This window comes from Streptomyces sp. NPDC091412 (assembly GCF_044756885.1).
Lineage (GTDB): Bacteria > Actinomycetota > Actinomycetes > Streptomycetales > Streptomycetaceae > Streptomyces.
On sequence record NZ_JBIVTV010000001.1, the window covers coordinates 551,769 to 667,111 of the forward strand.

Sequence of the window (115,343 nt, forward strand, 5' to 3'; positions counted from 1 at the left end):
ATGGGCCGGACCGCTGGTGATGCTCGGTTTCGCGGGCACCTGGGCGCTCCCGATGCTGACCTCGGTGGTCGCCGGCGACGTGTTCGCCGCCGAGGACCGGCTCGGCACCTGGCGCCACCTGCTCGTGGCGGTCCGTTCGCCCCGGCGGATCTTCGCGGCGAAGGCGCTGGCGGGCCTCACCGTCATCCTGCTGCTCGTGGCCGGACTGGCCTGTTCCAGCACCGTCGGCGGCGTCCTCGCGGTCGGCAACCAGCCGCTGGTCGGCCTCGACGGCCATCTGCTGACGCCGGCGGACGCCGCCGGCAAGGTCCTCCTCGCCTGGCTCTGCGTACTCGCCCCCACCCTGGCCCTCGCCGCGATCGGACTTCTCGGGTCCGTCGCGCTGGGCCGGTCCCCGATGGGGCTGCTGCTGCCCGCGCTCGCCGCGCTCGCGATGCAACTCGCCCAGATGCTGCCACTGCCCGTCGCCGTGCGCCTCGCCCTGCCCGGCTACGCCTTCATCGCCTGGAACGGCCTGTTCACCAGCCCGGCGCAGCTCGGCCCGCTCCTGATCGGCATCGTGGTCGCCCTGGTGTGGACGGTGGCCGCCACGGCCCTGGCGTATCTGCTCTTCCTGCGGCGCGACTTCACCAACCCCGCCTACGACGGCTCCGGGCGCCGCGCGATCACCACCGGGCTCCTGCCGCTGGCCGGGCTGACCGCCCTCACGGTCGCGGTCGTCGCCGTGGCGACGCCGTCGACGGGCTCCGGAGTCGAGCAGGACAAGGTGCAGCGGTCGGTCGCCACGGCGTTCGCGCACCTCTACCGCATACAGACCGAGCAGCTCAACCGCCCGGAGGTCACCGAGGCGCGGCTGCGGGTCACGGCGGCGTGCGACAAGGGCGGCGGCCGGCTCGCCGCGCAGGGGCCGGGCAACGACTGGCGCTGCGTCGTCACCTGGCATCTCCCCGGCGTCGAGGCCCCGGGGACGGCCGTCTACCAGCTCGACGTCACCGCGGACGGCCGGTTCGTGGCCGACGGCGACGGACCGAAGGAAGTGAACGGCTACTTCCTGGTGCGGACCCCGACCGGGGACACACCGAACCCGCTCTGGCAGTTCGACGGCAATGTCGAGCTGCTCAAGACCACTCCGAAGGGATGATCCATGCAGGTAACCCGGCGCCGCCGGCATGTCGAGACGAAGCAGGTCGGCCTGCTCGGCAGACATTTCAACCGCCGGACCTCTCTGGTGACGGCGTGCATCGCCACGGCCGCGCTGGTCGTCTCCGGTACCGCTTTCGCCGAGACGCACCAGTTCGGCACCCAGCAGGTCGGCCAGATGACCGACCAGGGCCTGGTCGTCTCCAGTGACCAGTACATCGCCCCGTACGGCGACCGCCTCGTCATCGACAACGGCAAGATCATGTCGTCCTCGGTCAGCCCGGACGGCAGCCACGTCGCGGCCTCGGTCACCGACGGTGGAATGGCGCTCGCCATCGTGGACCTGAAGGACTGGAAGGTGCAGCAGCTCGTCGGCAACAACGCGTCGGCGAATCTGCGCATCAGCGGCAACGACGTGGGCCAGGAAGGCCCCACGTACTCGCCCGACGGTTCGCAGCTGTGGCTGGGCCAGGCCGACGGCTACACCCGGTTCACCGTGAACCCGGACGGCAGCGTCGCCAACCCGACGTCCGTCAAGATCCCGGCGGACGGGTCCAAGCGCGCGCTGGTGGGTGCGGCGGTGTTCTCGGCCGACGGCTCCACCGTGTATTCCGCGGTCAACGGCCAGAACCGGGTGGTCGCCATCAACGCGGCGACCGGGGCCATCGAGCAGAGCTGGGCCGTGGGCAACGCCCCGCGTGGCATGGTCCAGGTCGGTACCAAGCTCTACGTCAGCAACGAGGGCGGGCGTCCGGCGAAGCCCGGCGACACCACGATCAACTCGTACGGCACCCAGGTGCCGGCCGACCCGAAGACCGGTGCCACGACCACGGGCACGGTCAGCGTCATCGACCTGGCAAACCCGTCTGCCGCCGTCGGGAGCATCGACGTCGGTCTGCACCCGACCGCCGTGTACGCCAAGAAGGGGGCGGTGTTCGTCACCAACACCGCCACCAACGACGTGTCGGTCATCGACACGCGCCGCAACAAGGTCGTGCAGACCATCGCCACCCAGCCGTGGCCGGAGGCGTCGGTGGGCTACCACCCCAACGCGGTGACGCTCACCGACGACGGTCATCTGCTGGTGACGCTCGGCGGCGCCAACGCGGTCGCCGTCTACCGGTACACGTCCCCGCAGGAACCGGTCAGCTATGTCGGACTGCTCCCGACGGACTACGTCCCCGCGGAGATCGCCACCGTCGACAACGAGGTAGTGGTCTCCAACACCCGTGGTATCGACGCCCGCCGCCCCACCAACAGCGCCGGGCACGGCACCCACGACACGACGTCGAGCGTGCAGCGGTTCACGCTGCCGGACGACCACGTCATCAAGTCCGAGACGGCCAAGATCTTCAAGCGGAACGGCTGGACCAACGGCTCGGTCAAGCCGGCCCAGGGCAAGGGCCTGGGCCGGACCCCGGTGCCGGTCCCGACGAAGCTCGGCGACCCCTCGACGATCAAGCACGTCTTCATGATCGTCAAGGAGAACCGGACCTACGACCAGGTCTTCGGCGACATCCCGCAGGGCAACGGCGACCCGTCGCTGACGCAGTTCGGCGAGAACGTGACGCCGAACCAGCACGCGCTGGCCAAGCAGTTCGGGCTGTACGACAACACGTACGACATCGGCACCAACTCGGCCGAGGGTCACAACTGGCTGATGCAGGCCGACAACCCGGAGTACACCGAGTCCTCGGCCGGTGAGTACGTGCGCAGCTACGACACCGAGGACGACGCTCTCGGCCACCAGCGGACCGGCTTCCTCTGGAGCGGTGCGCAGGCGGCGGGCAAGACCGTACGAAACTTCGGCGAGTTCCACCAGTTCCTGACCAAGCCGGCGGACGCGACCTGGCAGAACCTGTACTGCGACAGCAAGAACATGGAGGCGACCGGTCAGGACACCGCCTACACCCTGAAGTCGTCCTCCCCGATCCCGTCGCTCAACGACGTGTCGGTGCCCGGCTTCCCGAAGTACGACCTCAGTGTCCCGGACGTCTACCGGGCCCAGATCTGGAAGCGTGACTTCGAGAAGAACGGGCCGGCGAACCTGAACATGTTCTGGCTCTCCAGCGACCACACCGGCGGTCCGGCGAGCGCAGCCGCTCAGGTCGCGGACAACGACCTCGCGGTCGGCAAGATCGTCGACACGATCTCGCACAGCAAGTACTGGAAGGACTCGGCGATCTTCGTTGTCGAGGACGACTCCCAGGCCGGCCTCGACCACGTCGACGGCCACCGGGCCCCGATCCAGATCATCAGCCCCTGGGCCCAGCACGGCACCGTCGACAGCCGCTACTACTCGCAGATCATGATGATCCGCACCATCGAGCAGATCCTCGGGATCCACCCGATGAACCAGAAGGACAGCGCGGCCAGCCCGATGCGTGGGGCGTTCACCGAGCGGCCGGACTTCACGCCGTTCACCACTCTGCCCAACCGGACCCCGCTCACCGATGGTGTGAAGACCGCGCCTTCCTGCGGTCTGGACACCCCGGCGCCGCAGAACCCCAAGGCAGCGGCCGTGGCGCCGGCGACGGTGCCGGCGGACCAGCAGGCGGTCGCGGCGAAGTGGGACAACTGGAAGTCGAAGCAGCGGCTGACCGGTCCGAACGCCAAGCCCGACTTCGCGAACCCCGCCCAGATGAACCACTTCACCTGGTACGAGACGCACGGGTGGAGCAAGCCGTACCCCGGCGAGAAGAAGATCTTCGCGCCGGAGGACGTGCCGGGCGCGTACATCCCGTCGCCGGAGTCGGACGGCTGACGGCTGACGGCTACTTGATCGTGTGAAGGGCCCCTGGCCGGCATCACAGCCGGCCAGGGGCCCTTGCGGCTCACGTGTCAGGCCTCCCTTTTCACACCTTCGGCATGCAGCCGCCGAACAGGGCTTCGGCGTCCGTGAGGGCGGCGGTCAGGGTCCCGGGTCCCGGTTCGAGTCCCGCCACGATGTCGTCGACCGCACGCAGGCCCGCGCGGCCGGTCAACCCCTTGTCGTTGGTGGTCCACTCCCCCCGCGCGGCCAGTACCGCGTGGGCGGTCTGGGTCGCGGCGAGGGCGATCGCACCGGCGACCTGGGTGAGGTCGCCTTTCGGGGCGTGTCCGGACTTCGCGTAGGCCAGGGTGGCAGTGGCCCGTCCGTACCAGTGTCCGGGCGCCGAACGTCGAAGGGCGGGCGGGTAGGCGGCGGGGCGGGGCAGCTCGCCGCGCAGCACCCGGTTGACGGCGAGCTCAGCGACGACCAGATAGCTGGGGATTCCCGCGAGATGGAACAGCAGCGGCTCCACGCGGAACCGCCCTTCCTCCGCTTCCGCGCACTCGTGCTCCACCACGTCCAGGTCGCGGTAGTGCACGTCGACACGCCGACCGCCGATGGTCAGCCAGGCGCCCCCGTTGAACACACCCCCGCCCCATCCGCCGATCTCGGACACCTCGCCCTCCCAGCCGACGGCCCGCAGATCGGCGGGGTCGAAGCCGCCGCGGTAGTAGACGGCCAGGTCCCAGTCGCTGTCGGGCCGGTGGGTGCCCTGAGCACGAGAGCCACCGAGAGCCACCGCGCGGACTCCGGGAAGGGCGGCGAGGCGGTCGGCGGTGGTGTCGAGGAACTCGGCGGTGGTGTCGAGGAACGAGGAGTCACGCGTCACCGTCTCTGACTACTCCGACCAGCACCGCGGCGCCAGCGAATTTCCGCTTGCGGCCTGCGGCGAGGGCCTGAAACCGGGGCGGTTCCTCACGGTGGCCGCGGTCCTGACCGCCAATTCGTGTGGCCGCGGTCCCGACCACTAATTCGGCTGCGCCGCAGAGGGCGGCCGCGCATGATCGGGAAGTTGCCCGTGTCCGTCCCCGTCCAGGAGCTCGCCGTGATCCGTCGTGTCACCGTCCCCAGCCTCTTCGCGCCCCCCACCTACTCCCACGCCTGCGTCGTCGAGACCGGGACGAGGCTGGCGTTCCTGGCCGGATCCGTGCCCCTGGATGCCCGGGGGGAACTGATCGGTGCGGGGGATCCCGTGCGCCAGGCCGAGCAGGTGATCGCCAATCTCACCGAGCAACTGCGCGAAGTCGGCAGCGACTTGGCGCATGTCCTGGTGACCGACGTGTACGTCGTCAGCAGCGAGCCCGCCGTGCTCTCCGCCGTCTGGGAGGTCGTCGAGGCGTCCGGACTCAGCACGGGACCGCACGCGTCGACGCTGATCGGGGTCGCCTGCCTCGGGTACACGGGGCAGCTCGTGGAGATCACGGCGACGGCGGTGGTGCCGGAGGCGGAAGAAGGCGCACGGGACGCGAGTACGGCGAACGGTGTCGTGCTGCGGCGGGCCGGTGGGGCGGATGCGCGGGACGCCGCCGACGTGTGGCTGCGGTCCTTCGCCGCCGCGCTGCCGGGCGTTGTGAGGCCGCACTCCGACGACGCGGTGCGCGCCTGGTTCCGGGACGTGGTGGTGCCGCGGCAGGAGACCTGGGTCGCCGAGGCCGGCGGTGACAGCGGCGTCGTGGGGGTCATGGTGCTCGACGACGACATGCTGGAGCAGTTGTACCTCGACCCGGACTGGCGTGGACGCGGCCTCGGCGACCGTTTCGTCGCCCTCGCCAAGGAGCGCAGGCCGCGGGGCCTTTCCCTGTGGACCTTCCAGGTCAACCGGCCCGCCCACCGCTTCTACGAGCGCCACGGCTTCGTGGCCGCCGAGTACACCGACGGCGGCGGGAACGAGGAGCGGGAGCCGGACGTACGGTACGTGTGGCGGCCGTGAGACCGGGCCGGGCCGTCTAGCCCCGGGCGTACTTGTCCGTCGCGGCCACCAGGGCCTCCACCACGCCCGGTGCTCCCGAGTCGTGACCGGCCTCGTCCACGACGGTCAACTCGCTGTCCGGCCAGGCCCCGTGGAGGCGCCAGGGGGTGCCGAGGAGGTTGCCGAAGTCGAGGCTGCCCTGGACGAGGGTGCCGGGGACGCCCTTGAGCCGGTGGGCGTCGCCCAGCACCACGCCCTCGTCGTTGCCCTCGCCGAGGAAGTGGTCGTTGCCGAAGTAGTGCGTGACCGTACGGGCGAAGCCCATGCGGAACGCGGGGTCCTCGTAGCGCTCGACGGAGCGGGGCGGAGCGGGGACGGTCGCCGTCTCCCAGTCGGTCCAGGCGCGCGCGGCCCGCTCGCGCACCGCCGGGTCGGGCGACTCGATCAGCCGGTTGAAGGCGGCCGCGAGGTTTCCGGCGCGGTCCGGCTCGGGCAGCTCGGCGAGGAACCGCTCGAAGGCCTCGGGGAAGACCCTCCCCAGGCCGTGGGTCAGCAGGGTCACCTCGGGGTTGGAGCCGGTCGCGATCCCCGTCAGCACCAGCTCGGAGACCACGCCGGGACGCGTCTGCGCGTAACGCAGCGCCAGCACCGATCCCCACGAAGCGCCCCACACCAGCCACCGCCCGACGCCCAGGTGCCGCCGCAGCAGCTCCAGGTCGGCCATCAGGTGCTCGGTCGTGTTGACGCTCATGTCGGTGCCGTACACGCTCGCGTGCGGCGTGGAACGGCCGCAGCCACGCTGGTCGAGCAGCACGATCCGGTACGCGGCCGGGTCGCAGTAGCGCCGGTGGCCCGGCGTATACCCGGAACCCGGCCCGCCGTGCAGCATCACCGCCGGCTTGCCACGGGGGTTGCCGCAGACCTCCCAGTACACGCGGTTGCCGTCGCCGACGTCGAGCATGCCCTGGTCGTACGGTTCGATCTCCGGATACAGGCCCATCGGGGCACCGTAACGGGCGTACGGCGGCCGCGTCGTCTCATTTCCCCAGGTGACAGGGGACTACCCCACCGGAAGCCCTGCCACTTGGGCCGCCGTCCGCAGGACGTCCCGGAGCATGCTGGGGGTGAGTCTGCCAGTGAACGTGTTGCGCTGGCTGACGTGGAAGCAGCCGAAGAGGTCGAGGCCGTCGAGGGACACCCGGGTGCCGTGGGCGAAGGGCGGGCGGGGGCGGGGTACGGGCCAGCCGGCTTCGGTGAAGGCCGGGAGGGCCGCCTGCCAGCCGAAGGCGCCCAGGAGGACCGCGGCGCGGAGGGTGGGGCGCAGCAGCGTCAGTTCCTGGACCAGCCAGGGGCGGCAGGTGTCGCGTTCGCCGGGGGTGGGTTTGTTGGCGGGGGGCGCGCAGTGCACGGGGGAGGTGACGCGTACCCCGTACAGCTCCAGTCCGTCGTCGGCGGACGTGGAGGTGGGCTGGGAGGCCAGGCCCAGCTCGTACAACGCCTCGTACAGCACGTCGCCGGAGCGGTCGCCGGTGAACATGCGGCCGGTGCGGTTGCCGCCGTGCGCCGCCGGGGCCAGTCCGACGATCAGCAGGCGGGCGTCCGCCGGTCCGTAGCCCGGTACCGGACGGCCCCAGTACGTCCAGTCGGCGAACGCGGCCCGCTTGGTGCGGGCCACTTCCTCGCGCCAGGCGACCAGCCGCGGGCAGGCCCGGCAGCCGGCGATCCGCTCGTCGAGGGCGGCGAGGCTGCTGCTGTCCATGGCTCCACGGTAATCACCTCCGGTCGGGAGCGGTCGGGCCGCTAAGGTCGGATGCATGGCTTCGCAGGACGACCGAGACGTGGATCCGAAGACCGCCGCCGCCGTCGCCGCCGCCGAGGCGGCCGGGCCGGCGAGCGGGGAGAACGTGCGGATCGACAGCTGGATCTGGGCCGTCCGGCTGGTCAAGACCCGCTCCGTCGGCGCCACCGCGTGCCGGGGCGGACATGTCCGGGTGAACGGGGAGCGGGTGAAGCCCGCCCACGCGGTGCGCGTCGGTGACGAGGTGCGGCTGCGGCACGAGGGCCGCGAGCGGATCGTCGTCGTCAAGCGGCTGATCCGCAAGCGCGTGGGCGCTCCCATCGCCGTCCAGTGCTACGTCGACAACTCCCCGCCGCCCCCGCCTCGCGAGGCCGTCGCCCCGATCGGCATCCGCGACCGCGGCACCGGCCGCCCGACCAAGCGCGACCGCCGCGAGCTGGAACGCCTGCGGGACCTGGGCGGTCCGGGTGGTTCCTGAGGCGGCCCGAGCACCGGGAGCCGTCCCATGGGACGGTGACGCCGGTCCAGGCGCGTCGCAGTCCGGTCGCGCCGCGATCCGGACGGTCGGGCCCGTCACGCCTGCCGCCGCACCAGCCGCAGCAGCCGCGCGTTGTGGTCCCGACGGGCCCAGGCGATGACCGCCAGCGGAACGATCAGGACGATCGGGGTCGCCGCGTTCTGCCCGTCGAAGGCGGTCAGCTGCACGATGAACGCCCCCACCATCAGCGCGCTCAGCGCCACCGCCGACACCGACTGGAGCACCGGGATCAGCAGCGCCACTCCCCCGGCCAGCTCCAGCACCCCGATGCCGTACATGCCCGCGCTGCCCCAGCCCATCTCGTCGAAGATCTCGACCGCCGACGGATGCGCGATGAGCTTGGGCAACGCGCTGGCGAACACGAAGAACAGTCCGAGCAGCACCTGCACGCCCCGCAGCGCGACACGGGCGGCGCGCCGGCCGGAGGCGGGCGTCCGGGTGGCGACGGACGCCGGGACGGACGTGGTGGGTGCGATGGGCGTGGTGCGCTCGGACATGTGGGTCTCCCTGTGTGCGGCGATGAGCAACGGCTGTCGTGCTTTCGCAGGGGTAGACCGGTCCGCGCCCCGGAACTCATCGCTGTCCGGGCTCCGTCAAGGACGCTCCTTCGGCACCTCCGGAACCGCCCGCACCCACGTCCCGTCCTCGGTCAGACACCTGTCCACCCTCAGGCCCGCCTCCGCCAGCGCCTCCTCGAACTCCTCCTCGGACAGCGGCCGGGACCTGAAGGTCTGGGTCCAGGTCGCGTCCGGGAACACGTACTCCGCGCGGACCGCGTTCACCCCGTCCCCGACCGGCTCGGCCGACAGGATCCGCACCGTGAAACCCGCCGGGTCCATCCGCTCGCGCGGCACATTGATGTGGTAATCGCCGCCCTCCCTCTGGATCAGTACGCAGCCGCCCTCCGCGACATGCCGTGCGCAGGTGCGGAGCAGCCCGCGCCGTACCTCGGGGTCGCCCGTGTGCACCAGGAACGACGCGAGCACCACGGCGTCGAAGGTCTCCCCCACGTCCAGACGCTCGATGGGGCTGCATATGGTCCGCGCCCCGCGCACCCGCTCCAGCATGTCCGGTGACTCGTCCACCGCCGTGACGGTGAAGCCGCGCTCCAGCAGCGGACGGGTCACGCGGCCCACACCGCAGCCCAGCTCCAGGATGTGCGCGCCCGCGGGCACGGCCGCGGCGATGACGTCCGGCTCGCTCCCCACGGGCAGCCGCGCGTACAACTCCACCGCGCAGCCGTCCGGCGTGATCGCTCCCGGTCCCGTCCCCTGATGGCCCTCGCGCATTCTCAGCTCCATGCCCGGACAACGGCCCGCCTCCGCACGGCCGTTCCCCTCCCAGCCTGATTCACCCGTCCGAGTGAGGCCGGCACGGCTTTGGAGTGCGGCCCGGGCCAGAGTTACGTTGCAAGGAGGAGTGGAGATCGGCGATGCGTACAGGCAGTGAACCCGCCACCGCGCGCAGTGCCCTGCGGGCGCGGTTCTGGCTGAGTGTGTGGGGGCTGGTCTGGGCGGGCTTCGGCACGGTGATCTTCGTGCTGGTCGGACGGCCCGGCTGGGCGGCGGCCTGCGGGGTGCTGTGGCTGGTGATGGCCGTCGACCTCACGGTGGTCGTCCGGCACCTGCGGCAGGGTCCGCACTACCAGCCGGGGCGGGACGTACCGCCGTACTGGCCGCCGGACGACCGACAGCGGTAGCCGCCGGCCGCCGGCCGCGCGAAGGACGGCCGGCCGCAGGCGGCCGTCAGGTGTCGAACCGCGCCCGTTGCAGGTACTCCGGGTTCGGGTCCAGCGCGGCGGCCAGCCGGAAGTGGCGCCTGGCCTCGTCGGGGCGGCCCTGCCGCTCGTAGGTGCGGGCGAGTGCGAAGTGCGCGTACGCGTTGTCCGGTTCGCGCTCCAGCACGATGGTGAACTCCAGCTCCGCGGGCCGGAGCTGGGCGGCTGCGAAGAAGGCGCGGGCGCGCAGCAGCCGGGCGGAGGTGTTCTCTGGATGGGCGGCTATGACCCGGTCGAGCAGCTTGACCGCGCCCCGCGGGTCCCGCGCGGCGAGCAGCTTCTCGGCGGCGCGGTAGTCGATGACGTGGGTCTCCGGAGTACGTTCGGGCACGACTGCTTCCTTCCCTGGCCGAGGTGGTTCAACGCCCCGGCCGGGCAGCCCTATTCCTGGGATCCCTGTTCCCGGTACGCCCGACGGGGCGTGTGCGCCCTGCGGACCAGCTCCGCCCAGACCTCCCGCACCCGCCGCTCGAGCCGCTCCAACGGTACGTCGTTGTCGATGACGATGTCCGCGATCTCCAGGCGCTTCTCCCGGGTCGCCTGCGCGCCCATGCGCGCGCGTGCGTCCTCCTCGGTCATCCCGCGCAGCCGCAGGAGCCGGTCGAGCTGGGTCGCCGGGCTCGCGTCCACGACGATCACGAGGTCGTAGAGCGGGGCCAGGCCGTTCTCCGTGAGGAGCGGGACGTCGTGGACCACGACGGCGTCCTCGGCGGCGGCCTCCTCCAGTTCGCGGGAGCGGGCGCGCACCAGGGGGTGCACGATCGAGTTCAGGACGGCCAGCTTCCCGGAGTCGGCGAAGACGACGGAACCCAGCCTGGGCCGGTCCAGGCTCCCGTCCTCGGTCAGCACGTCCGGGCCGAAGGCGTCGACGACCGCCGCGAGGCCGGGCGTGCCCGGAGCGACGACCTCGCGTGCGATGCGGTCGGCGTCGATCAGCACCGCCCCGCACTCCACGAGCAGCCGCGACACCTCGCTCTTACCGGCACCGATGCCCCCGGTGAGGCCCACTCTCAGCATGAGCGGCAGCTTAGGCCCTGTCCCCGGCGGCCCGCCCGCCGGGCGGGCACCACCTCTTGCCCTCCCCCGCCGGCTCACGCACCCCGCGTCAGTTCTCGCCCTCCCGCTCCGCCAGGAAGCGTTCGAACTCGCGGCCGATCTCGTCCGCCGACGGGATCTCGACGGGCTCGGCGAGCATGTTGCCCCGGGTCTCCGCGCCCGCGGCGGCGTCGTACTGGTGCTCGAGGCCCTGGACGAGGGAGGTGAGCTCCTCGTCGCCCTCGCGGATCTGCCGGTCGATCTCGGTCTGGGTGCGGTGGGCCTCGTTGCGCAGGGCGTGGGCGACGTTCGGCAGGACCAGCCCGGTGGCCGAGGTGATGGCCTCCAGGGCCGTCAGCGCCGCGTCCGGGTACGGGGAACGCGCGATGTAGTGCGGCACGTGCGCGGCCACGCCCAGCACGTCGTGCCCGGCCTGCATCAGGCGGTACTCCAGCAGCGCCTCCGCGCTGCCCGGCACCTGTGCCTCCTCGAACGGGCTGCGGTGGCCCGGTACCAGGTCACTGCGGTTGCCGTGCGGCGTCAGGCCCACCGGGCGGGTGTGCGGGACGCCCATGGGGATGCCGTGGAAGTTCACCGACAGGCGTACGCCGAGACGCTCGATGATCTGCCGTACGGCCGCCGCGAAACGCTCCCACTCCACGTCGGGCTCGGGCCCGGACAGCAGCAGGAACGGCGCGCCGGTGGCGTCCTGGACGAGACGCACCTCGATGCCCGGCACCTCGTACTCGGTCCAGCGGTCCCGCTGAAACGTCAGCAGCGGGCGGCGGGCCCGGTAGTCCACGAGCCGGTCGTGGTCGAAGCGCGCCACGACCTGGTGGGGCTGCGAGTCCAGCAGCCGATCGACGATCTGGTCGCCGGTCTCCCCCGCGTCGATGTATCCGTCGAAGTGGTAGAGCAGGACAAGGCCGGCCGACTCCTGGGCGAGCGCCATGTCGACGACGGCCAGACCCTTCGGCTCCCATGCGTACAAACCCTGCGGATCAAGCACTGTGTGACCGCCCCTCCTCGTATTCGTAGGTTCACAACGAGCTGTGGGACGTTCGCATTCCCCGTCGGCCGCAAGTGGCCGCGAGGTACCCCGAACAGCCCGAAGGGCCGCACCCGGAACGGGTGCGGCCCTTCAAGTCATCGGCTGAGCCTCAGCGGCTGGGCCCCTGTGCGGGAGCTCAGCTCTGGCCGCCGGCCAGCTTCTCGCGGAGCGCGGCCAGCGCCTCGTCCGACGCCAGGGCGCCGGAGTTGTCGCCACCCTCGGAGGAGTACGAACCGCCGGACGCGGCCGGAGCGGCGGCCTCGCCACCCTCGGCGGCGGCAGCGGCGTCCGCCTCGCGGGACTTGATGACCTGCTGCTGGTGCTGCTCGAAGCGGGACTGCGCCTCGGCGTACTGGTGCTCCCACGCCTCGCGCTGGGTCTCGTAGCCCTCGAGCCAGTCGTTGGTCTCGGGGTCGAAGCCCTCGGGGTAGATGTAGTTGCCCTGGTCGTCGTAGGACGCGGCCATGCCGTACAGGGTCGGGTCGAACTCGACCGCGGACGGGTCGGCACCGAAGGCCTCGTTGGCCTGCTTCAGCGAGAGGCTGATGCGGCGACGCTCGAGGTCGATGTCGATGACCTTGACGAAGATCTCGTCGTTGACCTGGACGACCTGCTCCGGGATCTCCACGTGGCGCTCGGCCAGCTCGGAGATGTGGACCAGACCCTCGATGCCCTCGTCCACGCGGACGAACGCACCGAACGGAACCAGCTTCGTGACCTTGCCGGGCACGACCTGGCCGATCTGGTGGGTGCGGGCGAACTGCTGCCACGGGTCTTCCTGGGTCGCCTTCAGCGACAGGGAGACACGCTCGCGGTCCATGTCGACGTCGAGAACCTCGACGGTGACCTCCTGGCCGACCTCGACAACCTCGGACGGGTGGTCGATGTGCTTCCAGGACAGCTCGGAGACGTGGACCAGACCGTCGACGCCACCCAGGTCCACGAAGGCACCGAAGTTGACGATCGAGGAGACCACACCGGAGCGGACCTGACCCTTCTGGAGGGTCGTGAGGAACGTCTGGCGGACCTCGGACTGGGTCTGCTCCAGCCAGGCACGGCGGGACAGGACCACGTTGTTGCGGTTCTTGTCCAGCTCGATGATCTTGGCCTCGAGCTCCTTGCCGACGTACGGCTGGAGGTCGCGGACACGGCGCATCTCGACGAGGGAGGCCGGGAGGAAGCCACGGAGGCCGATGTCGAGGATGAGACCACCCTTGACGACCTCGATGACGGTACCGGTGACGATGCCGTCCTCTTCCTTGATCTTCTCGATGGTGCCCCAGGCACGCTCGTACTGGGCGCGCTTCTTCGAGAGGATCAGGCGGCCTTCCTTGTCCTCCTTCTGGAGGACCAGGGCCTCGATCTCGTCGCCGACGGCCACGACCTCGTTCGGGTCGACGTCGTGCTTGATCGAGAGCTCGCGGCTCGGGATGACACCTTCGGTCTTGTAACCGATGTCGAGCAGGACCTCGTCCCGGTCGACCTTCACGATGACGCCGTCGACGATGTCGCCGTCGTTGAAGTACTTGATCGTCTCGTCGATCGCGGCGAGGAAGGCTTCCTCGTTACCGATGTCGTTGACCGCTACCTGCGGGGTGGTGGCGGTGGTCTCGGTGCTGCTCGTCATGTGGGAAAGGGCTCCGGTACGGACATTGAAGTCGTAGGTACTGCATTACGCCGGGAGCCCGTTTCGCTCTGCAGAAGCCGGACAGCCAAGGAAGCGCCACACAAAATCGGTGGCGCCTCGACAACCGAGGGGACATACAGGGCGAGCGCAGCCTGCTCCGTCTGAGGCGCGCAGGCCCGCAGCGCAACTTGTAGCATACGGGGGCAGCCGGGCAGGGTCAATGCGCGAAGCCGCACAGCCGGGGCAGATCGCCCCATATCCGGCAGAAAACCCGTCTCCCGAGGCCACGCAGACCCGAGTCGGTCCCTTTGTTGACAGTGCCGGGACCGACCGGACGGGAGAGCCCGCAGATTAGTACGAGGGAGCCGATCATCCAAGAGTCAGCACCGTCCGAACAGTTCGAACCGGCCGAACCGGAGGCCACCCGGCGCGAGGCCGGTGCCGCGGAGAGCTCCCGGGCCAACCGGGGCTGGTGGGACCGCAACGCGGACGAGTACCAGATCGAGCACGGCACGTTCCTCGGCGACGACCGTTTCGTGTGGGGACCGGAGGGCCTGGACGAGGTGGAGGCGGGGCTGCTCGGCGACCCCGAGGACCTCAAGGACAAGGACGTCCTGGAGATCGGGGCCGGCGCGGCGCAGTGCTCGCGCTGGCTGGCCGGGCAGGGGGCGCGCCCGGTCGCCCTGGACCTGTCGCACCGCCAGCTCCAGCACGCGCTGCGCATCGGCGGAGCGTTGCCGCTGGTGTGCGCCGACGCGGGCGCGCTGCCGTTCGCGGACGGCTCCTTCGACCTGGCGTGCTCGGCGTACGGGGCGCTGCCGTTCGTCGCCGACCCGCGCGCGGTGCTGCGGGAGGTGCGCCGGGTGCTGCGGCCGGGCGGGCGGCTCGTGTTCTCGGTGACGCATCCGATCCGCTGGGCGTTCCCGGACGAGCCCGGCCCGGAGGGGCTGTCGGTGTCCGGCTCCTACTTCGACCGCACGCCGTACGTCGAGCAGGACGAGGACGGCCGCGCGGTGTACGTCGAGCACCACCGGACCGTCGGGGACCGGGTGCGCGACGTGGTGGCGTCGGGCTTCCGGCTGGTGGACCTGGTCGAGCCGGAGTGGCCGGCCTGGAACACCTCCGAGTGGGGCGGCTGGTCGCCGCTGCGCGGGAATCTGATCCCGGGAACGGCGATCTTCGTCTGCGTACGGGACTGAACGCGGGAGTGAGTGCGGGACCGGGGGACCGGGTGCGGGAGTACGGGACTGAGCGCGTGATCCGCCACGACGAGCTGGGCGCGTTGCCGGTGCGCGGCGCGCTGCCGGCCCTTCACGAGGCCCTGGACGGCCACGGGACCGCGGTCCTGGTGGCACCGCCCGGCACGGGCAAGACCACGCTGGTGCCTCTGGCGCTGGCCGGGCTGCTGGGTGAGGGGCCCGCACGGCGGGTGGTCGTGGCCGAGCCGCGGCGGATCGCGGCGCGTGCGGCGGCCCGGCGGATGGCGTGGCTGCTGGGCGAGAAGGTCGGCGAGAGCGTCGGCTACACCGTGCGCGGGGAGCGTGTCGTCGGGCGCCACGCGCGCGTGGAGGTCGTCACGACCGGTGTGCTGCTCCAGCGGCTCCAGCGGGACCAGGAGCTGGCGGGCGTCGACGTGGTGGTGCTCGACGAGTGCCACCAGCGGCATCTGGACGCGGACACGGTGGCGGCGTTCCTGTGGGACGTGCGCGAGGCACTGCGGCCGGAGCTGCGTCTTGTGGCCGCCTCGGCCACCACGGACGCGCGCGTGTGGGCGCGGCTGCTGGGCGGGGCGCCGGTGGTCGAGGCGCACGGCGTGTCGCATCCGGTGGAGGTGCTGTGGGCGCCGCCGGCCCGGCCGGTACGGCCGCCGCACGGGATGCGGGTGGACCCCGCGCTGCTGACGCATGTGGCGTCGGTGGTGCGGCGGGCGCTGGCCGAGCGCGCGGGGGACGTGCTGTGCTTCCTGCCGGGCGTGGGCGAGATCGGGCGTGTCGGGGGTCTGCTGGGGGATCTCGGGGACGTGGACGTGCTCCAGGTGCACGGGCGGGCGCCGGCGGACGTTCAGGACGCGGTGCTGGTGCCGGGGCGGCGGCGCCGCGTGGTGCTCGCGACCTCGGTCGCCGAGTCGTCGCTGACGGTGCCCGGAGTGCGGGTGGTCGTCGACTCGGGGCTCGCGCGGGAGCCCCGCGTGGACCACGCGCGCGGGCTGAGCGCGCTGACGACGGTACGGGCCTCACGGGCCTCCGGGCGGCAGCGGGCGGGACGTGCCGGACGCGAGGCGCCGGGCGCGGTGTACCGGTGCTGGGCGGAGGCCGAGGAGGCACGTCTGCCCGCCTTTCCCGCGCCGGAGATCAAGGTGGCGGATCTGACGGCGTTCGCCCTTCAGGCGGCCTGCTGGGGCGATCCGGACGCTTCCGGCCTCGCGTTGCCGGACCCGCCGCCGGGCGGGGCGATGGCGGCGGCCCGGGAGGTGCTGACGGCCGTGGGCGCGGTGGACCCCGCCGGACGGGCCACGGAACGGGGACGGTCGCTGGCGCGGCTGGGGGTGCATCCACGGCTGCGGGCCCTGCTGGACGCGTCCGCCGTCGGCGGGGCCGAGCGGGCCGCGGAGGTCGTGGCACTGCTGAGCGAGGAGCTGCCGCGGGAGTACGGGGACGATCTCGCCGCGGCGCTGCGCGCCGCCCGGCGCGGAGGTGACGCGTACGCGACGCGGTGGCGAGCGGAGGTCCGGCGACTGCGGGCCGCCGTGTCGGAGGTCTCCGACAGGTCCACCGGGACGGCGCGCTCACGGACGGACCGCCAGGCCGAGGCGGTGGGCCCGGAGGGGAAGAACGCGGAAGCGCTGCCCGACGCCGGACGCGGGGGCCGAGCGGAGGCCGCCGGGGCTACGGGCCTCGCCGGGCCCCCACCCGCACACTCACGGACCGACCGCGAAGCGAGGGCCGTGGGCCCGGAAGAGAAGAACGCCGACGCACTGCCCGGTGCCAGGCGCGGGACCCGAGCGGAGGCCGCCGCGGATACAGGCCTCGCCGGGCCCCCACCCGCACACTCACGGACCGACCGCGAAGCGGGGGCGATGGGCCCGGAAGGGAAGAACGCGGAAGCGCTGCCCGGTGCCAGGCGCGGGGGCCGAGCGGAGGCCGCCGGGGCTAAGGGCCTCGCCGGGCCCCCACCCGCACGCTCACGGACCGACCGCGAAGCGAGGGCCGTGGGCCCGGAAGAGAAGAACGCCGACGCGCCAGCCGGTGGCGGGGGCGTGGGGCTCGTTGGGCTTGTTGCCGCTCTTGCCTTTCCGGAGCGGGTGGCCCGGCTCGACGGCGGCTCGTATCTCATGATCTCCGGGACCCGGGCGGAACTCACGGACGGGTCCCCGCTGTGGGGCGCGCCCTGGATCGCCGTCGCCGTGGCCGATCGGCCGGTGGGCAGGCGGCACGCGCGCGTGCAGCTCGCCGCGGTCGTCGACGAGGACGTCGCCCGGCTCGCGGCCGGGGCGCTCCACGCGGAACAGGACGAGGTGCGCTGGGGCGACGGGGACGTCGTCGCGCGGCGGGTCGAGCGGCTGGGGGCCGTGGAGCTGGCGGTGCGGCCCCTGGCGGGCGCCGGGCCCGGTCTCGTACGGGCGGCGCTGCTCGACGGGTTGCGGCAGGAAGGGTTCGGGCCGCTGCGCTGGTCGGCGGAGGCGGAGGTGCTGCGGCAACGGCTCGCCTTCCTGCGCCGGCACCTCGGTGACCCCTGGCCCGACGTGTCCGACGACGCGCTGCACGCGCGCGTGGACGAGTGGCTGGAACCGGAGCTCGGGCGGGCCCGGCGGCGCGCGGACCTGGCGCGGATCGACGCCGGGCAGGCGCTGACCCGGCTGCTGCCCTGGGCCTCCGGTGACGCCGTCCGGCTGGACGAGCTGGCCCCGGAACGGCTCACGGTGCCCAGCGGGTCCCGGATCCGGATCGACTACGCGGATCCCGAACGGCCCGTGCTCGCCGTGAAGCTCCAGGAGATGTTCGGCCTGGACGACTCGCCCACGGTCGCCGGGGTCCCGGTCCTGGTGCACCTCCTCTCCCCGGCCGGGCGTCCCGCCGCCGTCACCGCCGACCTCGCCTCCTTCTGGCGGACCGGCTACCGGGACGTACGGGCGGAGCTGCGCGGGCGGTATCCGAAGCACCCCTGGCCCGAGGACCCGGCGTCCGCGGAGCCGACCCGGCACACCAACACCCGGCTCAGGCGCTGACCGGTACGGGACTCCGTTCGGCTTCCCTCCCCCGGGCGGGGGTCGAGCGGGCCGGCCGCCGGACATCACGAGGGCGCCCCGCCGCTGCGGCGGGGCGCCCTCATGGTGTCCGTGCCGGTGCTACGAGGATGCCGACGGGCTGGGGGACGGCTCGGCCGAGGTGTCGGCCGCCGCCACCTTCAGCTCCACGGTCAGCGTCGCGCCACCGGCCGTGGTGATGCGCAGCAGGAACGTGCCGGTGGTGTCGTCCGCGTACAGCTTCGGCAGCCTCAGCAGGCCGTTGGCGTCCGTCTGGAGGTCCTTCAGGGTGCGTACGGGCTTGCCGTCGGCGTCCTTGAAGTAGGGGCCCATGTCGTTCTGGGCGGGGTCGTCGGCCGACTTGACGAGGGTTGCGGTGGCCGCGACCCGGTCCGCGACGGCGCCCTTGTAGGTGGCCTTGACCTCGACCTGGTCGGCGAACTCGCCGCCCGGGGTGCAGACCAGCGCGGTGTCGGTGGTGCGGGTGAGGGCGTCGGCGGCGCGCTCGGTGACCGTGGCCGTGTAGTCGACGCCGGGGAGCGTACGGCCGACGACCGCCGCCTGGACGGTGAAGTCGCCCGTCTTCTCGCCGGCCCGCAGCGCGGGTGCGACGGCCACGCCGGAGGCGTCGGTGGCCACGGTGGCGACCTTCTCGCCGCCGGTGAAGGCGGCGTCGGTGCCGCCGGTGATCGTGAACCGGATCCGCACCTTGCCGACGGCCTTGTCGTCCCTGGTCACGGCACGGGTGCTGATCTTCTCCGCGAACGCGTCGCCGGCCATGGCGGTGAGCTTGCCCGTGCCCGCGTCCTGGAGGTGGTGCACGGTGTCGGTCGCGGTGGGCGGCGCGGTGGGCGTGCCCGGGGTGGACGGCGGAGTCGGCTCGGACGGCGGGGACGGCTGCGCCGGCTGGGACGGTTTCGGGCTCGCGGAGCCGCCGCCCTGCTTGCCGGGCGTGGCGGGCTTGCCGGAACCGCCGGGCTTGTCGCTCGCCCGCGGGGCGGGCGGCTGCGGGGTCGGAGCGGGGTCCGCGCCGGGCGTGTGGTCGCTGCGGTGGGACGGCAGGGGGCCGGTCCCGTCCGGGACGGAGTGGCTGCCCTTGCGGTAGAACTCCAGCCACGTCAGGACGGTGTTCAGATAGTCCGTCGAGTTGTTGTAGCTGAGGATCGCGCTGCGGAGGTCGGCGTCGGTGGACAGGTCCCAGCCGTAGCGGCACAGGTAGTGACCGGCCGCGAGGGCGGCGTCGTAGATGTTGTTGGGGTCCTTCTTGCCGTCGCCGTTGCCGTCGCGGCCCGCCCAGGCCCAGGTGGAGGGGATGAACTGCATGGGCCCGACCGCGCGGTCGTACCTGCTGTCCCCGTCGTACTGGCCGTGGTCGGTGTCGCTGATGTGGGCGAAGCCGTTGCCGTCGAGGACCGGGCCGAGGATCGGGGACACCGTGGTGCCGTCGGCGCCGACGTTGCCGCCGCGGGCGTGTCCGGACTCGACCTTGCCTATGGCGGCGAGCAGTTGCCAGGGCAGGTTGCAGCCCGGCTTGGACGCGCGCAGTTCGGCCTCGGCCTTCTTGTAGGCGTCGAGCACGGTGGCGGGTATGCCGGACTCGGCCGGGCCCTTGGAGATCGGGGTGCCGACGACGGGCGCCGGGCTGGGGCTGTTGAGGGGCGGCAGGTCCGTGTAGTACGGCGAGTCGCCGGTCGCGCTGTCGTCGGTGTTCCCGTCGGGCAGGGGCGTCGCCCCGGCGGCGGACTGTCTGCCGTGGTCGTCGACGGTGACGCCGGGAGCCTGCGAGGCGGCCAGAGCCGCGACCGCCGCTGCGGCCACGGCCGTGGTTGCCGCTCCCTTGCGCAGCCTGCTGCCGAAATGCGCCGCCATAGAGTGAGCCCCTCCTGTGGACGCCCGGGCGTCCGTCTCTGTCTGTCCGTTCGCCCTGTTGTGACGATCGACCCGTGTGACTGGTTGCCCTCGCGGAGCCTCACGGTTGACGAATCCAGGTGACCCTACGACAACTTCCCTCGCATAGGGACCCGTTCACGTCCGATTTTCACCGGTTGGCCACGACTGGTTAACGGGTGCGCCCCTCGCGCGACGCGCATACTGGACGGCGATGGTCACACGGGCCCGCCGGCCCGGTCGACGCGTGCCAGGAGGAGCCCCCGTTGCCGTTCACTCTGAGCCATGCGGCGGCCGTACTTCCCGCGGTGCGCGGCGACGGAACGGGGCGCGGTCGGCTGGTCCCGTCGGTGCTCGTGGCGGGCTCCTTCGCGCCCGATCTGCCCTATTACACGGCGGGAGTTGTGCCCGGGGCGATGGAGTTCGGCACGGTCACGCACTCCTTCGCCGGGGTCTTCACCCTCGATGTCCTCGTCGCCTGGTTGCTGGTCATGGTGTGGCTGCTGCTGCGCGAGCCGCTCGTCGCGCTGCTGCCGCGCGCCCGGCAGGGGCGGTCGGCGGCGCTGACGCGGTGCGGTACGCCCTGGACGCGACCGCGCCCGGCGTCGGTGCCGTGGTGGTACGCCTCTGCCGCGCTGGGCGCGCTGACGCACGTGGTGTGGGACGCGTTCACCCACCACGACCGGTGGGGGATACGGCTGTTCCCCGTGCTGGGCCGACAGTTGGCCGGGGCACCCGTCTACTGGTACGTGCAGTACGGCAGCTCGGCGGTGGCGGCGGTCGTGATCGCCGGGTTCCTGGTGCACGCGCTGCGGCGGGCTCCGGCGGGTGAGCCGGTGGGGGTCCCCGAGTTGTCGGTACGGGACCGGCGGCGGGCCTTCGCCGTGATCGCGGTCTGCGCGGTCGCCGGTGCCGTGCAACGGACCTGGCACTGGTGGACGGGCCGGGGGTCGACGGCCGCTCTCTGGGAACTGATTCCGACCCTCTGCTTCGGCGCGGGCGCGGGCCTGGCCGTGGGTCTGCCCCTGTACGCCCTGGACGTCAGGCTCCGGCGTGGTGTCCGGGCTCCGGGCGGCGGGGACGGTGTGCCGGGGACGGACGGATCGGTCGGTTCCGGCCATGAGGCGAGCTGTGCCGGTGCGGCTGGTGCTGGTGCCTCTGGCGGTCGCGGCGGTGGGAGCGGCTCGGCGTCCGCAGGTTGACGGGTCCCGTCACTTGGAGGCCGATCCGGCCGGTCTCAGTGGTTCCGGCGGTCCTGACGGGAGCGGTGTGCGGGCGGGCCGCCCGGCCGGTCTCCGGTGCTGGTCGCGGTGGCGACGAAGACGGTGACGCTGCGCACGGGGCGATGTCGGTGCAGCGGGGAGAGGAGCAGCGCGAGGTAGCCGCGCGCGGTGTCCGCCCACAAGCACCAGGGGTGTGTCTCCCCGAGGACGGGATCGCCGCGGCCGCACCGGTCGCGGAGCCGTCTCGCGGCACGGCGCAGGGTCGCCGTCAGATCCGCGGGAACGCGGGCCGTACTGGCGTCGGCCGCGACGGGCCGGACCGACGGAGGTGGTCCTGCCGGAACCTCGTCCATGTCCGCCCGAATCACCGCCGGTCGGCGGTTGAGCATGCGTATACCCATGCCCGCATCCTGTCGGCCGCGGCGCACGGCTGCGCCTCTGCGGGGTCCACGTGAGTGACGAGCCCTGCCGCGCGTGCGCCACGGGAGGGAAGACCCCGCCGTGACCACGCCAAAGCTCGCGGAGCCGCCCCCAGAGACCGGCACGCAATACGCATGGAACGCATGGAACGCACGGAGCCCACGGGGCTCCAACCCCAGCCCCAGCCCCAGCCCCAGCCCCAGCCCCAGCCCCAGCCCCAGCCCCAGCCCCAGCCCCAGCCCCAGGCAGGATGTCCACGGCGAGGGCCACCCCGCGCCGTGGACACGCCCGCGCCGTGACCCGCCCGTGGCGGCAGGGCTTCCGAGCCGGGCGGTTGCCCGCGCGGGCGGCGCCGCGGAACCGCGGCGAAGGGACGGCCGGCCGAGCCACCGTCGCGGAGGCCCCACCGCACCAAACGCCCCCGCCATACCGCCGCAGACCGACGGGCCTCCCCCGCCACACGGCACGCCCCGCAGGCCGCGCCGGGCCGGCGGGCCTTCCGGGCCGAACGGTGCGCAGTGCGCACCCGCGGGCCGCGCTGCGGAACCGCCATGGAAGGCATGGCAGGCCGAGCCACCGTCGCAGGGCGTCGCGTCGCCCGGGCATCCCCGCCACGCCATCGCGGACCGGCACGACTCCCCAGCCGGACGGTGCACCCCCAGGCCGCGCTGCGGGGCACCCACGAAGGCACGGCCGCCACGAGCCGCCGTCGCGGGGGATGCCGGGGCACCCAGCCACGCCCCCCGCCGCAGGCTAGTGTGCCGCCGACTCCCAGTCCGGGCCCACGCCGACCGAGACGTCGAGGGGGGCGCTGAGCTGTACCGCACCGGCCATCTCGTGGCGGACGATCCGCTCCACGGTCTCGCGTTCGCCGGGGGCGATCTCCAGGACGATTTCGTCGTGGACCTGGAGGAGCATGCGGGAGGCGAGGCCGGCCTCGCGCAGGGCGCGGTCCACGTGCAGCATGGCGATCTTGACGATGTCGGCCGCCGTGCCCTGGATCGGCGCGTTGAGGGCCATGCGCTCGGCCATCTCGCGGCGCTGGCGGTTGTCGCTGTTGAGGTCGGGCAGATAGCGGCGGCGGCCGAAGAGGGTCTCGGTGTAGCCGGTCGCCCGCGCCTCGTCGACCACGCGGCGCAGATAGTCCCGTACGCCGCCGAAACGCTCGAAGTAGGCGTCCATCAGGCCGCGCGCCTCGGCCGCCTCGATGTTCAGCTGCTGGGAGAGGCCGAAGGCCGACAGCCCGTAGGCCAGGCCGTAGGACATCGCCTTGATCTTGCGCCGCATCTCCGCGTCCACCGCCGAGCGGTCGACGCCGAAGACCTGCGAGGCCGCCGTGGTGTGCAGGTCCTCGCCGGACGTGAACGCCTCGATCAGGCCCGCGTCCTCGGACAGGTGGGCCATCACGCGCAGTTCGATCTGGCTGTAGTCGGCCGTCATCAGCGACTCGAAGCCCTCGCCGACCACGAAGCCGCGCCGGATGGCCCGGCCCTCGTCGGTGCGGACGGGGATGTTCTGAAGGTTCGGGTCCGTCGACGACAGACGGCCGGTCGCGGCGACCGTCTGGTTGAACGTGGTGTGGATCCGGCCGTCGGCCGCGATCGTCTTGATCAGGCCCTCGACGGTGACGCGCAGCTTCGCCTGCTCGCGGTGGCGGAGCATGATGACCGGCAGTTCGTTGTCCGTCTGGGTGGCCAGCCATGTCAGGGCGTCGGCGTCGGTGGTGTAGCCCGTCTTCGTCTTCTTCGTCTTCGGCAGGGCCAGTTCGCCGAAGAGGACTTCCTGCAGCTGCTTGGGCGAGCCGAGGTTGAACTCGTGCCCGGCCGCCGCGTGCGCCTCCTTCACGGCCTGCTGCACCGCGCCCGCGAACGTCTGCTCCATCGCCTCGAGGTGGGAGCGGTCCGCCGCGATGCCGTGCCGCTCCATGCGGGCCAGCAGCACGGACGTCGGCAGTTCCACGTCGCGCAGCAGGTCGGCCGCGCCGACCTCCGGAAGGCGCGCCTCGAAGGCCTCGCCGAGGTCGAGGACGGCCCGGGCCTGGATCATCAGGGCCTCGGCCTCGGCTCCCTCGTCCGCGCCGAAGGCGAGCTGACCGTCGGCCGCGGCGGCGGGGGCCAGCTCCCGGTGCAGGTACTCCAGGGACAGCGCGTCCAGGTCGAAGGAGCGGCGGCCCGGCTTGACCAGGTAGGCGGCGAGCGCGGTGTCCATGGCGGCGCCCTCGATGGTCCAGCCGTGCTCGGCGAAGACCCGCATGGCGCCCTTGGCGTTGTGGAAGACCTTGGGCCGGTCCGCGTCGGCCAGCCAGGCCGCGAACGCGCTCTCGTCCGCCTCGTCCAGCTGCGACGGGTCGAACCACGCGGCCGCTCCTCCGGGCGCGGCGAGCGCGATCTCGGCGACCGAGCCCGCGCCCAGCGCCCAGGTGTCGACGGTGGCCACGCCGAGCACCTGCGTGCCGTGCTCGGCGAGCCAGCCGGCCAGCTCGCCGGTGCCGAGCACGGTGCCGTCCAGCTGCACCCCGTCCGTCGTGATCGGGGTGGTCTCGGCCTCCTCGGCGCCCGGGTCCACGGCGTAGAGCCGCTCGCGCAGGGAGGGGTTGCGGATCTCCAGGGTGTCCAGGACCATCGCGACGGCCTTGCGGTCGTACGGCGTGCGGGCGAGGTCGGTGACCGCCTTGGGCAGCTCCACGCTCCGCTCCAGCTCGGTGAGCCGGCGGTTGAGCTTGACGGACTCCAGGTGGTCGCGCAGGTTCTGGCCGGCCTTGCCCTTGACCTCCTCGACCCGCTCCACGAGCTGGGCGAACGAACCGAACTGGTTGATCCACTTCGCGGCCGTCTTCTCACCGACACCGGGGATGCCCGGCAGGTTGTCCGACGGGTCGCCGCGCAGCGCCGCGAAGTCCGGGTACTGGGCCGGCGTCAGTCCGTACTTCTCGATCACCTTCTCCGGGGTGAACCGGGTCAGCTCGGAGACGCCCTTGGTGGGGTAGAGCACCGTCGTGTGCTCGGAGACCAGCTGGAAGGAGTCGCGGTCGCCGGTGACGATCAGCACCTCGAAGCCCTCGGCCTCGGCCTGGGTGGCGAGGGTGGCGATCACGTCGTCCGCCTCGTACCCCTCGACGGCGAAGCGGGAGGCGTTCATCGCGTCGAGCAGTTCGCCGATCAGCTCGACCTGGCCCTTGAACTCGTCCGGGGTCTTGGAGCGGTTCGCCTTGTACTCGGTGAACTCCGCGGAGCGCCAGGTCTTGCGGGAGACGTCGAAGGCGACCGCGAAGTGCGTCGGCTCCTCGTCACGCAGGGTGTTGGCCAGCATCGACGCGAAGCCGTAGATGGCGTTCGTCGGCTGGCCCGTCGCGGTCGTGAAGTTCTCCGCGGGCAGCGCGAAGAACGCGCGGTAGGCCAGCGAGTGCCCGTCCATGAGCATCAGCCGCGGCCGGGCGCCGCCGGGGGTGGTGTCGGTCTTCTTCGATGCTGTCTCTGCCACGTCCCCGATCCTGCCACGTGCCACTGACAGCCGGGCCCGCCGCCCGCCTCCGCGACCCCCGGGACGGGCCCCCGGGTCCGGCCTGCCCGGCCGTCGCGCGGGGCCTTCCCGGCCGGCGTCCCCGGCCGTAAGCCCTGTCAGGGGGCCGTGCGAGGATCGGAGACGTTCTTCACACACCGCAGTCGAAGGAGAGCGTGCGATGGCAACGAAGCCGCCCATGGGTGATCCGGTTCAGGACGCGCCGCAGGTAGCCGAGCCGCAGCACGCGGCGGCCGGGCTGCCGGCCATCGGCCACACGCTGCGGATCGCCCAGCAGCAGATGGGGGTGAGGCGCACCGCGCTGACCCTGCTGCGGGTCAACCAGAAGGACGGCTTCGACTGCCCGGGCTGTGCCTGGCCGGAGCCGGAGCACCGGCACACGGCGGAGTTCTGCGAGAACGGCGCGAAGGCGGTCGCCGAGGAGGCCACCCTGCGCCGGGTCACCCCGGAGTTCTTCACCGCACACTCCGTTTCCGACCTGGCGGACCGGAGCGGGTACTGGCTGGGCCAGCAGGGGCGGCTCACCCACCCCATGTACCTGCCCGAGAGCGCCGATCACTACGAACCGGTCACCTGGGAGCGCGCCTTCGACATCGTCGCCGAGGAGATCGCCACCCTCGGCTCCCCCGACGAGGCCCTCTTCTACACCTCCGGCCGCACCAGCAACGAGGCCGCGTTCCTCTACCAGCTCTTCGCGCGCGAGCTGGGCACCAACAACCTGCCCGACTGCTCCAACATGTGCCACGAGTCCTCCGGATCGGCCCTGTCGGAGACGATCGGGGTCGGCAAGGGCAGTGTGCTCCTGGAAGACCTCTACAAGGCCGACCTGATCATCGTCGCCGGGCAGAACCCGGGGACGAACCACCCCCGTATGCTCTCCGCCCTGGAGAAGGCCAAGGCGGGCGGCGCGAAGATCATCAGCGTCAATCCGCTGCCCGAGGCGGGTCTGGAGCGGTTCAAGAACCCGCAGACCCCGCAGGGCATGCTCAAGGGCGCCGCGCTCACCGACCTGTTCCTCCAGATCCGCATCGGCGGCGACCAGGCCCTCTTCCGTCTCCTCAACAAGCTGATCCTCGACACCGAGGGCGCGGTGGACGAGCAGTTCGTCCGCGAGCACACCCACGGCTACGAGGAGTTCGCGCAGGCCGCCCGCACCGCCGACTGGGACGAGACGCTCACCGCGACGGGGCTCACGCGCGCGGAGATCGACCGCGCGCTGGAGATGGTCCTCGCCTCCGAGCGCACCATCGTGTGCTGGGCGATGGGTCTGACCCAGCACAAGCACTCGGTGCCGACCATCCGCGAGGTGGTCAACTTCCTGCTGCTGCGCGGCAACATCGGCCGTCCGGGCGCGGGCGTGTGCCCGGTGCGCGGCCACTCCAACGTGCAGGGCGACCGCACGATGGGCATCTTCGAGCGCCCGGACCCCGACTTCCTGGACGCCCTGGAGAAGGAGTTCGGCTTCGCGCCGCCGCGCGAGCACGGCTACGACGTCGTACGGGCCATCCGCGCCCTGCGCGACGGTGAGGCGAAGGTGTTCTTCGCCATGGGCGGCAACTTCGTCTCCGCGTCCCCCGACACCGACGTCACCGAGGCCGCCATGCGGCGGGCCCGGCTGACGGTGCACGTGTCGACCAAGCTCAACCGCTCGCACGTGGTCACGGGCGCGCGTGCGCTGATCCTGCCCACCCTCGGCCGTACCGAGCGGGACGTGCAGGACGGCGGCGAGCAGTTCGTCACCGTCGAGGACTCCATGGGCATGGTGCACGCCTCCCGGGGCCGGCTGCGGCCCGCGGGCGCGGAGCTGAAGTCGGAGCCGGCCATCGTGTGCGGGCTGGCCCGCCGGGTGCTGGGCGAGAAGACCGTGGTCCCGTGGGAGGAGTTCGAGAAGGACTACGCCGCGATCCGCGACCGGATCGCCCGGGTCGTCCCCGGCTTCGAGGACTTCAACGCGCGCGTGGCCCGCCCCGGCGGCTTCGCGCTGCCGCACGCCCCGCGCGACGAGCGCCGCTTCCCGACGGCCACCGGCAAGGCCAACTTCACCGCCGCGCCGGTGGAGTACCCCGAACTGCCCGAGGGCCGGCTGCTGTTGCAGACACTGCGCTCGCACGACCAGTACAACACCACGGTGTACGGGCTCGACGACCGCTACCGGGGGATCAAGAACGGCCGGCGGGTGGTGCTGGTCAACCCGGAGGACGCGCGGGCGCTGGGGGTGGCCGACGGGTCGTACGTGGATCTGGTCGGTGAGTGGAAGGACGGCGTGGAGCGGCGGGCGCCGGGCTTCCGGGTCGTGCACTATCCGACGGCCCGGGGCTGTGCCGCGTCGTACTACCCGGAGACCAACGTGCTGGTGCCGCTGGACGCCACCGCCGATACCAGCAACACCCCGGCCAGCAAGTCCGTCGTGGTGCGTCTGGAACAATCGGCGGCCGACTGAGCGTTCGCTCAGTGAATGCGGTGGCCGGGTCGACGCCGAACCGGACGACGCCGAGCCGATCAAGGACGAAACGGAGCCGGACCCCATGGGCGAGCAGCAGAACGTGAAGTTCCCGCAGGAAGTTCTCGACGAGTACGCCGCGCTCGGCGTCGACCTGCCCGCCCTCTTCTCCGCCGGACACCTCGGCACCCGCATGGGCGTCCAGATCCTGGAGGCGTCCGCCGAGCGCGTCGTCGGCACCATGCCGGTGGAGGGCAACACCCAGCCCTACGGGCTGCTGCACGGCGGCGCCTCAGCCGTCCTCGCCGAGACCCTCGGCTCGGTCGGTGCCATGCTGCACGGCGGCAGCTCCAAGATCGCCGTCGGCGTCGACCTGAACTGCACCCATCACCGCGGGGCGCGCTCCGGTCTGGTCACCGGCGTGGCCACACCCGTCCACCGGGGACGCTCGACGGCGACGTACGAGGTCGTCATCAGCGACGAGGAGGGCCGGCGGGTGTGCAGCGCCCGCCTGACCTGCCTGCTGCGCGACGCGAAGCCCGGCGACGGCCCCGCCGGCGCGGCCGGCTGAGCCGCTGCGCAACGAAGGCGCCTGCGCCACCATTGCCCCCGGACACCGGGCCGCCTAGCTTCTTGCCATGACAACGGGAGGAGCCCCCCGGCCGGGGGCGCGGTCGAGCCGGTCCTGCCGCCAACTGCCGCCCCTGCCGCACGCGTCGGCGGCCATCCCGGGCGGGCGGACACCCGGCGGACCCACACCCGTCGGACCTGCCCACGCCCAGCCGACACCCGCCGGGCCTGCCCACGCCGAACCCACACCCACCGGGCCCGCCCGGGCCGAACCCACACCCACCGGGCCCGCCCACACCGAACCCACACCCACCAGGCCTGCCCAGGCCGAACCCGCACCCACCAGGCCCGCCCACACCGAACCCACACCCACCAGGCCCGCCCACACCGAACCCACACCGACCAGGCCTCCCCCCGCCAAGCCCACACCCACCGGGCACGGCACCGAACCCCCGGCACCACCCCGGATCCCGCCCGGACACGGCGCCGCGCTCCCGGCACCACCCCGGCTCGCCCCGCACCGGCCGGGCCCCGAGGGGAGGCGCCAAGCCGCCTGCCAAGTCGGCGAACTGACGTGCCGTCGATCAGCAGGAGACCGCCCCGGCCGGCATCGAGTCGGCGCGCCCGGCGGGAGGCCGTTGCCGTGAGCGGCGTCGGGCCCCTCGAACCGGGCGAGGGCACGCGCGCGTGGGGTACGCCCGACCCGGACGACCCACCCCGCACCGGCGGCCTCGCGCACACCCCTCTCGCGCGGCTGTACCGGCGGCACCGCCGCGCCGTCCTCACGGCCCTGACGTTCGCTCTCCTCCTCGCGTGCGGCGGCTACCTGTTCGCCACCCGCCAGGACGCGCCGCAGCCCCGGCCGCAGCCTTCGGCGCCGCCCTACCCCTCTCTGGTGACCGACGTGTCCTACCTGGACGCGGTCGCCGCACCCGGCGACGCCGGAACCAGGACATTCAGCTTCGCGGTGCTGGTCAGCGTGCAGTCCGGTCCACCCGTGACCGTCACCGGCATCACCCAGCCGTACGCGGGACTTTCCCTCACCTCCGAGCCCCGCACCCCATTCCGCACGAGGGCGGGATCCGCCCACAAAGTTGTGATCACCATGCATGTGAAGGAATGCGGAAAAGTGCCGGGGAACGCCGGACTCCCTTTCCTGGACGTAACACTGCGTAATAAGCGCGCAATCCAGGTGCACAGTTTCATCCTCGGGCCACGCTATGCACAGAGCCTCTCCCAGGCCCTGCAAGTCGCCTGCGGCAACGGTTCGTTGTAATCACCAAAACTGGTGAGACGCCTGAACGCAGCGCCGCGCGTCCTGCGGGTTCTCAGAATCCGGACCGGGCGAATCTGCCTGAATTCCACACTTCCACCCGCCGCGTACCGCTCTGCATTACGTCGTGTCATAACAAGAGAGTCACAGCCTTGGCCAAGCTCTCCTCGACGTTCCCTGAGCACGCCTAGAGTCACCGCCAGTCACGGCGCGTCGGATTACCTCTTCGACTCCGCGCTCGACTCGACCTCTTCCAGGGGGGAGGGGCCGTGCCAGGGAAAGGACTGATCGTGCGTCAACGTTCACTCATCGCCATTACCGCAGCGCTGGCAGCGGGAGCACTCACCCTCACCGCCTGCGGCTCGCGGGGTGGCGGAGACAAGGGTTCGGACTCCGGCAACGGTGGCACCACCGTGGTCATCGGCGTCGACGCCCCGCTGACCGGCGACCTGTCCGCCATGGGTCTCGGCATCAAGAACTCCGCCGACCTCGCCGCCAAGACGGCCAACAAGCAGAAGTTCGTCGAGGGCGTCACCTTCAAGATCCAGGCCCTGGACGACCAGGCCCAGCCCTCCTCGGGCCAGCAGAACGCCGTCAAGCTCGTCGCCAACAAGGACGTCCTCGGCGCCGTCGGCCCCCTCAACTCCTCCGTCTCGGAGTCCATGCAGAAGGTCTTCGACGACGCCAAGCTGGTCCAGGTCTCCCCCGCCAACACCGGCCCCTCGCTCAGCCAGGGCCCCGACTGGCGGACCAAGAAGGTGCGCCAGTACAAGTCGTACTTCCGCACCGCGACCACGGATGCCATCCAGGGCCCGTTCGCCGCCCAGTACGTCTACAACATGGCGAAGAAGACGAAGGTCTTCGTCATCGACGACAAGAAGACCTACGGGGCCGGCCTGGCCGGCACCTTCACCGCCGAGTTCAAGAAGCTCGGCGGCAAGGTCGTCGGCACCGAGCACATCAACCCCGACACCAAGGACTTCTCCGCGGTCGCCACCAAGGTCAAGAAGTCCGGCGCGGACATCGTCTACTACGGCGGCGAGTACCCGCAGGCCGGCCCGCTCAGCAAGCAGATCAAGGCCGCCGGCGCCAAGATCCCGCTCATCGGCGGCGACGGCATCAACGACGCCAAGTTCATCGAGCTGGCCGGCCCCGACAGCGGCGGCGACCTCGCCACCTCCGTCGGCACCCCGGTCGAGGAACTCGACTCCGCCAAGCAGTTCACGGCCGACTACAAGGCCGCCGGCTACAAGGAGGAGTACTCCGCCTACGGCGGCTACTCCTACGACTCCGCCTGGGCCATCATCGAGGCCGTCAAGAAGGTCGTCGACGACAACGGCGGCAAGCTGCCCTCCGACGCCCGCGCCAAGGTCACCGAGGCCATGCAGAACGTCTCCTTCGACGGAGTGACCGGCAAGGTCTCCTTCGACGAGTTCGGCGACGCCACCAACAAGCAGCTCACCGTCTACGCCGTCAAGAACGGCGCCTGGGAGTCGGTCCACTCCGGGACCTTCACGGGCTGAGTCACCACCAGCACCGCTCAACCGTCGCGCGGGGCGCTGTTCCACTGGCGCCCCGCGCGCACGCGCATCCGGCCCCAATCCGTCAAACATCCGAACGTCTCGGAGGACATGCGGTGAACGAACTGCCGCAGCAGCTGGTCAACGGCCTGCTACTGGGATCCATGTACGGGCTCGTCGCCATCGGCTACACGATGGTCTATGGCATCGTCCAGCTCATCAACTTCGCCCATGGCGAGATCTTCATGACCGGCGCCTTCGGGGCACTCTCGGTCTACCTGTGGCTGCCGGGCGGCACCACCATGTGGATCACGCTGCCGCTCATGCTCGTCGGCGCCATCATCGTCGCCGTGCTCGTCGCCATCGGGGCGGAACGGTTCGCCTACCGCCCCCTGCGCGGCGGCCCACGCCTGGCGCCCCTGATCACCGCGATCGGCCTCTCCCTCGCGCTCCAGCAGGCGGTGTGGGCCTGGTACCCGGACGCCAAGTCCGCGCGCACCTTCCCGCAGATCGCCGGAGGCCCCTTCGAGATCGGCAGCGTCACCATCCAGACCGGTGACATCTTCCTCCTCTGCGCCGCGCCCCTCAGCATGGCCATCCTCGCCTACTTCGTCATGAAGACCCGTACCGGACGAGGCATGCAGGCCACCGCGCAGGACCCGGACACCGCCAAGCTGATGGGCGTCAACACCGACCGCATCATCGTGGTCGCCTTCGCCCTCGGTGCCACGTTCGCCGCCGTCGGATCCGTCGCCTACGGCCTGAAGTACGGCGAGATCCAGTTCCGGATGGGCTTCATCCTCGGTCTGAAGGCCTTCACCGCGGCCGTCCTCGGCGGCATCGGCAACATCTACGGCGCCATGATCGGCGGCATCGTCCTCGGCGTCGCCGAGACCCTCGCCACCGCCTACATCTCCGACATCCCCGGCATGCACCAGTTCGGCAGCCAGTCCTGGGCCGACGTCTGGGCGTTCGTACTCCTCATCCTCGTGCTGCTGTTCAGGCCCCAGGGCCTGCTCGGCGAGCGCGTGGCGGACAGGGCGTGACACCGATGACCACACAGACCACCGCACCCGACGCCGCCGGCGCACCCACCGCCGGCAGCGCCGCCCCCACCGGCCTCATCCGCCTGCCCGAGCACATCGGCCTCGCCCTGGCCACCGGCGGCTCCGTCCTGACCGTCGTCTCCGCCTTCCTCGCCTGGACCTGGACCTCCGAATTCCCCGGCGACCTCACCGTCTACGGCTACCCGGGCGGCCTCCAAGTCCTCGTCCTCATCGGCGGAGTGCTCACCGCCCTCCTCGGCCTCGCCGCCTACGGAGTCAAGGGCCTCGGCTGGCTCGTGCCCGCCGGCGGCAACGGCGCGCTCACCCTGGCCGCACTCGGCACCTTCGGCACCGCCTGGTACACCATCCTCGCGATCAGCGGCAAGCTCGGCGGACTGGTCAACCTCGAACCGGGCGCCTGGATCCTCGCCGTGGCCACCGTCCTCACCGTGATCGGTGTGCTCTCCCTGCCGTTCGAGCGGCCGACGACCGAGCCCGCCGACCCCGAGGACGGCGCCTGGGACCGGATACGCCACAACACGCGCAACAAGCTCGCCGTGGCCCGGGCCGCCATCCCCTCCGGCACCCCCGCCCCGGCCCGCGCCCTGCCGGTCTACGCCGAGATCCTCATCATCATCGTGGCCATGGCCATCGGCCTCACCGTCTTCACGTACGGCATCAGCACCTCGTACGACGAGCTCTTCATCGGCTTCCTCATCACCGTCGGCTTCGGCTTCGCCGCGATCTTCAAGGCCGGGCTCGTGGCCCGTGTCTCGGCAATCACCAGCAAGCACCGGAACATCACCATGCTCGGCGCCTTCGTGGCCGCCGCCGCCTTCCCCTTCACCCAGTCCGACGACCAGTACGCGGCGATCGGCGTCTACATCCTGATCTTCGCCACCGTCGCACTCGGCCTGAACATCGTCGTCGGCCTCGCCGGTCTGCTCGACCTCGGTTACGTCGCCTTCCTCGGTGTCGGCGCCTACACCGCGGCTCTGGTCTCCGGCTCGCCGTCCTCGCCCCTGAACCTCCATCTGCCGTTCTGGGCCTCGGCGTTGCTCGGTGGTGTGGTCGCCATGATCTTCGGCGTCCTCATCGGCGCCCCCACCCTGCGGCTGCGCGGCGACTACCTCGCCATCGTCACCCTCGGCTTCGGCGAGATCTTCCGGATCGGCGTCCTCAACATGGACGGCACCTCCGGGCCCGACGTCACCAACGGCTCCAACGGCATCTCGTCGGTCCCGAACCTGAACATCCTCGGCTTCGACTTCGGCCAGGAGCACACCTTCCTCGGGTTCACCATCGCCCGGTTCGCCAACTACTTCCTGCTGATGCTCCTCATCACGCTGATCGTCGTGGTGGTCTTCCGGCGCAGCAGCGACTCCCGCATCGGCCGCGCCTGGATCGCCATCCGCGAGGACGAGACCGCCGCGCGCGCCATGGGCATCAACGGCTTCCGCGTCAAGCTCGTCGCCTTCGCCCTCGGCGCCACCCTGGCCGGCCTCGCCGGCGCCGTCCAGGCCCATGTCACCTACACCGTGACCCCCGAGCAGTACCAGTTCGCCCACGTCGTGCCGCCCAACTCCGCCTTCCTGCTCGCCGCGGTCGTCCTCGGCGGCATGGGCACCATCAGCGGCCCCCTGGTCGGCGCGGCGCTGCTCTACCTCATCCCGGCCAAGCTCCAGTTCCTCGGCGACTACCAGCTGCTGGCCTTCGGTCTCGCACTCGTACTGCTGATGCGCTTCCGCCCGGAAGGCCTCATCCCCAACCGGCGCCGCCAGCTCGAGTTCCACGAGCAGACGGAGGCACCCGCGGTCCTCAGCAAGGCAGGGGTCTGACCCATGACTACCGACACCACCACCAGGGACACCGCGCCCGCCGCGGCCGCGCCGGGCGAGACGGTCCTCGACGCACGCGGCGTCACCATGCGCTTCGGCGGTCTGACCGCCGTACGCGGAGTCGACCTCACCGTCCGCAGCGGCGAGATCGTGGGACTCATCGGCCCCAACGGCGCCGGCAAGACCACCTTCTTCAACTGCCTCACCGGGCTCTACATCCCCACCGAGGGCGAGGTCCGTTACAAGGGCGACGTCCTGCCGCCCAAGTCCTTCAAGGTCACCGCCGCCGGCATCGCCCGCACCTTCCAGAACATCCGTCTGTTCGCCAACATGACGGTCCTGGAGAACGTGCTCGTCGGCCGGCACACCCGCACCAAGGAAGGACTCTGGTCCGCCCTGCTGCGCGGCCCCGGATTCCACCGGGCCGAAGCCGCCTCCCGGGCACGGGCCATGGAGCTCCTGGAGTTCGTGGGCCTCGCCCACAAGGCCGAGCACCTCTCGCGCAACCTGCCCTACGGCGAGCAGCGCAAGCTGGAGATCGCCCGCGCCCTGGCCAGTGAACCGGGCCTGCTGCTCCTGGACGAGCCCACCGCCGGCATGAACCCGCAGGAGACCCGGGCCACCGAGGAACTGGTCTTCGCCATCCGGGACATGGGCATCGCGGTGCTCGTCATCGAGCACGACATGCGGTTCATCATGAACCTCTGCGACCGCGTCGCCGTGCTCGTCCAGGGCGAGAAGCTCATCGAGGGCGACAGCGCCACCGTCCAGCGCGACGAGCGCGTCGTCGCCGCCTACCTCGGCGAGCCCTTCGAGGGAGCGCCCGGAGCCGAGGAGGCCGCCGAGGTCGAGAACGCCGAGATGCAAGCCGCAGCGGCCGAGGCACCGGCAGAGGCGCAGGCAGAGGACGACACCCCGCAGGACGCCGCGCCCGGCAAGGAGAACGACCGATGACCGCACTGCTCGAAGTCGAGGACCTCCGCGTCGCCTACGGCAAGATCGAAGCCGTCAAGGGCATCTCCTTCACGGTCGAGGCCGGTCAGGTCGTCACCCTCATCGGCACCAACGGCGCCGGCAAGACCACCACGCTGCGCACCCTGTCCGGGCTGCTCAAGCCGGTCGGCGGGCACATCAGGTTCAACGGCAAGTCGCTGAAGAAGGTCCCCGCCCACCAGATCGTCTCGCTGGGACTCGCCCACTCCCCCGAGGGGCGGCACATCTTCCCGCGCATGACGATCGAGGACAATCTCCGGCTCGGCGCCTTCCTGCGCAAGGACAGGGAAGGGATCGAAAAGGACATTCAGCACGCCTACGATCTCTTCCCCATCCTGGGCGAACGCAGAAAGCAGGCGGCGGGCACCCTCTCCGGCGGCGAGCAGCAAATGCTCGCCATGGGCCGGGCACTGATGTCCCAGCCGAAACTGCTCATGCTCGACGAGCCCTCCATGGGTCTTTCGCCGATCATGATGCAGAAGATCATGGCGACCATCGCCGAGCTGAAATCCCAGGGCACGACGATTCTGCTCGTCGAGCAGAACGCCCAGGCGGCGCTGTCCCTCGCCGACCAGGGGCACGTCATGGAAGTCGGCAACATCGTGCTGTCCGGCACCGGTCAGGACCTGCTGCACGACGAGTCGGTCCGCAAGGCGTATCTGGGCGAGGACTGACCCGCCCGGTGACCACCGGAACGAGAATGGGCCCGCGTCCCCTGAGGGGACGCGGGCCCATTCCCTGTCGCTGCCGGTCCGCCCGGCTCAGTCCTTGTCGGGCCTGGCGCCCTTCGCGGCCTTCTTCTCCTCGCTGTCCTGGATGACCGCCTCCGCGACCTGCTGCATCGACATGCGGCGGTCCATCGAGGTCTTCTGGATCCAGCGGAACGCGGCCGGCTCGGTCAGCCCGTACTCCGTCTGAAGGATCGACTTGGCACGGTCGACCAGCTTGCGGGTCTCCAGCCGCTGGGCGAGGTCCGCGACCTCCCTCTCCAGTTCCTTCAGTTCGGTGAACCGCGAGACGGCCATCTCGATGGCGGGCACGACGTCGCTCTTGCTGAACGGCTTCACCAGGTACGCCATCGCCCCGGCGTCCCGGGCGCGCTCCACCAGGTCGCGCTGCGAGAAGGCGGTGAGCATGAGCACGGGCGCGATCCGCTCCTCCGCGATCCGCTCCGCCGCCGAGATGCCGTCGAGCTTGGGCATCTTCACATCGAGGATCACCAGGTCCGGGCGGTGCTCACGGGCCAGCTCCACGGCCCGCTCGCCGTCCCCGGCCTCACCGACGACCCGGTAGCCCTCTTCCTCCAGCATCTCTTTGAGGTCGAGCCGGATCAGCGCCTCGTCCTCGGCGATGACGACGCGGGTCGTCAGCGGAGGCACGTGCGACTTGTCGTCGTCGGACACGTCTACGGGCTCGGGCGACTCGGCGGTCACGGGGGCGCTCCTTGTTCCGGGGCGGGCGGGTACTGCTCCAAGAGCGTACCCAGCTGCGGTAAGGTGGGGGGACGGCGGGTGACCGTCGATCTTTGTTTCAAAGGGGGCCCCGGTAGCCCAGCGGTAGAGGCAATGGTCTCAAACACCATCCAGCGTCGGTTCGAATCCGACCCGGGGTACGTTTCCTCCGAATCCAAGGTCGCAAGTTCTACTTGGGAGTGTCGTCCTCCCCGATGTGGTGAACCCTGACCAGGTTCGTCGAGCCCGGCACCCCCGGGGGCGAGCCCGCTGTGATCACCACCACGTCGCCCTTCTCGCAACGGCCGTACCGCAGCAGCAGTTCGTCGACCTGGTCGACCATGGCGTCGGTCGAGTCGACGCGCGGCCCCAGGAATGTCTCCACGCCCCAGGTGGCGCTGAGTTGGGAACGGGTGGCCTGCTCCGTGGTGAAGGCCAGCAGCGGGATGGGTGAGCGGTAGCGGGAGAGCCGGCGGGCGGTGTCGCCCGACTGCGTGAAGGCGACCAGGAACCTGGCGCCGAGGAAGTCGCCGATCTCCGCCGCCGCGCGGGCGACGGCGCCGCCCTGGGTACGGGGCTTGTCGCGGTCGGTCAGCGGCGGCAGGCCCTGGGTGAGGAGGTCCTCCTCGGCCGCCGCGACGATGCGGGCCATCGTCCGCACCGTCGCCACCGGGTGCTTGCCCACACTGGTCTCGCCCGACAGCATCACCGCGTCCGTGCCGTCGAGCACCGCGTTGGCCACGTCCGAGGCCTCCGCGCGGGTCGGGCGGGAGTTGCCGATCATCGAGTCGAGCATCTGGGTGGCGACGATCACCGGCTTGGCGTTCCGCCGGGCCAGCTTGATCGCGCGCTTCTGGACGATGGGGACCTGCTCCAGCGGCATTTCCACACCCAGGTCGCCGCGGGCGACCATGATGCCGTCGAAGGCGGCCACGATGTCGTCGACGGCCTCCACCGCCTGCGGCTTCTCGATCTTGGCGATGACGGGGAGGCGGCGGCCCTCGTCGTCCATGACGCGGTGGACGTCGAGGATGTCCCGGCCACCGCGGACGAAGGACAGCGCGACGATGTCGAAGCCGGTGCGCAGCGCCCAGCGCAGGTCGTCCTCGTCCTTCTTGGACAGGGCGGGGACCGAGACGGCGACGCCCGGCAGATTGAGCCCCTTGTGGTCGGAGATCACGCCGCCCTCGATCACCCGGGTGCGCACGCGGGGGCCGTCGACGGCGGTGACCTCGAGGCCCACCTTGCCGTCGTCGACGAGGATGCGCTCACCGGGGGTGACGTCCTCGGCGAGGCCGGCGTGGGTGGTGCCGCAGATGTGCCGGTCGCCCTCGACGCCCTCCTCGACGGTGATGGTGAAGGTGTCGCCGCGTTCGAGGAGTACGGGTCCTTCGCGGAAGCGGCCGAGCCGGATCTTCGGGCCCTGAAGGTCGGCGAGTATTCCGACGCTGCGTCCGGTCTCGTCGGCGGCCCGGCGCACGTGCCGGTAACGCTCCTCGTGCTCGGCGTGGCCGCCGTGGCTGAGGTTCAGTCGGGCGACGTCCATTCCGGCGTCGACCAGTGCCCTGATCTGGTCGTACGTGTCGGTGGCGGGCCCCAGAGTACAGACGATCTTTGCTCGGCGCATGATGTGAGCCTAGGCCTTACCAGTGGGTAGACGATTGGTACGACGTGACTACTCAACAACCTTTGAATGAAGGAGTATTGACAACTGTTGAACTGTGGGGGGCGGCACTCCGACGAGCGTTCGCCCCGTTCGCGGACCGGAAGACGCAACTGACGTAATCACAGTCTGGGCGGTGCCATGGTGAATCGCGCGTCGAGTTGCGCGTGGATGTGCTGCCGCTCGGGTTCGAGGTCCAGGGGCGCGGCCTCGTCCTGCGGCGCCGGACCTCCGTAGGCCGCCGTCGCCCGCATCCGTCCGGGGGCCTGCGGCCGGAACGGGGCGCTCTCCGCTCCGATGTCGGCGATCTCGACGAGGGCGGTGAGCGTGGTGCCGAGCGCCTCGGCGTACTCCCTGGCCCGCTGGACGGCCTCCCGCACGGCCTGCCGGCGTGCCTCCCGGTGGGCCGATGAGCCGGGGCGCAGCGACCACCAGGGACCATCCACCCGGGTGAGTTCCAAGTCGGCCAGTCGGGTGGCGAGTTCGCCGAGGACGGTGAAGTCGGAGAGTTCGGCGGTGAGGCGGACGGCGCCGTGGTAGGTGCGGACGCGCTCGCCGCGGCCGTGCCGGGCCGGTTCGGGGGCGAGGGAGAAGGCGCCGGTCTCCAGGTGTTCGACCGCCTGGCCGTAGGACTTGACGAGGTCGAGGACGCGGGCGTTGCGCCGGGTGAGGTCGTCCAGGGCGGAACGGCGGTCCTTGCCGCGGGCGGTGACGGTGATGCCGATACGGGCGATCTCGGGGTCGACTTCGAGGTGTGCCTCACCGCGGACGGCGATCCGGGGTGCGTCGGGGGTGCCGTAGGGGACGGCGGGGACGGGTTCCGGTGCGGGGGCTGAGGTCATACGTCCCACTCTGTCACCGGTGCCCTGTTTTTCGCGCCTGTCGGTCACCAGATCGCAACCTTCCGGGGGTGTTGCGGTTCGCCCGGGCCCGCCAGAATCTACGCGCGTCATCGACCTGTTCACGAGGAGAACCAGCCATGCCGTTGAACCGCCGGAAGTTCCTGACGAAGTCCGCCGCCACGGGGGCGGGGGTGGCGCTGACCGGCGCCGTGGCGGCTCCGGCGGCCCAGGCCGCGCCCGCCGCCGCTGCCGCGGCGGGCAAGTCGCCCGAGAAGCCGGGCAAGCGTTACTCCCTCACCGTCATGGGCACGACCGACCTGCACGGTCACGTGTTCAACTGGGACTACTTCAAGGACGGCGAGTACAGCGACGCGGCGGGCAACGCCCAGGGCCTGGCCCGGGTCTCCACGCTGGTGGACCAGGTCCGCAAGGAGAAGGGCCGCGAGAACACGCTGCTCCTGGACGCCGGTGACACGATTCAGGGCACCCCGCTGACGTACTACTACGCCAAGGTCGACCCGATCACCGCCAAGCGCGGTCCGGTGCACCCGATGGCCAAAGCCATGAACGCCATCGGATACGACGCGGTGGCGCTCGGCAACCACGAGTTCAACTACGGCATCGAGACCCTGCGCAAGTTCGAGGAGCAGTGCGACTTCCCGCTGCTCGGCGCGAACGCGGTGGACCACAAGACCCAGAAGCCGGCCTTCCCGCCGTACTTCATGAAGAAGTTCCACGCGCCGGGTGCCGCCCCGGTGACGGTGGCCGTGCTGGGTCTGACCAACCCGGGCATCGCGATCTGGGACAAGGCCTACGTCCAGGGCAAGTTGGACTTCCCGGGTCTGGAGGAGCAGGCCGCGAAGTGGGTGCCCAAGCTGCGTTCGATGGGCGCGGACGTGGTCATCGTCTCGGCGCACTCGGGCACGTCCGGCACCTCGTCGTACGGCGACCAGCTGCCGTACGTGGAGGACGCCGCCGCGAACATCGCCCGGCAGGTGCCCGGCATCGACGCGATCCTGGTGGGCCACGCGCACAAGGAGATCGCGGAGCTGAAGGTCGTCAACGACAAGACCGGCAAGACGGTCGTCCTGTCGGAGCCGCTGTGCTACGCCGAGCGGCTCTCCCTCTTCGACATCGAGCTGGTGTTCGTCAAGGGCAAGTGGGAGGTGGAGTCGGTCTCCGCCTCACTGCGCAACGCCAACACCGTCGCCGACGACCCGAAGATCACCAAGCTGCTGTCGGACCAGCACGCGAAGGTCGTGAAGTACGTCAACCAGGTGGTCGGCCAGGCGACGGTGACCCTCACCACCGTCGACGCCCGCTACAAGGACGCGCCGATCATCGACCTGATCAACAAGGTGCAGGAGGACGTGGTGAAGGCCGCGCTGGCGGGCACGCAGTACGCCGCGCTGCCGGTCGTCTCGCAGGCCTCCCCCTTCTCGCGCACCTCCGAGATCCCGGCCGGCAACGTCACGATCCGGGACCTGTCGAGCCTGTACGTGTACGACAACACGCTGGTCGCCAAGCTGATGACGGGTGCCCAGCTGCGGGCGTACCTGGAGTACTCGGCGGAATACTTCGTGCAGACGGCCGCCGGCGCGCCGGTCGACGTGGACAAGCTGACGAACGCGGGCGGCCGCCCGGACTACAACTACGACTACGTGTCGGGGCTCCAGTACGACATCGACATCGCCCAGCCGGTCGGCTCGCGGATCAAGAACCTGACGTTCAACGGTGCGGCGCTGGACGGCGCCCAGGAGTTCGTGATGGCGGTGAACAACTACCGGGCCAACGGCGGTGGCGCGTTCCCGCACGTGGCCTCGGCGAAGGAGCTGTGGGCGGAGTCGACCGAGATCCGCACCCGGATCGCGGAGTGGGTCACGGCGAAGGGCGTGCTGGACCCGAAGGACTTCGCGTCGCTGGACTGGAAGCTGACGCGTAACGGCACGCCGGTGTTCTGATCGGTTCGACCGGTTTCCTTCTCCACGGGACGGCCTCAGATTCCGTCCGCCAGGGGCGTCAGCGCCCTGACCTGGCGGGACGGCGGGATCTGGGGCCGCCGCCGTTCCAGGCCGAAGGTGGTGAAGGCGGTGCGGGCGGGCAGCGGGTAGGCCTGTGTTCCGGTCACCGCGTTGAGGATGGTGGCGCTGCGCCAGGCGGCGAGGCCCAGGTCGGGGGCGCCGACGCCGTGGGTGTGGCGTTCGGCGTTCTGCACGTAGACATGGCAGCCGGTGGCGGTGATGGCCGGGTCGAGGGCGAGGCGGAACTGCTCGTCGACACGGAGGCGTTCCTTGCCGTCGCGGCGCAGATAGGCGTCGAGACCGGTGAGCAGGGGCGTGACGGGGCGTTCGCGGTAGCCGGTGGCGAGGACGACGGCGTCGGTGGTGAGGCGGGTGCGGGTGCCCTGCTGCACGTGTTCGAGGTGGAGTTCGATCCGGGAGCCGGCGACCCGGCCGGCGGTGCGGACCCGGACGCCGGGGGTCAGGACGGCGTCGGGCCAGCCCCCGTCCAGCGTGCGGCGGTAGAGCTCGTCGTGGACGGCGGCGAGGGTGTCGGCGTCGATGCCCTTGTGGAGCTGCCACTGGCCGGCGACGAGCCGGTCGCGCACGGGTTCGGCCAGGGCGTGGAAGTAGCGCATGTAGTCGGGGGTGAAGTGCTCCAGGCCGAGCTTGGAGTATTCCATCGGGGCGAAGGCCTCGGTGCGGCCGATCCAGTGCAGCCGCTCGCCGCCCACCCGGCGGTGGCGCAGCAGGTCGAGGAACACCTCGGCGCCGGACTGTCCGGAGCCGACGACGGTGATGTGGCCGGCCGCGAGGAGGGTGTCGCGGTGGCCGAGGTAGTCGGCGGCGTGCACGACGGGAACGCCGGGGGCGTCGGCGAGGGGCCTGAGCGGGGCGGGCACATGGCGTTCGGTGCCGATGCCGAGGACGACGTTGCGGGTGTGGGCGCGGCCGACGGCCTCCGCTTCGCCGTCGGCGTCGAGCTGGGTGAAGTCGACCTCGAAGAGGGCGAGTTCGGGGTTCCAGCGGACGGCGTCGACCTGGTGGCCGCAGCGCACCGCGGGCAGGTTCTCGGAGACCCAGCGGCAGTAGGCGTCGTATTCGGCGCGCTGGATGTGGAAGCGCTCGGAGAAGTAGAACGGGAAGAGCCGGTCGCGGGTCTTGAGGTAGTTGAGGAAGGACCACGTGCTGGCCGGGTCGGCGAGGGTGACCAGGTCGGCCAGGAAGGGCACCTGAACGCGGGCGCCCTCGATGAGCAGGCCGGGGTGCCAGTGGAAGCGGGGGCGCCGTTCGTAGAAGACGGTGTCGAGACCGGTGAGCGGGTGGGCGAGCGCGGCCAGGGACAGGTTGAACGGCCCGATGCCGATGCCGACCAGGTCTCGGGCCTGGGGGGCGTGGTGCGCGGGATGGTTCATCGGGGGGTGCTTCCTTCCACCAGTTTCAGCAGGGCGGCCAGGTCTTCGGTCCGGGTGTCCGGGTTGAGCAGGGTGGCCTTGAGCCAGAGCCGGTCGTCGAGGCGGGCCCGGCCGAGGACGGCGCGGCCTTCGGTGAGGAGCCGGCGGCGTACGGTGGCGACGGCGTCGTCGGTGACGCCGGCGGGCCGGAACAGGACGGTGCTGATGGTGGGCCGGTCGTGGAGCTCGAAGCCGGGGTGGTCGTGGATGAGGTCGGCGAACTCGCGGGCGCGGGCGCAGACCTGGTCGACGAGGGCGCCGAGGCCGCGGCGGCCGAGGGCCTTGAGGGTGACGGCGATCTTGAGGACGTCGGGGCGGCGAGTGGTGCGCAGGGAGCGGCCGAGCAGGTCGGGCAGGCCGGCCTCGGTGTCGTCCCCGGCGTTGAGGTAGTCGGCGCGCTGGTGCAGGACGGCGAGGTCGCGGGGGTGGCGGACGGCGAGGAGTCCGGCGGCGACCGGCTGCCAGCCGAGTTTGTGCAGGTCGAGGGTGACGGTGTGGGCGGCTTCGAGCCCGGTCAGCTTGTCCCGGTGGCGTTCGCTGAACAGCAGTCCCCCGCCGTGGGCGGCGTCGATGTGCAGCCGGGCGCCGTGGGCGGCGCACAGCCCGGCGATCTCCGGGAGGGGGTCGATGAGGCCGGCGTCGGTGGTGCCGGCGGTCGCGGCCACGAGGAGGGAGCCGCGCGCTCCGCCGAGGCCGGTGAGGACGCTGTGCAGCGCGGCGGGGTCGAGGGTGCCGGAGGGAGCGGGCACGATCACGGGTTCGGGCAGGCCGAGCAGCCAGGCGGCGCGGGGCAGGGAGTGGTGCGCGTTGGCGCCGCAGACCAGGCGGATACCGCCGCCGTGGGACTCGCGGGCGAGCAGCAGGGCGAGTTGGTTGGACTCGGTGCCGCCGGTGGTGACGACGGAGTCGGCGAGGCCGGTCTCGTGCGCGAGCGTCCGCGTGACGAGGGCTTCGAGTTCGGAGGCGGCGGGTGCCTGGTCCCAGGAGTCCAGGGAGGGGTTGAGGGCGCTGACGGCGAGGTCGGCGGCGGTGGCCACGGCGAGCGGCGGGCAGTGCAGATGGGCCGCGCACAGCGGGTCGGCGGGGTCGGCGGCGCCTTCGGCGAGGGCGTGCACGAGGCCGCGCAGGGCGTCCGGGTCGCCGTGCTCGGGCAGGACCTCGCCCACGGCGTCGCGCACCCGGGCGGCCACCGCCTCGGGGCCGCCCGCGGGCAGGGGGCCGCCGCGGGCACGGCGGCCGCTGTCGAGGGCGTCGAGCACGGTGTCGAGCAGGGGCCGCAGGGCGTGCGGGCCGTCGGGACCGGAGGCGAGGCGGGCGGGGTGGTCCGGGGGCGGCGGGGTGCTCATGGGACTGTCCTCCGTGACGCGGGGGCAGGGACTTCCAGCTTGTACGCAGTAAAGCCGGACGCGCCCGAGAGATCGACGATCGGAACCCGAAAGTGGGTACTGCCGTACGGGGAAAACGTGTTGGGGTCCCGTGAGTCCGCCGCCGCCCGGCGATCCCGTGAGCCCGCCGCCGCCCCGGGAAGCCGTCAGCCGAGGAAGCCGGCCCGGTGGTCCTCGGCCCAGCGGGCGAAGGGGCGGGCCGGGGTGCCGGTGATCTCCTCGACGGTGTGCGTGATCTCCGGGCGGACGCCGACGGTGGACTCGAAGGTCTTCAGCAGGCTCTGGAGCAGGTGCGGCGGCACGTGCGGGTAGAGCTCGGGCCCGGCCTGTTCCGGCGGGATCTCGACGAAGGCCAGGTCACGGCCGAGGGCGCGGCCGATCGCGGCGACCTGCTCGGCGTTGGTGAGGGCCTCCGGGCCGGTGAGGCGATGGACGGCGCCCTCGTGGCCGGGGTCGAGGAGGGCGCGCTCGGCCACGGCGGCGATGTCGTCCTCGTGGATGGGCGCGGTCAGCGCGTCGGCGAAGACACCGCGGACGGTGTTCCCCGCACGGATCTGGGGCGCCCACTGCAGAGCGTTGGCGGCGAAGGCGTTCGGCCGGAGGAGGGTCCACGCGAGGCCGCTGTCGCGGATCCGCCGCTCGGCTCCGGCGTGCATGACGTGGATGGGATGGGTCTCGTCGGCGCCGTCGCGGACGATCCCGGAGGAGAGCAGTACGACGTGCCGGACGCCGGCCTCGCGGGCCGCCTTCAGCAGGGCGCCGCTCCCGCCGGCGGCCTGGACGTACAGGAAGAGTCCGGTCACGCCCGTGAACAGGGCGGCCGGGTCGTCGGGCCGGAACCGCACGACCTCTGCCCCCGCGGGCAGCACGGCCCGTTCCGGGTCACGGGTCAGTGCCCGCACGGGCCGGCCGGCGGCGACGAGACGCTCGACGAGGGCACGGCCGACGTTGCCGGTCGCTCCGGTCACTGCGATCACGGGTCTGCCTCCGGGGGCTCGGGCCGGTCGTCCTGACTCCAGCAGCCTGACTCCAGCAGCCTAGGAGCGGACGACCGGCCCCGCGCGGCATCAGCGACGGCCGGCCCGCCCGGACGGCACCGTCGCCTCCACGGCGCGCCCCGGCATCACCGGCGGCGTCGCCCGCGTCCAGCGGTCGCCGCCACGGCCACCACGGCCACCGTCCGGGACGTCGGCCAGGCGGTGGCGGCCGTGCCGCCCACGCCGCCGCGGGCCGACCGCACCGCCCTGGCCGGGCCGGCGAGCGACCGGTTCGGAACGACCGGCCCGGACGACAGGGCCTACGCCTCCCGGACGCGCAGTGCGCGGGACAGGTCGTCGAGCTGGTCGACGAGCTTGCGGCGGAGCGCCGGGGTCGGGGCGCCGTCGTGCAGGCAGGCCTCGCCCAGTCGCAGGTGGTCGGCGTCGACGGCGTGCACCGGGAACGCCCAGCGTCCGGCGGCCTCGGCGATGGCGGGGCCGCGGCGGTCGGCGAGGGCGACCGCGTCCTGGTAGAAGCGGGGGACGTAGTCCCGTACGAGATCGGCCTGTTCGGGCTGCCAGAAGCCCTGCGCGGTGGCGATGAACAGGTAGTTCGACAGGTCGGTGCGCTCGTCGGTGGCGAACATCGACTCCCAGGCCGCGCGCTTGGCCTCGGCGTCGGGCAGCGCGGCCCGGCAGCGGGCGGCGCCCTCCTGGCCGGTGGCGGACGGGTCGCGGTCGAGTTCCCGGGCGATGGCGGCCTCGTCGACGGCGCCGAGGACGGCGAGGCGGCCCAGGACGCGCCAGCGCAGCTCCGGGTCGAGTTCGGGGCCGCCGGGGACGGTGCCGTCGGCGAGCCAGGCGGCGATGGTGTCTGGGTGCGCGGCGACGTCGATGAAGTGCCGCACGGCGATCAGGCGCAGACCGGGGTTGTCGCCGTCCTCGGTGCGGCGGATGAGATCGCGGCACAGGGAGCCGAGGGCGGCCAGGGCGGCGGGCCGCTGCCCCGGGTGGACGTACCGGTCGGCGATCTGCCCGGTGGCGAAGGCCAGGACGCCCTGGACGAGGGCCAGGTCGGTCTCCTCGGGCAGGTGGGCGGAGGCTGTCGACAGGTAGTCGGCGGGGGCGAGTTCACCGTCGCGGACCATGTCGCGCAGCGTGTTCCACACCACGGCGCGGGTGAGCGCGTCGGGGACGCCGGACAGGTCGCGCAGGGCGGTCTCCAGGGAGGTCTCGTCCAGGCGGATCTTGGCGTAGGTCAGGTCCTGGTCGTTGGGCACGATCAGGGCGGGTCGGGTGCCGGAGCGGGGTTGGCCGGCGCCGTCCTGCGGGACGTCGGTCTCGTAGCGCTCCCGGACGACCAGGCTGTGGCCGTCGCCCAGGTCGCGGTCGTAGACGCCGACGGTGACGCGGTGCGGGCGGCTGCCGTCGCGGTCGAGGGCGAGGGTCCACTGGCCGGGCGCGGCGTCGACGGACGCGGTGAGCGTGTCCACGCCGGTGGTGCGCAGCCAGGCCTCGGCCCAGGCGTGCACGTCGCGGTCGGTGGCGGAGGCGAGGGAGTCGATGAAGTCGGCGAGGGTGGCGTTGGCGAACCGGTGCCGCTTGAAGTGGGTGTTGATGCCGGCCAGGAAGTCCTTCTCGCCGAGCCAGGCGACCAGTTGCCGCAGGGCGGAGGCGCCCTTGGCGTAGGAGATGCCGTCGAAGTTGAGCAGGGCGGAGGCGGTGTCGTCGACGGCGTCGGGGGCGACGGGGTGGGTGGAGGGGCGCTGGTCGGCGTCGTAGCCCCAGGACTTGCGGGCGACGCCGAAGTCGGTCCAGGTGCCGGTGAAGCGGGTGGCCTCGGCGGTGGTCTGGTAGCCCATGTACTCGGCGAAGGACTCGTTCAGCCAGATGTCGTCCCACCACTTGAGGGTGACCAGGTCGCCGAACCACATGTGGGCCATCTCGTGGGCGATGACCATGGCGCGGGTCTGCCGCTCGGTGTCGGTGACGGCGGAGCGGTAGACGAACTCGTCCCGGAAGGTGACCAGGCCCGGGTTCTCCATGGCGCCCGCGTTGAACTCGGGGACGAAGGCCTGGTCGTAGGAGTCGAAGGGGTAGGGCTCGTCGAACTTCTCGTGGTAGCGGTCGAAGCAGGCACGGGTGACGTCGAGGATCTCGTCGGCGTCCGCGTCGAGGTGGGGCGCCAGCGAGCGGCGGCAGTGGATGCCGAAGGGCAGGCCGCGGTGCTCGGTGCGTACGGAGTGCCAGGGGCCGGCGGCGACGGCGACCAGGTAGGTGGAGATCAGCGGGGTGGCCGCGGCCTTCCAGACGCCGTCGCCGGTGTGCTCGGTGACGCCGTTGGCGAGGACGGTCCAGTCCTCGGGGGCGGTGACGGCGAGTTCGAAGACGGCCTTGAGGTCGGGCTGGTCGAAGGCGGCGAAGACGCGCTGGACGTCTTCCATGAACAGCTGGGTGTAGACGTAGGTCTCACCGTCGGTGGGGTCGGTGAAGCGGTGCATGCCCTCGCCGGTGCGGGAGTAGCGCATGGCGGCGTCGACGCGCAGCTCGTGTTCACCGGGGGCGAGGTTCTTCAGCGGCAGGCGGTTGCCGGTGAGGTCGTGCGGGTCGAGGGGCTGTCCGTCGAGGGTGGCGGAGCGCAGGTGGGCGGGCTTGAGCTCGACGAACGTGTCCGTGCTGTCCCGGCCTTCCCGTACGGTGAACCGGATCACGGTCCGGGAGTCGAAGGTGTCGTCCCCACCGGTCAGGTCGAGGTCGACGGTGTACCGGTGGACGTCGAGGAGCTTGGCACGGGTATGCGCTTCGTCGCGCGTGAGTACGGACATGGACGCCATGCTGCCTGATGGTCCGGAGCGGGCACGAGGGGGTGTCGCCGACGGACGCAGGGCGTTCGCGGTCCGCGGGGGCGCGTTCGGCGGCGCGCGGGCGGGGGGGTCAGGTCGCCGGGGTCTCGCCGTTGCCGGCGTCCTCCGCGATGCGCTCGTGGTGGCGGATCACCTCGGCGATGATGAAGTTCAGGAACTTCTCGGCGAACGCCGGGTCCAGTTTGGCGTCCTCGGCGAGGGCGCGCAGCCGGGCGATCTGCCGGGCCTCGCGGGCCGGGTCGGCGGGCGGCAGCTGGTGGGCGGCCTTGAGGTGGCCGACCTGCTGGGTCGCCTTGAACCGCTCGGCGAGCATGTGGACGACGGCCGCGTCGATGTTGTCGATGCTGTCGCGCAGCCGCGCGAGCTCCTCGTGAACGGCGGGGGCGACGTCACCGGTACCGGTGCTGCTGGTGGTCATGGGCTCCAACCCTACGGGCTGGGCGGCGCTCCGATCACGAGCGTCCGACCCGTGGTCAACGGCGGGCACCGGGCACCGTGTGGCGTGGGCGCCGGGCGGAATCGGGGCTCCCGCGCATAAAGTGGGAGAGAGTTCAGGGCGTCTTTGGGGGTTCGGACGTGGCGAACGGCGGACCGGTGGTGCACGGCTACCCGCATCTGGAGACGGTGCGGGCCGCGATCACCTCCCTGTACAAGCGGCTCTCGTACGGCACCGTGCAGACGTTCGCGACCAGCGTGGCCCCGGCCGACGTGGCCTTCTGCGACACCGACGACCTGCATCTGGGGGCCCAGCGCGTGGCCCGCGAAATGGTCCGCCACTACCGGCTGCCGGACGCCCGCATGATCGTCAGCTTCCGCGAGATGACGCACGCGGCGAACGTCGAGCTGGCGGCGGGCCCCGAGTACTTCGTCGAACTGAACGACCGCTTCCGCACCCACCGCCGGGACATCGGCGCGGCCCTCGCCCACGAGGTGACCCACGTCTACCTGCACCGGCTGGACCTGTCCTTCCCCAGCACCCGCGACAACGAGATCCTCACGGACACGGTGGCGACGTACCTGGGCGCGGGCTGGCTGCTGCTGGACGCCTTCCGGGAGGACGGCGTGTCGTCGCAGAAGTTCGGCTACCTCACTCCGGAGGAGTTCGGCTACGTGCTGGCCAAGCGGGCGCTGGTGTTCGGTGAGGATCCCTCGACGTGGTTCACCAGCCCCCAGGGGTACGAGGCGTACGTCAAGGGCATGGCCCGGGCCCGCGGTGACGAGCAGCAGCCGCCCCTGACGGCGGCGGGCTGGGCGGGCCGCCGCCGGTACGCCCGCGACCGCCGGCACGCCCAGGACCACGGCCGTGCGCCGCTCGCCCAGCCGGAGGCGCCGTACTCCTTCAGCCGCGGCGGCCCGGAGCCCCTGCGGGTGTCCTTCTCCTGCCCCACCTGCCACCAGCGCATCAGGGTCCCGGTCGGAGGCCGTATGCGCGCCCGGTGCGCCCTGTGCCGCACCGTCCTGGAGTGCGACACCTGAACTGATCGCGGTTCCGGAATCACGGGCCCCGCCTTTACCATCTGTCACAGCACTTCGCTATTTTGTTCGCCGCCGTCCCCACCGGCTCAGCCATGTCCCCGCGTTTCCCGAGGAGCCGGCCGTGGATGCCGAGTCCGCTGTCACCACCTGCTATCGCCACAGCAGAGTGGAGTCCCACGTCCGCTGCGTCCGCTGCGACCGGTACATCTGCCCGGACTGCATGCGGGAGGCCTCCGTCGGCCACCAGTGCGTGGAGTGCGTGAGGGAGGGCGCCCGGTCGGTACGGCAGGCACGGACGGCGTTCGGCGGCCGGATCAGCGCGGTGCCGGTCGTGACGTACGTTCTGATCGGGCTCAACGTCCTCGCCTATCTGGGCGAGTTGGTGCGCCCGGCGGTCGTGGACGGTCTGGGGATGCTCGGGCGCGGACTGGCGGGAACCGACGGCGAGCACTACCTGTGGGAGTACCCGTACGGCTCCGACGTGCACGCGGAGGGGCTGGTCGGCGGCGAGTGGTACCGGCTGCTGACCGGCGCGTTCCTGCATGTGCCCGCCACCGAGGGGACGTTCGGCATCCTGCACATCGTGATGAACATGATGGCGCTGTGGAGCACCGGCCGCTTGGTCGAGGCGCAGCTGGGCCGCGCCCGCTACCTCGCCCTGTACCTGCTGTCGGCGCTCGGCGGCTCGGTCCTGGTCCTGCTGATCGATCCGGACGCCCTGACGGTCGGCGCGTCCGGCGCGATCTTCGGGCTCGGCGCCGCGTACTACGTCATGGCCCGGCGCCTGGGCTACGACATGAGCGGCGTCAACCGGTACATGGCGGGCCTGCTGCTGTGGCTGGTGATCTCCGCCGGGCTCACTTCCTGGCAGGCACACCTCGGTGGCCTGCTGGCGGGCGGCGTGGTGACCCTGGCGTACGCGTACGCGCCGCGCGGCGGCCGTCGCACTCTGGTCCAGGCGGGCGTGTGCGTGGCCCTGCTGGTTCTGCTCATGGCGCTCAGCTGGGCGAAGGTCTCGGAACTGTCGGGAGGGGCGGCCTGATCAGGGCCGTACGGTAACTGTCATGAAACGTCCTGGAATATTGTTTTTGGTGGCCACTCCGGTCCTCGCGTTGGCGGTGTTGCTCGCCTTCGATCCACAGGACCGGGGCCCGTCCGCGCCGAAGCGGCACACGGCCGCGCACGAGTCCCGTGAGGACACCAAGGCGCGGGCCGAACGGTCGGAGAAGGCCCAGGACGACGAGGTGGCCGACGAGGCGCCCCGGGGCCTGGCCGCGCCCGCGAAGAAGGAGCTGGCCCAGCGGCTCGTGGCGAGCGCCGAGAACTCCACGCTCGACTGGCGCAGCACCTACGGCTCCATCGAGGACGCCGACGACGGCGACGGCTACACCGCGGGGATCATCGGCTACTGCACCGGTACGCACGACCTGCTCACCCTGGTCGAGCGCTACACCAAGGCCCACCCGGACAACGGTCTCGCCCGGTTCCTGCCGGCGCTGCGCGAGGTCGACGGCACGGACTCCCACGAGGGCCTGGACCCGGACTTCACCGCGGCGTGGAAGGCGGAGTCGGAACGTCCGGCCTTCCGCAAGGCCCAGGAGGACGAGCGGGACCGCGCCTACTTCAATCCGGCCGTCCGACTCGCCAAGCTCGACGGCCTCGGCACGCTGGGCCAGTTCATCTACTACGACGCGATGGTCTTCCACGGCCCCGGCGTCGACAAGGACGGCTTCTACGCCCTGCGCGAGCGCGCCCTGAAGGAGGCCGACACCCCGGCCGCGGGCGGCCGGGAGAAGAGCTACCTCGACGTCTTCCTGGACATCCGCCGCGAGGCCATGAAGGCCCGCAGGACGAACCGCGACACCAGCCGTATCGACACAGCCCAGCGGCAGTTCCTGTACGACGGGAACATGGACCTGAAGACCCCGCTGGTGTGGAAGGTGTACGGGGAGACGTACAAGGCGCCGTAGTCCCCCGGACATGCGGCGGCGCCTGCCCTGTGGTCCGGTCGGGGACTGGGCAGGCGCCGCCTGTGTTCCACACGCCTTTGTGCGGGACGTATATGAGTGACCGTCAGGTCACCGTTGTGCCGTCAGACCGTCAGCGCGCGGTCCGTCGGGCGGATCGGGGCCGGCAGGTCGCCGGCGCCCATGAGGTGGCGGTCGACGCCGCGGGCGGCCGAGCGGCCTTCGGCGATCGCCCACACGATGAGGGACTGGCCGCGGCCGGCGTCACCGGCGACGAAGACACCGGGCACATTGGTCCGGAAGTCCACGTCACGGGCGATGTTACCCCGCTCGTCCAGCTCCAGGCCGAACTGGTCGACCAAGCCGTTCTCCCGGTCGGTGCCGGTGAAGCCCATGGCGAGGGTGACCAGCTGGGCCGGGATCCTGCGCTCGCTGCCCGGCTTCCGGGTCGGCCTGCCGTCCACGAACTCGACCTCGGCCAGGTGCAGCCACTGCACGTTGCCGTCCTCGTCGCCCTCGAAGTGGGTCGTGGAGGCCGAGTAGATCCGCTCGCCGCCCTCCTCGTGGGCCGAGGTGACCTTGTAGAGGATCGGGAAGGTCGGCCAGGGCTGGTCGACCGGGTGCCGCTCGTCGTTCGGGCGGGGCATGATCTCCAACTGGGTGACGGAGGCCGCGCCCTGGCGGTGGGCGGTGCCCACGCAGTCCGCGCCCGTGTCACCGCCGCCGATGACGACGACGTGCTTGCCCTCCGCCGAGATCGGCGCCACCACGTAGTCGCCCTCCTGGACCTTGTTGGCCAGGGGCAGGTACTCCATCGCCTGGTGGACGCCCCCCAGTTCGCGGCCGGGGACGGGAAGGTCGCGGGCGGTGGTGGAGCCGGCGGCGATGACGACCGCGTCGTAGCGCTTCTTCAGGTCGGTGGCCTTCAGGTCGCGGCCGATCTCGACACCGGTACGGAAGCGGGTGCCCTCCGCGCGCATCTGCTCGATACGGCGGTTGATGTGCCGCTTCTCCATCTTGAACTCGGGGATGCCGTAGCGCAGGAGGCCTCCGACGCGGTCCGCGCGCTCGTAGACGGCGACCGTGTGGCCCGCCCTGGTCAACTGCTGGGCGGCGGCCAGGCCCGCCGGGCCGGAGCCGATGACCGCGACGGTCTTGCCGGACAGGCGCTCGGGGATCCGCGGGGCGACGTCGCCGCTCTCCCACGCCTTGTCGATGATCGAGACCTCGACGTTCTTGATGGTGACCGGCGGCTGGTTGATGCCGAGCACACAGGCCGACTCGCAGGGCGCCGGGCACAACCGGCCCGTGAACTCGGGGAAGTTGTTCGTCGCGTGCAGCCGCTCGGAGGCGGCGGCCCAGTCCCCGCGGTAGGCGTAGTCGTTCCACTCCGGGATCAGGTTCCCGAGCGGGCAGCCGTTGTGGCAGAACGGGATGCCGCAGTCCATGCACCGGCCGGCCTGCTTGCTGATGATCGGCAGCAGCGAGCCGGGAACGTAGACCTCGTTCCAGTCCCGCTTGCGCTCCTCGACCGGGCGGGACTCGGCGACCTCGCGGCCGTGGTTCAGAAAGCCCTTCGGGTCAGCCATGGATCGCCGCCTCCATCATCTTCTCGGTGATCTCGGTCTCGGACAGACCGGCCCGCTCGGCGGCGTCCTTGGCGGCGAGCACTGCCTTGTACGTGCTGGGGATGATCTTGCTGAAGCGCTCCACCGCGGTGTCCCACTCGGCGAGCAGCTTCTCGGCGACGGTCGAGCCCGTCTCCTCCTGGTGCCGGCGCACCACGTCGTGCAGCCACCGCCGGTCGGAGTCGTCCAGCGGCCCGACCGCGTCGGCGTTGCCGGGGTTGACGTTGTCCCGGTCGAGGTCGATGACGTAGGCGATGCCGCCGGACATGCCGGCCGCGAAGTTGCGGCCGGTCTCGCCGAGGACCACCGCGCGCCCGCCGGTCATGTACTCGCAGCCGTGGTCGCCCACGCCCTCGGAGACCACCAGCGCGCCGGAGTTGCGCACGCAGAACCGCTCACCGGTCTTGCCGCGCAGGAACATCTCGCCGCCGGTCGCGCCGTAGGCGAGGGTGTTGCCCGCGATGACGCTGTACTCGGCGAGGTGGTCGGCGGCGCGGTCCGGGCGGACCACGATCCGGCCGCCCGAAAGACCCTTGCCGACGTAGTCGTTGGCGTCGCCCTCCAGGCGCAGTGTGACGCCGCGCGGGACGAAGGCGCCGAAGGACTGGCCGGCCGAGCCGGTGAAGGTGATGTCGATGGTGTCGTCGGGCAGTCCCGCACCGCCGAACTTCTTCGTCACCTCGTGGCCGAGCATGGTGCCGACGGTGCGGTTGATGTTGCGGATGGCGACCTGGGCGCGCACCGGCTGCGCGTCGGCGGCGCCCGGCGCGGCCAGGGAGTCGGCGGCGAGCCTGATCAGCTCGTTGTCGAGCGCCTTCTCCAGGCCGTGGTCCTGGGCGGTCACCTGGTGGCGCACCGCGCCCTCGGGCAGATCGGGCACGTGGAACAGCGGCTCCAGGTCCAGGCCCTGCGCCTTCCAGTGGTCGACCGCCCGGGTCACGTCGAGGACCTCGGCGTGGCCGACGGCCTCCTCGACGGAGCGGAAGCCCAGTTCGGCGAGCAGCTGGCGGACCTCCTCGGCGATGAACCGGAAGAAGTTCACCACGTACTCGGCCTGGCCGGAGAACCGCTCGCGCAGCACCGGGTTCTGGGTGGCGATGCCGACCGGGCAGGTGTCCAGGTGGCACACGCGCATCATGACGCAGCCGGAGACGACCAGCGGAGCGGTCGCGAAGCCGAACTCCTCGGCGCCCAGCAGCGCCGCGATCACCACGTCGCGGCCGGTCTTGAGCTGACCGTCGGTCTGCACGACGATGCGGTCCCGCAGTCCGTTGAGCAGAAGCGTCTGCTGGGTCTCGGCCAGGCCCAGCTCCCAGGGGCCGCCCGCGTGCTTCAGCGAGGTCAGCGGGGAGGCACCGGTACCACCGTCGTGGCCGGAGATCAGGACCACGTCCGCGTGTGCCTTGGAGACGCCCGCGGCGACCGTGCCGACACCGACCTCGGAGACCAGCTTGACGTGGATCCGCGCCCGCGGGTTCGCGTTCTTCAGGTCGTGTATCAGCTGGGCCAGGTCCTCGATGGAATAGATGTCGTGGTGCGGCGGCGGGGAGATCAGGCCGACGCCGGGGGTCGAGTGCCGGGTCCTGGCCACCCACGGGTAGACCTTGTGGCCGGGCAGCTGGCCGCCCTCGCCGGGCTTGGCGCCCTGGGCCATCTTGATCTGGATGTCGTCGGAGTTGACGAGGTACTCGCTGGTCACCCCGAAGCGGCCGGAGGCCACCTGCTTGATGGCGGACCGGCGGGCCGGGTCGTACAGGCGGTCCGCGTCCTCGCCGCCCTCACCGGTGTTGGACTTGCCGCCCAGCTGGTTCATGGCGATGGCGAGGGTCTCGTGCGCCTCCTTGGAGATGGAGCCGTACGACATGGCACCGGTGGAGAAGCGCTTGACGATCTCGCTGACCGGCTCGACCTCCTCGACGGGGACCGGCGCGCGGCCGGAAGCGAAGCCGAACATTCCGCGCAGCGTCATCAGGCGCTCGGACTGCTCGTTCACCCGGTCCGTGTACTTCTTGAAGATGTCGTAGCGGCCGGAGCGCGTGGAGTGCTGGAGGCGGAAGACCGTCTCCGGGTCGAACAGGTGCGGCTCGCCCTCGCGGCGCCACTGGTACTCGCCGCCGATCTCCAGCGCGCGGTGCGCCGGGGCGATCCCGGAGGCCGGGTAGGCCTTGGCGTGGCGGGCGGCGACCTCCTTGGCCACGACGTCGATGCCGACGCCGCCGATCTTGGTGGCGGTGCCGTTGAAGTACTTGTCGACGAAGACCTCGTCCAGGCCGACGGCCTCGAAGACCTGGGCGCCCCGGTAGGAGGCGACGGTGGAGATGCCCATCTTGGACATGACCTTCAGCACGCCCTTGCCGAGGGCGCGGATCAGGTTGCGCAGGGCGTTCTCGGGCTCGCCGCCCGGCAGGAAGGTGCCCGCGCGGACCAGGTCCTCGACGGACTCCATCGCCAGGTACGGGTTGACCGCGGCGGCGCCGTAGCCGATCAGCAGGGCGACGTGGTGGACCTCGCGGACGTCGCCGGCCTCCACCAGCAGCCCCACGTGGGTGCGCTGCTTGGTGCGGATCAGATGGTGGTGGACGGCCGCGGTGAGCAGCAGCGACGGGATCGGGGCGTGCTCGGCGTCCGAGTGGCGGTCGGACAGGACGATCAGGCGGGCGCCGTTGCCGATGGCGGCGTCGGCCTCGGCGCAGATCTCCTCGATGCGCGCGGCCAGCGACTCGCCGCCGCCGGAGACCCGGTACAGGCCGGAGAGGGTCGCGGCCTTGAAGCCGGGCATGTCGCCGTCGGCGTTGATGTGGATGAGCTTGGCCAGCTCGTCGTTGTCGATCACCGGGAAGGGCAGGACGACGCTGCGGCAGGAGGCCGCGGTCGGCTCGAGCAGGTTGCCCTGCGGGCCGAGCGAGCTGCGCAGCGAGGTGACCAGTTCCTCGCGGATCGCGTCCAGCGGCGGGTTGGTGACCTGCGCGAACAGCTGGGTGAAGTAGTCGAAGAGCAGCCGCGGGCGCTCCGAGAGGGCCGCGATCGGCGAGTCGGTGCCCATGGAGCCGATCGGCTCGGCGCCGGTCTTGGCCATCGGCGCGAGCAGGACGCGCAGCTCCTCCTCGGTGTAGCCGAAGGTCTGCTGGCGGCGGGTGACCGAGGCGTGGGTGTGCACGATGTGCTCGCGCTCGGGCAGGTCGCCCAGATCGATCTCGCCGGCCTGGACCCACTCGGCGTAGGGCTGCTCGGCGGCGAGGGTCGCCTTGATCTCGTCGTCCTCGATGATGCGGTGCTCGGCGGTGTCGACGAGGAACATGCGGCCGGGCTGGAGCCGGCCCTTGCGGACGACCCTGGCCGGGTCGATGTCGAGCACGCCGACCTCGGAGCCGAGGACGACGAGGCCGTCGTCGGTGACCCAGTAGCGGCCGGGGCGCAGGCCGTTGCGGTCGAGCACGGCGCCGACCCGGGTGCCGTCGGTGAAGGTGACGCAGGCCGGGCCGTCCCAGGGCTCCATCATCGTGGAGTGGTACTCGTAGAAGGCGCGCCGGGCCGGGTCCATGGCGTCGTGGTTCTCCCACGCCTCCGGGATCATCATCAGCACGGAGTGCGGCAGCGAGCGGCCGCCGAGGTGGAGCAGCTCCAGGACCTCGTCGAAGGAGGCGGAGTCGGAGGCGCCCGGCGTGCACACCGGGAAGATCCGCTCCAGCGTCTCCTGGGAACCGAACAGGCCGGAGGCCAGCCGGGACTCCCGGGCGCGCATCCAGTTGCGGTTGCCCTGGACGGTGTTGATCTCGCCGTTGTGCGCGACGAAGCGGTACGGGTGCGCGAGCGGCCAGCTCGGGAAGGTGTTCGTGGAGAAGCGGGAGTGGACGAGCGCGATGGCCGAGGCGAAGCGGCGGTCTGACAGGTCCGGGAAGAAGGGCTCCAGCTGACCGGTGGTGAGCATGCCCTTGTAGACGAGGGTGCGGGCCGACAGCGACGGGAAGTAGACGCCGGCCTCGCGCTCGGCGCGCTTGCGCAGCACGAACGCCTTGCGGTCCAGGGCGATGCCCTCGCTCACGCGGTCGGTGACGAACAGCTGGCGGAAGACGGGCATGGTGGAGCGGGCGGTGGCGCCGAGCAGCTCGGGGGCGACCGGGACCTCACGCCAGCCGAGGACGGTCAGGCCCTCGTCGCCCGCGATCGCCTCGATGCGCGAGACGGTGTCCTCGGTGCCGTCCTCGGGCAGGAAGGCGATGCCGACGGCGTAGGCACCGGCCGCGGGCAGTTCGAATCCGGCCACCTCGCGCAGGAACGCGTCGGGCACCTGGGAGAGCAGACCGGCGCCGTCACCGGAGTCGGGCTCGGAGCCGGTCGCGCCGCGGTGTTCCAGGTTGCGCAGAACCGTGAGCGCCTGTTCGACCAGCGCATGGCTCGCCTCGCCGGTGAGGGTGGCCACGAAGCCGACGCCGCAGGCGTCGTGCTCGTTGCGGGGGTCGTACATACCCTGCGCGGCAGGGCGGGCATCCATGAACGACCAGTTCTGGTCGTTCGCGGGATGCTGGGACGGCTGGCGCGGCATACGCATCGGCTCTCCCGTCGTCGTCATGTGGCTGTGGGTCCCTCCCAGGCCGTTCCGGGCTCTGGGGGAGCGAGTGCCGAGGGACGACGTTGGCCCTCTGCCTGAAATGCGAAATTTCGTGCAGATTACATGATGGGGGGTTTCTCGGGAATCGGAAACTCCGTTCCAGCATGCGGGCACCGGGGGTCGCCAGGGGGTACCGCGACCTGCGGTGAAAGCTGTGGGGCGGGCGGCGGACGAGATCGGTCGGATCCATGTCCGTCGGCCCGGGGGGACAGGGAGGACGAAGTCGCCCGGCCCTGCGCATGCGCGACAGGCCTCATTGCCTGCGGGTGCTTACGGCTCATGCCCCGTGGTCACACGGCCGAAACCAACGGGTAAACAAGCGACGGCGTACTTATACGACTATCCGCATAAGTTCCAGCGCCCTATCCTACGGCGGTTCCGAACAGGGTGCCCAGGGCGTAGGTCACACCGGCGGCGGCACCACCCAGGGCGAACTGGCGCAAACCGCTGTACCACCAGGTCCGCGCCGTCACCTTGGCCACCACCGCGCCACAGGCGAAGAGCCCCAGGAGGGCGAGCAGCACGGCCGGCCACAACGCGTTGGCGCCCAGCAGGTACGGCAGCAACGGCAGAAGCGCGCCGAGCGCGAACGATCCGAACGACGACACCGCGGCGACCAGCGGGGAGGGCAGGTCGCCCGGGTCGACGCCCAGCTCCTCGCGGGCGTGTATCTCCAGGGCCTGCTCCGGGTCCTTCGACAGCTGCCGGGCCACCTCCTCGGCGAGCCCGGGTTCCACGCCGCGCGAGACGTAGAGCGCGGCCAGCTCCCGCTCCTCGTCCTCCGGGTGCTTGCGCAGCTCACGGCGCTCGACGTCCAGTTCGGCCTCGACCAGCTCGCGCTGCGAGGCGACGGAGGTGTACTCTCCGGCCGCCATGGAGAAGGCACCCGCGGCCAGGCCGGCGAGGCCGGTGAGGACAATGGCCTGCTGACCCACCGCACCGCCGGCCACACCGGTCATCAGGGCGAGGTTGGAGACCAGGCCGTCCATCGCGCCGAAGACCGCGGGACGCAGCCAGCCACCGTTCACGTCGCGGTGCGTGTGGTTGTCACGGTGCGCCTCGTGGAGCGTCGCTTCGGTGTCGATGATGGCCATGACGAGGTCCCCCTGAGAGCCGGGCAAGAACTTAGGTAAGGCTGACTTTTGGACGAGTTCTATTTTTTGACAACACAGAATCTATGCTGGAAATTTCGCCGCCGCCAGCAAGGGAAGGCTGGGCTAACCTGCGGTTTTACAACGTGACGCTCATCCGTGCCGTAGGACGCACAGATGTCGTACGGGTGATGGTGAGGTTCCCGAGGCTGCACCGGGCCCCACGCCGGGGACAGTTCCGCTGAGGGCTCCCCGCCCTGCGGGCGCCCCGAGAGGAGAGCCCGCCATGGGATCGACCATCCGCGCCCCGCAGCCCCCGGCGCCGGCTCCGGCCGCCTCGCGTGAACGGGCACGCGGCACGCTGCTCGGCCTCGCCGTCGGAGACGCGCTCGGGGCGCCCGCGGAGAATCTGAAGCCGTCCGAGATCCGCGCCCGCTGGGGCCGGATCACCGGCTACGTCACCGACCGGCCGGCCGGCACGGACGACACCGAGTACGCCATCTTCTCCGGGCTGCTGCTGGCCCGGCACGGCCATGCGCTCACGCCCGCCCTGGTGGAGGCCGCCTGGCACGAGTTCATCGCCGACCGCGCCGAGGGTCCCTTCCACGGGGCCGGGTTCAGCGAGCGGGGCACCCTGGAGAACCTGCGCCGGGGGCTGGCCGCCCCCATCTCCGCCCAGCACCGGCACGCCTGGAGCGACGGGCTCGCCATGCGGGCGGCGCCGTTCGGGGTGTTCGCCGCCGGGCGGCCCGCCGAGGCGGCCCGGCTGGTGGCGATCGACGGCTCGGTCAGCCACGAGGGCGAGGGCATCCACGGCGGCCGGGCGGTGGCCGCCGGGGTCGCGGCGGCGATGGCGGGCGCGCCGCCGGTCGCGGTCGTGGCCGCCGCCCTCGCCGTCGTGCCCGACGACTCCTGGACGGCCCGCTCGCTGCGCCGGGCCACGGCCGCGGCCCACCGCGGCGAACGCGCGGTCCGCTCCGCGGTGGTCATCGGCGGCTATCCCTGGACCGACCTGGCCCCCGAAGCGGTCGCCCTCGCCTTCGGCGCGTACGCCGCCGCCGACGGCGACTTCCGCGAGGCGGTCCTCACCGCCGTCAACATGGGCCGCGACGCCGACACCACGGCGGCGGTCTCGGGCGCGCTGGCCGGCGCGACGCAGGGCCTCTCGGCCATTCCGGACGAGTGGGCGAGGGCCATCGGCCCCGCCCGGGGCAGCTGCCTGCCGTCGATGGCGGGCCGGCACGTACTGGACGTGGCGGACCTGCTGGTGAGCGCCTCCACCGGCCTCCCCCGGCACGAAGCCCCCGTACGACATGAGGCACTCCCCGTTCCGGACCGGTCGGCGTACGCGCTCAGCGCCGGAGAAGAGGAGCCACAGCCGTGAACCACCGAACGGGGCCCGCCGCGGACACCCCGGAGCACCCGGCCACGTGCGGTCACCCCGCCGCAGCGACGACGGATCACCCGGCCCGGAACGGTCATCCGCCGACGACACGACGCCCGCACGCTTGGCACGGCCATGCACCCACCAGCGACGAAGGCGAGACGCAACCATGAGCCGCCGGACCGACGAGCCGACGGCCGATCCCCCGGCACGGAACAGCCACCCGCCGGTGACGGCAAGCCCGCACGCCCGGCACAACCACGCTCCACGAAGACAAGGCACAGCCATGAGCCGCCCGACCAGGAAGCCGGTGCGCAGCGGCCGCCCGCCGGTGACGGCAAGCCCGCACGCCCGGCACAGTCACGCGCCCGCCGAACGTGAGGCGCAGCCGTGACGCGGCGGGTCGAGGGGCTGTTGCTGGGGCTGGCCGCCGGGGACGCCGCAGGGTGGCCCGCCGCGCGGCATCGGGCCGCTCGGATGCCGGAGTGGACCCGGCGGCTCACCCGGGAGCTGGACACGTTCGCCGAGCTGAACGCGACGACGACGCTGCCCGTGCCCATCGCGCTCAACCAGCCTCCGGAGCCGCTGCGCCTCGGCCCCTCCGACGACGCCGAGTGGGCGGTGTTCGCCGCGGAGGCCCTGCTGCGGGCGGGGGACGACGGGGCGCTCGGCGACCTCGGCCGGGAGCGGCGTATCCGGGCCGCGATCGACCTGACCTGGAACGCCGTCGCCGGCGAGGTCGCGGCGGCGGCCGAACGCGCCCCCGAGGTCGAGTCGGCGGTGCTTCCGCTGCGCGCCCGTATCTCCGTCCGGGCGGGGCTCGGCAACCTGGCGACCGGACTGCGCCCGCCCGCCAGCGGACACGACAACCCGCACTACTTCGACGACGCCGCCTGCGTACGGGCCTGTGTGCTGGCCACGGCCCACCCGGGCGACCCCCGGTGCGCCGCCGAACTGGCCGAGTTCGACGCCCGGTACACCCAGGACGGCGACGGCGTCCACGGAGCCCGCGCGATGGCGGCGGCACTCGCCGAGGCGCTGGCGGGCGCGGACGTCGGGGCGTGCGTCACCGCGGCGCTGGCCGAACTGCCCGAGCGGACGGAGATCGGCCGCAACGCCCGGCACGCGCTGCGCCTGGCCCGGGACACCGAGGGCGCGTTCGCGCTCGTCCCGCTCCTTGAGCACCGGATCGTCGACCACGTCTACAGCTACGGCGTCGCCGCCGCCGAGACGGTTCCGGTCGCCCTCGCCCTGGCCACGGCGGCGGACGGCCGGATCGCCGAGGCGCTTCCGGCGGCGGCCTGCCTGTCCCGGGTCGCCGACTCCGCCCCGGCGCTGGCGGGCGCGCTGACCGGCGCGCTGGGCGGCGGCGCGGCGATCCCGGCGTCCTGGCGGGAGGCCTGCCGCACCCTGTCCGGCTGCGTGCTGCCCCGCCTCACCGGCACCGACCTCGTGGAACTCGCCGAACTCCTGGAAGCCGCACAACCGGCCCCTCCAGGAGGATGATTCCGGGCATGACGCCCAAAGGAGAACAGAGCCGAGGCGTGGTCCGGGACGCGGACCTGGAGGAGCGGATCGCCGGCGCGCTCGTGGGAGCGGCCGTGGGCGACGCGCTCGGCGGCCCCGTCGAGGGCTACTCCCCCGACCAGATCCTCGAGCGCCACGGCGGCCGCGTGCACGGCGTCGTCGGCCCCTGGCACGGCGAGCGGTGGCGCACCGCCCGCCCCATCGCCCCGTACCACAAGGGCGACGGCCACGTCACCGACGACACCTTGATGACGCACGCCCTGGTGCGGGTGTACGCACGCGTCCGCGACCACCTCGACGCCTACGCGATCGCCGACCACCTGGTGCCCGACCTGATGACGAACCCGCGCTGGATCCCGGAACTCCAGGCGGAGGCGCTGCCGCTGCACCGGGTCTTCCTGGCGGAGAAGTGGCTCGTGGCACGGCTGCACTACGGCCACGTCGACCCGCGCGAGGCCGGCACCGGAAACATCGTCAACTGCGGTGCCGCGATGTACATGGCGCCGGTGGGCCTGGTCAACGCGGCCAATCCGGCGGCCGCTTACGCCGAGGCCCTGGACATCGCGGGCGCCCACCAGTCGTCCTACGGCAGGGAGGCGGCGGCCGTCCTGGCGGCCGGGGTGGCGGCGGCGTGCGCGCCGGGGGCGAGCCCGGACTCGGTGGTGACGGCGTGCCTGTCGCTGGCGAAGGACGGTACCCGCGCCGCGATCGAGCGGGTCTGCGAAGTGGCCCGCGGCGGCACGGACTTCGAGTCGGCGCTGGGCCCGCTGCGGGAGGCGGTGGCGCCGTACGACACGGTCGGGCCGGACTACCGGAACCCGTCCCTGGGCGCCCGCCGCCCCTCCCGACTGCACGCGATCGAGGAACTGCCCATCGCGCTCGGCATGTTGACCGTGGCGCGCGGCGACTTCCGGCAGGCCGTTCTCGGCGCGGTGAACTACGGCCGCGACTGCGACTCCATCGCGACGATGGCCGGGGCGCTGGCGGGGGCGCTGGGCTCGCCCGTCCCGGAGGACTGGGCGAAGAAGGTGGCCGAGGCCAGCCGCCTGGACCTGTGGGAACCGGCCCGCACGCTGGCCGGGGTGACCCGGGAGGTCTTCGAGAAGGACGTACGGCGGCGGCGCGCCCACGAGCGGGCGTTCGCCGGAATGGGAGGCCCGGAATGCTCCGAGTGACCTGGGTCCAGCCGGAGGACCTGCTCGGCCACGAGTTGCGCCAGGCGGTGCAGGACGGCCGCGAACCGTCGGCGATCGCCGCCCGCTGGCGCGCGGCGGGCGGACCCGAGGCGCCGGCCCGCGCGGGCGCGTCCCCGGGTCGCGCCTCCCGCTACCTGCGCCTCCTGGCGGAGGACCTCCTGGACGAACTGGCCGAACTGCCCAGCCGGCTGGCGGACGCGGAACCGACGGACCTGGCCGCGATCAAGGCCCTGTGCCCGGCCTGGCCCGGGCAGCCGGGCGCCCCCGCGCCCTCGGGGACCGCCGAGCGCCTGGAGGCCGCCTGGCTCGGCCGGGCCGCCGGCTGCCTGCTCGGCAAACCCGTGGAGAAGCTGCCCCTCACCGGCATCCGCCAACTCGCCCGGGCCACCGGCAACTGGCCACTGAGCACCTGGTTCACGGGCAAGGGCGTACCAGGGGACCTGGCCGCCGCGTACCCCTGGAACCGCCGCTCGGCGGCCGGCTCCCTGGCCGAGAACATCGACGGCATGCCCGAGGACGACGACCTCAACTACCCCCTGCTCAACCTCCTCCTGCTGCAACGCCACGGGAAGCGGTTCACGACCACCGACACCGCCCGCCTCTGGCTGGACGAACTCCCCGCGGGCCGCACCTTCACCGCCGAACGCGTCGCCTACCGCAATCTGCTGCTCGGCATCGAACCCCCGCTGACCGCCCGGCACCGCAACCCCTTCCGCGAGTGGACCGGCGCTCTGATCCGCGCCGACATGCACGGCTGGACCAACACCGGCGACCCGGCGGCCGCGGCCGCGCAGGTCCACCGCGACGCCACCCTCACCCACACCGCGAACGGCGTCTACGCCGCGATGTTCGCCGCCGCCGTCATCGCCACCGCGGCGGCCGGAACCCACGACGTCCACACCTGCCTGGCCACCGGCCTGACCGTCGTGCCGCCCGCCTCCCGGCTCGCCCGCGCCGTGCGCCACGGCGTCCAACTCGCGGAAACCCATGAGGACTTCGACACGGTCGTGGACGAACTCCACGCCACCCACGCCGACTGCCACTGGGTGCACGCCGTCCCCAACACCGCGCTGATCGCCGCCGCCCTGACCCACGCCGACGGCGACTTCACCGGCTCCGTCTGCCGCGCCGTCTCCGGCGGCTGGGACACCGACTCGAACGGTGCCACGGCCGGCGGTGTCGCGGCCCTCCTCGCCGGTTCCCCGAACGCGCTGCCCGACCGCTGGACGGCGCCGCTCAAGAACCGGCTGGCCACATCGGTGGGCGACTTCGACGGCACCGGCTTCGACACCCTGGCCCACCTCACGCACCTGGAGGCGTCCCGCCCCATGAGCGACATCGACCGGCCCGCCTCATGACCGCGTCCCACGACGCCGCGCCCGACGCCTCCGGGCCGCTCGCCGGTCTGCGCGTGCTCGACCTCGCCACCCTCTTCGCCGGACCCATCGCCGCCACCATGCTCGGTGACTTCGGCGCCGAGGTGATCAAGGTGGAACACCCGGTCAAACCGGACCCGTCCCGGGGCCACGGGCCGTCGAAGGACGGGGTCGGCCTGTGGTGGAAACTGCTCGGCCGGAACAAGCACACCATCACGCTGGACCTGTCGAAACCCGGTGGCCGCCGCACCCTGCTGCGGCTGGCCGCCACCGCCGACGTGATCGTGGAGAACTTCCGGCCCGGCACCCTGGAGAAGTGGGAGCTCGGCTGGCCGGAGCTGTCGGCGGCCAATCCGCGCCTGGTGCTGGCCCGGGTCACCGGGTTCGGACAGTTCGGCCCGCACGCCGCCCGGCCCGGGTTCGGCACCCTGGCGGAGGCACTGAGCGGGTTCGCCGCGATCACCGGCGAGCCGGACGCGCCGCCGACGCTCCCGCCGTTCGGGCTCGCCGACTCGATCGCGGGCCTGGCCACGGCGTACGCGGTGATGACCGCGCTCGCGGCGCGGGAGCGCACCGGGGCCGGCCAAATCGTGGACATGGCGATCATCGAGCCGATCCTGACCGTCCTCGGCCCGCAGCCCCTGTGGTACGACCAGCTCGGCTACGTCCAGCCCCGCACCGGCAACCGCACCCGGAACAACGCCCCGCGCAACACCTACCGCACCCGTGACGGCACCTGGGTGGCGGTCTCCACCTCGGCGCAGTCGGTCGCGGAACGCGTGATGCGGCTGGTGGGCCGCCCCGAGCTGATCGACGAGCCCTGGTTCGCGACCGGCGCGGAGCGGGCCGCGCACGCCGACGTGCTCGACGAGGCGGTGGGCGGCTGGATCGCCCGGCACACCCGCACCGAGGTCCTGGCCGCCTTCGAGAAGGCCCAGGCGGCGATCGCCCCGATCCAGGACGTACGGGACGTGATGGCCGACCCGCAGTACCGGGCCCTCGGCACCCTCACCACGCTGCACGATCCGGAACTCGGCCGGATGCGTATGCAGAACGTCCTCTTCCGGCTCTCCGCCACCCCGGGCGCGATCCGCTGGGCGGGCCGCCCGCACGGCGCCGACACGGACGCGGTCCTGACCGAACTCGGCCTCACCCCGGAGGAACTGGCCGCGCTGCGTGCGGAGGGCGCCCTGTGACGGCGACCGCCTTCTGCCCGCTCACCTGGCTGTACGCCCCCGGTGACCGACCGCACGTCGTGGCCAAGGCCCTGGCCTCGGGCGCGGACGTGGTGGTCGTCGACCTGGAGGACGCGGTCGCCCCGGACCGCAAGGAGTACGCCCGCGCGGCCACCGCCGAGTTGCTGACCGAGCCGCCGCCGGTCCCGGTGCACGTACGGATCAACGCGGTCGACGGGCCGCTGGCCGCCGCGGACCTGACGGCCGTGGCCCCCCGGCCGGGTCTGGCCGGGCTGCGGCTGCCGAAGGTGACGTGCGCCGGGCAGGTCGCCCGGGTCGCGGCGCGGACGGAGGCCGTACAGGGCCCGCCGCCGGCGGACGGCTCGGGGCCCCCGCTGTACGCCCTCCTGGAGACCGCGCTGGCCATCGAGCGCGCCTACGCCATCGCCTCCGCGCATCCCTCGCTGCGCGGCGTCTCGATCGGCGAGGCCGACCTCCGCGCCGACCTGGGCGTACGGCAGGACTCCGGTCTGGACTGGTGCCGCGCCCGGGTCGTCGTGGCCGCCCGCGCGGCCGGCCTCGCCCCGCCGCCGCAGTCCGTCCACCCCGACATCCGGGACCTGGAGGGTCTGGCGGCCTCCTGCGCGCACGGCCGCGCCCTGGGCTTCCTCGGCCGCGCCGCCATCCATCCGCGCCAGCTCCCGATCATCGAGCGCGCCTATCTGCCGACCGACCGGGAGCTCGAGGAGGCCGAGACGGTCATCAAGGCGGCCACCGCGGACCAGGGCGCGCAGGCCCTCCCCGACGGCCGCTTCATCGACGCGGCGGTGGTGGCGGCGGCCCGGCGCACCCTCGCGCTGGCCCGGCGGTGCTGACACGACGAGGGCGCCCCCGTGATCCGGGGGCGCCCTTGTCCACATGCGGCTTTCGAGGGGCGTCAGGGTCGGTCGTCGGTCCGGAAGCGGGAAACCCCTCGTCCGTCGTGACCGGCTGTCCCCCGATCGGGTGCGGCGCGGCGCCGGAGCACCTCGAACACGGTGCCGGGCAGCAGCAGGCCGACCGGGAACCACAGGGCCAGAACACCATTCGGCCCGGCGGTCACGCCCCGTGAGTTCGGCAGACCGGCTCCGCTACGAGCGGGGCTTCTGCTGCTTCTCCCCTGACATCACTGGAGCCTCATCAGCCACTGCGTCCTGACCGGACGTGGACGTTTCCTTGCCCGCGGTCTCCGGAGCGTCCTTGTCCAGTACGACGGGACCCTCCGCGCCTGCGCCCTCTTCCGCGTCCTGCGTGCCGCCGTCCGTGGCGTCCGAGGCGTCCGGCTCGACGGTCTCTTCCCGGCCGGGCCGGAGCCGGGCCGAGAGGACCATGTAGACCACGGCCGCGATGAAGACGATCAACGCGGTCCAGTTGTTCAGCCGCAGGCCCAGGATGTGGTGGGCCTCGTCGACCCGCATGTACTCGATCCAGAACCGGCCCGCGCAGTACGCGGCGACGTACAGGGCGAACGCCCTTCCGTGACCCATCTTGAACCGGCGGTCCGCCCAGAACACCAGCAGCGCGACGCCGACGCACCACAGCGACTCGTACAGGAACGTCGGGTGGTAGTACCCCGGCACCCGGCCGTCCGCCGAGGACGTGATGTGCAGGGCCCACGGAAGGTCCGTCTCCCGCCCGTACAGCTCCTGGTTGAACCAGTTGCCCCAGCGCCCGAACGCCTGCGCGATCGCCAGGCCGGGAGCCACGGCGTCGGCATACGGCGGCAGCGCGATACCCCGGCGCCGGCAGCCGATCCAGGCACCGAGCGCGCCCAGCGCGACGGCTCCCCAGATACCGAGTCCGCCTTCCCAGATCTTGAAGGCGTTGACCCAGTTCCGGCCTTCACCGAAATAGAGTTCGTAGTCGGTGATCACGTGGTAAAGGCGACCGCCCAGCAGGCCGAACGGGACGGCCCAGACGGCGATGTCCCAGGCGGTGCCCTTCTTACCGCCACGCGCGACCCACCGGCGGTCGACGATCCAGAGGGCGACGAAGAGACCGACGAGGATGCTGAAGGCATAGCCGCGCAGCGGAATGGGACCGAGGTACAGCACACCGCGCGACGGGCTGGGGATGTAGGCAAGTTCCATGGCAGGGTCGACGCTACCGCAGCCGGAGCGGGGCCAAGGCAAGCAGCCGGGCTACGGGTCCATAACGGGCGGCTCGTGCCTCACTCATTTGCGGTCGGCCGCCTCCACCATCTGCTTCAGCTTCGCCGGGGTCATCGTCTGGTCCTGGAGGATGTTCTTCCCGTTCAGCAGGACGGTCGGGGTGCCCGAGAAGCCGCCGGCCTGGAAGGCCTGGTTGGACTTGTCGACCCAGCTGTCGTGCGTGCCGTTCCGGACGCACTTGTCGAAGGCCGGGGTGTTCAGGCCGCTCACCTTGCCCGCGAGCTGGATGAGCTTGCCGTTGTCGGCGAAGGCGTCGTCGGACTCCTTGGGCTGGTTCCGGTAGAGCACGTCGTGGTAGGCGGGGAACTTGCCGGCGTCCTGCGCGCAGGCCGCCGCGTTGGCCGAGCGCAGGGAGCCGGTGCCCCCGAGGTTGCCGTCGATCAGTCTGACCAGGTGGTATTCGACTTTGAGCTTGCCGGCGTCGGCCAGCTCGTGGACCGTCGGCCGGTACATCGCCTCGAAGGCCTGGCAGGCCGGGCAGCGGAAGTCCTCCCACACGGTGAGCGTCGACTTGGCTCCGTCCCGGCCGACGGGGATCGCCAGGCTGTCCTTGCCCCGCGCGCCGGAGGGCGCCACGACCGGGCCCGCGCTGCTGCTCTTGTGCTTGCCGGAGTTGGCGGCCACCACTCCGATCACCGCCGCCAGGCCCAGAACGCACACGACGGTCGCGGCCACGATCAGCGTGCGCCGTCGCCTCTCCGCGGTCTTCTGCTTCTCGCGCTCGGCCGCCAGCCGCTGCCGGGCGATGCGCTTTCCCTGATGGTTCTTCTCGCTCACACCCCCCTGAACGAACCGGGGAGGCGCATTGCGCCTCCCCGGTGCCAGGACCACCCGTTCGGGCGATCGCAGGATGTGCCGCAGCCCGCCGTCAGGCCTGCCCGCGCACCCCGCTCGCCAGCTCGCCCGCGAGGGCGCGGACGGCCTCGAGGCCGGCCGCCGGGTCCGGGGCCTGCAGCATCCGCTTGACGAAGGCCGAACCGACGATCACGCCGTCGGCGAAGCCGGCGACCTCGGCCGCCTGGGCACGGTTGGAGACGCCGAGGCCGACGCAGACGGGCAGGCCGCTACCGGTGGCCCGGGTGCGTTCCACCAGGTCCTGGGCCTGCGTGCCCACCGACTCACGGGTGCCGGTGACACCCATCAGGGAGGCGGCGTAGACGAATCCGGAGCCGGCCGCGGTGATCTCGGCGAGCCGCTCGTCCCTGCTGCTGGGCGCGACGACGAACACCGTCGCCAGGCCGTGCTTCTCGGCGTGCTCCCGCCACAGGGCCGACTCCTGGACCGGCAGGTCCGGCAGGATGCAGCCGGCGCCGCCCGCCTCGGCGAGCTCCGCGGTGAACCGCTCGACGCCGTAGCGGTCGACCGGGTTCCAGTACGTCATGACGAGCACCGGCTTGCCGGTGGCCGCGTGGGCCTCCTTCACCGTCCGCATCACGTCCGCGATCCTGACGCCGCCGCGCAGCGCGATGTCGTCCGCGGTCTGGATGACCGGACCGTCCAGGACCGGGTCGCTGTGCGGCAGCCCGACCTCGACGACGTCGGCGCCGCCGTCGAATACGGCCTTGATCGCCTCGATGCCGCCGTCCACGGTCGGGAACCCGGCCGGCAGGTAGGCGATGAGAGCGGACCGGCCCTCCGCCTTGGCGGCGGCCAGGGTGTCGGCCAGCAGCCGGCCCTGTCCACCGGTCGATGCAGTCCCGCTCACTTGGCGTCCCCCTCGATCTCGGCGGTGTCGGCTTCGTCGGCGGCCACCTCGGCGTCGGTGTCGTACAGGCCGAAGTAGCGGGCGGCGGTGTCCATGTCCTTGTCGCCGCGGCCGGAGAGGTTGACCACGATCAGTCCGTCCTCGCCCAGTTCCCGGCCCACTTCCAGGGCGCCGGCCAGCGCGTGCGCGCTCTCGATCGCCGGGATGATGCCCTCGGTCCGCGACAGCAGGCGCAGCGCCTGCATGGCCGCGTCGTCGGTGATCGCGCGGTACTCGCCGCGGCCGGAGTCCTTGAGGTAGGAGTGCTCGGGGCCGATGCCCGGGTAGTCGAGGCCGGCGGAGATGGAGTACGGCTCGGTGATCTGGCCCTCGTCGTCCTGGAGGACGTAGGAGCGGGAGCCGTGCAGGATGCCGGGCTCGCCCGCGGTCAGGGTGGCCGCGTGCTCGCCGCTCTCGATGCCGTGCCCGGCGGGCTCGCACCCGATGAGGCGGACGCCGGTGTCCGGGATGAAGGCGTGGAAGAGGCCGATGGCGTTGGAGCCGCCGCCGACACAGGCGACGGCCGCGTCGGGCAGGCGCCCGGCGCGCTCCAGCAGCTGGCGGCGCGCCTCGACGCCGATGACCCGGTGGAAGTCGCGGACCATGGCCGGGAAGGGGTGCGGTCCTGCGACCGTCCCGAACAGGTAGTGGGTGTGGTCGACGTTGGCGACCCAGTCGCGGAACGCCTCGTTGATGGCGTCCTTCAGGGTGCGGCTGCCGGACTTCACGGCGACGACCTCGGCGCCGAGCATGCGCATCCGGGCCACGTTCAGGGCCTGCCGCTCCGTGTCGATCTCACCCATGTAGATCGTGCACTGGAGACCGAAGAGCGCGCAGGCGGTGGCGGTGGCGACGCCGTGCTGTCCTGCGCCGGTCTCGGCGATCACCCGGGTCTTGCCCATCCGCTTGGTGAGCAGGGCCTGGCCGAGCACGTTGTTGATCTTGTGGGAGCCGGTGTGGTTGAGGTCCTCGCGCTTGAGGAACACGCGGGCGCCGCCGGCGTGCTCGGCGAAGCGGGGCACCTCGGTGAGGGCGCTGGGGCGGCCGGTGTAGTGGGCGAGCAGGTCGTCGAGCTCGCGGGCGAACTCGGGGTCGGCCTTGGCCTTGTCGTACTCGACGGCGACCTCGTCCACGGCGGCGACGAGCGCCTCCGGGATGAACTTGCCGCCGAACGCGCCGAAGTAGCCCTCGGCGCTCGGCACCTGGCCCTCCGGGTCGGGAATGAAGAACTCGCTGGGCATGCGGATACCTCACAGGGGCGTCTGCCCCGGGATCGGTGGGTCTGAGGGTCACGGTGGTCGCGTGCGCGTGCCGTGCTCCGGGTGTGCGGGCACGGGCGTCAGCGGGCGGGCCACTCGGCCGGCGGGCGGACCGCGGTCGCGGTACGGCGGCACGGGCCGGGAGCGGCGGAGACGGGGCGACCGGCCCGGGGCCGGACGACGCGGCTCAGCTCACCGCTGGTGGCGCGCACGCGGGCGACGCCATCGCATGCCGTTGACCTGGCCCGGTTCGTCACCGATGACGTACCGCACCCTGCGGCCGTGCACACGGCGTGCGGGCGCGCGGCAGCCACGGGGCCGGCAGCCGCGCGCGAGGCGGGCGTACGGGTCCCGGAAGGGTTCGGCGATCGGGAGGGTCATCGGGGCACACTCTACCGGCGTACGGCCACTCGGGTGAGCGGCTCGCTCAGCTCCGCCCGTGCCGCAGCGCCGGGTGCGCCCCGGCCGCCACCAGGTCGGCGACCGCCGTCTTCGGGTCGCGGCCGGTGACGAGGGACTCGCCGACCAGGACCGCGTCGGCGCCGGCGTTGGCGTAGGCGATGAGGTCGTGCGGGCCGCGCACGCCGGACTCGGCGATCTTGACGAGACCGTCCGGGATCTCCGGGGCCACCCGCTCGAAGGTGTCGCGGTCGACCTCGAGCGTCTTCAGGTTGCGCGCGTTGACGCCGATCACCTTGGCGCCCGCGTCCACCGCGCGCTCGACCTCCTCCTCGTCGTGGACCTCGACGAGCGGGGTGAGTCCGATGGACACCGCGCGCTCGATCAGCGACTCCAGGGCCGGCTGGTCCAGGGCGGCGACGATCAGCAGGGCGAGGTCGGCGCCGTAGGCCCGGGCCTCCCACAGCTGGTACGAGGTGACGATGAAGTCCTTGCGCAGGACCGGGATGTCCACGCGCGCGCGGACCGCCTCCAGGTCGGCCAGCGAGCCGCCGAAGCGGCGCTGCTCGGTCAGCACCGAGATGACGGAGGCGCCGCCCGCCTCGTAGTCCGCGGCGAGCCCGGCCGGGTCGGCGATCGCGGCCAGGGCGCCCTTGGACGGGCTGGAGCGCTTGACCTCGCAGATCACCTTGACGCCGTCGCCGCGCAGCGCGGCGGCCCCGTCCTTGGCCGCGGGTGCCTTCGCCGCGCGCTCCTTGAGCTCGTCGAGGCTGACGCGCGCCTGCCGCTCCGAAAGGTCGGCACGGACTCCGTCGATGATCTCGTCGAGCACACTCACGCGAGCGGCCCCCTTCCAGACGGTGGACTGTTCCAGCGGGTCGAACGGCCTCCGGCGGTCCGCCGCGAACCGATCAGGCGGATGGAACCGGTGGTTACTGCGATGGTATCCGGAGGCGGGCGCCGACCTCGCATCCGGTGGACGGCGGTCCCACTACCTGGACATACCGGGCCCGATCAAGGATGGAGCCAGCCACCGAACGGCAGGTTCCGGACAACGGTGAACACCAGCAGCAGGGCGCCGAGGCTCCACAGGTGCGCCGTCCCGAGTACGAGGCGCGGCGGCCGCCCGCGCACGGCGCGCAGGACCCACAGCGTCCACACCACGGCGAAGACCGGATAGCCCACGGCGGCCAGGGCGTTGTCGTGCAGGGCCGTCACGAAGTCGCCGTGGACGAAGGCGTGGGCGCTGCGCAGCCCGCCGCAGCCGGGGCAGTAGAGACCGGCGTAGCGCAGCAGGGGGCAGACCGGGTAGTGGCCGGGCTGGTTGGGGTCCACGGCCCCGACGTAGGCGAAGGCGCCGACGACGGCGGTCAGGACCCCGGCCGGGACCGCGAGCCGCCTGAGCACGGCCGTGGCGTGCGGGGAAACGGCGGTGGCGACCTGGGTGCGCCGCGGGCGGGGTATGGGCGTCCGGCCGCGCGTCACCCTTCGGCTGTCGGGATTCACGCCTCGCATTCTGCCCCGGACCGGTCACACACGCGCGAGGGGCGGCACCGGGCCGCCCCCTGGGCTGTCGAGTGGTACGGGTCCGCCCCGTGCGGGCCTCAGCTCTCGGCGCGGGCCGGCTCGCGCGGGCCGACCTGGTGCACCGGGTGCTCGTTCTTCTGGCCGAGGCCCATCATGCGCATGATGCCGCCGACGACGCCGCCGGCCAGCACGATCCCCATGCCGGCCCAGAAGCCGACCGGCTGGGCCATCACCATGAAGGCGCCCGCGACGCAGAAACCGATGAAGGCGATGATGACACCGGTCCAGGCGGCCGGGGTGTGACCGTGGCTGCTGCCCGCCATGACTTGCTCCTCGTTGCTGTGTTCTTGTCTGAGCCGGACGCTCGGCTCCATTGTCCCGTACCCGTGCACCCGACGTGAGCGGGGGTGGCTCCTCGCGACCGCCGTCCGGGCACGGCGCGAAGCGCGCCCCGGCCGGGCGGCGGTCAGGCGGGTCCGGAGCCGGTCGGGTCCTCGCCCCGGTCGAGGGCCTTCCACAGGTCCTCGGGGCGGTCGGGGTCGACCGGGCGGGTCGCGCGGGTGCGGGGGGCGCCGGAGCGTTCGTAGCGGCCGGACATGGCCGGCCACAGGCGGCCGTAGCGCAGGGCGAGCAGGCCGGCCAGGAGCAGCAGCGCCCCGCCGACGGCCGCGACGTAGGGCCAGCCGGTGTGGCTGAGCGCGGCGGCGGTCGCGGCGGTGTCGCCGGAGACCTGGGCGGCCTTCTCGTCGAGGGCGCCGCCGCCGTCGGCGCCGAGCAGGGCGGCGGCGACCGTGCCCGCGCCGGAGAGCGCGAGCAGCACGGCGACCAGGACACGGCCGGAGCGGCGGACGGCGAAGACGGCGACGAGCGCGGCCAGGCCCACTATGGCCAGCGCCGCGGGCACGCCCGTGACCTCGCTGCCCCTGGCGGTCAGCGGGAAGGCGCCGCCGGCCACCGTCGCGGTGCCCTCCGCCCATCGCTGCCGGGTGGCGAGCAGCGCCACGGCCGCGCCGAGCGCGCCGCACAGCAGGGCGACGGCGAGGCTGCGGCGGCCGGACCGGGCGGGTGCGGCGGCTTCGGAACGGGGGTGAGGTAGGGCAGTCACGTACTCCACTATCGCTCGGACCGCGGGCGCCGTGTCAGCCGGGGTTCATGTGCCGGACGTGAGAAACGCCCTACCGTCCCAGCCGGTTCGCGGTGTGCACCGCCCGCAGCACGGCCGCTGCCTTGTTGCGGCACTCGGTGTCCTCGGCCACCGGGTCGGAGTCGGCGACGATGCCGGCGCCCGCCTGGACGTAGGCGGTGCCGTCGCGCAGCAGCGCGGTGCGGATGGCGATGGCGGTGTCGGAGTCGCCGGCGAAGTCCAGGTAGCCCACGCAGCCGCCGTACAACCCCCGCCGGGACGGCTCGAGTTCGTCGATGATCTGCATGGCCCGCGGCTTCGGCGCGCCCGAGAGGGTGCCGGCCGGGAAGCAGGCGGTCAGCACGTCGAAGGCGGTGCGGCCCGCCGCGACCCGTCCGGTCACGGTGGAGACGATGTGCATGACGTGCGAGTACCGCTCGACGGACATGAAGTCGACGACCTCGACGGAGCCCGGCTCGCAGACCCGGCCCAGGTCGTTGCGCCCGAGGTCGACGAGCATCAGGTGCTCGGCGCGTTCCTTGGGGTCGGCGAGCAGTTCCTCGGCGAGGGCCTGGTCCTGCTGCGGGGTGGCGCCGCGCGGCCGGGTGCCGGCGATGGGGTGGACCATGGCCCGCCCGTCCTCGACCTTCACCAGGGCTTCCGGGCTGGACCCGACGACGTCGAAGGCGTCTCCGTCCCCGCAGGGGAACCGGAACAGGTACATGTACGGCGAGGGGTTGGTGGCCCTGAGCACCCGGTAGACGTCCAGTGCGCTCGCCGTGCACGGCGTTTCGAAGCGCTGGGAGGGGACGACCTGGAAGGCCTCGCCCGCGCGGATGCGCTCCTTGACGTCCTCCACGGCCGCCTGGAAGTCCTCGCCGCCCCACAGCGCGGTGTACTCGGGCAGTTCGGAGGGCGGCAGCGCGGCGGGCGGCTGGACGACCGGGCGGGACAGGTCCGCCTCCATGGCGTCCAGGCGGGCCACGGCGTCGGCGTACGCCTCGTCGACGCCGGTGTCCAGGTCGTTGTGGTTGATCGCGTTGGCGATCAGCAGGACCGTGCCGTCCCAGTGGTCGAGGACCGCGAGGTCGGAGGTGAGCAGCATGGTCAGCTCGGGCAGCCGCAGGTCGTCGCGCTCGCCGGGGCCGATCTTCTCCAGGCGGCGCACGATGTCGTAGCCGAGGTAGCCGACCATGCCTCCGGTGAAGGGCGGCAGGCCCAGGTCGTGGGCCAGGTCGCGGGGGGTGTGCAGGGTCTCGACGGTGGTGCGCAGGGCGGCGAGCGGGTCGCCCTCGGCGGGGACGCCGACGGGCGGGGCGCCGAGCCAGTGGGCCTGGCCGCCGCGCTCGGTGAGGGTGGCGTCGCTGCGGACGCCGACGAAGGAGTACCGGGACCAGGTGTACGCCGTACTGCCGTTCTCCGCGGACTCCAGCAGGAAGGTGCCGGGGCGCTCGGCGGCGAGCTTGCGGTAGAGCCCGACCGGGGTGTCGCCGTCGGCGAGGAGCTTGCGGGTGACCGGGATGACGCGGCGGTCGGTGGCGAGCTTGCGGAACGTCTCGAGGTCCATGGCGGCTGACCTTACTGACCTTCGGCCGGCGCGCCGGAACCGGCGTCCTTCAGCAGGACGTCGGCGTCGAAGCAGGTGCGGTCGCCGGTGTGGCAGGCGGCGCCCACCTGGTCGACCTTGACCAGCACGGTGTCGGCGTCGCAGTCCAGGGCGACGGACTTGACGTGCTGCACGTGCCCGGAAGTGTCGCCCTTGACCCAGTACTCCCGGCGGCTGCGCGACCAGTAGGTGCAGCGGCCGGTGGTCAGCGTGCGGTGCAGCGCCTCGTCGTCCATCCAGCCGAGCATCAGTACCTCGCCGGTGTCGTACTGCTGGGCGATGGCGGGCAGGAGCCCGTCGGCGCTGCGCTTGAGGCGGCGCGCGATCTCCTGGTCGAGGCTGCTGGGCGTGGGCGTACCGGGCGTGCTGGTCATGGGTGCCATTGTGCCGCGCGGGACCGGCGTCCCGGGCGGCGTTCCACTGGCTGAGCGCCCCGGCGCGACGGGGCTTTTCGGGCGCCGGTCCCTCGGTCGGCTCGGCGCCTGGTGTGGCCGGTCGACGGGTGGGCGGACTCGCTGCGTGGTCGTAGGCTGACCACATGTCGACCTTTGCCAAGCGTGAACGGCTCCTTCTCGCCGATCTCTTGGAGACCGCCGGCCCTGAGGCGCCCACCCTCTGCGAGGGGTGGCTCACCCGGGACATGGCGGCGCACGTGGTGGTGCGCGAGCGGCGTCCCGACGCGGCCGGGGGCGTGCTGATCAAGCCGCTGGCGCCCCGCCTCCAGAAGGTGATGGAGGAGTACGCGGCGAAGCCGTACGAGGAGCTGATCCAGCTGATCCGTACCGGCCCGCCCCGTTTCTCACCCTTCCAGCTCAAGCAGATCGACGAGGCGGCCAACACCGTCGAGTTCTACGTCCACACCGAGGACGTGCGCCGCGCCCAGCCCGACTGGACGCCGCGCGAGCTCGACCCGGTCTTCCAGGAGACCCTGTGGTCCCGGCTGGAGCGCACCGCCCGGCTGCTGGGCCGGGGCATCCCCACCGGCCTGGTCCTGCGCCGCCCGGACGGCCGGACGGCCGTGGCGCACCGGGGCACGCCGGTGGTGACGGTGACGGGCGAGCCGTCGGAGCTGCTGCTGTTCGCGTTCGGCCGGCAGGGCACGGCCCGGGTCGAGACGGTCGGCGACCAGGACGCGATCACGAAGCTGTCGGAGACCAAGCAGTTGGGGCTCTGAACCCCGCCGCGCCGCTTCGGCGGGGTCAGTGGGGCAGTTCGGCGCGGCGCAGGCCGGGGGCGGCCAGGGCCACGACCCCGCCCAGACCGCACACCGCCGCGCTGACGACGAACACCGGGCCGGTCCCCCAGGCCCCGATCGCGGCGGCCGACAGCGGCATGCTGAGCGGGGCGAAGCCGAGGCTGATCAGGCCGCCCACGGCGGTGACCCGCCCGAGGTAGGCCGGATCGGTCTGGGTCTGCAGCAGTGCGCCGCACAGGGCGCCGCTGAGTCCGACGAGGAGGCCGATCAGCACGGCCACCGAGGCGGCGGCGACGACGCTCGGGACGAAGGCGAGGGCGCCGATGGCCACGGAGCCGGCCAGGATCATGTACGCGGCCACGTGTCCGGCGTGCGGCAGCCGGCCGCGCACCGCCAGCAGCAGGGAGGCCGCACCCGCCCCGGTGCCGAATCCCGCCAGTACCCAGCCCATCCCGGAGGCGCCCCAGCCGCGCTGGTCGGCCAGCAGGGCCAGGCCCACGTTGAGCGGGGCGACGAAGCCGAGGTCGCCGAAGGCGATGGCCAGCATCAGCGGGCCGAGGACACGGTGGCGGCGGATGTAGCGCAGGCCCGCCACCAGGTCGCGCCAGGGGGTGCTGTCGGCGGCGTCGGCGGTGTCGTCCTGCGGCAGGTCCCGGATCCGTACGGAGAGCAGCAGTGGCAGGGACACGGCGATCAGCAGTCCGGCGCACCCGAACGCCGCCGCGGCGCCGCCGAGTGCGACGCCGAGGCCGCCGAGCGGCGCGCCGACGACGCTCGCGAACCGGATCGCCAGCCCCCGCATGCCCTGCACGCGCGCGAGCTGGTCCCGGCTCGTCACTCGCGCGGGCAGGGCGCCCACCGCGGGCATGAACACGGCGTCCACGGTGCCGAAGACCAGGGCGAGCAGGGCCAGCAGCCACAGGCCGGGGCTGGCGAGCCACAGCAGGGCGGCCACCGCCAGGACGGCGACGCAGCGTACGGCGTCGCTGCCGATCACCACCCTCCGCGGCCCGAGCCGGTCGGCGATCACTCCCCCGCCCAGCATCAGCAGCGCCCTGGGCAGCGCGCCGACCGCCATGACCACCCCGGCCTGCGCGGGCGATCCGGCACGGATGGCCGCCCAGGACAGGGCGAGGTAGTAGACGTTGTCGCCCATCATCGAGGCGGTGTAGGCGGCGAGCCAGCGCAGGACGTTGCCGTCGCGGTGTGCGGGGCGCTCGGCGGCACGTTCGCCGGCGGATATCGCAGACGCGGTGGTCAAGGCAGTGACCTCTCTCAGACGCGGAACGGGAAGGCGTACGTGTGCAGCGCGACGTGTTCGCGCCCTTCGGTGTCGCCGGCCGCCTCGCGGGCCCGGCCCTGCTCGTCGTACTTCGTCAGCAGGTCGTGCACGTCCTTCTTGAGCTCGGCCAGTTCGGCGGCCGTCAGCCGCAGCAGCGACTCCGAGTCGAACGCGGCGTCGTTCCACTCCCGCCCCCAGTGGAGGCGCTCGTCGAGGTAGGTGCGGTACATCTCGACGCGCTGCTCCAGGAAGAGCCGGGAGGCCGCGAGGTGCGCCGTCACCTTCTCCGGCGCGTCCCGGAAGTCCTCGTCACGGATGGAGACGCCGTCCGAGGCCGGCTGCCACCAGCGTTCCCGCGCGTCCCCGCTGCGCGGCTCGGCCGCCTCGATCAGACCGTGCTCGGCGAGCTTGCGCAGGTGGTAGCTGACCAGGGACACGGCTTCGTCCACCTGCTCGGCCAGGTGTGAGGCGGTCGCCGCCTCGGCCACGAACAGCAGCCGGTAGAGCTTCATGCGCAATGGATGGGCGAGCGCCTTGAGCGTGCCCAGATCAGTGACTTTCCGGTTCTCCTCGCGTGGCATGCACCCACCCTAGATACGAAAGGAAAGTTGCACAACAAGAATTGCGCAACTTCTCTTTCGCGTATCGGCACGAAAAGGCCCCGGCCGCTTCGGGGCGACCGGGGCCATGCGCTGCCTCGGGCTACCGAACGGGGTGTCCCGCCCCGCGCAGTGCCTCCTTGACCTGGCCGATGCGCAGATCGCCGAAGTGGAAGACCGAGGCGGCCAGGACCGCGTCCGCGCCCGCCGTGACGGCCGGAGGGAAGTCGGCGAGCTTGCCGGCGCCGCCCGAGGCGATCACCGGTACCGTCACGTGCCTGCGGACGGCCGCGATCATCTCCAGGTCGTAGCCGTCCTTCGTGCCGTCCGCGTCCATCGAGTTGAGCAGGATCTCGCCCGCGCCCAGCTCCGCCGCCCGGTGCGCCCACTCCACCGCGTCGATGCCGGTGCCCCGGCGGCCGCCGTGGGTGGTCACCTCGAAGCTCCCGGAGGGAGTGCGGCGGGCGTCCACCGACAGGACCAGCACCTGGCGGCCGAAACGCTCGGCGATCTCCCGGATCAGGTCCGGGCGGGCGATCGCGGCCGTGTTGACGCCCACCTTGTCCGCGCCCGCCCGCAGCAGCTTGTCCACGTCCTCGGTGGTGCGGACGCCGCCGCCCACCGTCAGCGGGATGAACACCTGCTCGGCGGTACGGCGCACCACGTCGTACGTCGTCTCCCGGTCGCCCGAGGACGCGGTGATGTCCAGGAACGTCAACTCGTCGGCGCCCTCGGAGTCGTACACCTTGGCCATCTCGACGGGGTCGCCGGCGTCACGCAGGTTCTGGAAGTTGACGCCCTTGACCACCCGGCCGCCGTCCACGTCCAGGCAGGGGATGACTCGGACCGCCAGGGTCATGAATCCACGGCTCCTCTGTATGCCTCTAGCTCGATCTCGACCAGGATGCGCGGATCCACGAAGCCCTCGACCACCAGCAGGGTCGAGACCGGACGCACCAGGTCGAACAGTTCCTTGTGGGCCCTGCCCACCTCGTCCACGTCCCGCAGATGGGTCAGGTACATCCGGGTCCGGACCACCGCCCCGGGGCCCAGCCCGAACTCGGCGAGCGCTTCCAGCGCGCTGGCGAGCGCGACCTTCGCCTGCTCGTACGGATCGCCCTCCCCGTACAGCACACGGCCCTTGAAGGCCGTCATGCCGGCCACCAGGACCCGGTCGCCCGCCGCCACGGCGCCCGCGTAACCGAATGTCTCTTCCCAAGGACTTCCGCTCTGCACGCGCCGTACGGCTTCCGACGTCATGACGCCACTGCCTCCAAGGCCTCTTCCAGGGTGAACGCCTTCGCATACAGGGCCTTCCCGACGATGGCGCCCTCGACACCGAGCGGCACGAGGCCGGCGAGCGCCCGCAGGTCGTCGAGCGAGGAGACACCGCCCGACGCCACCACCGGGCGGGCGGTCGCCGCGCAGACGTTCTTCAGCAGCTCCAGGTTGGGGCCCTGAAGGGTGCCGTCCTTGGCGATGTCGGTGACGACGTAGCGCGCGCAGCCCTCCTTGTCGAGGCGCTCCAGCGTCTCGTACAGGTCGCCGCCGTCGCGGGTCCAGCCGCGGCCGCGCAGTGTGGTGCCCCGTACGTCCAGGCCGACCGCGATCCTGTCGCCGTGCCGGGCGATGACCTCGGCGACCCACTCGGGGGACTCCAGGGCGGCGGTGCCGAGGTTCACGCGGGTGCAGCCGGTGGCCAGGGCGGCGGCGAGGGTGTCGTCGTCGCGGATGCCGCCGGACAGCTCCACCTTGATGTCCATGGCCTTGGCGACCTCGGAGATCAGCTCGCGGTTGTCGCCGGTGCCGAACGCGGCGTCCAGGTCCACCAGGTGCAGCCACTCGGCGCCCGCGCGCTGCCAGGCCAGGGCGGCCTCCAGCGGAGAGCCGTACGAGGTCTCCGTGCCGGACTCGCCGTGCACGAGGCGCACGGCCTGGCCGTCGCGGACGTCGACGGCGGGGAGGAGTTCGAGCTTGGCCATGTCTCTACAGGGTTCCGATCCAGTTGGTGAGCAGCTGCGCTCCGGCGTCGCCGGACTTCTCGGGGTGGAACTGGGTGGCCCACAGGGCGTCGTTCTCCACGGCGGCCACGAAGGGCTTGCCGTGCGTCGCCCAGGTCACCTTGGGGGCGTTCAGCGCCGGGTTGTGGGTTTCCAGCCGCCAGTCGTGGACGGCGTAGGAGTGCACGAAGTAGAAGCGGGCGTCCGCGTCCAGGCCGGCGAACAGCTCCGAGCCGGCCGGCGCCTGAACGGTGTTCCAGCCCATGTGGGGCACGATGTCCGCCTGGAGCGGCTCGACCGTGCCGGGCCACTCGTCCAGGCCCTCGGCCTCCACGCCGTGCTCGATGCCGCGCGCGAAGAGGACCTGCATACCGACGCAGATGCCCATCACCGGGCGCCCGCCGGACAGCCGGCGGTCGATGATCCAGTCGCCGCGCACGTCCTTCAGGCCCCGCATGCAGGCGGCGAACGCACCCACACCCGGCACCAGCAGACCGTCGGCGTTCATCGCCGCGTCGTAGTCGCGGGTGATCTCGACGTCGGCTCCCGCGCGGGCGAGGGCCCGCTCGGCGGAGCGGACGTTGCCGAAGCCGTAGTCGAAGACCACCACCCTTTTCGCGCCGGTGCTCAATTCCACACCTCCAGCCGCATCACGCCCGCGACGAGGCACATCGCCGCGCCGATGGACAGCAGCACGATGAGGCTCTTCGGCATCTGCTGCTTGACGAAGGAGATGATGCCGCCGAGCAGGAACAGGCCGACGACGATCAGCAGGGTGGACAGACCGGTCACAGTGCCCCTCCGTTCGCTTCTCCGCCCGCGCGGCGCAGAGGCGCGGCCATCGTCGTCGTCTGCGGCCCGGCGGCCGCGCGTGCGTCGCTCACAGCGCGCCCTTCGTGGAGGGGATGATGCCGGCCGCGCGCGGGTCGCGCTCGGACGCGTACCGCAGCGCCCGGGCCAGGGCCTTGAACTGGCACTCCACGATGTGGTGCGCGTTGCGCCCGTAGGGCACGTGCACGTGCAGCGCGATCTGCGCCTGGGCGACGAAGGACTCCAGGATGTGGCGGGTCATCGTGGTGTCGTACTCGCCGATCATCGGCGCCATGTTCTCGGGCTCGGTGTGCACGAGGTACGGGCGGCCGGACAGGTCGACGGTGACCTGGGCGAGGGACTCGTCCAGCGGGACCGTGCAGTTGCCGAAGCGGTAGATGCCCACCTTGTCGCCGAGCGCCTGCTTGAAGGCGGCGCCCAGCGCGAGGGCGGTGTCCTCGATGGTGTGGTGGGAGTCGATGTGCAGGTCGCCGTCCGTCTTCACGGTCAGGTCGAACAGACCGTGCCGGCCGAGCTGGTCGAGCATGTGGTCGTAGAAGCCGACGCCGGTGGCGATGTCGGTCCTCCCGGTGCCGTCGAGGTCGATCTCGACCAGGACCGAGGTCTCCTTGGTGGTGCGCTCGACCCTTCCGATGCGTCCCTCGCGAGTCATCCGCTCTGCTCCTGTTCCTTCTTCAGTTCCCGTACCGCGTCGAGGAACGCGTCGTTCTCCTTCGGCGTTCCCGCGGTGACCCGCAGCCATCCCGGTACGCCGTTGTCCCGGACCAGGACGCCCCGGTCCAGGATCCGCCGCCAGGCGGTGTGGGCGTCCTCGAACCGCCCGAACTGGATGAAGTTGGCGTCCGACTCGGTCACGTCGTAGCCGATCGCGCGCAGTTCGCCGACCAGCCGGTCCCGCTCGGCCTTCAGCTGCTCGACATAGCCCAGCAGCGTGTCGGTGTGTTCCAGGGCGGCCAGTGCCGTCGCCTGCGTGACCGCCGAGAGGTGGTACGGCAGCCGGACCAGCTGCACGGCGTCCACGACCGCCGGGTGCGCCGCGAGGTAGCCCAGGCGCAGACCGGCGGCGCCGAACGCCTTGGACATGGTGCGGGAGACGACCAGGTGCGGCCGGCCGTCCAGCAGCGGCAGCAGCGAGGCGCCGTGGCTGAACTCGATGTACGCCTCGTCCACGATCACCATGGACGGCTTCACCGCCTGCGCCGCCTCGTACAGCGCGAGGACCGTCTCCGGCGACACCGCGTTGCCGGTGGGGTTGTTGGGGGTGGTGACGAAGACGACGTCCGGGCGGTGCTCCGCGATCGCCCGCTCGGCGGCGGGAAGGTCGATCGTGAAGTCCTCGCGACGCGGCCCGGAGATCCAGCCCGTGCCCGTGCCGCGCGCGATGAGCGCGTGCATGGAGTACGAGGGCTCGAAGCCGATCGCGGTGCGGCCCGGACCGCCGAAGGTCTGGAGCAGCTGCTGGATGACCTCGTTGGAGCCGTTGGCCGCCCAGACGTTCTCGACGCCGACCCGGTGGCCGCCCGTCCTCGTCAGGTACCTGGCGAGTTCGGTGCGCAGCTCCACCGCGTCCCGGTCGGGATAGCGGTTGAGGCTGCGGGCGGCCTCGCGCACCCGCTCGGCGATCCGCTCGACCAGCGGCTCGGGCAGCGGGTAGGGGTTCTCGTTCGTGTTCAGCCGTACGGGGACGTCCAACTGGGGCGCGCCATAAGGGGTCTTGCCGCGCAGCTCGTCCCGTACGGGAAGATCGTCGATTCCGAAGCTCACTTGCCGCTCACTTGCTCGTCGGTACCTTCCAGCCGAACCTCGCCTTGATCGCCGCGCCGTGCGCCGGGAGGTCCTCCGCCTCCGCCAGCGTCACCACGTGGTGGGCGACCTCGGCGAGGGCGTCCCGGGTGTAGTCCACGATGTGGATGCCGCGCAGGAAGGACTGGACGGACAGGCCCGAGGAGTGGCAGGCGCAGCCGCCGGTGGGAAGCACGTGGTTGGAACCGGCCGCGTAGTCGCCGAGCGAGACCGGCGCCCAGGGGCCGACGAAGACCGCTCCGGCGTTGCGCACCCGGTCGGCGACCGCCGCCGCGTCGGCCGTCTGGATCTCCAGGTGCTCGGCGCCGTAGGCGTCGACCACCTTCAGGCCCTCGTCGAGGCCGTCGACCAGGACGATCGCGGACTGCTTGCCGGACAGCGCCGGGCGGATCCGGTCCTCGATGTGCTTCGTCGCCGCGACCTGCGGCTCCAGCTCCTTCTCGACCGCGTCCGCGAGCTCCACGGAGTCGGTGACCAGGACGGCGGCGGCCAACGGGTCGTGCTCGGCCTGGCTGATCAGGTCGGAGGCCACGTGCACCGGGTCGGCGCCGGCGTCCGCGAGGATCGCGATCTCGGTGGGGCCGGCCTCGGTGTCGATGCCGATCTTGCCGGTGAAGTACCGCTTGGCGGCGGCGACCCAGATGTTGCCTGGGCCGGTGACCATGTTGGCGGGCGGGCAGGACTCGATGCCGTGGGCGAACATCGCCACGGCGGTGGCGCCGCCCGCCGCGTACACCTCGTCGACGCCGAGCAGGGCGCAGGCGGCGAGGATCGTCGGGTGCGGCAGCCCGCCGAACTCGGCCTGGGGCGGCGAGGCGAGCGCGATCGACTCGACGCCGGCCTCCTGGGCGGGCACGACGTTCATGACCACGGAGGACGGGTAGACCGACCGGCCGCCCGGCGCGTACAGCCCGACGCGCTCGACGGGCACCCACTTCTCGGTCACCGAGCCGCCGGGCACCACCTGGGTGGTGTGCGTGGCGCGGCGCTGCTCGCGGTGGACGAGCCGGGCGCGCCGGACGGACTCCTCCAGGGCCGCGCGCACGTCCGGGTCGAGCTTCTCCAGCGCGTCCTCGATCGCCTGGACCGGGACCCGCACCGACTCCAGACGTACGCCGTCGAACTTCTCGGCGAAGTCGATCAGCGCCGCGTCGCCGCGATGATGCACGGCCTCGCAGATCGGGCGCACCTTCTCCAGGGCGGCCGAGACGTCGAAGTCGGCTCGGGGCAGCAGGTCGCGCAGGGCGGGCCCCTCGGGGAGGGCGTCGCCGCGCAGATCGATTCGGGTGATCACGGTGTCAATTCTCTCAGACCGCGCGCGGGCACCGTCCGTCCGTATCAGTGGCTGATACAGAACGCCGTATCAGTGGCTGGTACGGAACACGGAAGGCCCCCTTCACATTTCGTGTTCAGAGCGTCACCGATCGGGCATGACCGGTTGTACGAAGCGTAGCCAACCAGCGAGTAGCCGGGGAGGGAGGGAGGACCGTGGCCGAGGGGGCCGGCTTGCACTCCGGTGACCTGTCCGACGACCTGACCGCCACCGAGGCGGGAATGTGGCAGGCCTTCCGCAACGGCAGCGTGTACGACCTGCGCAGCGGCGACGCCGTGGTGGACGATCCGCACGGCGGGCAGCCGTGGGGGCCCGAGCGGACCGTGCGGGCGCGCGTCGTCTGCTGGCTGCTCCTGGACGGGCCGCCCGCACTCGCCGGGCGCGTGTCGTCCCTGAAGCTCCACGGCCTGCGGATCACGGGCGCCCTGGACCTCGCCGGGGGCGCGGTACTGCCGTACATGGAGCTGAACGGCTGCCGGTTCGACCAGGAGGTCCTGCTGCCGGAGGCGCACTTCACCACCGTGCGGCTGGTGGACTGCTCGGTGCCGCGGCTGGAGGCGGCCCGCGTGCGCACCGAGGGCGACCTGCATCTGCCGCGCTGCCGGTTCACCGGCGGGATACGGCTGACCGACGCGCACATCGGCACGGACCTGCTGCTCAACCAGGCGGTCGTGCACCGGGACCGCGCCGGCCGCTCGATCGCCGCCGACGGGATGACGGTGGGCCAGGACCTCCAGGCGGAGCTGCTGGAGTCGTACGGCGAGTTCAGCCTGCGCAGCGCCAAGATCGGCGTGTCGCTGAGCCTGCGCGGGGCGCGGCTCACCAACCCGCGGGAGCGGTTCGCGCTGAACGCGCCGCAGCTCACGGTGGAGCGCACGCTGTACCTCACCCCGGCGGGCGTCGGCGGACCGCTGAGCGGGGTGACGCCCGCACACGGGACGCGGATTCAGCCCTTCGAGTGCCGGGGCGGGGTGCGTCTGGACGACGGGCGGTTCGGTGACGCGGTCGATCTGGAGCGGGCCCGTTTCACCCTCACCGACGAGCAGGTGCTGTCGCTGCGCCGGGTGCAGACGCCGGAGCTGCGCTTCCTCGGGGAGCGGCCGCCGCGCGGGCAGGTGCTGCTGTCCGGGGCGCGGGTCGTCACCCTCGTCGACCGGGCGAGCAGCTGGCCCGCGCCGGGCAGCCTGCACATGGGCGGCTTCGCCTACGAGAACCTGGTGCCGCGGGGCCCGTTCCCGCTGACCGAGCGGCTGAACTGGGTGGCGGCGGCGACCGCCGAGTACAACCCGGAGCCGTACGAGCGCCTGGCCGCCGTACTGCGGGAGGCGGGCGAGGACGTGGACGCGCGCGAGGTGCTGCTCGCCAAGCAGCGCCGCCGCCGCGAGACCCTGCCGCTCGCCGCCAAGCTCGTGGGCTACCTCCAGGACTGGACGGTGGCCTACGGGTACCGTCCGGGCCGCGCCGCGGTGTGGATGGCGGTGCTGTGGGCGGCCGGCTCGCTCGCCTTCGCGCGCGCGGGCCCGCCCCCGGCCGACCCCGGCGGCCGCCCGGAGTGGAACCCCGCCCTGCTCGCCCTGGACCTGCTGCTGCCGGTCGTCGACCTGGGCCAGGCGGGCGAGTGGCAGCTGCGCGGCGGCTGGCAGTGGCTCGCCGCGGCACTGATCCTGCTCGGCTGGACCCTGGCCACGACGGTGGCGGCGGGCGCAACGCGGCTGCTGCGGCGGAGCTAGTGCTGTGGCCGGAAGGGTTTGCCGGGAAGCTCGCGGCGTCCGGTGCTGGGGGCACCTCCCACGCCCTTCAGGCAGTGGGGGAGCATCGCAAGGCGGAGCATCGCCCGCGTACGGGATGTACTCGGGTGATGCGACAACGCGGCGTGGGGGTACCCCCGGCCGAAGGCTGGGGGAGTGCCGTGCCGGGCGCCGCGAGCCGGTGAACCTTTCCGATCACAGCACTAGGGACGGGACTGGGGTCGTGCGGCGCCTCCGGCGGAGCCGTTCTTGTCGAACCACAGCTTGTGCACGGCGACCTCGAGCATGCACTCGGTCTCGATCACGCCGTCGAGGGGGCGAACGCGCTCCTGGAGGAACCTCCACAGCTCGGTGCCGTCGGCCCCCGGAAGTGCCGGGGAGCGCGGCGAGACCGGCGCTCCCGCAGAGCCCGCCGACAGTTGTTGAAATCGTCACCTTTTACTTGACCTTGACCATCCGTTGTACAACTTTCCTCGCCTTGCCCGAACCCCCTGGCGCGTCCGCGACCTGCGTCTTTCAATGGTCGGCACCATGGCATCGATGCCCGCGTTCATCCGCCCCACCCGGATGACAAGAACCGCCTCCAGCCCCGCCGCCGGGCTCACCGCCGACGACGAGGTGCTCCTCGACGCGCCGGACGAACCCCTCGGCCCGGCGCTGGTCGCCGCCGCCCAGGGCGCGTACGGGCCCGCCGCGTCGCTGCTCGCCGGCACCCGGGAGGGGGCCCGGTGGGAGGAACGCGACCGGTACGCGACGCGGCTGGCGGCCATCGCCCGTTCCCGCCCGGAGTGGCTGGACACCTGGCGGGCCGCCGCCCCGCACGACCCGGACGCGCTGCTGGTCGCCGCCCAGCTCGCGGTCGACCGCGCCTGGGCCTCGCCCGCGCGGGCGGAGCTGCTGCGCGCGGTCAGCCCGCTGATCACGGCCGCCGCACGCGCCGACGGCCGTGACCCGGTGCCGTGGCGGGTCGCCCTGGACCACGCGCGCGGCAGCCGCGCCGGGCACCGGTACTTCGAGGAGCTGTGGGAGGCGGCGGTCCGCCGGGCCCCGCACCACTACGGCTGCCATGTGGCCGCCCTGCGCTATCTGGCGGCCTCCTGGCACGGATCGCACCGCGAGTGCTTCGACTTCGCCGACCTGGCCGCCCAGGACGCCCCGGCCGACTCGCTCGTCCAGGCGCTGCCGGTGCGGGCCGCCTTCGCCTATCTGACGGACGGTTGCGGGCCGCGGGTGCCGCGGGCCCGGCTGCACGCGGCGGCCGACCGGGCGATCGCCTTCTCCGACCGCTTCCCGGCGGCCGTGACCTGGCCCGCGGAGATCCGTAACCTGCTGACCTGCGTCCTGCTGCGGCTCGAACGCCACGAGGAGGCCCTCGCGCAGCTGCGCCTGGTCGGCCCGTACGCCACCTCCTTCCCCTGGGACCGGCTGTCGGACGACCCCCTCGGCCTCTTCCTGAAACTGCGCGTCAACCTGGGGCCGGTACCGCCCGCGCGGCCGTCCCGGCGCCCGCGATACGGGCTCGGCGGACGCGCCCGTCGCGGCGAGCATTAGGCTTTTGCGCCGTGACCACCGTCCGTCTTCCGCTCTTCCCCCTGAACACGGTGCTGTTCCCGGGACTGGTGCTGCCCCTGAACGTCTTCGAGGAGCGCTACCGCGCCATGATGCGCGCGCTGCTGAAGACGCCCGAGGACGAACCGCGCCGGTTCGCCGTCGTGGCGATCCGCGACGGCCACGAAGTGGCCGTGAGCGCCCCGGGCATGCCCGATCCGACCGCACTGCCCGAACGCGGCCCCGCCGCCGGCTTCGGCCCCGATCCGGCCAAGGCCTTCCACTCCGTGGGCTGCGTGGCGGACGCGGCGACGATACGGGAGCGGGCCGACGGCACCTTCGAGGTGCTGGCCACGGGCACGACCCGAATCCGGCTGCTGTCGGTGGACGCCTCCGGTCCGTACCTCGTGGCGGAACTGCAGGAGCTGACCGAGGAGCCCGGCGACGAGGCGGGCGCGCTGGCCGAGGGGGTGCTGCGGTCCTTCCGCCAGTACCAGAAGCGGCTGGCGGGAGCCCGGGAGCGGTCGCTGGCGACCGGTGCGGACCTGCCGGACGAGCCGGACGTCGTCTCCTATCTGGTCGCCGCCGCGATGATGCTGGACACACCGACGCGACAGCGTCTGCTCCAGGCCCCGGACACGGCCTCACGGCTGCGCGACGAGCTGCGGCTCCTGCGCTCGGAGACGGCCATCATCCGCAGCCTGCCGTCCTTGCCCGCGGCCGACTTGACAAAGGCTCCAACCAGCCAGAATTGACGCGACGGCCCGCTCTGCGTCTCCCTGAACACCGGCCCCGGCCGTATCGAGATCTTCCACATCCTCCACACGGAGAAGGACGGCTCGACGGTCACGCGGACCTGGCCCGGTCAACGTCTCCGGACAGGGGACGTTCCTCTCGTTCCGGCCCGTCTGGGAGGATGCGGCGGGTGGCGAAGAAGTCGAAGAAGCACCAAGGGGAAGAAGGGGCGCGCGGAGCGCGTCCGAACAAGGGCGGCGGGCGGCAGTCGGGCGGTACACCCGCGATGGTGGCGCTCACCGCGGCCGGGGTGCCGTTCACGGTCCACTCCTACGACCACGACCCCTCCCACCCCTCCTACGGCGAGGAGGCGGCCGAGGCGATGGGTGTGTCCTCGGACCGCGTCTTCAAGACGCTGGTGGCCGACGTCGACGGCGCCCTGACGGTGGCCGTGGTGCCGGTCGCGGGCTCCCTGGACCTCAAGGCCCTGGCGGCGGCGGTCGGCGGCAAGCGCGCGGCGATGGCCGACCCGGCCCTCGCGGAGCGCACCACCGGCTATGTCCGCGGCGGCATCTCCCCCCTCGGCCAGCGCAAGAGGCTCCCCACGGTCCTGGACGACTCGGCCCCCGCCCACGGCACCATCTGCGTCTCGGCGGGCCGCCGCGGCCTGGAGGTGGAACTGTCCCCCGGCGACCTGGTGGGTCTCACGAACGCGACCCTCGCCCCGATCGGACGCGCCTGACCAGCCGGCCCTCCCAGGGCCTGCCCGGCGCCGGTGAAACCGAGCACGAGCGCTCACACCCGGCCGTGTCCGGGTCTCGACGACGAAGGCCGCCGTCTTCGAGACCCTGACACCGCAGAGCCGCACGGCCGCGTCCATGACCCCGCGCGGGTCATAGGGCGCGATCGGCCGGTCCGAGGCGAGGGCGACCCGGCCGCCGGCGGCCAGGATGTCGGCGTAGCGCCACGCCTGGCCCCCGACCCGCACGCCGGGATCGCCACCGTCGCCCGCTCCTACCGCCGCGCCTTCGCCGCCCACCCGAACGCGGTCGGCCTGATCGGCGGACGCTCGGTGCGCACCACCATGGCCCTGAACCACTACGACGACATGCTGGCGGCGCTGCTGCGGGCCGGCCGGCCGGCCGACGACGCGATGCGGATCCTGCTCGCCATCGACTACCTGGCGCTCGGCGCCGCGCTGGCCCCTTCGCCGCCGGCTTCGGCCATCTCACCGGCACGACGGGCGGCGAGGACGACCACCCGCACCTCGGCGCGGCACTGGCCGCCGTCGACCCGGCGACCGTCGACGACCAGGCGTTCGAACGGGTTCTGGCCGCCCTCCTCGACACCCTGACGTGACCGGCCCGAACCCCCGGACCAGGCCGAACGGAACGCGGAAGGCGCGGCCGGAGGGCAACGGGCCGGGCGGCCCCGGCCCGCCGGCGTAATACCGCCCACTAGCCGAACGGCCCGGGCTGGGCTGGGCTGGGCTGGAAACCTCTCGAAGAGGACACGCAAGCGCAACGGGGCGCATGCGGAAGGGTCATGCGAAGCAGCCACCGCCCGGCGTGACCGGACGGGCGCACGGCGACGGGTCGCGCCCTGCGGTCGCGGTCCGAGGCGGGAGTTCGAAACCGTGTGACGTCTCGCGAACCGGTACTCGCGGCGGCCGCGCGGGCGGCACGAACCCGATGGCGGTCCCGTCCGGCGGCCGGCCCACCGGGAGCGGCCGGGACGCGCACGGACGGCACAACCGAGGAACCGGGCCGTCCGCCCCGCGCGTGCGGCTCACCGCGTACGGCTCACTCCGGCGGCAAGGTGGGTCCGAACACTGTCGTGTCCGGCTCCGGGTCCCGCGGCCCGAACAGGGCCGTCAACCCCAGGTGGACGATCAGCGCGGCCAGCGACCAGGCCAGCAGCGCCCCCAGGGCTTCGAGCTTCAGCGGTGCTGGGAACGTCACCCCTTTGCCCACGGCCTTGGCATGGGCGACCACGTCCTGCTCGGGCCCGAGCCACACCCCGAGCCGCCACGCCAGCAGCGACCCGAGCAGTCCTCCGACGCACAGGGCCACCACCAGCGGCACGCCCCCGCGCCGCCGCACCAGGAAGACGACCACGGCGCTCAGCACACCGAAGGCCAGAGCCAGCAGAGTGAACGTGCCGTCGACGCCGATCGCCTGCTCCCCCTCGGTGTCCTTGAGGTAGACGACCCAGTTGCTCCCGGACACATCGGCGATCAGCGGCACCCGGGGCGCCAGCCGCAGCCAGAGCAGTCCCAGCGGCACCCCGCAGAGCGCCACGGCGACCATGACGACGACGGCCTCCCGGACCTCGGCCGCCCATCCCGGCCCGTCCTGTTCGTACGCGGTCACCGGCCGGGCTCCGGCGGGCGGCACCTGCCAGGACTGCCAGGGCGAGACCGGCCCCGGCTGCGGGGCCTGCCCGGATCCCGATCCCGAGGACTCTGAGGACCCGGAATGCTGTGAGGAGCGCCGGCGCGGCGGTGGTGGCGGAGTCAACGGAGCGGTCACCTTGTCATCGTGCCAGTTGCGGGGGACGGCCGCGTCACCGGACGGCGGCCCGGCGATAGGCCCAGGTGGCGACGGCCAGCGAGACCACCCCGACCCCGGCGCAGACGGCCATGTCACCGGCCACCAGAGCCCAGTCGGGACGGGCCGCGAAGGTGTGCGCGTAGGCCTCCACGCCGTACGTGGACGGCAGCAGGTCGCGCAGCAGCCGTACGGCCCCGGGCATGCGGTCGGGCGGCAGCACGCCCAGCAGCAGCGCCGCCGACATGCCCAACTGGCCCAGCAGGGTGGCCAGTTCCGGGCGCGGGGCGAGCAGCCCGCAGGCCGCGCCGAGCCCGGAGAGCGCGGCACCGGCGAGCGGGATCACCGCCACCAGCACCCACAGGTTGCCGAGCGGCAGCCCGAACAGCACGCACCCGAACACGGCGGTCACCAGCGTGCCCGGCACCGTGAACGAGGCGTACGCGGCCGCCGCGCCCAGCACCACGGCCGCGGGCGGCACCGGCAGCGTCGCGTAGTGGTCGAGCCCGCCACTGGCCCGCAGCTGCCCGAAGTACTGGGCGAGCAGGTTCAGGGCGACGTAGGCGACGACGACGACCGAGGCGCCGGACACCACGAACCGGGCCTCGCCGCCACCGCTGACCACGCCCCGCATCATGATCATGATGCCGACGGACTGGAAGGTCGCCACGAACAGCAGCGGGATCCGCGCCACCCGCGCCCGGGACAGCTGGGCCCGGTACACGGCGGCCAGCGACGGCCACGGCCGCGCCCGCGGCCCGAGCGCGGCCGCCTCACCGGCGCCGCCGTCCTGTACGGCCGTCGCGCCCGGCAGCACACCGGCGGGTACGACACTCACGTCGAACTGCTCCCTTTCCCTGCGGCAGCGCACGCGGCCGGCTCACCTCCGGCAGCGAACGACGCCGCCGGCTTGTCCGCGGCGGCGCACGGGGCGGGCGCGGCAGCGTCTCCCGCACCGGACGGGTTCCTGCCGGCGCCCGCGTAGTCCTGCACGGATCCGCCGCTCCCCGCGCTCCTGCCACTCATGGCGCCCCCGCGGCTCATGACTTCACCAGCCCCTGCCGGGCGGCGCCGCCCAGGGCCAGGTACACGTCCTCCAGACTGGGCGTGGTCAGGGTGAAGTCGTCCAGGGCGGCGAAGGCGGCCCCGCCGGTGACCGTGGCGACGACGGCGCGGGCGTCCTCGGGCGCCAGCCGCAGCGTCCAGCGGCGACCCGACTCCACGGCCCGCTCCCTGAGCACGGCGACCTCCGCCACCTCCAGGGGCGCCCGCTCCCGCCACACCAGCTCGACCCGCACCTCGCCGGAGACCCGCTCCTTGAGCCGGGCCGGGGTGTCGCAGGCGATGACCCGGCCCTGGTCGAGGACGGCGACCCGGTCCAGGACCGTCTCGGCCTCGATGACGTTGTGGGTGACCAGGACGACGGTCGTACCGCGTTCGGCGCGCCGCCGGTCGACGGCGGACCACACCGCACGCCGGGCCACCGGGTCCATTCCGGTGGTCGGCTCGTCGAGCACCAGCAGCGGGCGCTCGCCGACCAGTGCGGCTGCCAGGCAGGCGAGCCGCCGCTGGCCACCGGAGAGCTTCTTCAGCGGGCGCCCGGCGATCGGGGTGAGGCCCAGTTCGTCGAGGACGGCGTCCCGCTCGGCACGCGCCTGCCGGAGATCCAGGCCGCGCAGCCGCCCGGTGGTCTCGGCGGCGAGCGAGACGGTCAGCTCGTCCAGGGCGGTGGACTCCTGCCCGAGGTAGGCGAGGATCCGCGCGGCCCGCTCGGGGTGCGCCACGATGTCGTGGCCGAGGATCTCGACCGTGCCGCTGTCGGGGCGCAGCAGTCCGGTGAGCTGGCGGACGAGGGTGGACTTGCCGGCGCCGTTCGGTCCGAGCAGCCCGAAGATCTCGCCGCGCCGGACGTCGAGTTCGACCGCGTCGGTGGCCAGCACCGCGGGTGTCCCGGGGGCGCCGCGCCGGCCGCGTACCGCGGGGTAGGTCCGGGTCAGTCCGCGCACCGCGCACACGACGCCGTCCCCGGGCCGAAATGCCTGTGCCGTGCGCGTACTCACAAGGGACGAGGGTACGGGGTCGCGGAGCCTCACTCGCCCTCGGGGCGCCCCGAACCGGTCCGGTCCGCGGTTCAGTCGGCGACGGGAGCGCGCTCGGTGGACGTCCGTACGTCGATCTCCCGCCAGAACCCCGCCCGGATGGCGTACCGGTCGTGCTCGTCGATCTGGTCGTCCTTGTGCGCGAGCAGACCGAAGCGGGCGGCGTAGCGCAGCAGCTCGCCGTCGACGCGGTGCGGGATCCGGGGGTACATCGACGACAGTTTCTGAAGGTGCCCCTGGTCGCCCAGCCGGTCCACCCAGCGCCGGGCGAAGACCTGTCCCACCTCGTACGGGTCGCCGCCGACGGTCGTGATGTCCTCCTCCCGGTCCGCCCACCGCTGCTCGGCCGTCGTCAGCTGGGCGAGCGTCGGCATGGAGGCGGCCTCGGGGGGCTCGGCGGGCAGGCCCGGCCGGTCCACCCAGCCCCGGTCCGAGGACCAGCGCAGGGTCGCCGTGGAAGGGTGCTGCGCGGGCGGGGTGCCGGGGGCGCGCAGGGCGGCGAGGTCCTTGGGGGTGGGCACGCCTTTGACGGCGGGCACCCGCTCCTCGGCGCCGCCCGCCCCCGCGGCGGCGGCCGGGTGCTGCCGCTGTTCGGCTGGGCCTTCGGCGGCCTGGGTGAGCGTGGACTCCGGCAGCGGCGCGGAGAGGATCGCGGCGATCTCGGGGCGGGGCGCGGGCGGTGGCGCGCAGATGCCGCCGAGTTCCTTGGCGCGCACGGCCTTCGTGATCCACGTGCGGTCCAGCACGCGCCGCTCGTCGGCCTCGGCGACCAGGTCCTCGGACTGGTTGTAGTCGCCGTCGGCGGCCTGCACCGCCCACAGGTGGACGGCGACGCCGTGCTCCTTGGCGGCCATCAGGCCGGGCAGCAGATCGCCGTCGCCGGTGACGAGGACGACGTCGGAGCAGGCGCGGTTGCGGGCCAGCTCGGTCAGTTCGGCGTGCATCGCGGCGTCCACGCCCTTCTGTGCCCAGCGTCCGTCGCTTCGGGTGAGCGCGCCGAGCCGGACGGTGACCCGGGGCATCACGCGCAGCCGGCGGTGCTCGGGCTGCGGTACGCGGTCGGGCGCGCCGTCGAACCAGTAGATGCGCAGCAGGGGCCGCTCCGTGTCGGACTCGGCCTGTTCACGCAGCCCCTGCACAAGGGCGGTGTGGTCGACGGTGATCCGGGACCGCGACGGTTCCCCGGCGAGAAGACTGGCCGCGGCGCCCAGCAGATACCCGGCGTCCACCAGGACGATGCAGCGGTCCACGCGATCCACCCTCTTTCCGGGAGGTTGCTTCGGCATGTGCTTCGGGATGTGCTTCGAGTCTGCCCGACCCGGCCGGGGTTAACGGCCCGAACTCGATCTTCGGCGTGGCGTTTCCGGCGCCCGCGCCCCGATGCCCCGCGTTACATACGGTAATTATCCAACATGCGTTCATTGTCGGCCTATGTGAATCTGGTCCCGGCCCTGGCCCCTAGATCCCCCACAGGAGGCTGATCACCATGGCCAAGAACCGCAAGCAGGACCGCAGCCGGCAGAAGGCGTCCGTGGCCGCGAACGGCCCGCAGGAGACGGAGCACTCCACGTCGGAGTCGCAGCCCGAGCATCACGCCCAGAGTCCGCAGACGAGTCCGACTGCCATGGCCCGCAAGGGACGTCAGAAGCGCTTCGGCCACAACTGAGTCCGGTCCATGGACTGTTGAACAAAGCGCGGTAATCGACGAGAGGGCGTACCCGATGCGCACGGGTACGCCCCTCGTTCATGTCAGCCGGCCAGGCAGGACGGGCCGAGCAGGACCTTCAGATCGCCGAACAACGCCGGATCCGGCTTGACCCGGTGCCGGTCCAGACGCAGCACCGTCGTCCTGCTCGGCCCCTGGAGCTTGATGCGGACCTCGCTGTCGCCCTTGTGGTGGCTGAGGATCTCACCGAGGCGGCTCACCATGGGCGGGGTCACCTTCAGTGCCGGGATGGTGAGGATCACCGGTGCGTTGCTCCCCGCGTTCGACAGGTCGGGGATCATCAGCTCCATCGCGACCAGGCGCGGCACGTCCTCGCGCTTGTCGAGGCGGCCCTTGACGAACACCACGGCGTCCTCGACGAGTTGGGTCGACACCAGCTGGTAGGTCGCCGGGAAGAACATGCACTCGATGGAGCCCGCCAGGTCCTCGACGGTGGCGATCGCCCAGGCGTTGCCCTGCTTGGTCATCTTGCGCTGGAGGCCGGAGATGATGCCGCCGATGGTGACGACCGCGCCGTCGGCGTGCTCGCCGCCGGTGAGCTGGGAGATGCCCGCGTCGGCCTTGTCCGCGAGCACGTGCTCCAGGCCGAACAGCGGGTGGTCGGAGACGTAGAGGCCGAGCATCTCCCGCTCCTGGGCGAGCAGGTACGTCTTGTCCCACTCCTCGGCGGAGAACTCCACGTCCAGCCCGAAGCCGGGCTCGTCGCTGGTCTCCTCGCCCATCCCGCCGAAGAGGTCGAACTGGCCCTCGGCCTCCTTGCGCTTGACCGCGACCACGTTGTCGATCATCGGCTCGTACTGCGCGGTGAGGCCCCTGCGGGTGTGCCCCATCTCGTCGAAGGCGCCCGCCTTGATCAGCGACTCCGTGGTGCGCTTGTTGCAGACCACCGCCTCGACCTTGTCGAGGTAGTCGGGGAACGAGGCGTACTTCCCCTTGGCCTTGCGGGACTTGATGATGGACTCGACCACGTTGGTGCCGACGTTGCGCACGGCGGACAGGCCGAAGAGGATCACGTCGTCGCCCTGCGCGGCGAAGTTCGACTGGGACTCGTTGACGTTGGGCGGGAGCACCCGGATGCCCATGCGGCGGCACTCGTTGAGGTAGACCGCCGACTTGTCCTTGTCGTCCTTGACGGAGGTCAGCAGGCCGGCCATGTACTCGGCGGGGTGGTTGGCCTTCAGATAGGCGGTCCAGTACGACACCAGGCCGTACGCGGCCGAGTGTGCCTTGTTGAACGCGTAGCCGGCGAAGGGGACCAGCACGTCCCACAGGGCCTGGATGGCCTCGTCGCTGAAGCCCTTCTTGCGGGCGCCCTCCTGGAAGATGGTGAAGTTCTTCGCCAGTTCCTCGGGCTTCTTCTTGCCCATCACACGCCGCAGCACGTCGGCCTCGCCGAGCGAGTAGCCGGCGACGATCTGGGCGGCCTTCTGCACCTGCTCCTGGTAGACGATCAGGCCGTAGGTGACGTCCAGGACCTCCTTGAGCGGCTCCTCCAGCTCCGGGTGGATGGGCGTGATCTCCTGCTGGCCGTTCTTGCGCAGGGCGTAGTTGGTGTGGGAGTTCATGCCCATCGGGCCCGGCCGGTACAGGGCCGAGACGGCGGAGATGTCCTCGAAGTTGTCCGGCTTCATCAGGCGCAGCAGGGAGCGCATGGGGCCGCCGTCGAACTGGAAGACACCGAGGGTGTCGCCGCGCTGGAGCAGTTCGAAGGTCTTGGGGTCGTCCAGCTCCAGGCCCAGGAGATCGATGTCGATCCCCTTGTTGGACTTCACCATCTTCACGGCGTCGTCCATGATCGTCAGGTTGCGCAGGCCGAGGAAGTCCATCTTCAGCAGGCCGAGCGACTCGCAGCTCGGGTAGTCCCACTGCGTGATGGTCACGCCGTCGGTGTGCCTCACCCAGACCGGGACGTGCTCGGTGATGGTCTCGCTGGACATGATCACGCCGGCCGCGTGCACGCCCATCTGCCGCACCAGGCCCTCCACACCGCGTGCGGTGTCGATGACCTTCTTCACGTCCGGCTCGTTCTCGTACATCCCCCGGACCTCGCCCGCCTCCGAGTAGCGGGGGTGCTCGGGGTCGGTGATGCCGGACAGCGGGATGCCCTTGCCGAGGACGTCGGCGGGCATGGCCTTGGTGATGCGGTCGCCCATCGCGTACGGGTAGCCCAGCACGCGCGCGGAGTCCTTGATCGCGTTCTTGGCCTTGATGGTGCCGTAGGTGCCGATCATGGCGACCTTGTCGGCGCCGTACTTCTCCGTCACGTACCTGATCACCTCGACGCGCCTGCGCTCGTCGAAGTCGATGTCGACGTCGGGCATGGAGATGCGCTCGGGGTTGAGGAACCGCTCGAAGATCAGGCCGTGCGGGATCGGGTCGAGGTCGGTGATGCCGAGCGCGTAGGCGACGATCGAGCCGGCCGCGGAGCCACGGCCGGGGCCGACCGCGATGCCGTTGTTCTTGGCCCACATGATGAAGTCGGCGACCACGAGGAAGTAGCCCGGGAACCCCATCTGGATGATGACGTCCATCTCGTACGCGACCTGCTTCTGGCGGTCCTCGGGGATGCCGCCGGGGAAGCGGCGCTCCATGCCGCGGCGGACCTCCTCCTTGAACCAGGTGACCTCGGTGTAGCCCTCGGGGATGTCGAACTTGGGCATGAGGTCGCGCTTCTCGAACATGCCGGTGGTGTCGACCATCTCGGCGACCAGGAGGGTGTTGGCGCAGCCCTCCTGCCAGGCGTCCGAGGAGTCGATGGCGTACATCTCCTCGGTGGACTTCAGGTAGTAGCCGGTGCCGTCGAACTTGAAGCGGTCGGGGTCGGAGAGGTTCTTGCCGGTCTGGATGCACAGCAGGGCGTCGTGGGCGCCGGCCTCGTGCGCGTAGGTGTAGTGCGAGTCGTTGGTGACCAGAGGCGGGATGCCGAGCTTCTTGCCGATCTCCAGCAGGCCGTCGCGGACCTTGCGCTCGATGTCGATGCCGTGGTCCATCAGCTCCAGGAAGTAGCGGTCCTTGCCGAAGATGTCCTGGTAGTCGGCGGCGGCCTTCAGGGCCTCGTCGAAGTGGCCGAGGCGCAGCCGGGTCTGGACCTCGCCGGAGGGGCAGCCGGTGGAGGCGACGATGCCCTCGGACCACTGGGAGATCGTCTCCTTGTCCATCCGGGGCCACTTCTGCAGCCAGCCCTCGGCGTAGGCGTCGGAGGAGAGGCGGAAGATGTTGTGCAGGCCGGTCCCGTTCACCGCCCACATCGTCTTGTGGGTGTAACCGCCGGAACCGGAGATGTCGTCCCGCTTCTGGTGCGGCTGACCCCATAGGATCTTGCGCTTGTTGCGCCGGGACTCAGGGGCGACATACGCCTCGATCCCGATGATCGGGGTGACTCCGGCCTTCTTCGCGGAGTGGAAGAAGTCGTACGCCCCGTGGAGGTTTCCGTGGTCGGACATGGCGATGTGCGTCATGCCCATCTCGTTGCAGGCGTTGAACATGTCCTTCAGCCGCGCGGCACCGTCCAGCAGCGAGTACTGGGTGTGGACGTGCAGGTGCGTGAACGGCGGCTTCGACACGGTTCGGCCTCCATGGACAACATAGACGACGTGCTGCGGACAGTCCGGGGGACAGCGTCGAAGTCTATGCCCCGGCACTGACACGCGGCCGCGTTCGCGCCGTACCTTCAGGCGGGACAGCGCGGGCACTCCGCCGCACCGCCGGACGTTGGTGTGGTGGAACGCCCAAGCCGGACCCACTCCACACGTCATGCACCACCTGCACCAGGAGGCACTCCGCGATGTCGGTCCCCCAGCTCAGCGACGAGCAGCGCGGCAAGGAGATCATCGCCGTCCTCGACACCGCCTTCGGCGAGCTCCTGGCCGACGATCCGGCCGCGTTCGGCATGAGGCTGCGGAGGATGGCCGCCTCGGCCCTCGCGTTCCACCGGGGCACGGCCTGTCTCTTCCACCACGACCTGGGCGCCGACCGGCGCGGCGGACCCTACCTCGACGACCGCACCTCGCGCGTGTGGATCCACGGCGACCTGCACGCGGAGAGCTTCGGCACCTACATGGACGCCGACGGCCGGCTGGTCTTCAGCGCCACCGGCTTCGACGAGGCCTACGTCGGCCCCTTCACCTGGGACCTCAAGCGGTTCGCCGCCTCTCTCGCCCTCGTCGGGTACGCCAAGGCGCTCAGTGACGACCGGATCACCGAGCTGGTGACGCTCTACGCGACCGCCTACCGCGACCGGATCCACGCCCTGGCCACCGGCGCCAAGAGCGACGAGGTGCCGCCCTTCACGCTGGACACGGCCGACGGCCCCCTCCTGGACACACTGCGTGACGCCCGTTCGCTGACCCGTGCCGGGCTGCTGGAGTCGATGACCGAGATCCGCGACTTCGAGCGCCGCTTCGCGCCCGGCGGCGGCGCGGTCGAGCTGGACGCGGCCACCCGCTACAAGGTCCTCGCGGCGTTCGACGGCTATCTGGAGACCCTGCCGGAGGCCTCACTGGCCCGCCCTGAGTCCTACCGCGTCAAGGACGTCGTCGGCCGCCACGGGATCGGCCCGGCCGGTCTGTCGTACGACATCCTCCTGGAGGGCCACAGCGACGCCCTGGAGCACGACGTGGTGATCTCCATCCAGCGGGCCCGGACCGCGGCGGCCTCCCGGCACATCACGGACCAGGCGATCCACGACCACTTCCAGCACGAGGGCCACCGCACGGTGGTCTGCCGGCGTGCCCTCCAGGCGCACACCGACCCGTGGCTGGGCTGGACCGAGCTGGACGGCGCCGGCCGGCTGGTCACCGAGGTCTCGCCGTACGCCGTGGACCTGGACTGGGACCACGTCGACGACCCGGAGGAGATCGCGCAGGTGGTCGCCGACCTGGGCCGGGCCACGGCCGCCATGCACGGGGCGGCGGACGACACGTCGGGCGAGTCCCTGGTGCCGTTCTCCACCGAGCGGGCCATCGACGCGGCGATCGCGGGCGACGAGGAGGGCTTCGCGCCACTGCTCGCCGACTTCGCGCACGCCTACGGCGCACGCGCGCGTGCCGACCACCGCATCTTCGTGGACCTGCTGCGCAACGGAGGGATCCCGGGTCTGTGACGGATGGGCCGCACACAGGAACCCTTTAGGGGTCTCTTACCGGCCCGCATGACAGACTCGTGTCTCGCTATGGACATATCCGGGACCAAACTCAGAGCCGTGCGCGCGGCGCTGTTCACGGCCGTGGTCGTGACGCTCAGCACCGCGTCGCACGTGCTGCTGTCACGGGTCCCGCTGCCGCTGAACACGGTGGCCGCGGTCGCGGTCGCCGTGTTCCTGCTCTCCTACGCCCTGGCCGGCCGTGAGCGCGGCTTCGGACGGATCGCCGCCCTGCTGGTCCCGTTGGAACTGGCGGCCGACACCGTCTTCACCACCGGCCAGCACCTCTGCTACGGCCCCGCGGGCGGCCCGGTCGCCGGTCCCCTGCGCTCGGTCGGCTTCGACGTGCTGTGCGGCGGGCACACCGACGTCGGCACCCCGCTGGCCCAGATGACCGGCACCGACACCGGCCGGCTGACCGCACTGCTCGCGCACGCCGACCCGGCCACGGCCTGGCTGCTGCTGGCCGCGCACGTCGCCGTCGGCCTGGTCGCGGCCGGCTGGCTGCGCCGCGGCGAGCGGGCGCTCGCCCAGCTGCTGTGCGCGGTGGCCGCCACGACCTTCCGGCCGCTGCTGCTCGCGGTGGCGGCGGTCACGGTGCGCAGCACCCGCTCGGTGGGCCGGCCGGCGCGTCCCGCGCCGCGGATCGCCGCGCTGCGCGCCCGCATCCTCGTGCACTCCCTGGGACGGCGCGGACCGCCGTGCCCGAACGCCCTCGCACTCGTCTGAGCGACGCCCCCGGGCGCCCCGAGCACGACCAGTCCCCATTCGTAGTCCCGCGCACGAAGCTGCGCGTCCCACAGGAGAACACCACCATGAGCAAGCGGAACAGCCAGACGGCGAAGACGGCGGCCCGGGAGCGGCTGCGCGCCGAGCGCGAGCGCGACGCCAAGCGGGCCAAGGCGAAGCGGCAGATAACCGTGGCCTGCGCGGTCGCGGCCGTGCTGGCGGCGGCCGGCGGCATCGGCTACGCCGTCGTCCAGGCCAACAAGCCCAGCCACTGGGAGGCCGTGAAGGACGAGAAGGTCGTCGCCCCGGCCAACACCACCGGCACCGACGGCACGACCGTGGTCATCGGCAAGAGCTCGGCCCAGAAGACCCTCAAGATCTACGAGGACCCGCGCTGCCCGATCTGCGGCCAGTTCGAGGAAGCGGTCGGCGCGACCGTCAAGAAGGACGTCGACGACGGCAAGTTCAAGCTCCAGTACATCGGCGGCACCTTCATCGACAACCACGACAACGGCGAGGGCTCCAAGAACTCGATGAGCGCCATGGGCGCCGCGCTCAACGTCAGCCCCGAGGCGTTCCTCGAGTACAAGTCCGCGCTGTACTCGAAGAAGTGGCACCCGGAGGAGACCGACGACAAGTTCAAGAGCGACGACTACCTCATCAAGGTGGCGGACACCGTGCCGGCCCTGAAGAACAACGCGTCGTTCCGCGACGACGTCAAGAGCGGCAAGTACGACGCCTGGGCGGTCGCCATGTCGAAGACCTTCGACAACAACAAGGACGGTGTGGACGGCACCCCGAGCCTGATCATGGACGGCAAGAAGGTGACCACCCCCGGCACCCAGAACCCGCCGATGACGGTGGACGAGTTCAACGCGGCGGTGGACGCGGCCCTCAAGGGCTGATCCCCGGGCGGCGCCGCCGCTTGCCGTGAATCCCGCGCGAAGAGCGGGCGAACCTTTTCCGGTTCGCCCGCTCTTCGCACTTACCGGTCAGTAATCTGATCGCCCGTGACCAGTCGACAGAGCCACCTCGAGAGCGCCGACTCACCCGTCGCGCGCCGCCGTACGTTCGTCAAGGCCGCGGCGGCGGGCGCCGTACTGGCGGGCCCGCTCGCCGCCGCGCTGCCCGCACGCGCCGCCACCGGTGCGCCCGCCTTCCTGCACGGCGTCGCCTCCGGCGATCCTCTGCCGGACGGCGTCCTGCTGTGGACCCGCGTGACCCCCGTCCCCGAGGCGGTACCCGGCTCCGGGCTGGGCCCGGACACCGAGGTGCGCTGGGCGGTGGCCGGGGACAGGGGGTTCAACGACGTCGTCGCCGAGGGCTCGACCACCGCGACGGCCGCCTCCGACCACACCGTCAAGGCCGACGTCCGGGGGCTGCGCCCGGCCACCGACTACTGGTTCCGCTTCTCGGCCGGGGGCACCGACTCCCCCATCGCCCGCACCCGCACCGCGCCCGCCGCCGACGCCGCCGTCGCCCACCTGCGTTTCGGCGTGGTCTCCTGCGCCAACTGGGAGGCCGGCCACTTCGCGGCCTACCGCCACCTCGCGGCCCGCGGCGACCTCGACGCCTGGCTGCACCTCGGCGACTACATCTACGAGTACGAGTCGGGGGAGTTCGCGGCCCGCGGCAAGGTGGTGCGGCCGCACGTCCCCGCGCACGAGATCCTCGGCCTCGCCGACTACCGCACCCGGCACGCGACGTACAAGACCGACCCCGATCTGCGGGCGCTGCACCACAGCGCGCCGGTCATCGCCATCTGGGACGACCACGAGTTCGCGGACAACGCCTGGTCGGGCGGCGCGGTCAACCACACCGAGGGCGCCGAGGGGACCTGGACCGCCCGCGCGGCGGCGGCCCGGCAGGCCTACTTCGAGTGGATGCCGGTGCGCACGGCGGTCGAGGGCACCACCTACCGGCGGCTGCGCTTCGGCAAGCTGGCCGATCTGTCCCTGCTGGATCTGCGTTCCTTCCGCTCGCAGCAGGCCGCCACGGGCAGCGGCTCGGTCGACGATCCGGACCGAACGATCACCGGACGCGCCCAACTCGACTGGCTGAAGGCCGGGTTGAAGGCGTCGAACACCACCTGGCGACTGGTCGGCAACTCGGTGATGATCGCGCCGCTCGTCATCGGCTCGCTCTCCGCCGACCTGCTGAGGCCGCTCGCCGAGCTGCTGGGGCTGCCGCGGGAGGGCCTGGCCATCAACACCGACCAGTGGGACGGCTACACCGACGACCGCCGCGAACTGCTGGCCCATCTGCGCGCGAACGCCATCCGCAACACCGTCTTCCTGACCGGCGACATCCACATGGCGTGGGCCAACGACGTCCCGGTGGACGCCGGCACGTACCCGCTGTCGGCGTCCGCCGCCACGGAGTTCGTGGTCACCTCGGTGACCTCCGACAACCTCGACGACTTCGTCAAGGTTCCCGAGGGCACGGTCTCGGCGATCGCCGCGCCGGTGATCCGCGCCGCCAACCGGCACGTCCACTGGGTCGACACCGACCGCCACGGCTACGGCGTGCTGGACCTGACCGCCGACCGCGCGCAGATGGACTACTACGTGCTGTCCGACCGCACGAGCCCGAACGCGACCTCGGCCTGGACCCGTTCGTACCGCACACGCAGCGGCACGCAGAAGATCGAACGCGCCTACGACCCGGTCTGAGCCCTGGTCGGCGGCCCCAGGGTCTTTCGTTTGGATCAGGCCGGATCAGGGAGCGGGGTCCGGTGCCGTGCATCGCACGGCGGAGGAGGGCGGCAGGGCGGAGCCCTGCCGACCGACGACAACGCGGCTGGGGGTACCCCCTGCTCGAAGAGCTTGGGGGAACGGTGCCAGGGCCCGCGAGCCCGGCCTGATCCAAACGAGAGGCCCTAGTCGGTTTCGAGCTCCGCGAGGAAGCCGAGCGCCACCCGCCAGGTGGCCTCGGCGGCCTCCTCGTCGTAGTCCGGCAGGTCGGGGTCGGTGTAGAGGTGGCCGGCCCCGGCGTAGCGGTAGACCTCCACATCGGCGCCGGTCCGGCCCATCTGGAGGTACCAGGCGCTCAACCAGTCGTCCGGCTCGAACGGGTCGGGCTCGGCCACGTGCAGCTGGACGGGCAGGCCGTCGGCGCTCGCGTTCGGCGCGACGTCCGAGGTGCCGTGCAGCAGGAGCAGTCCGCGGGCCTTCTCGTCGCCGAGGGCGAGCGTCTGCGCGGTGGCGGCCCCGAACGAGAACCCGGCGTAGACCAGGCCCCGCTCCGAGTAGGGCGCCGCGGCCAGCACGGCCCGCTTGAGCAGTTCGTCCTTGCCGATCGAATCCTGGCAGGCCCTGCCCTCCTCGACGGTGTCGAACGTACGGCCCTCGAAGAGATCCGGCGTCCACACCTCGTGCCCGGCGGCACGCAGCCGGTCCGCGGCCTGACGCACCGCGGGTCCGAGGCCGTAGGTCGAGTGGAAGAGCACGATGTTCATGGGCCCATGGTGCCAGCCGGGTACGACGGCGTCGGCCCACCGCGGTACGCCTCCGCCCGAAGAGAGCCTCGTCACACCGCCCCGCCCTACCCGCGATCTTCACATCCACACATGTTCACGCCGCGCGTCGCGGGTTAGGTTCGCAGGCATGGAGAACGTACTCCGCCCTCTGATCGTCGTCGGCGGCTCGGTCGTCCTCACACTGGTCATCGGCTGGGCCACCGACCTGCTGCTGCGCAAGGCCGACGAACGGCACCACGACAAGCCGTTGTGGGGCCTGCTGCGCCGTGCCCGCGTCCCCTACCAGCTCGTGCTGTGCGCCGCCCTGCTGCGCGGCTCCTACGACCAGGCCCAGTTGCTGGAGCAGCACCGGGTCGGCATCGGCCGGACGCTGACCCTGGTGCTGATCGGGTCGGCGGCCTGGCTGGTGATCCGGATCGCGGGAGCCGTCGTCGAGACCACGTACACGCGCTACGCCAACGCCCGGGCGCACCGGGATCCGGCCCGGGTGCGGCGGGTGCGCACCCAGGTCGAGCTGATCATGCGCGTGGTCTCGGCGGTGGTCATCGTGGTGGCGGCGGCCTCGATGCTGCTGACCTTCCCGGCGATGCGCGCGGCCGGTGCCTCACTGCTGGCCTCGGCCGGCCTCCTCGGCATCGTCGCCGGTGTCGCCGCGCAGTCCACGCTGAGCAACATGTTCGCGGGGCTGCAGATCGCCTTCGGCGACATGGTGCGGATCGGCGACACCGTGGTCGTCAACGGCGAGTGGGGCACGGTCGAGGAGATCACGCTGACCTTCCTGACGGTACGGACCTGGGACGAGCGCCGGATCACCATGCCGGTGTCGTACTTCACGTCCAACCCGTTCGAGAACTGGTCGCGCGGCACCCCGCAGATGACCGGCACCGTCTTCTTCCACCTCGACCACCGGGCGCCGATGGACGCGATGCGCGAGAAGCTGCGCGACATCCTGCGCGAGTGCCCGGCCTGGGACGGCCGCGCCTACAACCTGGTGGTCACGGACACGACGCCGACCACGATGCAGGTACGGGCGCTGGTGACGGCGAAGGACGCCGACGACATCTGGACGGTACGGGTCGTGGTCCGCGAGCAGATGCTCCGCTGGCTCTCCGAACACCACCCCTACGCCCTCCCCCGCGTCACCACAGCCAACGCCACCCCACCCCACGACGGCACGCCCCACCCCACCTTCGACAACTCCCGGCCGGCCTCAGGCTGACCACCCACCCACCGCCGGTACCCGAGCCCCGCGCTCCCCCGACCGGCAGGCGCACGTCCGTCCTCAGGACCACGCATCGACGCCGCTGGGCGGCCGGGGACACTCGTCGGCCGCCCAGCGGCACGCATGCCAGGAGAGCGCCCGCGCCCGCACAGCAGGCTCAGCCTGAGCGAACCACCCAGCCATCGCCGACTGGGAGCGGGCCGCCAGGCACCGGGACCTCCTTGGCCACGCAGACCGGTCGGGGCACGTCAGGCGCCCGGCCCCCACGCTCTCCCGACAGGCAGGCGCGCACCACCGGGGCCGGGCCCGCCGTCGTCGGTCCGGTCGCCGCGTACCGTCCGCGGTGATCGTCGGCCGCCCAGCGGCGCGTGTTCGGTGGCCGTGGGCGCGCTGCGGGCTCAGTGGCCGCGTTCCGCGCCGCCGTTCACCTGGATGATCTGGGAGGTGATGTGGCCGGCGGACGGGGAGGCGAGCCAGTGGAGGGTGGCCGCGATATCGCCCGGGGTGCCGGGGCGGCCGGTGGAGGTCTCGGCGATGAGCCCTTGGCGGCGGGCGTCGTCCATCGCGTCGCCGAAGAAGTCGGTGTCCTCGACGTACCCGGGCGCGACCAGGTTCACCGTGATCCCGCGCGGGCCCAACTGGCGGGCCAGATCGTGGGCGTAGGGATGCAGGGCGGCCTTGGAGGCGGCGTAGGCGCCGCTGCCCGAACCGCGGTAGGCGGCGATGGAACTGAGGAACAGCACCCGGCCGCCCGGCTCGGCGAGCCGCTCCTTGAGGGCCTCCGTGAGCAGCACGGCGGTCAGGGTGTTGATCCGGAAGTTGACCGACCAGTTGTCGGCGACGAGGTCGAGCGGATCCTCCCGCTCCACCCGGGGCTCCAGCCGGCCCGACCCTCCGGCGCTGTGGATCAGCACGTCCACCGCCCCGAGCTCGTCGGCCACGAACCGGGCGACCGACCGCACCCCGGCCACGTCCCCCACGTCCGCGGCGAACGTCAGCGCGCCCGGCACCCCGGCCCGGTGCAGCACCTCGCCCCGCCGCCCGAGCAGCAGCACCCGGTCCCCGTCGGCCGCGAAGGTCCGCGCCGCGGCGAGTCCGATCCCCGTTCCGCCCCCGCTGATGACGACGTTGCGACTCATGGTCGCGAGCGTACCGAGACGGCACCGGCCGGTCCCGTACGCCGAGCGGGGCTCACCGCAGACTGCGTACATCCAGGTGGCGCAGTACCCGGTCCACGATCTCCGGGTCGGCCCCCGGCTCCCGGCGCGCCGCCAGCACCTCGTGCCGTGCCGCGCTGAGCATCTCGCTCTGGATCCGCCGCAACCGCTTCAGCCGCCGTACGCGCTTGTCGTGGCCCTCCCGGCGCTCCTCCTCACCCCACTGCGGGCTGATCCGCAGCCCGATGTCGAAGGCCCGCCGCAGCATCTGCTCGGACAGCTCCTCCGGCAGTTCCTCGACCGCCTCGATCTCCCGCAGCCGCCGCCTGGCCGCCCGCGCCGCCCGCGCCGCCAGCTCCTCCTCGAACGCCTTCTCCCGTTCGGTGTCCGCCCGCACCCCCAGCCGTTTGACCAGCCACGGCAGTGTGAGCCCCTGGAGCACCAGCGTCGCCATGATCACCCCGAAGGCGATGAACACGATCTCGTCCCGGTCGGGGAAGGGCGCGCCGCTGTCCGTCTTCAGCGGAATGGCCAAGGCGAGCGCCACCGAGGCCACACCGCGCATTCCGGACCACCACATGACGACGCTCTCCCGCCAGGTCATGGGGATGTCCTCCTCGTAGTCCCGCAGCGCGTGCAGCCGTCTGGTGAGCCAGGAGGCCGGCAGCAGCCACACCAGTCGTACGAGCACCACCACGGCCACGACCGCGCCCGCCCAGCCCAGCAACTCGCCCCACCGGCCCGATGCGGTGCGCAGCGCGTTGTGCAGTTCGAGGCCGATCAGCCCGAACGCGACCCCGGTGACGAGCGTGTCCACGACGTCCCAGACGGTGTGCCCGGCCAGCCGGGTCAGCACGTCGTCGGCGTCGGAGGCGTACTCGGCGAGGAACAGCGCGGTGGTGAGAACGGCGAGGACGCCGGAGCCGTGGAGCTCCTCGGCCAGCACGTAGGAGGCGTACGGCACGAGCAGCGTCAGCCCGATCTGCAGGGTCGGGTCCCCCAGCAGGTCCAGCACCTTGTTCGTGCCCCAGCCGAGCGCCATGCCCACGGCCACCGCCACCACCGCGGACAGCACCAGGTCGAGCCCGGCCCGCCAGGCCGAGAACTCCCCGCTGACGGCGGCGGCGATCGCCACGTGGTAGAGGACGATGGCGGTGACGTCGTTGAACAGCCCCTCGCCCTCCAGGATCGACACCAGGCGGCGCGGCAGCCCGAGCTGCCCGGCCACCGCGGTCGCCGCGACCGGGTCGGGCGGCGCGACCAGCGCGCCCAGGGCCACGGCCGCGGCGACGGACAGCCCCGGCACGATGGCGTGCGAGACGAGGGCGACGCAGAAGGTGGTGACGAACACCAGCGCCACGGCCAGCAGGAAGATCGGCCGTTTGTGCGCCGTGAACTGCCGCCAGGAGGTACGCCGTACGGCGGCGTAGAGCAGCGGCGGCAGCAGGGTGGGCAGGATCAGCGCGGGCGGGATGTCGACGTTCGGCACGAAGCCGAGCAGCGCCAGGACGATCCCGAGCAGCGTCATCAGGACCGGCGCGGGCAGCCCGAACCGGTCGCCGACCGGGACGCTGATCACGGCCCCCAGCAACACGACGAACAGCAGGGCCAACTGATCCACGCTCAGCGCTCCGGGACGTCGGACGTTCACACGACAGGCTTCCAGCCTGCCACGCCACCCCGCTCACCGGCCGCTTCGCGCCCGTGGACTACAAGGCGCGCCGCATCGCCCGGTGCGGGATGCCGGCGTCGGGGAACTCAGGTCCGTACGCCTCGTATCCCAGCCGCTCGTAGAAGCCGAGTGCGTGGCTCTGCGCGTGCAGGTCCACCGCCGAGAGGCCGCGCGCGCGTGCCGCGTCCTCGATGGCACGCACCAGGGCCGCGCCGACACCCAGCCCGCGCGTGTCCCCGGTGACGGCGAGCCGCCCCAGGGAGCCGACCGCCGGGTCGCCGCCCGTCTTCGCGGTGACCTCCGCGCCGTACAGCAGCCGCCCGGTGCCGAGCGGCACGCCGTCCTCGCGGACCGCGAGCACGTGCACCGCGAGGGCGTCGTACGCGTCGTACTCGATGTCCTGCGGAACGCCCTGCTCCACGACGAAGACCTCCTTGCGCACCGCGAAGCAGGCCTCGCGGTCGGCGGGGTCCTCGGCGACACGCACCTCGTACGGCAGGCTCATGCGTATGTCTCCTCGCGGACCTGGTCCAGGGCTTTCCGAAGGTCCTCGGGGTAGTCGCTGGTGAACTCCACCCACTGGCCGTCGCCGGGGTGCTCGAAGCCGAGCCGCACCGCGTGCAGCCACTGGCGGGTCAGCCTCAGCCGCTTGGCGAGGGTGGGGTCGGCGCCGTAGGTCAGGTCGCCGACGCAGGGGTGGCGGTGTGCGGCCATGTGGACGCGGATCTGGTGGGTGCGCCCGGTCTCCAGCTTGACGTCGAGCAGGGAGGCGGCGCGGAACGCCTCGATCAGGTCGTAGTGCGTGACGGAGGGCTTGCCGTCGGCGGTGACCGCCCACTTGTAGTCGTGGTTCGGGTGCCGGCCGATGGGCGCGTCGATGGTGCCGCTGGTCGGGTCGGGGTGGCCCTGGACCAGGGTGTGGTACCGCTTGTCGACCGTGCGCTCCTTGAACTGGCGCTTGAGCGACGTGTACGCGTACTCGGACTTGGCGACCACCATCAGGCCCGAGGTGCCGACGTCGAGGCGGTGCACGATGCCCTGGCGCTCGGCGGCGCCGGAGGTGGAGATGCGGTAGCCGGCCGCCGCGAGGCCGCCGATCACGGTCGGACCGGACCAGCCCGGACTGGGGTGCGCGGCGACGCCGACCGGCTTGACGATCACGACCACGTCATCGTCGTCGTGCACGATCTCCATGCCCTCGACCGGCTCGGCGACCACCTGCACGGGTGCGGGTGCCTGCGGCATCTCGACCTCCAGCCAGGCACCGCCGTGCACCCGCTCGGACTTGCCGGCCACCGTGCCGTCGACCAGCACCTTGCCCGCGGCGGCCAGCTCCGCCGCCTTCGTACGGGAGAAGCCGAACATCCGGGAGATGGCGGCGTCGACGCGCTCGCCCTCCAGGCCTTCGGGCACGGGCAGGGTACGGATCTCGGGAAGCGTGCTCACCCGTCGAGTATGCCGGACCGGTCCGGCGGTCCCGTCCCGGGCTCAGTCCTTGTGGACGGTCCCGTCCGGGTCCAGGCCGCGGAAGGAGAGCAGCACGATCAGGATTCCACCGCACACGATCGCCGAGTCGGCGAGGTTGAACACGGCGAAGTGCTTGGGCGAGATGAAGTCGACGACCGCGCCCTCGAAGACGCCCGGCGCGCGGAAGAGCCGGTCGGTGAGGTTGCCCAGCGCACCGCCGAGCAGCAGGCCGAGCGCAATGGCCCAGGGCAGGCTGTAGAGCTTGCGCGCGAGGCGGGCGATCACCACGATCACGGCGGCCGCGATGACCGTGAAGATCACGGTGAAGGCCTCGCCGAAGCCGAAGGCGGCGCCCGCGTTGCGGATCGCCTCCAGTTGCAGCCAGTCGCCGATGAGCTGGATCGGCGGGCGGTGCTCCAGCTTGGCCACCACGAGCATCTTGCTGGCCAGATCGAGGGCGTAGGCGATGACCGCGACCGTGAACAGCACGGCGATCCGGCGCCGGCCGCGCGGCCGCTCGGCGGCGGTTGCCCGTCCGTCCGCGCCGGCCGGCGTCCCGCTCGTCCCGTCCACGCCCGCCGCCGTGCCGTCGGTGCCGGGCCGGCCGGCCGGGTCCTGTGCCCCTTCGGCGCCGGACGGGCCGCCCCGCCCGACGTTCCCTCCGGGGCGCTGCCGCCCCGCTCCCGCCGCATCCGGAGTGTCCGGCGTACCGATGATGCGCTCCGCCTCTGCCACGTGAGTCCCTTGACCTAGGTACCTGACTGAGGACGAGACTACGGCACGCCTCGCACCCGGTTCAGTACCGGCGTTCCTGCTTCTGCTTGCACGCCACGCACAGGGTGGCGCGTGGGAAGGCCTGCATGCGGGCCTTGCCGATGGGGTCGCCGCAGTTCTCGCACAGGCCGTAGGTGCCCGCGTCGAGCCGTTGCAGGGCGCGCTCGGTCTGGGTGAGCATCTCGCGCGCGTTGGCGGCGAGCGCCATCTCGTGCTCGCGCGTGATGTTCTTGCTGCCGGTGTCCGCCTCGTCGTCGCCCGCGCCGTCACCGGAGTCCCGCATCAGGCCCGCGAGGGACTCCTCGGACGAGGTGATCTCCTTGCTCAGCCGCTCCATCTCGGACTCCAGCTCCGCGCGGGCCTCCGAGACCTCCTCCGGGGTCCAGGGATCCTCGCCCGGGCGGACCGGGAGGTCTCCCGGTTCCACCGCCGCGGCGATGCGCGCCTTGGGCACGGCGGTCTTCGCCGCCGCGGCCGTGCCAGGAGTCTTCTTCGCAACCACCGTCGTGGCTCCCGTCTGCTTCGCGGCCCGCGCCGCGCCCACCTTCTTGGCCGTCCTCTTCCTGCCCCCACCCGCTCCGGAGACACCAGGAGCCGCCACGCGACCCGCACCGTCCCCATCCCCCTGCGCCGCCGCATCCGCACCGCCGCCCCGGTCGGGGACCGTCCCCGCGGTCGCCCTCCTGGCGGCCTTCCTCCGTTCGCCCGCCCCCGCCGAGCCCGCGCCGGCACCCGCCCCGCCACCAACGCCCCGCTCCCGCGCGTCCACCTCCCCGGCAGCCACACCCCCACCGGCGGCGACCACCCTCCCGCGAGCACCCTTCCCACCCGCCTTCTCGGCGGCGGCAGCGCTCCGACCACCCGCCCCCGCCCCGGCCGCCTCCCGCACCGAGGCCTCGTAGGCACCTGTCCCGTCACGGACGGACTGCTCCCGCGCGTCCACCTCCCCGGCAGCCGCGTCCCGGCCGGCGGCGCCCCCCTTCCCGTGAGAGCCCTTTCCACCCGCCTTCTTCCCGGCAGCCGCCTTCTCGGCGGCGGTGTCGTGGGCACCCCCGCTCCCGCCGCCGGGGTGCCCGCCCCCGGCGCGCCCAGCAATCGTCTCCTCGGCGCCCGCCCCGGCACCCGGCCGCTCGGCGGACGCCTTCTTCGCGGCCGTCCGACCGGTACGGGCGCCCCTGTCGGCGGCCTCCGCCGTCCCGAGGCCCTCGGCGGCCTTCTCCTCCACGTCCGGGGCTTCGGCGGTGGACTTCTTCGCCGTGGCCCGCTTGTTCAGGGACTTCTTCGCCGCGGCGCCCTTGGCGCCGGGCCGCTTCCCCGACGCCGCCTCCGGCGGGGCCTCGCCCGCCACGGGCTTCTTCGCGGCCGCCCTCTTCGCCGTCGTCTTCCGCGCGCTCTTCGCGGGAGCCGCCTCCGCGGATTCCGGAAGGGCCGCCGGCCTCTCCCCCACGGCCTCCGACGCGGTGGCCTTCCGCTCCTCGCCCGACCTCGCGGCAGCCGGTTCCTCCCCCGCCGGGCCGGTCCCGGCCGGCCGGGACCGGCCCGGCTTGGCCGTGTTCGCCCTGGTCGTCGGGCCCCTGCGCCCGCGTCCCGTCACCGGTCCGGCCTTGGCCGTCTGCTTCGGCGTGACCCTGTCCTTCATGGCCACCACCTCCTTCGCGGCCGTGCCTGACGCCCTGGCCGCCGCTCGGGTGGTCTTCCTGGCCGCGCCGGCGGCGGAATCGGGGACGGTGCCCCGGGACCTGCCGGACGCCGACTGCTCGGCGGTCTTCTTCGCCACCATGGCCGCGGCCCCTTCACATATTGTGATCTTGCTCGCGAATCGTGCTGGGACGATAAATCGACTCGAGTCCCGCGGCAACGGGGCACGCCGCCCGATTCGCCCGCCTCGCGCGGATCGCGCGGCCGGCATGCATGCGTTGTGCCCAGCTCGCCGCCACGTAATCCGACCAGCCGCACGTCCTACGATCCGATCGGCACCGCCGCGCCATCCGGGTCACCCCCGGCGCGGAAATCGGGTCGGCCCCGGTCGCCGGGGCGCCGTACACTGGGCGGAGCGAAAAGCGTGGATGGGGACGAGTAGCGGCGTAAGCAGCCCAGAGCGACCCGGGGACGGTGTGAGCCCGGGGGCGAGCGCGACGTGAAGATCACCCCGGAGCCGCCGGAAGAACGCCCCAGCACGGAGCCAGGGGCCGGTAGAACCGGCATCGCGACCCCAATGAGGGGGCTCGTCGGAGCGTACGGCGCACCGGGGAGCCAAGGAGGGTGGTACCGCGGGAGCGCGCCGCACACGGCGTGGACAGCTCAAAGGCTCTCGTCCCTCCGACGGAAGGCAGCACATCCGCCGGAGGAAGCTCGTTGAATACGCAGCCGCAGTACCGCCAGGTGCCCGCGCAGGTCGACCTGCCCGCCCTCGAGCACACCGTGCTCGACTTCTGGCGCGAGCAGAAGATCTTCGCCAAGAGCCTGGAGCAGTCCGAGGGGCGCCCCGAATGGGTGTTCTATGAAGGCCCGCCGACCGCCAACGGCATGCCAGGCGCCCACCACATCGAGGCACGCGTCTTCAAGGACGTCTTCCCCCGCTTCCGCACCATGCGCGGCTACCACGTGGCCCGCAAGGCCGGCTGGGACTGCCACGGCCTCCCGGTGGAGCTGGCGGTCGAGAAGGAGCTCGGCTTCAGCGGCAAGAAGGACATCGAGGCGTACGGCATCGCCGAGTTCAACGACAAGTGCCGCGAGTCCGTGCTCCGCCACACCGACGCGTTCTCCGAGCTGACCACCCGCATGGGCTACTGGGTCGACCTCGACGAGGCGTACGTCACCATGGAGCCCGAGTACATCGAGTCCGTCTGGTGGTCGCTGAAGGAGATCTTCAACAAGGGCCTGCTGGTCCAGGACCACCGGGTCGCCCCCTGGTGCCCGCGCTGCGGCACGGGCCTGTCGGACCACGAGCTGGCCCAGGGCTACGAGACGGTCGTCGACCCCTCCGTCTACGTCCGCTTCCCGCTCACCTCCGGTCCGCTCGCCGGCCAGGCCTCGCTCCTGGTGTGGACGACGACCCCGTGGACGCTGGTGTCCAACACGGCGGTCGCCGCGCACCCCGACGTGACGTATGTGGTCGCGACGAACGGCGAGGAGAAGCTCGTCGTCGCCGCACCGCTCGTCGGCAAGGCGCTCGGCGAGGGCTGGGAGACCACGGGCGAGACCTTCACCGGCGCCGAGATGGAGCGCTGGACGTACCAACGCCCCTTCGAGCTCGTGGAGTTCACGGAGCCGGCGCACTACGTGGTCAACGCCGAGTACGTCACCACCGAGGACGGCACGGGCCTGGTCCACCAGTCCCCCGCCTTCGGTGAGGACGACCTGAAGGTCTGCCGGTCCTACGGCCTGCCGGTGGTCAACCCCGTCCGCCCGGACGGCACGTTCGAGGAGGACGTCCCGCTGGTCGGCGGCGTCTTCTTCAAGAAGGCGGACGAGAAGCTCACCGAGGACCTCGGCGACCGCGGCCTGCTGTTCAGGCACGTGCCGTACGAGCACAGCTACCCGCACTGCTGGCGCTGCCACACCGCGCTGCTGTACTACGCGCAGCCGTCCTGGTACATCCGCACCACCGCGATCAAGGACCGGCTGCTCGAGGAGAACGAGAAGACCAACTGGTTCCCTTCGAGCGTCAAGCACGGCCGGTACGGCGACTGGCTGAACAACAACATCGACTGGGCGCTGTCCCGCAACCGCTACTGGGGCACCCCGCTGCCCATCTGGCGCTGCGAGGACGGCCACCTCACCTGTGTCGGCTCCCGCGCGGAGCTGACCGGACTGACCGGCACCGACCAGTCGGAGCTCGACCCGCACCGCCCGTTCATCGACGACGTCACCTTCCCGTGCCCGCAGTGCGAGAAGACGGCCACGCGCGTGCCCGAGGTCATCGACGCCTGGTACGACTCGGGTTCGATGCCGTTCGCGCAGTGGGGCTACCCGTACAAGAACAAGGAGCTGTTCGAGAGCCGGTACCCGGCGCAGTTCATCTCCGAGGCGATCGACCAGACCCGCGGCTGGTTCTACACGCTGATGGCGGTCGGCACCCTGGTCTTCGACAAGTCGTCGTACGAGAACGTCGTGTGCCTCGGTCACATCCTCGCCGAGGACGGCCGGAAGATGTCCAAGCACCTGGGCAACATCCTCCAGCCGATCCCGCTCATGGACCAGCACGGCGCTGACGCGGTGCGCTGGTTCATGGCGGCCGGCGGCTCGCCGTGGGCGGCCCGCCGGGTGGGCCACGGCACCATCCAGGAGGTCGTCCGCAAGACGCTGCTGACCTACTGGAACACGGTCGCCTTCCAGGCCCTGTACGCCCGTACGTCCGCCTGGGCGCCCACCGGGGCCGACCCGGCCCCGGCCGACCGCCCGCTGCTCGACCGCTGGCTGCTCAGTGAGCTGCACGCGCTGACCGACCAGGTCACGCAGGCCCTGGAGGCGTACGACACCCAGCGCGCCGGCAAGCTGCTGTCGGCGTTCGTCGACGACCTGTCGAACTGGTACGTCCGCCGCTCGCGCCGCCGGTTCTGGCAGGGCGACAAGGCCGCGCTGCGCACGCTGCACGAGGTGCTGGAGACGGTGACCAGGCTGATGGCGCCGATCACCCCGTTCATCACCGAGCGGGTCTGGCAGGACCTGGTCGTGCCGGTGACCCCGGGCGCCCCGGAGTCGGTGCACCTGGCCACCTGGCCGGAGGCGGACCTGCCGGCGACCGACCCGGAGCTGTCGAAGCAGATGGTGCTGGTGCGCCGCCTGGTGGAGCTGGGCCGTGCCACGCGCGCGGAGTCGGGCGTCAAGACCCGCCAGCCGCTGTCCCGGGCGCTGGTCGCGGCGGCCGGCTTCGAGTCCCTGGACCGGGAGCTGCACACGCAGATCACGGAGGAGCTCAACGTCTCCTCCCTGGCGTCGCTGAGCGAGGTCGGCGGGTCCCTGGTGGACACCACCGCCAAGGCCAACTTCCGTGCGCTGGGCAAGCGGTTCGGCAAGCGGGTGCAGGACGTCGCCAAGGCCATCGCGGGCGCGGACGCGGCGGCGCTGTCGCTGGCGCTGCGCGAGGGCACGGCGTCGGTGGAGGTCGACGGCGAGACGGTGACGCTCGCGCCGGACGAGGTCATCATCACCGAGACCCCGCGCGAGGGCTGGTCGGTGGCGTCCGACTCCGGCGCCACGGTCGCCCTGGACCTGGAGATCACGGAGGAACTGCGCCGTGCGGGCCTGGCCCGGGACGCGATCCGGCTGATCCAGGAGGCCCGCAAGAACAGCGGCCTCGACGTGGCCGACCGGATCGCGCTGCGCTGGACCGCGACGGACCCGGCGACCATCGCCGCCCTGAGCGAGCACGCGTCGCTGATCGCCGAGGAGGTCCTGGCGACGGACTTCGCCCAGGGCGAGGCGGACACCGCCTATGGCGACGCCTTCACCGACGAGGGCCTGTCCCTGGTCTTCCGCCTCCGCAAGGCATGACCCACCGGGGGACGACGCCCGCGGGCGCCCGTCCCCCGTCCCGGCGGGGAGCCCGCCCGGCCACGAACCGGCGGGCTCCCCGCACGGCTTGACCGGGCGCAGCCCCTGGGTGGAACAGCGGGCGCGCGGCCCCGGCACACGAGAACGGCCCCGGAGGGATGTCCCTCC

95 protein-coding genes, 1 tRNA gene and 1 pseudogene (1 of these 97 only partly in view) are annotated in these 115,343 nt (G+C 72.1%); 41 read left to right on the forward strand and 56 right to left on the reverse strand.

The window, feature by feature from the left end:
- A protein-coding gene (locus ACIQMV_RS02530) for an ABC transporter permease (RefSeq protein ID WP_402590541.1) crosses the window boundary here: on the forward strand, positions 1 to 1,141 show its 3' portion. Its footprint begins 218 nt before the window's first position; the window shows 1,141 of its 1,359 coding nt (coding positions 219-1,359); its start codon lies off the left edge, out of view; it ends in the stop codon at positions 1,139 to 1,141.
- A gap of 3 nt (positions 1,142 to 1,144) precedes the next feature.
- The gene (locus ACIQMV_RS02535) at positions 1,145 to 3,904 is read left to right on the forward strand and encodes an alkaline phosphatase family protein (protein ID WP_402590543.1); all 2,760 of its coding nucleotides are present in this window, start codon (positions 1,145 to 1,147) and stop codon (positions 3,902 to 3,904) included.
- A gap of 91 nt (positions 3,905 to 3,995) precedes the next feature.
- Here ACIQMV_RS02535 and ACIQMV_RS02540 read toward each other — a convergent pair whose 3' ends face one another.
- The gene (locus ACIQMV_RS02540; protein WP_402590545.1) at positions 3,996 to 4,781 is read right to left on the reverse strand and encodes a nucleotidyltransferase family protein; all 786 of its coding nucleotides are present in this window, start codon (positions 4,779 to 4,781) and stop codon (positions 3,996 to 3,998) included.
- A gap of 171 nt (positions 4,782 to 4,952) precedes the next feature.
- On the opposite strand from ACIQMV_RS02540, the pseudogene ACIQMV_RS02545 reads away from it, so the two are divergent.
- Both ACIQMV_RS02545 and ACIQMV_RS02550 read left to right on the forward strand, forming a co-directional pair.
- A pseudogene (locus ACIQMV_RS02545) lies at positions 4,953 to 5,330 on the forward strand (RidA family protein); the annotation flags it as partial.
- Between the two features lie 57 nt (positions 5,331 to 5,387).
- Positions 5,388 to 5,882 (forward strand): GNAT family N-acetyltransferase, encoded by a 495-nt coding sequence (locus ACIQMV_RS02550; protein ID WP_402590971.1) that lies wholly within the window; start codon positions 5,388 to 5,390, stop codon positions 5,880 to 5,882.
- A gap of 16 nt (positions 5,883 to 5,898) precedes the next feature.
- Here the strand turns inward: ACIQMV_RS02550 and pip are convergent, their stop codons facing one another.
- Positions 5,899 to 6,861, reverse strand: coding sequence for a prolyl aminopeptidase (pip, locus tag ACIQMV_RS02555; protein ID WP_402590547.1), 963 nt, complete (start codon positions 6,859 to 6,861; stop codon positions 5,899 to 5,901).
- Between the two features lie 60 nt (positions 6,862 to 6,921).
- Positions 6,922 to 7,620, reverse strand: coding sequence for a uracil-DNA glycosylase (locus ACIQMV_RS02560; RefSeq protein ID WP_402590549.1), 699 nt, complete (start codon positions 7,618 to 7,620; stop codon positions 6,922 to 6,924).
- Positions 7,621 to 7,675: 55 nt separating this feature from the next.
- Here ACIQMV_RS02560 and ACIQMV_RS02565 point away from each other — a divergent pair, with 55 nt between their 5' ends.
- On the forward strand, positions 7,676 to 8,137 hold the full coding sequence (locus ACIQMV_RS02565; RefSeq protein ID WP_402590551.1) for an RNA-binding S4 domain-containing protein: 462 nt from the start codon (positions 7,676 to 7,678) through the stop codon (positions 8,135 to 8,137).
- A gap of 95 nt (positions 8,138 to 8,232) precedes the next feature.
- Here the strand turns inward: ACIQMV_RS02565 and ACIQMV_RS02570 are convergent, their stop codons facing one another.
- Together ACIQMV_RS02570 and ACIQMV_RS02575 are read right to left on the reverse strand one after the other, a co-directional pair.
- A complete protein-coding gene (locus ACIQMV_RS02570; RefSeq protein WP_402590553.1) occupies positions 8,233 to 8,694 on the reverse strand; it encodes a DoxX family protein in 462 nt (153 codons plus the stop codon).
- A 96-nt stretch (positions 8,695 to 8,790) separates the two neighbouring features.
- Complete coding sequence (locus ACIQMV_RS02575; protein ID WP_402590555.1) at positions 8,791 to 9,486, reverse strand: class I SAM-dependent methyltransferase; 696 nt, start codon at positions 9,484 to 9,486, stop codon at positions 8,791 to 8,793.
- 143 nt (positions 9,487 to 9,629) lie between these two features.
- Between ACIQMV_RS02575 and ACIQMV_RS02580 the strand changes: the two genes are divergently transcribed.
- Complete coding sequence (locus ACIQMV_RS02580; protein ID WP_141361913.1) at positions 9,630 to 9,896, forward strand: DUF6343 family protein; 267 nt, start codon at positions 9,630 to 9,632, stop codon at positions 9,894 to 9,896.
- Positions 9,897 to 9,942: 46 nt separating this feature from the next.
- On the opposite strand, the gene ACIQMV_RS02585 is transcribed toward ACIQMV_RS02580, so the two are convergent.
- The 4 genes from ACIQMV_RS02585 to rpsA form a co-directional block, all read right to left on the reverse strand.
- The gene (locus ACIQMV_RS02585) at positions 9,943 to 10,305 is read right to left on the reverse strand and encodes a tetratricopeptide repeat protein (RefSeq protein WP_141361911.1); all 363 of its coding nucleotides are present in this window, start codon (positions 10,303 to 10,305) and stop codon (positions 9,943 to 9,945) included.
- Between the two features lie 50 nt (positions 10,306 to 10,355).
- Positions 10,356 to 10,991 carry a dephospho-CoA kinase gene (gene coaE / locus ACIQMV_RS02590; protein WP_388472856.1) on the reverse strand — a complete coding sequence of 212 codons (636 nt, stop codon included), beginning with the start codon at positions 10,989 to 10,991 and terminating at the stop codon, positions 10,356 to 10,358.
- A gap of 88 nt (positions 10,992 to 11,079) precedes the next feature.
- Positions 11,080 to 12,018 carry a PAC2 family protein gene (locus ACIQMV_RS02595; RefSeq protein WP_402590558.1) on the reverse strand — a complete coding sequence of 313 codons (939 nt, stop codon included), beginning with the start codon at positions 12,016 to 12,018 and terminating at the stop codon, positions 11,080 to 11,082.
- Between the two features lie 178 nt (positions 12,019 to 12,196).
- Positions 12,197 to 13,687, reverse strand: a complete 1,491-nt coding sequence (gene rpsA / locus ACIQMV_RS02600) for a 30S ribosomal protein S1 (RefSeq protein ID WP_141361905.1) — start codon at positions 13,685 to 13,687, stop codon at positions 12,197 to 12,199.
- Positions 13,688 to 14,004: 317 nt separating this feature from the next.
- Between rpsA and ACIQMV_RS02605 the strand changes: the two genes are divergently transcribed.
- Together ACIQMV_RS02605 and ACIQMV_RS02610 are read left to right on the forward strand one after the other, a co-directional pair.
- Positions 14,005 to 14,886, forward strand: coding sequence for a class I SAM-dependent methyltransferase (locus ACIQMV_RS02605; RefSeq protein ID WP_141361903.1), 882 nt, complete (start codon positions 14,005 to 14,007; stop codon positions 14,884 to 14,886).
- Between the two features lie 56 nt (positions 14,887 to 14,942).
- Positions 14,943 to 17,912 (forward strand): ATP-dependent RNA helicase, encoded by a 2,970-nt coding sequence (locus ACIQMV_RS02610; RefSeq protein ID WP_402590561.1) that lies wholly within the window; start codon positions 14,943 to 14,945, stop codon positions 17,910 to 17,912.
- Between the two features lie 120 nt (positions 17,913 to 18,032).
- Here ACIQMV_RS02610 and ACIQMV_RS02615 read toward each other — a convergent pair whose 3' ends face one another.
- Complete coding sequence (locus tag ACIQMV_RS02615; protein WP_402590563.1) at positions 18,033 to 19,799, reverse strand: lytic transglycosylase domain-containing protein; 1,767 nt, start codon at positions 19,797 to 19,799, stop codon at positions 18,033 to 18,035.
- A 284-nt stretch (positions 19,800 to 20,083) separates the two neighbouring features.
- On the opposite strand from ACIQMV_RS02615, the gene ACIQMV_RS02620 reads away from it, so the two are divergent.
- Entirely contained in the window at positions 20,084 to 21,019 is a 936-nt protein-coding gene (locus ACIQMV_RS02620) for a DUF4184 family protein (protein ID WP_402590565.1), read from the forward strand.
- A gap of 35 nt (positions 21,020 to 21,054) precedes the next feature.
- Here the strand turns inward: ACIQMV_RS02620 and ACIQMV_RS02625 are convergent, their stop codons facing one another.
- A complete protein-coding gene (locus ACIQMV_RS02625) occupies positions 21,055 to 21,441 on the reverse strand; it encodes a hypothetical protein (protein ID WP_253266206.1) in 387 nt (128 codons plus the stop codon).
- 772 nt (positions 21,442 to 22,213) lie between these two features.
- Positions 22,214 to 24,940, reverse strand: a complete 2,727-nt coding sequence (gene polA / locus ACIQMV_RS02630) for a DNA polymerase I (RefSeq protein WP_402590567.1) — start codon at positions 24,938 to 24,940, stop codon at positions 22,214 to 22,216.
- 199 nt (positions 24,941 to 25,139) lie between these two features.
- Here polA and ACIQMV_RS02635 point away from each other — a divergent pair, with 199 nt between their 5' ends.
- From ACIQMV_RS02635 to ACIQMV_RS02670, 8 genes are all read left to right on the forward strand, one after another.
- Complete coding sequence (locus ACIQMV_RS02635; RefSeq protein WP_402590569.1) at positions 25,140 to 27,419, forward strand: FdhF/YdeP family oxidoreductase; 2,280 nt, start codon at positions 25,140 to 25,142, stop codon at positions 27,417 to 27,419.
- Between the two features lie 85 nt (positions 27,420 to 27,504).
- Positions 27,505 to 27,990 (forward strand): PaaI family thioesterase, encoded by a 486-nt coding sequence (locus ACIQMV_RS02640; RefSeq protein ID WP_141361891.1) that lies wholly within the window; start codon positions 27,505 to 27,507, stop codon positions 27,988 to 27,990.
- A gap of 642 nt (positions 27,991 to 28,632) precedes the next feature.
- The gene (locus ACIQMV_RS02645; protein WP_402590571.1) at positions 28,633 to 29,265 is read left to right on the forward strand and encodes a Tat pathway signal sequence domain protein; all 633 of its coding nucleotides are present in this window, start codon (positions 28,633 to 28,635) and stop codon (positions 29,263 to 29,265) included.
- Between the two features lie 287 nt (positions 29,266 to 29,552).
- Positions 29,553 to 30,785 (forward strand): branched-chain amino acid ABC transporter substrate-binding protein, encoded by a 1,233-nt coding sequence (locus ACIQMV_RS02650; protein WP_402590573.1) that lies wholly within the window; start codon positions 29,553 to 29,555, stop codon positions 30,783 to 30,785.
- Positions 30,786 to 30,898: 113 nt separating this feature from the next.
- Positions 30,899 to 31,828, forward strand: coding sequence for a branched-chain amino acid ABC transporter permease (locus tag ACIQMV_RS02655; protein WP_402590575.1), 930 nt, complete (start codon positions 30,899 to 30,901; stop codon positions 31,826 to 31,828).
- A 5-nt stretch (positions 31,829 to 31,833) separates the two neighbouring features.
- Positions 31,834 to 33,666: a branched-chain amino acid ABC transporter permease gene (locus ACIQMV_RS02660; protein ID WP_402590577.1), complete on the forward strand. Its 1,833-nt coding sequence runs from the start codon at positions 31,834 to 31,836 to the stop codon at positions 33,664 to 33,666.
- A gap of 3 nt (positions 33,667 to 33,669) precedes the next feature.
- Entirely contained in the window at positions 33,670 to 34,620 is a 951-nt protein-coding gene (locus tag ACIQMV_RS02665; RefSeq protein ID WP_402590579.1) for an ABC transporter ATP-binding protein, read from the forward strand.
- The gene (locus ACIQMV_RS02670; RefSeq protein WP_141361879.1) at positions 34,617 to 35,333 is read left to right on the forward strand and encodes an ABC transporter ATP-binding protein; all 717 of its coding nucleotides are present in this window, start codon (positions 34,617 to 34,619) and stop codon (positions 35,331 to 35,333) included. Before ACIQMV_RS02665 ends, ACIQMV_RS02670 begins: the two co-directional genes overlap by 4 nt.
- Positions 35,334 to 35,420: 87 nt before the next feature.
- On the opposite strand, the gene ACIQMV_RS02675 is transcribed toward ACIQMV_RS02670, so the two are convergent.
- On the reverse strand, positions 35,421 to 36,092 hold the full coding sequence (locus tag ACIQMV_RS02675; RefSeq protein WP_402590582.1) for an ANTAR domain-containing response regulator: 672 nt from the start codon (positions 36,090 to 36,092) through the stop codon (positions 35,421 to 35,423).
- A 106-nt stretch (positions 36,093 to 36,198) separates the two neighbouring features.
- On the opposite strand from ACIQMV_RS02675, the gene ACIQMV_RS02680 reads away from it, so the two are divergent.
- A tRNA-Leu gene (locus ACIQMV_RS02680) sits at positions 36,199 to 36,271 on the forward strand.
- A gap of 29 nt (positions 36,272 to 36,300) precedes the next feature.
- Here ACIQMV_RS02680 and pyk read toward each other — a convergent pair.
- Both pyk and ACIQMV_RS02690 read right to left on the reverse strand, forming a co-directional pair.
- Entirely contained in the window at positions 36,301 to 37,737 is a 1,437-nt protein-coding gene (pyk, locus tag ACIQMV_RS02685) for a pyruvate kinase (protein ID WP_402590584.1), read from the reverse strand.
- Between the two features lie 158 nt (positions 37,738 to 37,895).
- Positions 37,896 to 38,615, reverse strand: coding sequence for an SIMPL domain-containing protein (locus tag ACIQMV_RS02690; RefSeq protein ID WP_402590586.1), 720 nt, complete (start codon positions 38,613 to 38,615; stop codon positions 37,896 to 37,898).
- 137 nt (positions 38,616 to 38,752) lie between these two features.
- Between ACIQMV_RS02690 and ACIQMV_RS02695 the strand changes: the two genes are divergently transcribed.
- Positions 38,753 to 40,576: a bifunctional metallophosphatase/5'-nucleotidase gene (locus ACIQMV_RS02695; protein ID WP_401774149.1), complete on the forward strand. Its 1,824-nt coding sequence runs from the start codon at positions 38,753 to 38,755 to the stop codon at positions 40,574 to 40,576.
- Positions 40,577 to 40,611: 35 nt separating this feature from the next.
- Here the strand turns inward: ACIQMV_RS02695 and ACIQMV_RS02700 are convergent, their stop codons facing one another.
- The 5 genes from ACIQMV_RS02700 to ACIQMV_RS02720 form a co-directional block, all read right to left on the reverse strand.
- On the reverse strand, positions 40,612 to 42,030 hold the full coding sequence (locus ACIQMV_RS02700) for a lysine N(6)-hydroxylase/L-ornithine N(5)-oxygenase family protein (RefSeq protein ID WP_402590588.1): 1,419 nt from the start codon (positions 42,028 to 42,030) through the stop codon (positions 40,612 to 40,614).
- Entirely contained in the window at positions 42,027 to 43,415 is a 1,389-nt protein-coding gene (locus tag ACIQMV_RS02705; RefSeq protein WP_141361867.1) for an aminotransferase class V-fold PLP-dependent enzyme, read from the reverse strand. The genes ACIQMV_RS02700 and ACIQMV_RS02705 overlap by 4 nt, the downstream gene beginning before the upstream one ends.
- A gap of 185 nt (positions 43,416 to 43,600) precedes the next feature.
- On the reverse strand, positions 43,601 to 44,431 hold the full coding sequence (locus ACIQMV_RS02710) for an NAD(P)H-binding protein (RefSeq protein ID WP_402590591.1): 831 nt from the start codon (positions 44,429 to 44,431) through the stop codon (positions 43,601 to 43,603).
- A gap of 320 nt (positions 44,432 to 44,751) precedes the next feature.
- Positions 44,752 to 47,265, reverse strand: a complete 2,514-nt coding sequence (gene pepN, locus ACIQMV_RS02715; protein WP_402590593.1) for an aminopeptidase N — start codon at positions 47,263 to 47,265, stop codon at positions 44,752 to 44,754.
- A 100-nt stretch (positions 47,266 to 47,365) separates the two neighbouring features.
- The gene (locus ACIQMV_RS02720; protein WP_141361861.1) at positions 47,366 to 47,713 is read right to left on the reverse strand and encodes a chorismate mutase; all 348 of its coding nucleotides are present in this window, start codon (positions 47,711 to 47,713) and stop codon (positions 47,366 to 47,368) included.
- 158 nt (positions 47,714 to 47,871) lie between these two features.
- On the opposite strand from ACIQMV_RS02720, the gene ACIQMV_RS02725 reads away from it, so the two are divergent.
- The 3 genes from ACIQMV_RS02725 to ACIQMV_RS02735 all read left to right on the forward strand — a co-directional run bounded on the left by ACIQMV_RS02725 (position 47,872) and on the right by ACIQMV_RS02735 (position 50,741).
- On the forward strand, positions 47,872 to 48,771 hold the full coding sequence (locus tag ACIQMV_RS02725) for a hypothetical protein (RefSeq protein ID WP_402590595.1): 900 nt from the start codon (positions 47,872 to 47,874) through the stop codon (positions 48,769 to 48,771).
- Between the two features lie 121 nt (positions 48,772 to 48,892).
- On the forward strand, positions 48,893 to 49,813 hold the full coding sequence (locus tag ACIQMV_RS02730) for a rhomboid family intramembrane serine protease (RefSeq protein ID WP_402590597.1): 921 nt from the start codon (positions 48,893 to 48,895) through the stop codon (positions 49,811 to 49,813).
- Between the two features lie 22 nt (positions 49,814 to 49,835).
- The gene (locus ACIQMV_RS02735) at positions 49,836 to 50,741 is read left to right on the forward strand and encodes a chitosanase (protein ID WP_402590599.1); all 906 of its coding nucleotides are present in this window, start codon (positions 49,836 to 49,838) and stop codon (positions 50,739 to 50,741) included.
- Between the two features lie 122 nt (positions 50,742 to 50,863).
- Here the strand turns inward: ACIQMV_RS02735 and ACIQMV_RS02740 are convergent, their stop codons facing one another.
- The 3 genes from ACIQMV_RS02740 to ACIQMV_RS02750 all read right to left on the reverse strand — a co-directional run bounded on the left by ACIQMV_RS02740 (position 50,864) and on the right by ACIQMV_RS02750 (position 58,069).
- Entirely contained in the window at positions 50,864 to 52,327 is a 1,464-nt protein-coding gene (locus ACIQMV_RS02740; RefSeq protein ID WP_402590601.1) for a glutamate synthase subunit beta, read from the reverse strand.
- Positions 52,320 to 56,831 carry a glutamate synthase large subunit gene (gene gltB / locus ACIQMV_RS02745; RefSeq protein WP_402590972.1) on the reverse strand — a complete coding sequence of 1,504 codons (4,512 nt, stop codon included), beginning with the start codon at positions 56,829 to 56,831 and terminating at the stop codon, positions 52,320 to 52,322. Before gltB ends, ACIQMV_RS02740 begins: the two co-directional genes overlap by 8 nt.
- A gap of 506 nt (positions 56,832 to 57,337) precedes the next feature.
- A complete protein-coding gene (locus tag ACIQMV_RS02750; RefSeq protein WP_141361851.1) occupies positions 57,338 to 58,069 on the reverse strand; it encodes a VIT1/CCC1 transporter family protein in 732 nt (243 codons plus the stop codon).
- A gap of 283 nt (positions 58,070 to 58,352) precedes the next feature.
- Between ACIQMV_RS02750 and ACIQMV_RS02755 the strand changes: the two genes are divergently transcribed.
- The 6 genes from ACIQMV_RS02755 (at position 58,353) to ACIQMV_RS02780 (ending at position 65,599) form a co-directional block, all read left to right on the forward strand.
- Positions 58,353 to 59,450 (forward strand): ADP-ribosylglycohydrolase family protein, encoded by a 1,098-nt coding sequence (locus tag ACIQMV_RS02755; RefSeq protein ID WP_402590603.1) that lies wholly within the window; start codon positions 58,353 to 58,355, stop codon positions 59,448 to 59,450.
- Between the two features lie 390 nt (positions 59,451 to 59,840).
- Complete coding sequence (locus tag ACIQMV_RS02760; RefSeq protein WP_402590605.1) at positions 59,841 to 60,956, forward strand: ADP-ribosylglycohydrolase family protein; 1,116 nt, start codon at positions 59,841 to 59,843, stop codon at positions 60,954 to 60,956.
- 8 nt (positions 60,957 to 60,964) lie between these two features.
- A complete protein-coding gene (locus ACIQMV_RS02765; RefSeq protein ID WP_402590607.1) occupies positions 60,965 to 62,152 on the forward strand; it encodes an ADP-ribosylglycohydrolase family protein in 1,188 nt (395 codons plus the stop codon).
- Entirely contained in the window at positions 62,140 to 63,531 is a 1,392-nt protein-coding gene (locus ACIQMV_RS02770) for an ADP-ribosylglycohydrolase family protein (RefSeq protein WP_402590609.1), read from the forward strand. Before ACIQMV_RS02765 ends, ACIQMV_RS02770 begins: the two co-directional genes overlap by 13 nt.
- Entirely contained in the window at positions 63,528 to 64,745 is a 1,218-nt protein-coding gene (locus tag ACIQMV_RS02775; RefSeq protein ID WP_402590611.1) for a CaiB/BaiF CoA transferase family protein, read from the forward strand. Before ACIQMV_RS02770 ends, ACIQMV_RS02775 begins: the two co-directional genes overlap by 4 nt.
- Positions 64,742 to 65,599 carry an HpcH/HpaI aldolase/citrate lyase family protein gene (locus ACIQMV_RS02780; RefSeq protein WP_402590613.1) on the forward strand — a complete coding sequence of 286 codons (858 nt, stop codon included), beginning with the start codon at positions 64,742 to 64,744 and terminating at the stop codon, positions 65,597 to 65,599. Before ACIQMV_RS02775 ends, ACIQMV_RS02780 begins: the two co-directional genes overlap by 4 nt.
- A gap of 255 nt (positions 65,600 to 65,854) precedes the next feature.
- Here the strand turns inward: ACIQMV_RS02780 and lgt are convergent, their stop codons facing one another.
- The 11 genes from lgt to hisI form a co-directional block, all read right to left on the reverse strand.
- Complete coding sequence (gene lgt / locus ACIQMV_RS02785) at positions 65,855 to 66,853, reverse strand: prolipoprotein diacylglyceryl transferase (RefSeq protein WP_141361837.1); 999 nt, start codon at positions 66,851 to 66,853, stop codon at positions 65,855 to 65,857.
- 84 nt (positions 66,854 to 66,937) lie between these two features.
- Positions 66,938 to 67,711 carry a DsbA family protein gene (locus ACIQMV_RS02790; protein ID WP_402590616.1) on the reverse strand — a complete coding sequence of 258 codons (774 nt, stop codon included), beginning with the start codon at positions 67,709 to 67,711 and terminating at the stop codon, positions 66,938 to 66,940.
- A gap of 91 nt (positions 67,712 to 67,802) precedes the next feature.
- Complete coding sequence (trpA, locus tag ACIQMV_RS02795) at positions 67,803 to 68,639, reverse strand: tryptophan synthase subunit alpha (RefSeq protein ID WP_141361833.1); 837 nt, start codon at positions 68,637 to 68,639, stop codon at positions 67,803 to 67,805.
- Positions 68,636 to 69,919, reverse strand: coding sequence for a tryptophan synthase subunit beta (gene trpB, locus ACIQMV_RS02800; RefSeq protein WP_141361831.1), 1,284 nt, complete (start codon positions 69,917 to 69,919; stop codon positions 68,636 to 68,638). The genes trpA and trpB overlap by 4 nt, the downstream gene beginning before the upstream one ends.
- Before the next feature lie 210 nt (positions 69,920 to 70,129).
- On the reverse strand, positions 70,130 to 70,318 hold the full coding sequence (gene trpM, locus ACIQMV_RS02805) for a tryptophan biosynthesis modulator TrpM (RefSeq protein WP_141361829.1): 189 nt from the start codon (positions 70,316 to 70,318) through the stop codon (positions 70,130 to 70,132).
- Positions 70,319 to 70,364: 46 nt separating this feature from the next.
- Entirely contained in the window at positions 70,365 to 71,174 is an 810-nt protein-coding gene (trpC, locus tag ACIQMV_RS02810; protein ID WP_141361827.1) for an indole-3-glycerol phosphate synthase TrpC, read from the reverse strand.
- Between the two features lie 176 nt (positions 71,175 to 71,350).
- A complete protein-coding gene (locus tag ACIQMV_RS02815) occupies positions 71,351 to 71,851 on the reverse strand; it encodes a DUF2752 domain-containing protein (protein ID WP_402590619.1) in 501 nt (166 codons plus the stop codon).
- Between the two features lie 89 nt (positions 71,852 to 71,940).
- Positions 71,941 to 72,186 (reverse strand): HGxxPAAW family protein, encoded by a 246-nt coding sequence (locus ACIQMV_RS02820; protein ID WP_141361823.1) that lies wholly within the window; start codon positions 72,184 to 72,186, stop codon positions 71,941 to 71,943.
- A gap of 143 nt (positions 72,187 to 72,329) precedes the next feature.
- The gene (locus ACIQMV_RS02825) at positions 72,330 to 72,977 is read right to left on the reverse strand and encodes a TIGR02234 family membrane protein (RefSeq protein WP_402590621.1); all 648 of its coding nucleotides are present in this window, start codon (positions 72,975 to 72,977) and stop codon (positions 72,330 to 72,332) included.
- Between the two features lie 61 nt (positions 72,978 to 73,038).
- On the reverse strand, positions 73,039 to 74,553 hold the full coding sequence (locus tag ACIQMV_RS02830) for an anthranilate synthase component I (protein WP_141361820.1): 1,515 nt from the start codon (positions 74,551 to 74,553) through the stop codon (positions 73,039 to 73,041).
- Positions 74,554 to 74,564: 11 nt separating this feature from the next.
- Positions 74,565 to 74,966, reverse strand: coding sequence for a phosphoribosyl-AMP cyclohydrolase (hisI, locus tag ACIQMV_RS02835; protein ID WP_141361818.1), 402 nt, complete (start codon positions 74,964 to 74,966; stop codon positions 74,565 to 74,567).
- A gap of 164 nt (positions 74,967 to 75,130) precedes the next feature.
- On the opposite strand from hisI, the gene ACIQMV_RS02840 reads away from it, so the two are divergent.
- The gene (locus tag ACIQMV_RS02840; RefSeq protein ID WP_402590624.1) at positions 75,131 to 75,766 is read left to right on the forward strand and encodes a TIGR03085 family metal-binding protein; all 636 of its coding nucleotides are present in this window, start codon (positions 75,131 to 75,133) and stop codon (positions 75,764 to 75,766) included.
- A 25-nt stretch (positions 75,767 to 75,791) separates the two neighbouring features.
- Here ACIQMV_RS02840 and ACIQMV_RS02845 read toward each other — a convergent pair whose 3' ends face one another.
- The 10 genes from ACIQMV_RS02845 to hisD form a co-directional block, all read right to left on the reverse strand.
- Positions 75,792 to 77,048, reverse strand: coding sequence for an MFS transporter (locus tag ACIQMV_RS02845; protein ID WP_402590626.1), 1,257 nt, complete (start codon positions 77,046 to 77,048; stop codon positions 75,792 to 75,794).
- 14 nt (positions 77,049 to 77,062) lie between these two features.
- Positions 77,063 to 77,650, reverse strand: coding sequence for a transcriptional regulator (locus tag ACIQMV_RS02850; RefSeq protein ID WP_141361812.1), 588 nt, complete (start codon positions 77,648 to 77,650; stop codon positions 77,063 to 77,065).
- A gap of 121 nt (positions 77,651 to 77,771) precedes the next feature.
- Positions 77,772 to 78,527 carry an imidazole glycerol phosphate synthase subunit HisF gene (hisF, locus tag ACIQMV_RS02855; RefSeq protein ID WP_141361810.1) on the reverse strand — a complete coding sequence of 252 codons (756 nt, stop codon included), beginning with the start codon at positions 78,525 to 78,527 and terminating at the stop codon, positions 77,772 to 77,774.
- Entirely contained in the window at positions 78,524 to 78,928 is a 405-nt protein-coding gene (locus ACIQMV_RS02860; protein ID WP_402590629.1) for a Rid family hydrolase, read from the reverse strand. Before ACIQMV_RS02860 ends, hisF begins: the two co-directional genes overlap by 4 nt.
- The gene (gene priA, locus ACIQMV_RS02865; RefSeq protein ID WP_141361806.1) at positions 78,925 to 79,650 is read right to left on the reverse strand and encodes a bifunctional 1-(5-phosphoribosyl)-5-((5-phosphoribosylamino)methylideneamino)imidazole-4-carboxamide isomerase/phosphoribosylanthranilate isomerase PriA; all 726 of its coding nucleotides are present in this window, start codon (positions 79,648 to 79,650) and stop codon (positions 78,925 to 78,927) included. The genes ACIQMV_RS02860 and priA overlap by 4 nt, the downstream gene beginning before the upstream one ends.
- A 4-nt stretch (positions 79,651 to 79,654) precedes the next feature.
- The gene (gene hisH / locus ACIQMV_RS02870) at positions 79,655 to 80,305 is read right to left on the reverse strand and encodes an imidazole glycerol phosphate synthase subunit HisH (RefSeq protein ID WP_376503426.1); all 651 of its coding nucleotides are present in this window, start codon (positions 80,303 to 80,305) and stop codon (positions 79,655 to 79,657) included.
- Positions 80,296 to 80,460, reverse strand: a complete 165-nt coding sequence (locus ACIQMV_RS02875) for a hypothetical protein (protein WP_172632997.1) — start codon at positions 80,458 to 80,460, stop codon at positions 80,296 to 80,298. The genes hisH and ACIQMV_RS02875 overlap by 10 nt, the downstream gene beginning before the upstream one ends.
- Before the next feature lie 88 nt (positions 80,461 to 80,548).
- The gene (gene hisB / locus ACIQMV_RS02880) at positions 80,549 to 81,151 is read right to left on the reverse strand and encodes an imidazoleglycerol-phosphate dehydratase HisB (protein WP_141361802.1); all 603 of its coding nucleotides are present in this window, start codon (positions 81,149 to 81,151) and stop codon (positions 80,549 to 80,551) included.
- Entirely contained in the window at positions 81,148 to 82,263 is a 1,116-nt protein-coding gene (locus ACIQMV_RS02885; RefSeq protein WP_402590633.1) for a histidinol-phosphate transaminase, read from the reverse strand. Before ACIQMV_RS02885 ends, hisB begins: the two co-directional genes overlap by 4 nt.
- Positions 82,264 to 82,270: 7 nt before the next feature.
- A complete protein-coding gene (gene hisD, locus ACIQMV_RS02890) occupies positions 82,271 to 83,596 on the reverse strand; it encodes a histidinol dehydrogenase (RefSeq protein ID WP_402590635.1) in 1,326 nt (441 codons plus the stop codon).
- 194 nt (positions 83,597 to 83,790) lie between these two features.
- Here hisD and ACIQMV_RS02895 point away from each other — a divergent pair, with 194 nt between their 5' ends.
- The 5 genes from ACIQMV_RS02895 (at position 83,791) to ACIQMV_RS02915 (ending at position 89,020) form a co-directional block, all read left to right on the forward strand.
- Positions 83,791 to 85,365 (forward strand): oxidoreductase, encoded by a 1,575-nt coding sequence (locus ACIQMV_RS02895; RefSeq protein WP_402590637.1) that lies wholly within the window; start codon positions 83,791 to 83,793, stop codon positions 85,363 to 85,365.
- A gap of 537 nt (positions 85,366 to 85,902) precedes the next feature.
- Positions 85,903 to 86,934 (forward strand): hypothetical protein, encoded by a 1,032-nt coding sequence (locus tag ACIQMV_RS02900; protein WP_402590639.1) that lies wholly within the window; start codon positions 85,903 to 85,905, stop codon positions 86,932 to 86,934.
- Positions 86,935 to 86,945: 11 nt separating this feature from the next.
- Positions 86,946 to 87,686: an LON peptidase substrate-binding domain-containing protein gene (locus ACIQMV_RS02905; protein ID WP_402590641.1), complete on the forward strand. Its 741-nt coding sequence runs from the start codon at positions 86,946 to 86,948 to the stop codon at positions 87,684 to 87,686.
- Between the two features lie 170 nt (positions 87,687 to 87,856).
- Positions 87,857 to 88,408 (forward strand): Cys-tRNA(Pro) deacylase, encoded by a 552-nt coding sequence (gene ybaK / locus ACIQMV_RS02910; RefSeq protein WP_402590643.1) that lies wholly within the window; start codon positions 87,857 to 87,859, stop codon positions 88,406 to 88,408.
- Between the two features lie 33 nt (positions 88,409 to 88,441).
- Entirely contained in the window at positions 88,442 to 89,020 is a 579-nt protein-coding gene (locus ACIQMV_RS02915) for a TetR/AcrR family transcriptional regulator C-terminal domain-containing protein (RefSeq protein ID WP_402590645.1), read from the forward strand.
- A gap of 448 nt (positions 89,021 to 89,468) precedes the next feature.
- On the opposite strand, the gene ACIQMV_RS02920 is transcribed toward ACIQMV_RS02915, so the two are convergent.
- The 4 genes from ACIQMV_RS02920 to ACIQMV_RS02935 form a co-directional block, all read right to left on the reverse strand.
- A complete protein-coding gene (locus ACIQMV_RS02920; protein WP_141361788.1) occupies positions 89,469 to 90,197 on the reverse strand; it encodes an AAA family ATPase in 729 nt (242 codons plus the stop codon).
- Between the two features lie 34 nt (positions 90,198 to 90,231).
- Positions 90,232 to 91,053 carry an ABC transporter permease gene (locus tag ACIQMV_RS02925; RefSeq protein WP_402590647.1) on the reverse strand — a complete coding sequence of 274 codons (822 nt, stop codon included), beginning with the start codon at positions 91,051 to 91,053 and terminating at the stop codon, positions 90,232 to 90,234.
- Positions 91,054 to 91,255: 202 nt separating this feature from the next.
- A complete protein-coding gene (locus ACIQMV_RS02930) occupies positions 91,256 to 92,230 on the reverse strand; it encodes an ABC transporter ATP-binding protein (RefSeq protein WP_402590973.1) in 975 nt (324 codons plus the stop codon).
- 116 nt (positions 92,231 to 92,346) lie between these two features.
- Positions 92,347 to 93,564 (reverse strand): NYN domain-containing protein, encoded by a 1,218-nt coding sequence (locus ACIQMV_RS02935; protein WP_402590649.1) that lies wholly within the window; start codon positions 93,562 to 93,564, stop codon positions 92,347 to 92,349.
- Positions 93,565 to 93,800: 236 nt separating this feature from the next.
- Between ACIQMV_RS02935 and ACIQMV_RS02940 the strand changes: the two genes are divergently transcribed.
- A complete protein-coding gene (locus tag ACIQMV_RS02940) occupies positions 93,801 to 93,980 on the forward strand; it encodes a hypothetical protein (protein ID WP_141366752.1) in 180 nt (59 codons plus the stop codon).
- Between the two features lie 83 nt (positions 93,981 to 94,063).
- Here ACIQMV_RS02940 and dnaE read toward each other — a convergent pair whose 3' ends face one another.
- Complete coding sequence (gene dnaE, locus ACIQMV_RS02945) at positions 94,064 to 97,603, reverse strand: DNA polymerase III subunit alpha (RefSeq protein WP_402590651.1); 3,540 nt, start codon at positions 97,601 to 97,603, stop codon at positions 94,064 to 94,066.
- A gap of 221 nt (positions 97,604 to 97,824) precedes the next feature.
- Here dnaE and ACIQMV_RS02950 point away from each other — a divergent pair, with 221 nt between their 5' ends.
- The 4 genes from ACIQMV_RS02950 (at position 97,825) to ACIQMV_RS02965 (ending at position 102,581) form a co-directional block, all read left to right on the forward strand.
- On the forward strand, positions 97,825 to 99,141 hold the full coding sequence (locus ACIQMV_RS02950) for a DUF2252 domain-containing protein (RefSeq protein WP_402590653.1): 1,317 nt from the start codon (positions 97,825 to 97,827) through the stop codon (positions 99,139 to 99,141).
- A 69-nt stretch (positions 99,142 to 99,210) separates the two neighbouring features.
- A complete protein-coding gene (locus ACIQMV_RS02955; protein WP_402590655.1) occupies positions 99,211 to 99,909 on the forward strand; it encodes a hypothetical protein in 699 nt (232 codons plus the stop codon).
- 86 nt (positions 99,910 to 99,995) lie between these two features.
- Positions 99,996 to 100,814, forward strand: a complete 819-nt coding sequence (locus ACIQMV_RS02960; protein ID WP_402590657.1) for a thioredoxin domain-containing protein — start codon at positions 99,996 to 99,998, stop codon at positions 100,812 to 100,814.
- Positions 100,815 to 100,919: 105 nt separating this feature from the next.
- Positions 100,920 to 102,581: an alkaline phosphatase D family protein gene (locus tag ACIQMV_RS02965; protein WP_402590659.1), complete on the forward strand. Its 1,662-nt coding sequence runs from the start codon at positions 100,920 to 100,922 to the stop codon at positions 102,579 to 102,581.
- 206 nt (positions 102,582 to 102,787) lie between these two features.
- Here ACIQMV_RS02965 and ACIQMV_RS02970 read toward each other — a convergent pair whose 3' ends face one another.
- Positions 102,788 to 103,366 carry a dienelactone hydrolase family protein gene (locus ACIQMV_RS02970; protein WP_402590661.1) on the reverse strand — a complete coding sequence of 193 codons (579 nt, stop codon included), beginning with the start codon at positions 103,364 to 103,366 and terminating at the stop codon, positions 102,788 to 102,790.
- Between the two features lie 148 nt (positions 103,367 to 103,514).
- Between ACIQMV_RS02970 and ACIQMV_RS02975 the strand changes: the two genes are divergently transcribed.
- Positions 103,515 to 104,606: a mechanosensitive ion channel family protein gene (locus ACIQMV_RS02975; protein WP_402590663.1), complete on the forward strand. Its 1,092-nt coding sequence runs from the start codon at positions 103,515 to 103,517 to the stop codon at positions 104,604 to 104,606.
- A gap of 401 nt (positions 104,607 to 105,007) precedes the next feature.
- Here ACIQMV_RS02975 and ACIQMV_RS02980 read toward each other — a convergent pair whose 3' ends face one another.
- The 6 genes from ACIQMV_RS02980 to ACIQMV_RS03005 all read right to left on the reverse strand — a co-directional run bounded on the left by ACIQMV_RS02980 (position 105,008) and on the right by ACIQMV_RS03005 (position 110,622).
- Positions 105,008 to 105,748, reverse strand: coding sequence for an SDR family NAD(P)-dependent oxidoreductase (locus ACIQMV_RS02980; protein ID WP_402590665.1), 741 nt, complete (start codon positions 105,746 to 105,748; stop codon positions 105,008 to 105,010).
- A 52-nt stretch (positions 105,749 to 105,800) separates the two neighbouring features.
- Positions 105,801 to 107,387 carry a Na+/H+ antiporter gene (locus ACIQMV_RS02985; RefSeq protein ID WP_402590667.1) on the reverse strand — a complete coding sequence of 529 codons (1,587 nt, stop codon included), beginning with the start codon at positions 107,385 to 107,387 and terminating at the stop codon, positions 105,801 to 105,803.
- Positions 107,388 to 107,475: 88 nt separating this feature from the next.
- Entirely contained in the window at positions 107,476 to 107,943 is a 468-nt protein-coding gene (locus tag ACIQMV_RS02990) for a GNAT family N-acetyltransferase (RefSeq protein WP_402590669.1), read from the reverse strand.
- A complete protein-coding gene (locus ACIQMV_RS02995) occupies positions 107,940 to 108,884 on the reverse strand; it encodes an RluA family pseudouridine synthase (RefSeq protein ID WP_402590671.1) in 945 nt (314 codons plus the stop codon). Before ACIQMV_RS02995 ends, ACIQMV_RS02990 begins: the two co-directional genes overlap by 4 nt.
- 42 nt (positions 108,885 to 108,926) lie before the next feature.
- Positions 108,927 to 109,640 carry a signal peptidase II gene (lspA, locus tag ACIQMV_RS03000; protein ID WP_402590673.1) on the reverse strand — a complete coding sequence of 238 codons (714 nt, stop codon included), beginning with the start codon at positions 109,638 to 109,640 and terminating at the stop codon, positions 108,927 to 108,929.
- A 61-nt stretch (positions 109,641 to 109,701) separates the two neighbouring features.
- A complete protein-coding gene (locus tag ACIQMV_RS03005) occupies positions 109,702 to 110,622 on the reverse strand; it encodes a TraR/DksA family transcriptional regulator (RefSeq protein ID WP_402590974.1) in 921 nt (306 codons plus the stop codon).
- 1,412 nt (positions 110,623 to 112,034) lie between these two features.
- Between ACIQMV_RS03005 and ileS the strand changes: the two genes are divergently transcribed.
- Positions 112,035 to 115,175, forward strand: coding sequence for an isoleucine--tRNA ligase (gene ileS, locus ACIQMV_RS03010; protein ID WP_402590675.1), 3,141 nt, complete (start codon positions 112,035 to 112,037; stop codon positions 115,173 to 115,175).
- Positions 115,176 to 115,343 lie beyond the last annotated feature (168 nt).

Bases quoted from the DNA above. Each gene is read 5' to 3' on its own strand.
- ACIQMV_RS02535 (WP_402590543.1), top strand. From the start codon at position 1,145: ATGCAGGTAACCCGGCGCCGCCGGCATGTCGAGACGAAGCAGGTCGGC.
- ACIQMV_RS02570 (WP_402590553.1), bottom strand. From the start codon at position 8,694: ATGTCCGAGCGCACCACGCCCATCGCACCCACCACGTCCGTCCCGGCG.
- ACIQMV_RS02560 (WP_402590549.1), bottom strand. From the start codon at position 7,620: ATGGACAGCAGCAGCCTCGCCGCCCTCGACGAGCGGATCGCCGGCTGC.
- ACIQMV_RS02900 (WP_402590639.1), top strand. From the start codon at position 85,903: ATGGTCGGCACCATGGCATCGATGCCCGCGTTCATCCGCCCCACCCGG.
- priA (WP_141361806.1), bottom strand. From the start codon at position 79,650: ATGGCCAAGCTCGAACTCCTCCCCGCCGTCGACGTCCGCGACGGCCAG.
- rpsA (WP_141361905.1), bottom strand. From the start codon at position 13,687: ATGACGAGCAGCACCGAGACCACCGCCACCACCCCGCAGGTAGCGGTC.
- lgt (WP_141361837.1), bottom strand. From the start codon at position 66,853: ATGGAACTTGCCTACATCCCCAGCCCGTCGCGCGGTGTGCTGTACCTC.
- ACIQMV_RS02740 (WP_402590601.1), bottom strand. From the start codon at position 52,327: ATGGCTGACCCGAAGGGCTTTCTGAACCACGGCCGCGAGGTCGCCGAG.
- ACIQMV_RS02820 (WP_141361823.1), bottom strand. From the start codon at position 72,186: ATGGCGGGCAGCAGCCACGGTCACACCCCGGCCGCCTGGACCGGTGTC.
- ACIQMV_RS02670 (WP_141361879.1), top strand. From the start codon at position 34,617: ATGACCGCACTGCTCGAAGTCGAGGACCTCCGCGTCGCCTACGGCAAG.
- trpB (WP_141361831.1), bottom strand. From the start codon at position 69,919: ATGCCCAGCGAGTTCTTCATTCCCGACCCGGAGGGCCAGGTGCCGAGC.
- ACIQMV_RS02580 (WP_141361913.1), top strand. From the start codon at position 9,630: ATGCGTACAGGCAGTGAACCCGCCACCGCGCGCAGTGCCCTGCGGGCG.
- ACIQMV_RS02615 (WP_402590563.1), bottom strand. From the start codon at position 19,799: ATGGCGGCGCATTTCGGCAGCAGGCTGCGCAAGGGAGCGGCAACCACG.
- ACIQMV_RS02700 (WP_402590588.1), bottom strand. From the start codon at position 42,030: ATGAACCATCCCGCGCACCACGCCCCCCAGGCCCGAGACCTGGTCGGC.
- ACIQMV_RS02990 (WP_402590669.1), bottom strand. From the start codon at position 107,943: ATGAGCCTGCCGTACGAGGTGCGTGTCGCCGAGGACCCCGCCGACCGC.
- ACIQMV_RS02690 (WP_402590586.1), bottom strand. From the start codon at position 38,615: ATGACCTCAGCCCCCGCACCGGAACCCGTCCCCGCCGTCCCCTACGGC.
- ACIQMV_RS02720 (WP_141361861.1), bottom strand. From the start codon at position 47,713: ATGACCACCAGCAGCACCGGTACCGGTGACGTCGCCCCCGCCGTTCAC.
- ACIQMV_RS02775 (WP_402590611.1), top strand. From the start codon at position 63,528: ATGACCGCGTCCCACGACGCCGCGCCCGACGCCTCCGGGCCGCTCGCC.
- gltB (WP_402590972.1), bottom strand. From the start codon at position 56,831: ATGTACGACCCCCGCAACGAGCACGACGCCTGCGGCGTCGGCTTCGTG.
- ACIQMV_RS02830 (WP_141361820.1), bottom strand. From the start codon at position 74,553: ATGGACCTCGAGACGTTCCGCAAGCTCGCCACCGACCGCCGCGTCATC.
- ACIQMV_RS02565 (WP_402590551.1), top strand. From the start codon at position 7,676: ATGGCTTCGCAGGACGACCGAGACGTGGATCCGAAGACCGCCGCCGCC.
- ACIQMV_RS02980 (WP_402590665.1), bottom strand. From the start codon at position 105,748: ATGAGTCGCAACGTCGTCATCAGCGGGGGCGGAACGGGGATCGGACTC.
- ACIQMV_RS02940 (WP_141366752.1), top strand. From the start codon at position 93,801: ATGGCCAAGAACCGCAAGCAGGACCGCAGCCGGCAGAAGGCGTCCGTG.
- ACIQMV_RS02735 (WP_402590599.1), top strand. From the start codon at position 49,836: ATGAAACGTCCTGGAATATTGTTTTTGGTGGCCACTCCGGTCCTCGCG.
- ACIQMV_RS02955 (WP_402590655.1), top strand. From the start codon at position 99,211: ATGGACATATCCGGGACCAAACTCAGAGCCGTGCGCGCGGCGCTGTTC.
- ACIQMV_RS02950 (WP_402590653.1), top strand. From the start codon at position 97,825: ATGTCGGTCCCCCAGCTCAGCGACGAGCAGCGCGGCAAGGAGATCATC.
- ACIQMV_RS02705 (WP_141361867.1), bottom strand. From the start codon at position 43,415: ATGAGCACCCCGCCGCCCCCGGACCACCCCGCCCGCCTCGCCTCCGGT.
- coaE (WP_388472856.1), bottom strand. From the start codon at position 10,991: ATGCTGAGAGTGGGCCTCACCGGGGGCATCGGTGCCGGTAAGAGCGAG.
- ACIQMV_RS02765 (WP_402590607.1), top strand. From the start codon at position 60,965: ATGACGCCCAAAGGAGAACAGAGCCGAGGCGTGGTCCGGGACGCGGAC.
- ACIQMV_RS02625 (WP_253266206.1), bottom strand. From the start codon at position 21,441: ATGGGTATACGCATGCTCAACCGCCGACCGGCGGTGATTCGGGCGGAC.
- ACIQMV_RS02960 (WP_402590657.1), top strand. From the start codon at position 99,996: ATGAGCAAGCGGAACAGCCAGACGGCGAAGACGGCGGCCCGGGAGCGG.
- pepN (WP_402590593.1), bottom strand. From the start codon at position 47,265: ATGGCGTCCATGTCCGTACTCACGCGCGACGAAGCGCATACCCGTGCC.
- ACIQMV_RS02695 (WP_401774149.1), top strand. From the start codon at position 38,753: ATGCCGTTGAACCGCCGGAAGTTCCTGACGAAGTCCGCCGCCACGGGG.
- ACIQMV_RS02575 (WP_402590555.1), bottom strand. From the start codon at position 9,486: ATGCGCGAGGGCCATCAGGGGACGGGACCGGGAGCGATCACGCCGGAC.
- ACIQMV_RS02840 (WP_402590624.1), top strand. From the start codon at position 75,131: ATGTCGACCTTTGCCAAGCGTGAACGGCTCCTTCTCGCCGATCTCTTG.
- pip (WP_402590547.1), bottom strand. From the start codon at position 6,861: ATGGGCCTGTATCCGGAGATCGAACCGTACGACCAGGGCATGCTCGAC.
- trpM (WP_141361829.1), bottom strand. From the start codon at position 70,318: ATGACCCTCCCGATCGCCGAACCCTTCCGGGACCCGTACGCCCGCCTC.
- ACIQMV_RS02640 (WP_141361891.1), top strand. From the start codon at position 27,505: ATGGGCGAGCAGCAGAACGTGAAGTTCCCGCAGGAAGTTCTCGACGAG.
- ACIQMV_RS02975 (WP_402590663.1), top strand. From the start codon at position 103,515: ATGGAGAACGTACTCCGCCCTCTGATCGTCGTCGGCGGCTCGGTCGTC.
- ACIQMV_RS02770 (WP_402590609.1), top strand. From the start codon at position 62,140: ATGCTCCGAGTGACCTGGGTCCAGCCGGAGGACCTGCTCGGCCACGAG.
- hisB (WP_141361802.1), bottom strand. From the start codon at position 81,151: ATGACTCGCGAGGGACGCATCGGAAGGGTCGAGCGCACCACCAAGGAG.
- ACIQMV_RS02970 (WP_402590661.1), bottom strand. From the start codon at position 103,366: ATGAACATCGTGCTCTTCCACTCGACCTACGGCCTCGGACCCGCGGTG.
- ACIQMV_RS02635 (WP_402590569.1), top strand. From the start codon at position 25,140: ATGGCAACGAAGCCGCCCATGGGTGATCCGGTTCAGGACGCGCCGCAG.
- hisI (WP_141361818.1), bottom strand. From the start codon at position 74,966: ATGACCAGCACGCCCGGTACGCCCACGCCCAGCAGCCTCGACCAGGAG.
- pyk (WP_402590584.1), bottom strand. From the start codon at position 37,737: ATGCGCCGAGCAAAGATCGTCTGTACTCTGGGGCCCGCCACCGACACG.
- ACIQMV_RS02660 (WP_402590577.1), top strand. From the start codon at position 31,834: ATGACCACACAGACCACCGCACCCGACGCCGCCGGCGCACCCACCGCC.
- ACIQMV_RS02665 (WP_402590579.1), top strand. From the start codon at position 33,670: ATGACTACCGACACCACCACCAGGGACACCGCGCCCGCCGCGGCCGCG.
- hisF (WP_141361810.1), bottom strand. From the start codon at position 78,527: ATGACCCTGGCGGTCCGAGTCATCCCCTGCCTGGACGTGGACGGCGGC.
- ACIQMV_RS02750 (WP_141361851.1), bottom strand. From the start codon at position 58,069: ATGGCCATCATCGACACCGAAGCGACGCTCCACGAGGCGCACCGTGAC.
- ACIQMV_RS02815 (WP_402590619.1), bottom strand. From the start codon at position 71,851: ATGCGAGGCGTGAATCCCGACAGCCGAAGGGTGACGCGCGGCCGGACG.
- ACIQMV_RS02860 (WP_402590629.1), bottom strand. From the start codon at position 78,928: ATGACGTCGGAAGCCGTACGGCGCGTGCAGAGCGGAAGTCCTTGGGAA.
- ACIQMV_RS02850 (WP_141361812.1), bottom strand. From the start codon at position 77,650: ATGCCACGCGAGGAGAACCGGAAAGTCACTGATCTGGGCACGCTCAAG.
- ACIQMV_RS02755 (WP_402590603.1), top strand. From the start codon at position 58,353: ATGGGATCGACCATCCGCGCCCCGCAGCCCCCGGCGCCGGCTCCGGCC.